This is a genomic window from Marinobacterium sp. BA1 (genome assembly GCF_041155135.1).
Classification (GTDB): domain Bacteria; phylum Pseudomonadota; class Gammaproteobacteria; order Pseudomonadales; family Balneatricaceae; genus Marinobacterium; species Marinobacterium iners.
In genome coordinates this window covers 3,550,950-3,666,292 of record NZ_BAAFHC010000001.1, presented here as the reverse complement: position 1 = coordinate 3,666,292, position 115,343 = coordinate 3,550,950, and the positions used below count along the sequence as shown (strand labels likewise).

Annotated in this window: 96 protein-coding genes, 2 tRNA genes, 3 rRNA genes and 1 CRISPR repeat array (2 of these 102 cut by a window edge); of the genes, 37 read left to right on the top strand and 64 right to left on the bottom strand. The window is 56.8% G+C overall.

All coding sequences use genetic code 11. From position 1 onward, the window contains the following. The 4 genes in view from leuS to ACAM29_RS17665 are tightly spaced (at most 59 nt apart) and all read left to right on the top strand, a layout consistent with a single transcriptional unit that may run on beyond the window. Window positions 1–511: the final stretch of a leucine--tRNA ligase gene (gene leuS, locus ACAM29_RS17680; protein ID WP_369624923.1), read on the top strand. Its footprint begins 2,078 nt before the window's first position; 511 of the gene's 2,589 nt are visible here — the last part of the coding sequence; the start codon falls outside the window, past its left edge; the stop codon is at window positions 509–511. A gap of 12 nt (window positions 512–523) precedes the next feature. After that, on the top strand, window positions 524–1,027 hold the full coding sequence (gene lptE, locus ACAM29_RS17675; RefSeq protein ID WP_206836455.1) for an LPS assembly lipoprotein LptE: 504 nt from the start codon (window positions 524–526) through the stop codon (window positions 1,025–1,027). Further along, window positions 1,024–2,061: a DNA polymerase III subunit delta gene (holA, locus tag ACAM29_RS17670; protein WP_369624922.1), complete on the top strand. Its 1,038-nt coding sequence runs from the start codon at window positions 1,024–1,026 to the stop codon at window positions 2,059–2,061. The genes lptE and holA overlap by 4 nt, the downstream gene beginning before the upstream one ends. Before the next feature lie 59 nt (window positions 2,062–2,120). Next, entirely contained in the window at window positions 2,121–2,465 is a 345-nt protein-coding gene (locus tag ACAM29_RS17665) for a cytochrome c (protein ID WP_369624921.1), read from the top strand. On the opposite strand, the gene trmL is transcribed toward ACAM29_RS17665, so the two are convergent. The 4 genes from trmL to glnA form a co-directional block, all read right to left on the bottom strand. Further along, on the bottom strand, window positions 2,435–2,893 hold the full coding sequence (trmL, locus tag ACAM29_RS17660; protein ID WP_369624920.1) for a tRNA (uridine(34)/cytosine(34)/5-carboxymethylaminomethyluridine(34)-2'-O)-methyltransferase TrmL: 459 nt from the start codon (window positions 2,891–2,893) through the stop codon (window positions 2,435–2,437). The genes ACAM29_RS17665 and trmL overlap by 31 nt on opposite strands. Before the next feature lie 42 nt (window positions 2,894–2,935). Continuing rightward, window positions 2,936–4,381, bottom strand: a complete 1,446-nt coding sequence (ntrC, locus tag ACAM29_RS17655) for a nitrogen regulation protein NR(I) (protein WP_369624919.1) — start codon at window positions 4,379–4,381, stop codon at window positions 2,936–2,938. Next, window positions 4,350–5,438, bottom strand: coding sequence for a nitrogen regulation protein NR(II) (gene glnL, locus ACAM29_RS17650; RefSeq protein WP_369624918.1), 1,089 nt, complete (start codon window positions 5,436–5,438; stop codon window positions 4,350–4,352). The genes ntrC and glnL overlap by 32 nt, the downstream gene beginning before the upstream one ends. Before the next feature lie 253 nt (window positions 5,439–5,691). Continuing rightward, the gene (gene glnA, locus ACAM29_RS17645) at window positions 5,692–7,098 is read right to left on the bottom strand and encodes a glutamate--ammonia ligase (protein WP_369624917.1); all 1,407 of its coding nucleotides are present in this window, start codon (window positions 7,096–7,098) and stop codon (window positions 5,692–5,694) included. A 355-nt stretch (window positions 7,099–7,453) separates the two neighbouring features. Here glnA and ACAM29_RS17640 point away from each other — a divergent pair, with 355 nt between their 5' ends. The 5 genes from ACAM29_RS17640 (at window position 7,454) to dtd (ending at window position 11,827) form a co-directional block, all read left to right on the top strand. Continuing rightward, on the top strand, window positions 7,454–7,810 hold the full coding sequence (locus ACAM29_RS17640; RefSeq protein WP_354406639.1) for a hypothetical protein: 357 nt from the start codon (window positions 7,454–7,456) through the stop codon (window positions 7,808–7,810). Window positions 7,811–7,904: 94 nt separating this feature from the next. Further along, window positions 7,905–9,713, top strand: coding sequence for a translational GTPase TypA (typA, locus tag ACAM29_RS17635; protein ID WP_206836478.1), 1,809 nt, complete (start codon window positions 7,905–7,907; stop codon window positions 9,711–9,713). Window positions 9,714–9,821: 108 nt separating this feature from the next. After that, on the top strand, window positions 9,822–10,313 hold the full coding sequence (locus ACAM29_RS17630) for a DUF1456 family protein (protein ID WP_091826831.1): 492 nt from the start codon (window positions 9,822–9,824) through the stop codon (window positions 10,311–10,313). A gap of 102 nt (window positions 10,314–10,415) precedes the next feature. Next, the gene (gene pip, locus ACAM29_RS17625; protein WP_369624916.1) at window positions 10,416–11,366 is read left to right on the top strand and encodes a prolyl aminopeptidase; all 951 of its coding nucleotides are present in this window, start codon (window positions 10,416–10,418) and stop codon (window positions 11,364–11,366) included. A gap of 11 nt (window positions 11,367–11,377) precedes the next feature. Beyond that, a complete protein-coding gene (gene dtd / locus ACAM29_RS17620; RefSeq protein ID WP_369624915.1) occupies window positions 11,378–11,827 on the top strand; it encodes a D-aminoacyl-tRNA deacylase in 450 nt (149 codons plus the stop codon). Window positions 11,828–11,835: 8 nt separating this feature from the next. Here dtd and ACAM29_RS17615 read toward each other — a convergent pair whose 3' ends face one another. From ACAM29_RS17615 to pomA, 3 genes are all read right to left on the bottom strand, one after another. Next, the gene (locus ACAM29_RS17615) at window positions 11,836–12,291 is read right to left on the bottom strand and encodes an OsmC family protein (protein WP_206836492.1); all 456 of its coding nucleotides are present in this window, start codon (window positions 12,289–12,291) and stop codon (window positions 11,836–11,838) included. A 113-nt stretch (window positions 12,292–12,404) separates the two neighbouring features. Beyond that, entirely contained in the window at window positions 12,405–13,337 is a 933-nt protein-coding gene (locus ACAM29_RS17610) for a flagellar motor protein MotB (RefSeq protein WP_206836494.1), read from the bottom strand. Window positions 13,338–13,348: 11 nt separating this feature from the next. Further along, window positions 13,349–14,107 (bottom strand): flagellar motor protein PomA, encoded by a 759-nt coding sequence (gene pomA / locus ACAM29_RS17605; RefSeq protein WP_091826826.1) that lies wholly within the window; start codon window positions 14,105–14,107, stop codon window positions 13,349–13,351. A 182-nt stretch (window positions 14,108–14,289) separates the two neighbouring features. Between pomA and ACAM29_RS17600 the strand changes: the two genes are divergently transcribed. The 3 genes from ACAM29_RS17600 to dxs are packed head-to-tail and all read left to right on the top strand — an operon-like array spanning window position 14,290 to window position 17,209. Next, complete coding sequence (locus ACAM29_RS17600; RefSeq protein ID WP_091826825.1) at window positions 14,290–14,529, top strand: exodeoxyribonuclease VII small subunit; 240 nt, start codon at window positions 14,290–14,292, stop codon at window positions 14,527–14,529. Window positions 14,530–14,531: 2 nt separating this feature from the next. Further along, window positions 14,532–15,428: a polyprenyl synthetase family protein gene (locus tag ACAM29_RS17595; RefSeq protein WP_369624914.1), complete on the top strand. Its 897-nt coding sequence runs from the start codon at window positions 14,532–14,534 to the stop codon at window positions 15,426–15,428. 2 nt (window positions 15,429–15,430) lie between these two features. Next, complete coding sequence (gene dxs / locus ACAM29_RS17590) at window positions 15,431–17,209, top strand: 1-deoxy-D-xylulose-5-phosphate synthase (protein ID WP_369624913.1); 1,779 nt, start codon at window positions 15,431–15,433, stop codon at window positions 17,207–17,209. Here dxs and ribA read toward each other — a convergent pair whose 3' ends face one another. The 17 genes from ribA to ACAM29_RS17505 all read right to left on the bottom strand — a co-directional run bounded on the left by ribA (window position 17,210) and on the right by ACAM29_RS17505 (window position 32,695). Continuing rightward, window positions 17,210–17,818, bottom strand: coding sequence for a GTP cyclohydrolase II (ribA, locus tag ACAM29_RS17585; protein ID WP_091826822.1), 609 nt, complete (start codon window positions 17,816–17,818; stop codon window positions 17,210–17,212). Between the two features lie 45 nt (window positions 17,819–17,863). After that, complete coding sequence (locus tag ACAM29_RS17580; protein WP_091826821.1) at window positions 17,864–18,337, bottom strand: phosphatidylglycerophosphatase A; 474 nt, start codon at window positions 18,335–18,337, stop codon at window positions 17,864–17,866. Beyond that, window positions 18,330–19,307 carry a thiamine-phosphate kinase gene (thiL, locus tag ACAM29_RS17575; protein WP_369624912.1) on the bottom strand — a complete coding sequence of 326 codons (978 nt, stop codon included), beginning with the start codon at window positions 19,305–19,307 and terminating at the stop codon, window positions 18,330–18,332. Before thiL ends, ACAM29_RS17580 begins: the two co-directional genes overlap by 8 nt. A gap of 16 nt (window positions 19,308–19,323) precedes the next feature. Further along, window positions 19,324–19,800 carry a transcription antitermination factor NusB gene (gene nusB, locus ACAM29_RS17570; protein WP_091826819.1) on the bottom strand — a complete coding sequence of 159 codons (477 nt, stop codon included), beginning with the start codon at window positions 19,798–19,800 and terminating at the stop codon, window positions 19,324–19,326. Window positions 19,801–19,802: 2 nt separating this feature from the next. Continuing rightward, on the bottom strand, window positions 19,803–20,276 hold the full coding sequence (gene ribE, locus ACAM29_RS17565; RefSeq protein ID WP_091826900.1) for a 6,7-dimethyl-8-ribityllumazine synthase: 474 nt from the start codon (window positions 20,274–20,276) through the stop codon (window positions 19,803–19,805). Between the two features lie 11 nt (window positions 20,277–20,287). Continuing rightward, window positions 20,288–21,406, bottom strand: coding sequence for a bifunctional 3,4-dihydroxy-2-butanone-4-phosphate synthase/GTP cyclohydrolase II (ribBA, locus tag ACAM29_RS17560; RefSeq protein WP_091826818.1), 1,119 nt, complete (start codon window positions 21,404–21,406; stop codon window positions 20,288–20,290). A 17-nt stretch (window positions 21,407–21,423) separates the two neighbouring features. After that, entirely contained in the window at window positions 21,424–22,092 is a 669-nt protein-coding gene (locus ACAM29_RS17555; protein WP_354406587.1) for a riboflavin synthase, read from the bottom strand. Beyond that, on the bottom strand, window positions 22,092–23,237 hold the full coding sequence (gene ribD / locus ACAM29_RS17550) for a bifunctional diaminohydroxyphosphoribosylaminopyrimidine deaminase/5-amino-6-(5-phosphoribosylamino)uracil reductase RibD (RefSeq protein ID WP_369624911.1): 1,146 nt from the start codon (window positions 23,235–23,237) through the stop codon (window positions 22,092–22,094). Before ribD ends, ACAM29_RS17555 begins: the two co-directional genes overlap by 1 nt. Continuing rightward, entirely contained in the window at window positions 23,230–23,691 is a 462-nt protein-coding gene (gene nrdR / locus ACAM29_RS17545) for a transcriptional regulator NrdR (RefSeq protein ID WP_091826815.1), read from the bottom strand. The genes ribD and nrdR overlap by 8 nt, the downstream gene beginning before the upstream one ends. A gap of 98 nt (window positions 23,692–23,789) precedes the next feature. Beyond that, window positions 23,790–25,046, bottom strand: a complete 1,257-nt coding sequence (gene glyA, locus ACAM29_RS17540; RefSeq protein WP_091826814.1) for a serine hydroxymethyltransferase — start codon at window positions 25,044–25,046, stop codon at window positions 23,790–23,792. Window positions 25,047–25,364: 318 nt separating this feature from the next. Beyond that, window positions 25,365–26,711 (bottom strand): DUF58 domain-containing protein, encoded by a 1,347-nt coding sequence (locus ACAM29_RS17535; RefSeq protein ID WP_369624910.1) that lies wholly within the window; start codon window positions 26,709–26,711, stop codon window positions 25,365–25,367. Further along, window positions 26,708–27,691, bottom strand: a complete 984-nt coding sequence (locus tag ACAM29_RS17530; RefSeq protein WP_091826812.1) for a MoxR family ATPase — start codon at window positions 27,689–27,691, stop codon at window positions 26,708–26,710. The genes ACAM29_RS17535 and ACAM29_RS17530 overlap by 4 nt, the downstream gene beginning before the upstream one ends. Beyond that, a complete protein-coding gene (locus tag ACAM29_RS17525) occupies window positions 27,688–29,001 on the bottom strand; it encodes a DUF4350 domain-containing protein (RefSeq protein ID WP_369624909.1) in 1,314 nt (437 codons plus the stop codon). Before ACAM29_RS17525 ends, ACAM29_RS17530 begins: the two co-directional genes overlap by 4 nt. Beyond that, window positions 29,001–30,521, bottom strand: coding sequence for a DUF4129 domain-containing protein (locus ACAM29_RS17520; protein ID WP_369624908.1), 1,521 nt, complete (start codon window positions 30,519–30,521; stop codon window positions 29,001–29,003). Before ACAM29_RS17520 ends, ACAM29_RS17525 begins: the two co-directional genes overlap by 1 nt. After that, the gene (locus ACAM29_RS17515) at window positions 30,508–31,479 is read right to left on the bottom strand and encodes a stage II sporulation protein M (protein WP_091826809.1); all 972 of its coding nucleotides are present in this window, start codon (window positions 31,477–31,479) and stop codon (window positions 30,508–30,510) included. Before ACAM29_RS17515 ends, ACAM29_RS17520 begins: the two co-directional genes overlap by 14 nt. A 12-nt stretch (window positions 31,480–31,491) precedes the next feature. After that, entirely contained in the window at window positions 31,492–32,187 is a 696-nt protein-coding gene (locus tag ACAM29_RS17510; protein WP_369624907.1) for an RDD family protein, read from the bottom strand. Between the two features lie 16 nt (window positions 32,188–32,203). Next, complete coding sequence (locus ACAM29_RS17505) at window positions 32,204–32,695, bottom strand: DUF4234 domain-containing protein (protein ID WP_369624906.1); 492 nt, start codon at window positions 32,693–32,695, stop codon at window positions 32,204–32,206. A 176-nt stretch (window positions 32,696–32,871) separates the two neighbouring features. On the opposite strand from ACAM29_RS17505, the gene ettA reads away from it, so the two are divergent. Next, window positions 32,872–34,530, top strand: coding sequence for an energy-dependent translational throttle protein EttA (ettA, locus tag ACAM29_RS17500; protein ID WP_369624905.1), 1,659 nt, complete (start codon window positions 32,872–32,874; stop codon window positions 34,528–34,530). Window positions 34,531–34,618: 88 nt separating this feature from the next. Here ettA and ACAM29_RS17495 read toward each other — a convergent pair whose 3' ends face one another. Next, window positions 34,619–35,728, bottom strand: coding sequence for a GGDEF domain-containing protein (locus ACAM29_RS17495; RefSeq protein ID WP_369624904.1), 1,110 nt, complete (start codon window positions 35,726–35,728; stop codon window positions 34,619–34,621). Window positions 35,729–35,888: 160 nt separating this feature from the next. Here ACAM29_RS17495 and ACAM29_RS17490 point away from each other — a divergent pair, with 160 nt between their 5' ends. Continuing rightward, entirely contained in the window at window positions 35,889–36,272 is a 384-nt protein-coding gene (locus ACAM29_RS17490) for a PilZ domain-containing protein (protein WP_354406575.1), read from the top strand. Here ACAM29_RS17490 and radA read toward each other — a convergent pair whose 3' ends face one another. After that, window positions 36,273–37,646: a DNA repair protein RadA gene (gene radA / locus ACAM29_RS17485; protein WP_369624903.1), complete on the bottom strand. Its 1,374-nt coding sequence runs from the start codon at window positions 37,644–37,646 to the stop codon at window positions 36,273–36,275. A gap of 138 nt (window positions 37,647–37,784) precedes the next feature. Here radA and ACAM29_RS17480 point away from each other — a divergent pair, with 138 nt between their 5' ends. From ACAM29_RS17480 to ACAM29_RS17445, 8 genes are all read left to right on the top strand, one after another. Further along, on the top strand, window positions 37,785–39,062 hold the full coding sequence (locus ACAM29_RS17480; protein ID WP_369624902.1) for an O-acetylhomoserine aminocarboxypropyltransferase/cysteine synthase family protein: 1,278 nt from the start codon (window positions 37,785–37,787) through the stop codon (window positions 39,060–39,062). A gap of 58 nt (window positions 39,063–39,120) precedes the next feature. Continuing rightward, window positions 39,121–39,663 carry a glutathione peroxidase gene (locus ACAM29_RS17475; protein WP_369624901.1) on the top strand — a complete coding sequence of 181 codons (543 nt, stop codon included), beginning with the start codon at window positions 39,121–39,123 and terminating at the stop codon, window positions 39,661–39,663. A gap of 98 nt (window positions 39,664–39,761) precedes the next feature. Beyond that, on the top strand, window positions 39,762–39,995 hold the full coding sequence (locus ACAM29_RS17470) for a type II toxin-antitoxin system Phd/YefM family antitoxin (protein ID WP_354406564.1): 234 nt from the start codon (window positions 39,762–39,764) through the stop codon (window positions 39,993–39,995). Continuing rightward, the gene (locus ACAM29_RS17465) at window positions 39,992–40,393 is read left to right on the top strand and encodes a type II toxin-antitoxin system VapC family toxin (protein WP_369624900.1); all 402 of its coding nucleotides are present in this window, start codon (window positions 39,992–39,994) and stop codon (window positions 40,391–40,393) included. The genes ACAM29_RS17470 and ACAM29_RS17465 overlap by 4 nt, the downstream gene beginning before the upstream one ends. A gap of 74 nt (window positions 40,394–40,467) precedes the next feature. After that, window positions 40,468–41,913 carry a DUF3375 domain-containing protein gene (locus tag ACAM29_RS17460; protein ID WP_369624899.1) on the top strand — a complete coding sequence of 482 codons (1,446 nt, stop codon included), beginning with the start codon at window positions 40,468–40,470 and terminating at the stop codon, window positions 41,911–41,913. A 16-nt stretch (window positions 41,914–41,929) separates the two neighbouring features. Continuing rightward, window positions 41,930–42,529, top strand: coding sequence for a DUF4194 domain-containing protein (locus tag ACAM29_RS17455; protein WP_369624898.1), 600 nt, complete (start codon window positions 41,930–41,932; stop codon window positions 42,527–42,529). Continuing rightward, complete coding sequence (locus ACAM29_RS17450) at window positions 42,529–45,900, top strand: ATP-binding protein (protein WP_369624897.1); 3,372 nt, start codon at window positions 42,529–42,531, stop codon at window positions 45,898–45,900. The genes ACAM29_RS17455 and ACAM29_RS17450 overlap by 1 nt, the downstream gene beginning before the upstream one ends. Further along, complete coding sequence (locus ACAM29_RS17445; protein WP_369624896.1) at window positions 45,897–47,081, top strand: Wadjet anti-phage system protein JetD domain-containing protein; 1,185 nt, start codon at window positions 45,897–45,899, stop codon at window positions 47,079–47,081. Before ACAM29_RS17450 ends, ACAM29_RS17445 begins: the two co-directional genes overlap by 4 nt. Here the strand turns inward: ACAM29_RS17445 and ACAM29_RS17440 are convergent. The 12 genes from ACAM29_RS17440 to cas1f form a co-directional block, all read right to left on the bottom strand. Then, a complete protein-coding gene (locus ACAM29_RS17440; protein WP_369624895.1) occupies window positions 47,078–47,404 on the bottom strand; it encodes a type II toxin-antitoxin system RelE/ParE family toxin in 327 nt (108 codons plus the stop codon). The genes ACAM29_RS17445 and ACAM29_RS17440 overlap by 4 nt on opposite strands. Then, window positions 47,404–47,679 carry a type II toxin-antitoxin system Phd/YefM family antitoxin gene (locus ACAM29_RS17435; RefSeq protein ID WP_369624894.1) on the bottom strand — a complete coding sequence of 92 codons (276 nt, stop codon included), beginning with the start codon at window positions 47,677–47,679 and terminating at the stop codon, window positions 47,404–47,406. Before ACAM29_RS17435 ends, ACAM29_RS17440 begins: the two co-directional genes overlap by 1 nt. A 52-nt stretch (window positions 47,680–47,731) precedes the next feature. After that, window positions 47,732–48,199, bottom strand: coding sequence for an isoprenylcysteine carboxylmethyltransferase family protein (locus ACAM29_RS17430; RefSeq protein WP_369624893.1), 468 nt, complete (start codon window positions 48,197–48,199; stop codon window positions 47,732–47,734). A gap of 3 nt (window positions 48,200–48,202) precedes the next feature. Next, the gene (locus ACAM29_RS17425) at window positions 48,203–49,219 is read right to left on the bottom strand and encodes a ribonuclease Z (RefSeq protein WP_369624892.1); all 1,017 of its coding nucleotides are present in this window, start codon (window positions 49,217–49,219) and stop codon (window positions 48,203–48,205) included. A gap of 3 nt (window positions 49,220–49,222) precedes the next feature. Then, window positions 49,223–49,969 carry an NAD-dependent deacetylase gene (locus ACAM29_RS17420; protein ID WP_369624891.1) on the bottom strand — a complete coding sequence of 249 codons (747 nt, stop codon included), beginning with the start codon at window positions 49,967–49,969 and terminating at the stop codon, window positions 49,223–49,225. Window positions 49,970–49,980: 11 nt separating this feature from the next. After that, a complete protein-coding gene (locus ACAM29_RS17415; RefSeq protein ID WP_369624890.1) occupies window positions 49,981–50,721 on the bottom strand; it encodes a tellurite resistance TerB family protein in 741 nt (246 codons plus the stop codon). 287 nt (window positions 50,722–51,008) lie between these two features. Continuing rightward, a CRISPR array of direct repeats spans window positions 51,009–56,142; the repeat unit is 28 nt; unit sequence TTTCTCAGCTGCCTGTGCGGCAGCGAAC. Window positions 56,143–56,271: 129 nt separating this feature from the next. Then, complete coding sequence (cas6f, locus tag ACAM29_RS17410; protein ID WP_369624889.1) at window positions 56,272–56,835, bottom strand: type I-F CRISPR-associated endoribonuclease Cas6/Csy4; 564 nt, start codon at window positions 56,833–56,835, stop codon at window positions 56,272–56,274. 1 nt (window position 56,836) lies between these two features. Beyond that, a complete protein-coding gene (gene csy3 / locus ACAM29_RS17405) occupies window positions 56,837–57,874 on the bottom strand; it encodes a type I-F CRISPR-associated protein Csy3 (protein WP_369624888.1) in 1,038 nt (345 codons plus the stop codon). A 1-nt stretch (window position 57,875) separates the two neighbouring features. After that, on the bottom strand, window positions 57,876–58,853 hold the full coding sequence (gene csy2, locus ACAM29_RS17400) for a type I-F CRISPR-associated protein Csy2 (protein ID WP_369624887.1): 978 nt from the start codon (window positions 58,851–58,853) through the stop codon (window positions 57,876–57,878). Further along, on the bottom strand, window positions 58,846–60,141 hold the full coding sequence (gene csy1 / locus ACAM29_RS17395; protein WP_369624886.1) for a type I-F CRISPR-associated protein Csy1: 1,296 nt from the start codon (window positions 60,139–60,141) through the stop codon (window positions 58,846–58,848). The genes csy2 and csy1 overlap by 8 nt, the downstream gene beginning before the upstream one ends. A gap of 433 nt (window positions 60,142–60,574) precedes the next feature. Further along, window positions 60,575–63,877 carry a type I-F CRISPR-associated helicase Cas3f gene (gene cas3f, locus ACAM29_RS17390; protein ID WP_369624885.1) on the bottom strand — a complete coding sequence of 1,101 codons (3,303 nt, stop codon included), beginning with the start codon at window positions 63,875–63,877 and terminating at the stop codon, window positions 60,575–60,577. Next, window positions 63,874–64,851, bottom strand: a complete 978-nt coding sequence (gene cas1f / locus ACAM29_RS17385) for a type I-F CRISPR-associated endonuclease Cas1f (protein ID WP_369624884.1) — start codon at window positions 64,849–64,851, stop codon at window positions 63,874–63,876. Before cas1f ends, cas3f begins: the two co-directional genes overlap by 4 nt. A 248-nt stretch (window positions 64,852–65,099) precedes the next feature. Here cas1f and ACAM29_RS17380 point away from each other — a divergent pair, with 248 nt between their 5' ends. Next, window positions 65,100–66,257 carry a DUF5610 domain-containing protein gene (locus tag ACAM29_RS17380; RefSeq protein WP_369624883.1) on the top strand — a complete coding sequence of 386 codons (1,158 nt, stop codon included), beginning with the start codon at window positions 65,100–65,102 and terminating at the stop codon, window positions 66,255–66,257. Window positions 66,258–66,291: 34 nt separating this feature from the next. Here ACAM29_RS17380 and ACAM29_RS17375 read toward each other — a convergent pair whose 3' ends face one another. Together ACAM29_RS17375 and mtnK are read right to left on the bottom strand one after the other, a co-directional pair. Further along, window positions 66,292–67,053 carry a 5-oxoprolinase subunit PxpA gene (locus ACAM29_RS17375; protein WP_369624882.1) on the bottom strand — a complete coding sequence of 254 codons (762 nt, stop codon included), beginning with the start codon at window positions 67,051–67,053 and terminating at the stop codon, window positions 66,292–66,294. Then, entirely contained in the window at window positions 67,046–68,248 is a 1,203-nt protein-coding gene (gene mtnK, locus ACAM29_RS17370; protein ID WP_369624881.1) for an S-methyl-5-thioribose kinase, read from the bottom strand. Before mtnK ends, ACAM29_RS17375 begins: the two co-directional genes overlap by 8 nt. A 137-nt stretch (window positions 68,249–68,385) precedes the next feature. On the opposite strand from mtnK, the gene mtnA reads away from it, so the two are divergent. Continuing rightward, window positions 68,386–69,423, top strand: coding sequence for an S-methyl-5-thioribose-1-phosphate isomerase (gene mtnA, locus ACAM29_RS17365; protein ID WP_369624880.1), 1,038 nt, complete (start codon window positions 68,386–68,388; stop codon window positions 69,421–69,423). 139 nt (window positions 69,424–69,562) lie between these two features. Here mtnA and ACAM29_RS17360 read toward each other — a convergent pair whose 3' ends face one another. From ACAM29_RS17360 to ACAM29_RS17340, 5 genes are read right to left on the bottom strand one after another with little or no spacing between them, the layout of a single operon-like run. Then, entirely contained in the window at window positions 69,563–70,114 is a 552-nt protein-coding gene (locus ACAM29_RS17360) for an acireductone dioxygenase (protein WP_369624879.1), read from the bottom strand. Between the two features lie 10 nt (window positions 70,115–70,124). Beyond that, window positions 70,125–70,808: an acireductone synthase gene (gene mtnC, locus ACAM29_RS17355; RefSeq protein WP_369624878.1), complete on the bottom strand. Its 684-nt coding sequence runs from the start codon at window positions 70,806–70,808 to the stop codon at window positions 70,125–70,127. A gap of 8 nt (window positions 70,809–70,816) precedes the next feature. Beyond that, window positions 70,817–71,431 carry a methylthioribulose 1-phosphate dehydratase gene (locus ACAM29_RS17350; RefSeq protein WP_369624877.1) on the bottom strand — a complete coding sequence of 205 codons (615 nt, stop codon included), beginning with the start codon at window positions 71,429–71,431 and terminating at the stop codon, window positions 70,817–70,819. Then, window positions 71,428–72,225 (bottom strand): amidohydrolase, encoded by a 798-nt coding sequence (locus tag ACAM29_RS17345; protein WP_369624876.1) that lies wholly within the window; start codon window positions 72,223–72,225, stop codon window positions 71,428–71,430. The genes ACAM29_RS17350 and ACAM29_RS17345 overlap by 4 nt, the downstream gene beginning before the upstream one ends. Next, window positions 72,213–73,361, bottom strand: coding sequence for a pyridoxal phosphate-dependent aminotransferase (locus ACAM29_RS17340; protein WP_369624875.1), 1,149 nt, complete (start codon window positions 73,359–73,361; stop codon window positions 72,213–72,215). Before ACAM29_RS17340 ends, ACAM29_RS17345 begins: the two co-directional genes overlap by 13 nt. A 214-nt stretch (window positions 73,362–73,575) precedes the next feature. On the opposite strand from ACAM29_RS17340, the gene ACAM29_RS17335 reads away from it, so the two are divergent. The 4 genes from ACAM29_RS17335 to ACAM29_RS17320 are packed head-to-tail and all read left to right on the top strand — an operon-like array spanning window position 73,576 to window position 78,908. Beyond that, a complete protein-coding gene (locus ACAM29_RS17335; RefSeq protein WP_369624874.1) occupies window positions 73,576–75,648 on the top strand; it encodes a TonB-dependent receptor plug domain-containing protein in 2,073 nt (690 codons plus the stop codon). 25 nt (window positions 75,649–75,673) lie between these two features. Further along, a complete protein-coding gene (locus tag ACAM29_RS17330; protein ID WP_369624873.1) occupies window positions 75,674–76,612 on the top strand; it encodes a hypothetical protein in 939 nt (312 codons plus the stop codon). After that, window positions 76,612–78,138 (top strand): ATP-binding protein, encoded by a 1,527-nt coding sequence (locus tag ACAM29_RS17325; RefSeq protein WP_369624872.1) that lies wholly within the window; start codon window positions 76,612–76,614, stop codon window positions 78,136–78,138. Before ACAM29_RS17330 ends, ACAM29_RS17325 begins: the two co-directional genes overlap by 1 nt. Before the next feature lie 8 nt (window positions 78,139–78,146). Continuing rightward, window positions 78,147–78,908, top strand: coding sequence for a response regulator (locus tag ACAM29_RS17320; RefSeq protein WP_369624871.1), 762 nt, complete (start codon window positions 78,147–78,149; stop codon window positions 78,906–78,908). Here the strand turns inward: ACAM29_RS17320 and ACAM29_RS17315 are convergent, their stop codons facing one another. After that, entirely contained in the window at window positions 78,909–79,283 is a 375-nt protein-coding gene (locus ACAM29_RS17315; RefSeq protein ID WP_206836626.1) for a hypothetical protein, read from the bottom strand. It lies immediately after the preceding gene. Between the two features lie 6 nt (window positions 79,284–79,289). After that, window positions 79,290–79,766 (bottom strand): DUF2489 domain-containing protein, encoded by a 477-nt coding sequence (locus ACAM29_RS17310; RefSeq protein WP_369624870.1) that lies wholly within the window; start codon window positions 79,764–79,766, stop codon window positions 79,290–79,292. Window positions 79,767–79,847: 81 nt separating this feature from the next. Between ACAM29_RS17310 and ACAM29_RS17305 the strand changes: the two genes are divergently transcribed. Next, window positions 79,848–80,288: a PaaI family thioesterase gene (locus ACAM29_RS17305; protein WP_175527643.1), complete on the top strand. Its 441-nt coding sequence runs from the start codon at window positions 79,848–79,850 to the stop codon at window positions 80,286–80,288. A gap of 19 nt (window positions 80,289–80,307) precedes the next feature. Here ACAM29_RS17305 and ACAM29_RS17300 read toward each other — a convergent pair whose 3' ends face one another. The 6 genes from ACAM29_RS17300 to recC form a co-directional block, all read right to left on the bottom strand. Beyond that, window positions 80,308–81,300 (bottom strand): c-type cytochrome, encoded by a 993-nt coding sequence (locus ACAM29_RS17300; protein WP_369624869.1) that lies wholly within the window; start codon window positions 81,298–81,300, stop codon window positions 80,308–80,310. Then, window positions 81,300–81,398 (bottom strand): cytochrome c, encoded by a 99-nt coding sequence (locus ACAM29_RS17295; protein WP_369624868.1) that lies wholly within the window; start codon window positions 81,396–81,398, stop codon window positions 81,300–81,302. The genes ACAM29_RS17300 and ACAM29_RS17295 overlap by 1 nt, the downstream gene beginning before the upstream one ends. Window positions 81,399–81,449: 51 nt before the next feature. After that, window positions 81,450–81,962, bottom strand: a complete 513-nt coding sequence (locus ACAM29_RS17290; RefSeq protein WP_369624867.1) for a cytochrome c — start codon at window positions 81,960–81,962, stop codon at window positions 81,450–81,452. A 124-nt stretch (window positions 81,963–82,086) separates the two neighbouring features. Next, complete coding sequence (recD, locus tag ACAM29_RS17285; protein WP_369624866.1) at window positions 82,087–84,132, bottom strand: exodeoxyribonuclease V subunit alpha; 2,046 nt, start codon at window positions 84,130–84,132, stop codon at window positions 82,087–82,089. Next, the gene (gene recB, locus ACAM29_RS17280) at window positions 84,125–87,871 is read right to left on the bottom strand and encodes an exodeoxyribonuclease V subunit beta (protein ID WP_369624865.1); all 3,747 of its coding nucleotides are present in this window, start codon (window positions 87,869–87,871) and stop codon (window positions 84,125–84,127) included. Before recB ends, recD begins: the two co-directional genes overlap by 8 nt. Then, window positions 87,868–91,314, bottom strand: a complete 3,447-nt coding sequence (gene recC / locus ACAM29_RS17275; RefSeq protein WP_369624864.1) for an exodeoxyribonuclease V subunit gamma — start codon at window positions 91,312–91,314, stop codon at window positions 87,868–87,870. Before recC ends, recB begins: the two co-directional genes overlap by 4 nt. 196 nt (window positions 91,315–91,510) lie before the next feature. Here recC and ACAM29_RS17270 point away from each other — a divergent pair, with 196 nt between their 5' ends. Continuing rightward, complete coding sequence (locus ACAM29_RS17270) at window positions 91,511–94,072, top strand: EAL domain-containing protein (protein ID WP_206836648.1); 2,562 nt, start codon at window positions 91,511–91,513, stop codon at window positions 94,070–94,072. Window positions 94,073–94,090: 18 nt separating this feature from the next. On the opposite strand, the gene ACAM29_RS17265 is transcribed toward ACAM29_RS17270, so the two are convergent. Next, entirely contained in the window at window positions 94,091–96,355 is a 2,265-nt protein-coding gene (locus ACAM29_RS17265; RefSeq protein WP_206836651.1) for a methyl-accepting chemotaxis protein, read from the bottom strand. 189 nt (window positions 96,356–96,544) lie between these two features. Between ACAM29_RS17265 and fabI the strand changes: the two genes are divergently transcribed. Then, the gene (gene fabI / locus ACAM29_RS17260; RefSeq protein WP_206842246.1) at window positions 96,545–97,309 is read left to right on the top strand and encodes an enoyl-ACP reductase FabI; all 765 of its coding nucleotides are present in this window, start codon (window positions 96,545–96,547) and stop codon (window positions 97,307–97,309) included. Between the two features lie 264 nt (window positions 97,310–97,573). Here the strand turns inward: fabI and rrf are convergent. The 6 genes from rrf to tyrS all read right to left on the bottom strand — a co-directional run bounded on the left by rrf (window position 97,574) and on the right by tyrS (window position 104,662). Beyond that, window positions 97,574–97,689: ribosomal RNA gene (rrf, locus tag ACAM29_RS17255) — 5S ribosomal RNA — on the bottom strand. A gap of 166 nt (window positions 97,690–97,855) precedes the next feature. Beyond that, window positions 97,856–100,742, bottom strand: a 23S ribosomal RNA gene (locus tag ACAM29_RS17250). Window positions 100,743–100,971: 229 nt separating this feature from the next. Further along, window positions 100,972–101,047: transfer RNA gene (locus ACAM29_RS17245), tRNA-Ala, on the bottom strand. Window positions 101,048–101,085: 38 nt separating this feature from the next. Beyond that, a tRNA-Ile gene (locus ACAM29_RS17240) sits at window positions 101,086–101,162 on the bottom strand. Between the two features lie 98 nt (window positions 101,163–101,260). After that, window positions 101,261–102,803 (bottom strand): 16S ribosomal RNA (locus ACAM29_RS17235). The 16S, 23S and 5S rRNA genes sit together here with 2 tRNA genes alongside, the layout of an rRNA operon. A 563-nt stretch (window positions 102,804–103,366) precedes the next feature. Then, a complete protein-coding gene (tyrS, locus tag ACAM29_RS17230) occupies window positions 103,367–104,662 on the bottom strand; it encodes a tyrosine--tRNA ligase (RefSeq protein ID WP_369624863.1) in 1,296 nt (431 codons plus the stop codon). Window positions 104,663–104,848: 186 nt separating this feature from the next. On the opposite strand from tyrS, the gene ACAM29_RS17225 reads away from it, so the two are divergent. Both ACAM29_RS17225 and ACAM29_RS17220 read left to right on the top strand, forming a co-directional pair. Further along, window positions 104,849–106,243: an OapA family protein gene (locus ACAM29_RS17225; protein ID WP_369624862.1), complete on the top strand. Its 1,395-nt coding sequence runs from the start codon at window positions 104,849–104,851 to the stop codon at window positions 106,241–106,243. Next, complete coding sequence (locus ACAM29_RS17220; RefSeq protein ID WP_369624861.1) at window positions 106,240–107,349, top strand: anhydro-N-acetylmuramic acid kinase; 1,110 nt, start codon at window positions 106,240–106,242, stop codon at window positions 107,347–107,349. Before ACAM29_RS17225 ends, ACAM29_RS17220 begins: the two co-directional genes overlap by 4 nt. A gap of 64 nt (window positions 107,350–107,413) precedes the next feature. On the opposite strand, the gene erpA is transcribed toward ACAM29_RS17220, so the two are convergent. Both erpA and argC read right to left on the bottom strand, forming a co-directional pair. After that, window positions 107,414–107,761, bottom strand: a complete 348-nt coding sequence (gene erpA / locus ACAM29_RS17215; protein ID WP_091827629.1) for an iron-sulfur cluster insertion protein ErpA — start codon at window positions 107,759–107,761, stop codon at window positions 107,414–107,416. Between the two features lie 61 nt (window positions 107,762–107,822). Then, on the bottom strand, window positions 107,823–108,857 hold the full coding sequence (argC, locus tag ACAM29_RS17210; protein WP_091827675.1) for an N-acetyl-gamma-glutamyl-phosphate reductase: 1,035 nt from the start codon (window positions 108,855–108,857) through the stop codon (window positions 107,823–107,825). An 86-nt stretch (window positions 108,858–108,943) separates the two neighbouring features. On the opposite strand from argC, the gene ACAM29_RS17205 reads away from it, so the two are divergent. The 4 genes from ACAM29_RS17205 to ACAM29_RS17190 are packed head-to-tail and all read left to right on the top strand — an operon-like array spanning window position 108,944 to window position 113,220. Next, window positions 108,944–110,671, top strand: a complete 1,728-nt coding sequence (locus tag ACAM29_RS17205) for a chloride channel protein (protein ID WP_369624860.1) — start codon at window positions 108,944–108,946, stop codon at window positions 110,669–110,671. Then, window positions 110,671–111,318 carry a thiamine phosphate synthase gene (gene thiE, locus ACAM29_RS17200; RefSeq protein ID WP_369624859.1) on the top strand — a complete coding sequence of 216 codons (648 nt, stop codon included), beginning with the start codon at window positions 110,671–110,673 and terminating at the stop codon, window positions 111,316–111,318. The genes ACAM29_RS17205 and thiE overlap by 1 nt, the downstream gene beginning before the upstream one ends. Before the next feature lie 12 nt (window positions 111,319–111,330). Next, window positions 111,331–112,617, top strand: coding sequence for a glutamate-1-semialdehyde 2,1-aminomutase (hemL, locus tag ACAM29_RS17195; protein WP_369624858.1), 1,287 nt, complete (start codon window positions 111,331–111,333; stop codon window positions 112,615–112,617). A 3-nt stretch (window positions 112,618–112,620) separates the two neighbouring features. Continuing rightward, window positions 112,621–113,220 carry a hypothetical protein gene (locus ACAM29_RS17190; protein WP_206836671.1) on the top strand — a complete coding sequence of 200 codons (600 nt, stop codon included), beginning with the start codon at window positions 112,621–112,623 and terminating at the stop codon, window positions 113,218–113,220. Here ACAM29_RS17190 and ACAM29_RS17185 read toward each other — a convergent pair. Both ACAM29_RS17185 and mrcB read right to left on the bottom strand, forming a co-directional pair. Further along, window positions 113,214–113,792, bottom strand: coding sequence for a tetratricopeptide repeat protein (locus ACAM29_RS17185; protein ID WP_354409693.1), 579 nt, complete (start codon window positions 113,790–113,792; stop codon window positions 113,214–113,216). The genes ACAM29_RS17190 and ACAM29_RS17185 overlap by 7 nt on opposite strands. Window positions 113,793–113,807: 15 nt before the next feature. Then, window positions 113,808–115,343 carry the 3' portion of a penicillin-binding protein 1B gene (gene mrcB / locus ACAM29_RS17180; protein ID WP_369624857.1) on the bottom strand. 798 nt of this gene lie beyond the right edge of the window, so the window shows 1,536 of its 2,334 coding nt (coding positions 799–2,334); the start codon falls outside the window, past its right edge — the gene reads right to left on this strand; it ends in the stop codon at window positions 113,808–113,810.

Genomic DNA, 115,343 nt, shown 5'->3' with positions numbered 1-115,343 from the left:
TGAAGCACTCGACGAAACGCAGCGCGACCTGCGTCGCAAGGTGCACGAGACCATTGCCAAGGTCAGCGATGACATGGAGCGCCGTCAGACCTTCAACACGGCCATTGCGGCCGTGATGGAACTATCCAACGCTATTGGCCGTTTTGTCGATGTCAGCGAACAGGGCCGTGCCGTCACACGTGAGGCACTGGAAGCGGCCATCCGCCTGCTGTCGCCCATTGTGCCTCACATTACGCATCAGCTCTGGCTTGAACTGGGCCACACGAATGACCTGCTGCACACTCCGTGGCCCCGGGTGGATGCATCGGCGCTGACCCGCGCCAGCGTTGAACTGGTTGTGCAGGTCAACGGCAAGGTTCGCGCCAAGATTACCGTATCCGCCGATGCGGACGAAGACGTGATCCTGCACACCGCCCTGGCCAGCGAAAACGTACAGAAGCACCTTGAAGGCAAAACGATTCGCAAAAAAATCGTTGTGCCCGGCAAGCTGCTCAATATTGTTGTGGGCTGAACGGAGACTGCCATGACCAAGCGCCTGACCCTGCCCCTGTTTGCTGTACTGATGAGCCTGACACTGAGTGCCTGCGGCTTCAAGTTGCGCGGCCTTTATGATGTACCGGAGGTACTGCGTCAGGTGCATCTGGTAACCGAGTCCACACCCAGTCAGATTGAGCCGGAACTGCGCTCGGCACTGGAGGTGAACCGGATTAGCCTTACGGAGTCGGGCCGCTATCAACTGGAAATACTGTCGGAGCGGCATACTCGCCGTATCGCCACATTGACCGGTAACGCCGATGCGGCTGAATATGAACTGCGCTCGGAAATCCGTTTCCGGGTACTGGATCGTCAGCATGACAATGCGGTCGTAATGCCCGAACGCAGAATCATGAACGAACGTGTTTATCGCAACGAGCGCGACAACATTACTGCCAGCGGCTCACAGGAAATACTGATCAGACAGCAGATGCTGCAGGATCTTGCCCAGCAAGTGGTACGTCAGTACCTGCGCGTCAACACCGCGCAATGAAAACCCGTGCGGAACAGCTGAACGCTCAGCTGCAGCGACTCACTTCCCCCTTTCCGGTATTTATGGTCACCGGGGACGAGCCGCTGCAGCATGCTGAAAGCTGCGATGCCATTCGCGCTTGGCTGCGTCAGGCAGGTTTTACCGAACGCGACGTGATGCATGTGGATGCAGGCTTTTCCTGGGAGCGCCTGCTGGAAAGCGCCAACGCCCTGTCCCTGTTTGCCGACCGCAAGATCATTGAGCTGCGCCTGGGCAGCCAGAAACTGGACAAACAGGCCAGTGCACTGCTGCAACGCTATCTTGATAATCCCGCCCCCGACAATGTGCTGTTGATTCAGGCCGACCGACTCGATGCCGGTGCAAAAAAAAGTGCCTGGTTCAAGCAGGTCGAAAAATGTGGGCTGGTAGTAGAGATCTGGCCAGTTGAGCCTGAACAGCTGCCGCAGTGGATGTCACAGCGAGCTGCCGCTCAAGGACTCCAGCTCAGTAGCGATGCACTGCAACTGCTGTGTGCACGGATAGAGGGCAATCTGCTGGCTGCCAAACAGGAACTGGATAAGCTCAACCTGCTTTACCCCAGCCAAACCATCGATGCCGAGCAAGTGGTTGAAGCCGTCGCTGACAGCTCCCGTTACGACATTTTTGCGCTCAGTGATGCCGTACTGATGCGCGACCCCGCACGCTGCCAGAAAATCCTGCAGGTCCTGCGTCAGGAAGGCATCGAGGCCACTCTGGTACTTTGGGCTCTGACCCGAGAGATCCGTAGCCTACTCAACCTGCAGCGCGGACTGGCCTCAGGCGTACCCTATGACACCCTGTGCCAGCGAGAGAAAATCTGGGGCAAGCGCAAGCCACTGATGCGCAAGGCTTGTCAACAGACGCCAGCAGCAAGGCTGGAAAGCCTGCTGGTACTGAGCCATGATATTGATTTGGCGATCAAGGGCCAGCTCAACAGTTGCCCCTGGCTGCTGCTGTCCAGCCTCACACTCGAGCTGTCCGGCTGCCAGCTGGGCCTGCCACACCCGATACACTGAACTGACAGACTCCGGCACGCCTGTTAGTATTCAACGGCAGACTTGGTTGAGGAGCCGGCATGAAGCTGTTGCGATACTCTGTATTACCGATCATTCCCCTGCTGCTGACCGCCTGTGGAGAGCCCCCACCCGAACGGATGAAGCAAGGGGATAAGCTGTATGCCTACTACTGCCAAAACTGCCACCAGAAAGCCGGACTTGGCCCTTTTCTGGAACAGGTCCCACTCACTGAACGCTCATTGCAGAGACACGAGATTGTCCTGATGATCAAGCATGGCTACGATCAGGGGCACACTCACATGCCCACCTTCAGCCAACTCAGCGACCTGCAGGCCGATGCACTGGCGGAATTTGTCATCGAGCGACGCAGGGCTCAGGCAAGAACCCCCTCAAACCCCAACTGACGCCAGGCCTCGTACACCACGACAGCGCAGGCGTTGGACAAATTCAGACTGCGACTGTCAGCCAGCATCGGCAGACGCAGGCCTGAGTACTGCTGAATGACTTCAGCGGGAAGACCTCGGGTTTCAGGGCCGAACAACAGCAGATCGCCGGGAGCAAAGTCGGCATCAGCATAACCACGCTTTGCCTTGGTCGTCAGCGCCCAGACTCGCCGGGGCCGAAGCGTCTCCAGGCAGGACTGCAGATCATCATGTACCTGTACCCGGGCCCACTCATGGTAATCCAGCCCTGCCCGACGCAAACGTTTGTCATCAAGATCAAACCCAAGTGGCCGGATCAAGTGAAGACGAAAGCCGGTGTTGGCACACAGGCGGATGATGTTCCCGGTATTCGGTGGAATTTCGGGTTGGTAAAGGGCCAGATCAAGCATCAGAGTCTCCGGTGGATCGGCCCACATTATACCGGCCAGCGGTTAATCGTCACCCTCTTCGTCATTAAGACCGGAGGTATCCATCTGCAGCTCCTTGATCTTGCGCGTCAAGGTGTTGCGCCCCCAACCCAGCAGACGAGCGGCATCACGTCGGCGACCCGCAGTGGATCCCAACGCGGCGGTAATCATGACGCGCTCAAAGGCCGGCACAGCCTCCTGCAGGATACCTTCTGAGCCTCGTGCCAACTGCTGTTCGGCCCAGAGCCTCAATCCTTCCTGCCAGCTGCAACTGGTGCCGGCCACCTTGGGATCATGTTGCTGCTGCTCCAGCAGCTCTGGCGGCAGATCAGAGACCAGCACCTCACGCCCGGATGCCATCACAGTCAGCCAGCGACAGGTATTTTCCAGCTGACGCACATTGCCAGGCCATGACAGATCACACATGAACTCGGCCGTTTCCGGTTTCAGTACCTTGGGTTCTACCGCCAGCTCTTCGGCCGAACTGGCCAGAAAGTGCCGTGCCAGGCGCGGAATGTCTTCGCGCCTCTCCGCCAGCCGCGGGATATGGATGCGGATCACATTGAGGCGGTGAAACAGATCCTCACGGAAACGCCCGTCCCGTACCAGCTTCTCCAGATTCTGGTGGGTTGCAGCAATGATCCTGACATCCACTCGCACCGGTGTATGACCGCCAACCCGATAGAACTCGCCATCGGCCAGTACACGCAGCAGTCGAGTCTGGGTATCCGCCGGCATATCACCAATTTCGTCCAGAAACAGGGTGCCACCATCCGCCTGCTCAAAACGGCCGCGACGGCTCGCGGCGGCTCCGGTGAAGGCACCTTTCTCATGCCCGAACAGTTCGGACTCAATCAGGTCTCGCGGAATCGCCGCCATATTCAGTGGAATGAACGGCTTCTCTGCTCGCGGGCTGTGCTTATGCAGGGCATGAGCAACCAGCTCCTTGCCGGTGCCCGACTCACCGTTGATCAGTACCGTGATATTGGAGTGCGCCAACCGCCCAATGGCACGGAACACCTCCTGCATGGCAGGCGCTTCACCGATAATTTCAGCCGCCTGCTCAGGCTGGGGTTGTGCCGTCTGCTCGCGCTGTTCCTGGGCATGTGCAACCGCACGTCGCACCAGTGAAAGTGCCTCATCCACGTCAAATGGTTTGGGCAGATACTCAAAGGCACCGCCCTGATAGGAGGCCACGGCACTGTCGAGATCCGAATGGGCTGTCATGATGATGATCGGCAGCTGCGGCATCACCTCGTGCAGATGCTGCAACAGCTTCAGCCCATCCATGCCCGGCATGCGCACGTCACTCAGAATGGCATCCGGGTGCTCGTCTTCCAGTCGCGCCAGCAGTGGCTGCGCCGAATCGAAGGCTTCGGTCTCGAAGCCTGCCGATGTCAGCGCCTTGTCGAGAACCCAGCGGATCGAGCGATCGTCATCAACGATCCAGACCTTGGCTGCTTGTGTCATGACTCAACTCCAGTGGTATAAACAGGTTGAAGCGGGTCTGCCCCGGCTCCGACGTAAATTCGATCAGCCCCTTGTGCTGATTCATGATCGACTGGGCGATGGACAGGCCCAGGCCGGACCCCTGCGCCCGACTGCTGACCATAGGGTAGAAAATGGTATCGGCAATATCGTCGGGTATGCCCGGACCGTTGTCGATTATCTCAAGTGAACACACCAGCCGATGCCGCTCTGTACCCAATGTAATCTGGCGCAGTGCTCGTGTACGCAGCATGATCTGGGGAGCCGTTGTACCGGCCTCCTCCATCGCCTGTACCGCATTGCGGATGATATTCAGAACCGCTTGAATCAACTGGCCTCGAGCACCATCAAACTCGGGAATACTCGGATCATAGTCGCGCATCAGTTTGACGCGATTGCCGGTTTCGGCCTTTACCAGGCTGCAGACATGCTCAAGAATGGCGTGAATGTTCACCCGCTCAATCACCGGCAGCTTATGCGGCCCCAGCAAGCGGTCCACCAGGTGGCGCAGCCGATCCGCTTCTTCAATAATGATCTGGGTGTATTCGTGCAACTCTGCCCGATCAAGCTCGCGGTCCAGCAACTGAGCAGCCCCGCGGATGCCGCCAAGCGGATTCTTGATCTCATGTGCGAGCCCTCGTACCAGTATCCGTGCACTGGCATGACGGGTGAGCAGTTCCTCTTCCCGTTCAATTCGCATCAATCGGTCACGGGCCTGTATCTCAAGCAGAATCCCTCCATCCGGTATCGGGTTGACGCTGTAATCAACGGTCAACTCCTGCCCGGTCTGAGTCACCAGCCGTGCTTCCCGCTTACTGTAGGGGTGGCCGCTGCACAATGACTGGCGCAGGACATCCAGCTCCGCTTCACTGGACGACAGCCACTCTTCAATGGGGCGATTTTTGAGCCGTCGCGCACTGGCCTCCAGCAACATTTCAGCGGCCGGATTCATGTACTGGATGCAAAGGGACTCGTTCAGTACCAATACCGAACTGGTCAGGTTATCCAGTATCTGCTTGTGTGACTGTGAACGGGACATCGGCTGCTCTCCTTCCTGACCCTTCTCATGCAAGAAAAGCGCCAGTTTTTCTGAAATCCCAATCGCCCGGCATATGGGGCTTGAGGCCAAACCAAGGCCCTGTAGGTCAGCTATTGAAAATGGTATTACGCACCATAATAGTGCAAAGATTTAATCCGGTGCACTCTTGCACCGGAAACGCACAAGCCTGAATGCCGGAGACAAAAAAGGCCTCCCGAGGGAAGCCTTTTCAGTTTTACAACTCAGTGTCGAATTACACGGAGTAGTACAGGTCGAACTCGACCGGGTGAGTGGTCATGTTCACTTTGGCCACTTCTTCACGCTTCAGCTTGATGTACGCATCCAGCATGTCGTCGGTGAATACGCCGCCACGTGTCAGGAACTCACGGTCTTCTTCCAGAGCATCCAGCGCTTCGGTCAGAGAAGCGACAACAGTCGGGATCTCTTTTGCCTCTTCCGGCGGCAGGTCGTACAGATCCTTGTCAGCCGGATCGCCCGGGTGAATCTTGTTCTGGATACCGTCAAGGCCGGCCATCAGCAGCGCTGCAAAGCAGAGGTACGGGTTGGCAGCCGGATCAGGGAAGCGCGCTTCAACACGACGCCCTTTCGGACTGGTGGTGTACGGAATACGCAGGGAAGCGGAACGGTTGCGAGCGGAGTACGCCAGCATTACCGGTGCTTCGAAGCCCGGGACCAGACGCTTGTAGGAGTTGGTAGACGGGTTGCAGATAGCATTCAGCGCTTTGGCGTGCTTAACGATACCACCAATGTAGTACAGAGCGGTTTCGCTCAGACCACCGTAGCCGTCACCCGCGAAGATGTTTGCACCGTCCTTGGACATGGACAGGTGAACATGCATGCCGGAACCGTTATCACCAACCAGCGGCTTGGGCATAAAGGTAGCGGTCTTGCCGTATGCGTGTGCAACGTTGTGTACACAGTACTTCAGGATCTGAACTTCGTCTGCCTTGGCGACCAGGGTGTTGCCACGCACACCGATTTCACACTGACCGGCAGTCGCCACTTCGTGGTGGTGTACTTCGATGGTCAGGCCCATGGCTTCCATGGCATCACACATCGCTGCACGCAGATCGTGCAGGGAATCAATCGGCGGAACCGGGAAGTAACCGCCTTTGACGCGCGGACGGTGACCGGTGTTACCACCTTCGATCTTGTGGTTGGATGCCCATGATGCTTCTTCAGACTGGATGCTGTAACCGCAGCCGCTGATGTCAGCATGCCATTCAACACCGTCAAACACGAAGAATTCTGGCTCTGGGCCCAGCATGGCGGAATCAGCGATACCGGTAGACTTCAGGTATTCTTCAGCACGTCGCGCAACAGAACGCGGATCACGCTCATAACCCTGGCCAGTAGCCGGCTCGATGATGTCACAGCGTACGATAACGGTTGCATCTTCGGTAAAGGGATCCAGAACGGAAGCACTGTCATCCGGACGCAGGATCATGTCGGATTCCTGAATACCCTTCCAGCCGGCAATGGAAGAACCATCAAACATTTTGCCGTCTTCAAAGAAGTCATCACCCATGTCTGTGACAGGGATGGTCACGTGCTGCTCCTTGCCCTTGAAATCGGTGAAGCGCATGTCGATCCATTTTGCGCCGCTTTCTTTGATCAGATTCAGAGTCTTCTCTGACATTTGGCTATCCCCACTCGTTATTAAGTATTGCCAAAACAATACTTCTGTCATTACGGATCCGGAAACCGGTTTGCTATTACATAAGCAAAGGCTGTGCCATCTTGAAAATCATGCTAACCCACTGATTTTCTGCTTATCTCACATCCTTTGATAATACAGAAGGCACCAAAATCGTGCATGCCGGGAAATAATGACCCATTAAGGTGCATTGATGGTCGATTTTGGGGCCGTACTGGTAATCGGTAATCCATGATAGTGCAATCAGACCAGAAATGCTGTGCCTGAGGCAGGCTTCCCGACAGCTTTTTTTACCAGTAACCTGTGACGACGAGATGCTCAACCAACGGAGAGGAACATGGCTGCCAGGGAATTGATGATTGCCACACTGATGACCGCATTATTGAGCATCAGCACCGCTGCGACAGCCTCCACCGCCTCAGAGGAAAGCTACCGCAAGCGCTTCCCGGCGCAGTGGCTGGAACGTAACGGTGAGATCAGACTGGAAACAATCTGCTACAACTACCCCGATAGCAGCTATATGTATCGACTCTGCCGCGAGCAGGCCGCCCACACACTTCGAGCCCGCTGCAGTCGTTACCGTGCACTGACGGATACCTATAGCGGCGATACCCGATCACACTATCTGCACATGGCTCAGAAGTACTGCACCGCAAGCGAGCAGTATCAGTCTGAGGTCAATGGAAAAAAATAGACTGCTGTCACAGAATAATGATCACTCAGTGATCGCTTGTTTAACCTCCCTTCCGTATAATGTCGCGCTTTACACCATCACAGGGTACACACGCGTGATTGAAAACCTCCGAAATATTGCCATTATCGCCCACGTTGACCACGGCAAAACCACACTGGTCGACAAGCTGCTGCAGCAGTCAGGCACTCTGAACCGCCGCGATGAAAGCGCTGAGCGCATCATGGATTCCAATGACCAGGAGCGTGAGCGCGGTATCACCATTCTGGCCAAGAACACGGCCATTCGCTGGAACGACTACCGAATCAACATCGTTGATACCCCGGGACATGCGGACTTTGGCGGTGAGGTTGAACGTGTACTCTCCATGGTGGACTCGGTTCTGCTGCTGGTGGATGCGGTTGACGGCCCGATGCCGCAGACTCGCTTCGTAACTCAGAAAGCTTTTGCTCAGGGCCTGCACCCGATCGTGGTCATCAACAAGATCGACCGCCCGGGTGCGCGTCCGGACTGGGTTATGGACCAGGTATTTGACCTGTTCGACAATCTGGGTGCCACTGACGAACAGCTGGACTTCCCGATCGTCTACGCCTCTGCCCTGAACGGCATTGCCGGCAATGACCCCGAAGAAATGGCCGATGACATGACACCGCTGTTTGAAGCGATCGTCAAGCACGTGCACGCACCGCGTGTCGATGCCGACGGACCGTTCCAGATGCAGATTTCCGCGCTGGACTATAACAGCTATGTGGGCGTTATCGGTGTTGGCCGCGTGTCCCGCGGTCGAGTCAAGACCAACACTCAGGTGAAGGTGATCGACAGCCACGCCAAGGTGCGTAACGGCCGTGTTCTCAAGATCATGGGTTACCACGGTCTGGAGCGTATCGAAGTTGATACGGCTCAGGCGGGTGACATCATCTGTGTGACCGGTCTGGATGAGCTGAACATCTCCGATACCCTGTGCGACCCGGAAGTAGTCGAAGCACTGCCGGCACTGTCTGTTGATGAGCCCACCGTATCCATGACCTTCCAGGTCAACGATTCTCCGTTTGCAGGCCAGGAAGGCAAGTTCGTCACCAGCCGTAACATCAAGGAGCGTCTGGATCGTGAACTGATTCATAACGTGGCCCTGCGTGTTGAGCCCGGTGATACCCCGGAAAAATTCCGTGTATCCGGTCGTGGTGAATTGCATCTGTCGGTACTGATCGAATCCATGCGCCGCGAAGGCTTCGAACTGGGTGTATCACGCCCCGAAGTTATTCAGAAAGAAGTGAACGGCGAAATTCACGAGCCTTACGAAGTCGTGATGATCGACGTGGAAGAAGAGCACCAGGGTTCCATCATCGAAGAACTGGGCAAACGTCGCGCTGACATGACCAACATGGAAGTGGACGGCAAGGGTCGTGTACGCCTGACCTTCATGATGCCGTCCCGCGGCCTGATCGGCTTCCGCAGCCAGTTCATGACCATGACATCCGGTACCGGCATCATGACATCGGTCTTCGACCATTACGGCCCGGTCAAGGCCGGTGACGTGATCTCTCGTCACAACGGTGTACTGGTGTCCATGGTCACCGGCAAGGCACTGGGCTATGCCCTGTTCAACCTGCAGGAGCGCGGCCGCCTGTTCATAGACCCCAACGTTGAGGTCTATGAAGGCATGGTGCTGGGTATTCACAGCCGCAATAATGACCTGGTGATCAACCCCACCAAGGGCAAGCAGCTGACCAACGTACGCGCGTCCGGTACCGATGAAAACATCGTTTTGACCCCGCCGATCAAGTACTCACTGGAACAGGCTCTTGATTTCATCGAAGATGATGAGCTGGTCGAAGTGACCCCAGCAGCCATCCGCATCCGCAAGAAGCTGCTGAAAGAGAACGAGCGCAAGCGCAACAAGAAGTAATCGCTTGACTGCGTAACATATGGAAAGGCCGGCGGAGCAATCCCCGGCCTTTTTGTTTGTCTGGCCCCATCTGCAAATCGATGATGGGGTACCCACAAAGGAATACCCGTGAACAACAACGATATAATGCGGCGCCTGCGCTACACTTTTGATCTCAAGGATTCGGCCATGGTCGAGATCTTTGCAGCTGCCGACCACCCCGTTACCCAGGAGCAGATCGTCAACTGGTTGCGAAAAGAGGATGACTCCGCGTACTGCGCAGCGACGGATACCGAACTGGCCATTTTCCTTAACGGCCTGATCAATACCCGCCGTGGCCGTCGCGAAGGCGAACAGCCTCAACCGGAAAAACGCCTGAGCAACAACATGGTATTCATGAAGCTGAAAATTGCCCTGAACATGACCTCGGATGATGTGCTGGATACCCTGCGGAGCGTTGGATTCCCTCTGAGCAAGCACGAACTGAGTGCTTTTTTCCGCAAACCCGACAACAAGCACTACCGGGAATGCAAGGACCAGATTCTGCGCAACTTTCTGCTCGGTTTGCAGCGGCGGCTTCGCCCTGACAATGCAGGCGCCATTGATTCAGAGGCCCATTAAAACCTGTCCGGATCAACACTTCCGACCCGAGTACAGGCATCAGTTCACCTGACTGCAGTGGGCCGATATACTGGCCCTATTCGTTACCCACAGGAGAGTCTCATGCGCACCCTCTACCCCGAGATCGGCATCAATCACGAGTACTATATTGAGGTGGGCGACCGACATACCCTGTACGTGGAGGAATGCGGCAACCCCAACGGCATTCCGGTTCTGTTTGTACACGGTGGACCCGGCGGGGGCTGCGGACCAACTCACCGACGTTTCTTCAACCCCGAGCGCTATCGCATCATCCTGTTCGACCAGCGCGGCTGTGGTCGCTCAACGCCGCATGCAGAGCTCGAAGCCAATACCACTCAGGCACTGGTGGCGGACATGGAGCGGATCAGGGAATTCCTCAGCATTGAGCAATGGCTGCTGTTTGGTGGCAGCTGGGGCTCGACGCTGAGCCTGGTCTATGCCGAGACGCACCCTGAACGCGTCGCCGGCATGATTCTGCGCGGCATTTTTCTCTGCCGCGACCAGGATATACAGTGGTTCTACCAGCAGGGTGCCAGCGCCCTCTTCCCCGACTACTGGCAGGATTACTTGCAGCCCATTCCCGCTACAGAGCGAAACGACCTGCTCAGTGCCTACCATCAGCGCCTGACCGGAAACAACGACTTGGTACGGATGCAAGCAGCCAAGGCCTGGTCCGTGTGGGAGGGGCGCTGTTCAACACTGGACCCGAACCCGGATGTCGTTGAACACTTTGCCGATCCCCATTTTGCCCTTGCGATGGCACGGATCGAGGCGCACTACTTTATCCACAAGGCGTTTCTGGAGTCGGATCAGATCCTGAATGACGCCCACCGGCTTGCGGATATCCCGATCACCATCGTGCACGGCCGCTACGATGTGGTTTGCCCGCTAGAGCAGGCCTTTGCCCTGCAACAGGCGGCACCGCATGCGCATCTACATATCGTTCGAGATGCCGGCCACTCGGCCTTTGAACCCGGCATTATCGACAATCTGGTCCACGCTACCGACGAATTTGTCCAGCGCAGCGCCTGAGGAGCAATATTGTGAAGGGACTGATTCAACGTGTCAGCCATGCCTGCGTAAAAGTGGATAACGAGATTACCGGTGCCATTGATGGTGGCATTCTGCTATTGCTGGGAGTGGAACAGGGTGACAACGAAACAACAGCTGACAAGCTGCTGCAAAAGGTCCTGAACTACCGCATTTTTCCGGATGTCGATGGCAAAATGAATCGAAGCCTGACCGATGTAGGGGGCGGGCTGCTGGTGGTATCGCAGTTCACACTGGTTGCCGATACGCGCAAGGGGCTCAGGCCCGGCTTTTCCCGCGGTGCTACACCCGCTGAAGGTGAGCGACTGTATGACCTCTTTGTTCAGCGGGCGCGGGCCATGCATGGGTCAGTCGAAACCGGTCGCTTTGGTGCGGATATGAAAGTAGAGCTATTGAATGACGGGCCGGTCACCTTTCTGCTGGAGGTGCCGCCCGTCGACTGACAGCGGCATCAAGCGATGCAGCTGGGCTCAACCAAGTGGTGGGTCACCCGTGTTTCCAGTTTGATATTGTCATGCAGTGGGCAACGTTCACAGACCGCATCCAGAAACACCTGCTTCTCTTCATCGGTCATGTCGGCATCGATCTCGGCTGATACCTGGATCTGCTGGAAGCCAGTGCGGTCATCACTGGGTTTGCCCAGCAAACCGGCAGGGTTGTAGTCACCCTCAACACTGACTTTCATGCCACGCAGCTCAATCTTCTGCTGCATCGCCGCGATACGGCCGATAGTGCAGATACAACCACCGAGCGAGAACAAAAAATACTCCAGCGGGGTAGGTCCCTGGTTTTGTCCACGGGCAGCCTCCGGCTGGTCAATCACGACCTGATGGCCACGGATATCCGCGCGAACGGCAAAACCTTCCGTCATTTGGGCGTTAACACTGACTCGCTTGTCGGCGCTCATGCACGACTCCTCACACATTAGTTAAGAATAAACTAATATTATTAATTCCCGCCGGCAGATGCAAACGCTCCCTTCGGGCGAAGAAGAGAATGACTCAATACCAGACCCGGCCCTCAGAACAGGCCGCTAGGGTCAATCGGCGTTCCTTCTGTATCGCCGTCAGGGCGTGATTGCAGGCGATCCAGTGCCTCTTCTGCGTCACCCTTCTGAATGACAATCTCCACACGGCGGTTGCGAGCGCGAAGCTCCGCCGTGCTGTTGGGTGCCAGCGCACGGGTATCGGCATAGCCGGTAATATTGAAGCGGGACTGATCTATACGGCGGTCAGCAAAAAGTTCATGCGCCACCGCCAGCGCTCGTGCAGCTGAAAGATCCCAGTTGGACTCGAAGCGCCGCCCTGAATAGGGGATATTGTCAGTGTGCCCCTCAATGGCTACCTTGCCACTGATATCCAGCAGCAGGTCACGAATTTTGGCGATCACCGGGATATACTGAAACTTCAACTCGGCCGAGCCAGAATCAAATGATCCACGCTCCTTTACTCGGATGATGATGCGAGTGCCATCAGTTTCAACCTCAATACTGCCCTCACCGATTTCAGCCGCCAGCGCCTGAGCAACGGCGACCGCCTCCTGCTGAGCCTGCTCTTCCTGCTGTCGGCGCAGCTCTTCAAGCCCCTTCAATTCATCTTCGATTTGGGCCTCGCCCTCACGCGAGCGCACATCCAGGCTATTGAGGTCATTGTTGACCGTCATCTGACGCACTTCATTCAAGGGCGTCGGCTCAGGGCGACCTGGGCTGAACTCCTGCGCAATGATGGAGGTGCCCTTCGGGATATCTTCCACCTTGATCTGGTTCTGAACGCCAAACGCTTCACGCATCGAGCCGGCCAACTGCTTGAATTTGAGCACGTCCATTTCCGAGAAGGAGAGCAGCAGCACGAAGAAACACATCAGCAGCGACATCAGGTCGGCAAAGGTCGCCATCCACAAGGGTGACCCCGCCGGCGGACATTTACATTTCTTGTCTTCGCTGTCGTCACTCATGGCCGGCTCCCTCAGCTTTCAGCAACGGCACGCTTGCGCTCGGGCAGGTAGTTGCGCAGCATCTGATCGATTACACGCGGGTTCTGACCCGCCTGGATCGCCAGCAGGCCGTCGATGATCAGGGCCTGATTCAGCGCCTCCTCATCCTTGCGTACCTCCAGCTTGTCCGCTACCGGAATGGCAAACATGTTGGCGATCATCGCACCGTACAGTGTCGTCAACAGTGCAACCGCCATGGCCGGACCAATCGATTTGGGGTCGGACATGTTGGACAGCATCTGTACCAAGCCCACCAGGGTGCCGATCATGCCCATTGCCGGTGCCACATCGCCCATGGCTCGGAATATCTTGGAGCCAAAGTCATGTCGCTCGTATGTAAGGCCTGCCTCTTTCTTCAACAGCTGTTTGACTACCTCAGGGTCATGCCCGTCCACCAACAGCTGAATACCACGCTGCATGAACTCGGAGGAAACCTCTTTATCCTCAAGTGACAGCAGCCCTCCCTTGCGTGCAGCATCTGCCAGATCAACCGTTTCGGCAATGATGTCCTCAGGGTTAACCGACTTGAACATGAACGCTTTTGCCATGATTTTTCCGGCACCGAGAAACTGCCCGAGGGTGAATTTCATCAACACCACCAGCAGTGTTCCGCCGATAACAATCAGCATGGATGGTGGGTTAACAAAAATACCGATATCACCGCCCAGTACCATCGCGGCAACGATGATAGCAAAAGCCCCTAAGAGACCAACGAGGGTAGCCAGATCCACTGATCGCTCCTGAAAATATGTACCGATGCTAATAAAGGGCAAGAACGCTGACTTTGCCAGCAGCAGATCATACCAGAATTAAACATACGTTCACGCTTTGATCAGCTTTTTCCATAGCTCTGATTGACCCCTGTCGGCAGGTTGGTTAACGTGAACGCCTTAACCGATCAGATGAAATCCGCATGACCCGCAAAGCCGAGAAACCCGACTTCGAACACGCCCTGTCAGAGCTTGAAAGCCTCGTGGTACGTCTTGAGCAGGGAGACCTGCCCATTGAAGATGCCCTTGCTTCATTCGAGCAAGGGGTACGTCTCACGCGTGAATGTCAGACCATTCTGCAACAGGCCGAGCAGAAAGTGCAGCTGCTGACTGAGCAGGATGGCGAAATTCACGCCAACGACTTCCCCAACCGGGAAGAGTAGGCATGGACATTCAGCAGGTACTGGCTCAGTACCGCTCTCGCACTGAGCTGCAGCTTGAGCAACTTTTTCAGGAAACGGCCTCACTTGAGCCCCGACTGCCCGAAGCAATGCGTTACGGCCTGCTTAACGGCGGCAAACGCCTGCGACCGGCACTGGTCTACCTTAGCCACCAGCTGTGCAGTACCGACCAGCCTCCTCACGCCCTGACTGACCGGGCAGCGGTTGCCATTGAGTGCATCCACAGCTATTCGCTGATCCATGATGACCTGCCGGCGATGGATGACGACGACCTGCGTCGCGGCAAACCCACCTGTCATATTGTCTTTGATGAGGCGACAGCCATCCTGGCCGGTGATGCCCTGCAGTGTCTGGCGTTTGAGCAACTGAGCGAAATCATCGACCCAACACTGGCACTGCGTCAGCTGAAGATGATGCAGGTGCTGGCACGCGCCAGCGGTCGGCAGGGCATGGTAGCCGGGCAGGCGTTTGACCTTGGTCATGTAGGCCAGCCTCTGACACTGGAGCAGCTGCAGGCAATGCACACCTGCAAGACCGGAGCACTGATTACCTGTGCCGTAGAGCTGGGCGCACTTTCAGCCGGTGAGCCGGAAGGCGAACGTCTGGACCAACTGCGTCGCTTTGGCGATCTGGTCGGGCTGGCATTTCAGGTCCAGGACGACCTGCTCGACATTGAAGGTGATACAGCCACGCTGGGCAAACCCCAGGGGTCTGATCAGGCACAGAACAAACCCACCTATCCCGCTCTACTGGGCATGGAAGGTGCACGCTCAAAACTGAACCAACTGCACCAGGAAGCCGTAGCCATACTCACAGGCTTTGGCCCTGATGCCGAAGCGCTGATTGCCCTGACCGACTACATTGTTGCGCGTGACCATTGAGCATGTTCAATCGGATTCCTGACCAGCGACCCGATACCCCCTTGCTGGACCTCGTCCAGTCACCGACCGATCTGCGCCAGTTAAGTCGTACCGACCTGCCTGAACTAGCCCGGCAACTACGTGCCTTTTTGCTCTGGTCCGTGGGCCAGACCGGAGGACATTTCGGCGCAGGCCTGGGCGTGGTCGATCTGACCATTGCACTGCATTACCTGCTCAATACCCCTGATGACAGCCTTATCTGGGATGTGGGCCACCAGAGTTATCCACACAAGATTCTGACCGGTCGGCGCGACTCCATGGCCAGCATGCGTCAGAAAGGGGGTCTTTCCCCCTTTCCAAAACGCACCGAAAGCCCCTATGACAGTTTTGGTACAGGCCACTCCAGTACCTCGATCAGTGCCGCACTGGGCATGGCGCTGGGCTACCGGCTACAGGGTGAAAACCGCCGTACCGTAGCGGTGATCGGTGATGGTGCCATGACCGCAGGCATGGCGTTCGAAGCGTTGAATCATGCCGCCCACACCCGCGCCGACCTGCTTGTGATCCTCAACGACAACGACATGTCGATCTCACGTAACGAAGGCGGCCTGGCGAGCTACTTGGCACGCAATCTGAAACAGAAAATGGATGGCCCCGTCACCGCCGCTCTGTTCAAGGCACTCGAGTTCAATTATTCCGGCCCAGTGGACGGAAACGACTTCAGCCTGCTGCTGCCGGCACTGGAGCGGTCATTGCAATGCCCCGGCCCACAGTTGCTGCATGTCATCACCCGCAAGGGCAAAGGTTTCGCACCGGCCGAAGCGGACCCGGTTGGCTACCATGCTCTGACCAAAATCGAGCCGCTGGCCGCAGTCGACAACACTGCCAAACGGCCCAAGTACTGCAATGTATTCGGCCGCTGGCTCGCCGAGACTGCCGCTCGGGACTCACGCCTGATCGGGATTACACCAGCGATGCGCGAAGGCTCGGATCTGATCGAGTTCTCCGAGCGCTTTCCCGAGCGCTATTTTGACGTTGCCATCGCCGAGCAGCACGCCGCGACTCTGGCCGCGGGCTTCGCCTGCAGCGGCATGAAACCGGTGCTGGCGATCTATTCCACCTTTTTGCAGCGTGCCTGGGACCAAATCGTACATGATGTGGCGATTCAGGATCTCGACCTGCTGCTGGCGATCGATCGGGCAGGGCTGGTGGGTGAAGATGGCGCTACCCACGCCGGCAGCTTCGACATCGCGGCGTTGCGATGCCTGCCCGGTCTGCTGCTGATGACACCAGCCGATGAGACCGAGCTGGAAGCGATGCTGACACTGGGCTATCAGTACCCGGGGCCTGCCGCCGTTCGCTACCCCCGTGGCAGTGCTGCCCTGCCACAGACAGACGATGCAGCTACACTGGATATTGGCAAAAGCCGAGTACTGCGCAGAGGAAAACAGGTGGCACTGCTCAATTTTGGCCCGTTGCTGGACAGTGCGCGCCAGGTAGCCGACACGAATGGATATACATTGGTAGACATGCGCTTTGTGAAACCGCTGGACAGTTGCATGGTCGAGCAACTGGCAGATGAGCATGAACTGCTGGTCACGCTGGAAGATCATGCCATTCAAGGTGGGGCAGGCTCAGCGGTAGCCGAGTTCTGCACTCAGGCGGCCCTGGATACAGAACTGCTGCTGTTGGGAATACCGGATCGCTGGATAGGTCACGCCAGTCGCAGCGAGCAGCTGGCCGAGTGCGGCCTGGATACTGCCGGTATCGAAACCGCGATCCGGCAGCGCTTGCAGGGTTAGTTATTCATCCTTGAAGTGGTGTTCGGTCATCATGTGGCCGAGCTTACCCATCTTGGTTTGCAGATAGCTTTCGTTGTGGCGATTCTTACCCACCTGGAGCGGTACACGCTCTGACACGTTGACGCCGTATTTCTCCAGTGCTGACACCTTGCGCGGGTTATTGGTCATCAACTTCACGGCCTTGATGCCCAGATGCTCAAGCATCGGCTCACACATGCTGTAGTCACGCATGTCGGCGGCAAAACCCAGCTGCTCGTTGGCTTCCACTGTATCGGCACCGCCATCCTGCAGGTGATACGCCTTGATCTTGTTCAGCAAGCCAATTCCCCGGCCCTCCTGACGCAGATACAGTAGTACTCCCCTGCCCTCTTCCGCGATGCGCTTCAGTGCTTCCTGCAGCTGGAAACCACAATCACAGCGCAGGCTGAACAGCGCATCGCCGGTCAGACACTCGGAGTGAATACGGGCCAGTACCGGCTCGTCACCGGCCACTTCGCCGAACACCAGCGCGACGTGCTCTTTCCCGGTGGCGGGGTCTTCAAACCCCACCATGGTAAACACCCCCCAGGGGGTTGGCAGCCGCGAATCGGCTACATACTGAACTGACACCTTGGTTGTTTCCTCTGCAAATTCTTTTCAATTCAAGCTGTCGGCTCAAAACAGCCAGATCAGCCCGTGCAGTACTGCGGCGGCCATAACGCCCGCAAGCACATCATCCAGCATGATACCCAGCCCACCGTGCACCCGCTTGTCCACAGGACCAATGGGCCAGGGTTTGAGAATATCGAACAGGCGGAACAGGATAAAACCCGCCAGCGCCCAGACCCAGTCCACCGGTACCGCGATCATGGTGATCCAATAGCCGACAAACTCATCCCAGACAATGCCGCCGTGGTCATGAACACCCAGATCCCGGGATGTACGCCCACACAACCAGATCCCGATCACAAAGGCGAGCAATACCAGCAGCAGGTACATCGCCAGCGGTGTCTGTGACAGCAAATACCAAAGCGGTACCGCCGCCAGAGTTCCTGCCGTACCCGGCGCCTTCGGCGAGGCACCGCTGCCCAGACCAAAGGCCAGAAAATGGATCGGATTGCGCCACACCGAGGCGGGGGCTTTATTCATCTTCACTCCTGAAATGATCCCAACTGCCAGGCAAGTCACCCAGCACCGTTGTCCCCGCTTGCAGAACCTGAAGCCCGGTGTCGGCGGTTATTTCACCGACATCGGTCAGGCGAATGCCGAGCGCTTGCGCCGTGTCCAGACAGGACGACAGCTGTGCGGCAGGTACTGCCAAACACAACTCAAAGTCTTCGCCACCGGCCAGTGCCCAGTCTTGCGCCTGCTGGGGATAAAGCTGCTGCAGGGCGAATGAGACAGGTAACTGATCTACCTGCAGCCGCGCTCCCACTCCAGAGGCTTCGAGGATATGGCCCAGATCACCCAGCAGGCCATCCGAGATATCAATGGCCGCATGTACATGTTCACGCAGGCTCTGAGCCAGCTCAAGCCTCGGTTCCGGGCGGTAAAAGCGCTGCCTCAACTGTTCAACCGCTTCTGGCTCTGCACTCACGGGCAGCGGCTGCAGCAGCGTTTCCAGGCCGCCACGGCTGTCCCCAAGAGAGCCAGTCACCAGAATGCGATCTCCGGGAACTGCACCACTGCGAAGCCACGCCTGGCCATTGGGCACCAGCCCATGCACCTGAGCACTGAGAACGCAGACCGGGCCACGGGTGGTATCCCCTCCCACCAAGGCAATACCCAGCTCACTGCAACGCTGAGACAGTGCGCGCGAGAAGGCCAGCAGCCAGGTTTCATCCGCCTGCGGCAGGGTTACGGCCAGTGTAATCCAGGCGGGGGTCGCGGCCATGGCCGCCAGATCACTGACCGCAGCGCCCACAAGACGCTCGGCCAGCTGTGCGGGTGCGGTACCGGGCAAAAAGTGCACACCCTCCACCAGGGTATCGATCGACACCACCAACTGCTGGCCAGCAGGCACCTCCAGTACGGCGCAATCATCACCAATGCCGTTGATGACACCGGCACCGGTTCGCTCCTGCATGAAGCAGCGCCGGATCAGATCGAACTCACCCACGCGGATCTGTCATCGTTCAGTCGGCAGCACGCCGAGCACGAATTTCAGCCGCACGCACGCGCTGTGCCAGCTTGTCGAGAATGCCGTTGACATACTTGTGGCTTTCTGTGGCACCGAATATCTTGGCCAGATCAACACTTTCGTTGATCGCCACACGATAGGGCACCTGCAAACGGTGAATCAGTTCGTAGGCACCTATGCGAAGCACGCTCAGTTCAACCGGGTCCAGGTCGGTCAGCGGCCGGTCAAGGAAGGGACGGTAGGCTTCATCCAAATCCTTGCTGCCTGCCGTAACCCCGCGCAGCAGCTCAGAGAACAGCTGTACATCGGTGGTGCTCATGTCGTTATCGACCCGAAACTGCGCCTCGATCTCATTAGCGCTCTGACCTGCCACAGACCACTGGTACAGTGCCTGCAGCGCAAAGCTGCGGGCGCTGCGGCGCATTTCAGTCAGATTGGGCTTGCCTTTTTTACGCGGCGTGGACTCGCTCATGCTCAAACCTCAAGCTGACGCATCAGGCTGACCATTTCCAGCGCTGACAATGCGGCTTCCGCCCCCTTGTTACCGGCCTTGGTACCGGAACGCTCAATCGCCTGTTCAATGGAATTCACAGTCAGGATGCCATTGGCCACGGGGATATCGTAGTCCATGGACACCTGCGCCACGCCCTTGGAGCTTTCGGACGAAACATATTCAAAATGCGGTGTACCACCACGGATTACGGCGCCCAACGCGATAATGGCGTCATCCTGCTTCTGTTGTGCCACTCGCTTGACCGCCAACGGAATCTCGAATGCACCCGGCACACGGATGACACGAATATTCTCTTCAGACACGCCGTGGCGCACCAGCGCATCGATGGCGCCGTCCAACAGGCTTTCAACCACAAACGCGTTGAAGCGACCCACCACAATGGCATATTTGCCGTCGGCGCTCACGAAGTCGCCTTCAAATACTTGTACTGTCATAGACTTGTCCATCAATCCTCGTAGGGGATGTACTCTTCGATTTCCAGATCAAAACCGGAGATCGCGTTGAATTTCATTGGCGAGCTGAGCAGGCGCATTTTATGCACCCCCAGATCCCGCAGAATCTGTGAGCCGGTACCTACGGTCATGTAGGCACCAGATGCACTGACGTTCACTTTGGAACGGGTACGGTCAGCATTAAGCAGACTTTCGATCGCCTCACCCAGATCGACACGGGTGCCCTTATCGATCAACAGCACCACACCCTTGCCTTCGTTGGCCACTCGCTCCAGCGCACGGCGCATGGTCCATTTCACTTCCGGGCCGCGGCGTACGCCGACCACATCACGCAACACTTCAGTACGGACATGGACGCGCACCAGCGTGGGTTCGTTCGGGTCGATATCACCCTTCACCAGCGCCAGATGAGTGCAGTTCTGAATTTCGTCACGATAGCTGACATAACGAAACTCGCCAAACTCGGTCGGCAATACACCCTCGCCCACACGCTCAACTGTGTGCTCATTGCGGGTACGGTAGTGGATCAAATCCGCAATGGTGCCGATCTTGATGCCGTGTTTGGCAGCAAACTTTTCCAGATCAGGACGGCGTGCCATGCTGCCATCTTCATTGATGATCTCAACAATAACCGACGCCGGCGCAAACCCGGCCAAACGCGCCATGTCGCAACCAGCTTCCGTATGACCGGCCCGGCTAAGTACTCCGCCGGGTTGAGCCATCAACGGGAAAATATGCCCCGGCTGAACGATATCCTCCGGCTGAGCATCACTCTTCACAGCCGCGTGTACGGTGACCGCACGATCAGCTGCCGAGATACCGGTGGTAACGCCCTTGGCGGCTTCGATCGACAGGGTAAAATTGGTCGAGAAAGCGGCGCCGTTGTTTTGCACCATCAGCGGCAACTTGAGCTGCTCGCAGCGCTCACGGGTCAGTGTCAGGCAGACAAGACCGCGGGCATGGGTGATCATGAAATTGATGTCTTCGGGACGCACGCACTGGGCGGCAATCACCAGGTCTCCTTCATTTTCACGATCTTCGTCATCCATCAGGATAACCATCCTGCCCTGACGGATATCTTCGATCAGTTCTTCAGTTGTATTCAGCTGCATAGTTCTCTCCCGCCGCATCAGCGACGCATGAATCCGTGTTGGGCCAGCATCGCCAGTGTCAGTCCGCCTGCTGTCTCGTCCTCGGCCTGTGGAGCCGCGGCTCCGATCAGGCGTTCAAGATAGCGGGCAATGATATCCACCTCCAGGTGGACCCGACGACCGGCGCTGTAGCGGTCGATAATCGTTTCCTGTGCCGTATGCGGCACGATATTGAGCCAGAAGCAGTCGCCATCGAGGCTGTTGACGGTCAGACTAACCCCATCCACTGTGATCGAGCCCTTGGCTGCAACATAACGCTGAATGGATACCGGCATACGAATTTTCAGTTGCACCGAGCGGGCATCATCCGCCCGCTCGACCACGGTACCCACCGCATCCACATGACCGGTGACAATATGCCCGCCCAATCGGCTGTCCGGACGCAACGCCTTTTCCAAGTTGACCGCCTCACCTGGCTCCAGCTCCTCAAAGCGGGAATGAGCAAGGGTTTCCAGCGACACATCGGCAATAAAGCCATCGCCCGGCAGTTCCACGGCGGTCAGGCAGACGCCATTGGTAGCGATGCTGTCACCCAGTTTCACATCGGACAGATCAAGACCACCGGTGCGCACATATAGCCGCATGTCGCCACCGATCATGCGTTTGTCGGCAATTTCACCGATCGCTTCGATGATTCCGGTAAACATCAGTTAATTTCTCCGTCGCAGCTCAGGGTCAGACGCAGGTCTTCACCCAGCATACGACTGTCGGTCAGTTTAAGCCGTTGCTGCTGTGCCATGCGCTCCAATGGCAACTCCAGTAACGGACGCGCCGAACTGCCCAGCAGCGTAGTGGCCATATACAGTACCAGTTCGTCCACCAGGCCCGCCTGCAGCGCCGCACCGGCGAGGGTCGCACCACATTCCAGCAACAGCTCGTTGCACTGGTACTCTTCAGCCAACAGCACCAGCAGCGCACCCAGATCAACTCGCCCCTCGGTGCCTGGCAGGCTCAGTATACGCGCCCCAGACTGTATCAGAGCCGCGGCGCGAGGATGATCCTGCGACAGTGCGGTGGCAATCAAAATTTCGCCGGGCAGGCTCAGAAGTTTCGCCCCTGCCGGCAGACGCAGCTGGCTGTCCAGTACCACTCGCAACGGCTGACGGCTTGCCGCCTGCTCAGCCAGTTCGGGCGACAGCCCCAACTCGGGGGCACGCACAGTCAGTGAGGCGTTATCATGCAAGACGGTTTCAACGCCGGTGACAACGGCGGAGCTGCGTGCGCGCAGTCGCTGCACATCAGCACGAGCGGCTGCGCCTGTGATCCATTGTGACTCGCCGCTGCGCATGGCCGTACGTCCATCCAGACTAGCCGCCAGTTTCAATCGAACAAAGGGACGCCCCCGCTCCATCCGGCTAATGAAGCCGGGGTTGAGCCTGCGTGCCTCTGCCTCCAGCAGCCCCGAGGCCGTGGTGATCCCTGCGGCGGCAATACGCGCCAGCCCCTGCCCGGCCACCAGTGGATTGGGATCCTGCATGGCCGCGACAACCCGGGCCACACCTGCCTTGACCAGCGCATCCGCACAGGGTGGCGTACGGCCATGATGACTGCAGGGCTCCAGTGTGACATAGGCGGTAGCACCCACAGCCTGCTCACCGGCCATACGCAGGGCATGAACTTCGGCATGGGGTTCGCCTGCCTTAAGGTGAGCGCCTTCACCGACCACAACACCATCACGCACCAGCACACAGCCGACACGCGGGTTGGGGTCGGTGGTGTATAGCCCCTGCTCGGCCAGTTGCAGCGCATGCGCCATGTAACGGTGGTCGTCGCCGCTGAAATGATCAGTCATGCTCCGCTCCAGACAGGCGCTCGATCTCTTCACGGAATTCGTTGATATCCTGGAAGCTGCGATAGACCGAAGCAAAACGCACATAGGCGACTTGATCCAGCTTGCGCAATTCAGCCATAACCGCTTCACCCACCTCCCGCGAAGGTAACTCACGTTCACCCGTGGCACGGAGGCGTTGTTTGATGCGGGTGATGCAGGCTTCGATCTCTTCGATGCTGACCGGACGCTTTTCCAGTGCCCGCTGGATACCGGCGCGCAGTTTTTCTTCGTCAAAGGGCTGGCGCGAGCCATCGGTCTTGATGACACGAGGCATCAGCAGTTCGGCGGTCTCGTAGGTGGTAAAACGCTCATGGCAGCTGATGCATTCGCGCCGCCGTCGGATCTGCTGCCCCTCGGCCACCAGCCGGGAGTCGACAACTTTGGTTTCATGGGTGCCACAAAACGGACAGTGCATGGGTTGCCTCAGCGAAAGAGCGTTTCCCCGAAGGGTCAAGGAGGGGACAGGCCCCAAACAAAAAGGGCGGCCGCAGCCGCCCCTGCTATTCTACCGGCTTACTTGTAAACCGGGAAGCGGGCACAGATTTCCTGTACCTGGCCCTTCACGCGCGCAATGGTATCGTCGTTACTGATGTCGTCGAGGATATCGCAGATCCAGTTCGCCAGCTGCGCCACTTCTTCTTCCTTGAAGCCACGACGAGTCACAGCCGGAGTGCCGATACGCAGACCAGAGGTCACGAACGGAGAACGCGGATCGTTCGGCACGGAGTTCTTGTTCACGGTGATGTTGGCACGGCCCAGCGCCGCGTCTGCATCCTTACCGGTGATATCCTTGTTGATCAGGTCAACCAGGAACAGGTGATCTTCAGTACCGCCGGAGACGATATTGATGCCACGATCCAGGAACACCTTGGCCATGGCCTGAGCATTCTTGACGACCTGAGCCTGATAGGCTTTCCACTCGGGCTCCATTGCTTCCTTGAAGCATACAGCCTTGGCCGCGATGACGTGCATCAGCGGGCCGCCCTGAGATTCCGGGAATACCGCGAAGTTCAGCTTCTTCTGCAGCTCTTCATCAGCGTTGGAGGACAGGATCAGGCCGCCACGCGGGCCGCCCAGTGTCTTGTGGGTGGTGGTGGTAACAACATCTGCGAAGGGCAGCGGCGTCGGGTATACGCCGGCAGCCACGAGGCCTGCGATGTGGGCCATATCGACGAACAGGTAAGCGCCAACCTTGTCAGCGATCTCGCGGAAACGTGCCCAGTCCACGATCTGTGAGTAGGCAGAGAAGCCGGCCACGATCATCTTCGGCTTGTTCTCAACCGCCAGACGCTCGACCTCATCGTAATCGATGGAGCCGGTTTCCGGGTTCAGACCGTACTGAACGGCCTTGTAGATACGACCGGAGAAAGATACGGCAGCGCCGTGAGTCAGGTGACCACCGTGAGCCAGACTCATGCCCAGCACGGTATCGCCCGGCTGGCACAGCGCCATGTACACGGCAGCATTGGCCTGGGAGCCGGAGTGCGGCTGGACGTTGGCGTAGGTAGCGCCAAACAGTTCCTTGGCACGTTCGATCGCCAGCTCTTCAACCACGTCGACGTATTCGCAACCGCCGTAGTAACGCTTGTGGGGGTAGCCTTCAGCATACTTGTTGGTCAGGACCGAGCCCTGAGCTTCCATCACACGCGGGCTGGTGTAGTTCTCGGAAGCGATCAGTTCGATGTGCTCTTCCTGACGCGTCGCTTCGGACTGCATCGCAGCGAACAGATCCGGATCAAAACTGGCGATAGACATATCTTTGCTAAACATTGCTGTCCCCTGAAGTGGCAAAAGTAGCGGCAAAGTCGGCGCAGGTAGTGATGGACTGACCTGTAGCTGCCTCGAAAAAGATGCGCATTATAGTCTAAAAATCATACGGAAGGCACATGAAAAGGGGTCAGTCCATTGCGCAAATGATTCATCTTCGCAGGAGTAGACATGACTCATGCCTGTCAACGTCATCACCTGCGTAACAAAAGCATCCATTTCGACCACGAAGAGATACCCTGGAAGGCACGGGAGATGCATGGCCACTCACGCCTGTGCCAGACGCCATGAGCGTGGATCGCTATTCGCCACCTCACCAATCTACAATTTGCCTGAACGTTTCAACAGCAAATACTGCTCAACCAACGCCACATGCAACTGTTGCGGCGGCGCATCGACAGCAATGACACCCTGCCTCTGCAACCGCTGAATGACCTGCTCACGCTGCTCACGATACAGCGCCCGGGCACAGTAGTTAAGCGTCTCCTGACGCCCCGCTTGAGTCGACAGCTCCCTATCAAGGTAACTTTCGCGCAGGCAGGCCAACATCACCAGATGCCTGCGTGCCAGTAATTTGACTGCTAGCTGCAAATCATTGCTGTCATCATCCCTGAGATTGGTCACTATCACGACCAACGCTCGTTTTTGCTGCCGCTGCATCAGCGTCCCGGCAGCTTGAACAATGTCGCTGGCTTCGGTACTGCTGTGCACGTCATACAAACTGTTCAGCAGCGCATTGATGCCCTGGCGTCCCTTCACCGGCTTTACCCAGCGACAGCCGCCGGCAAAGCCAAGCACGCCGACAGAATCGCCAGCTCCCAGCGCAATATAGGACGTCAGCAGTAATGCATTCAGCGAATGGTCGAAGTGGCTTGCTTCACCATCCATCGCACGCATGCGCCGCCCGGTATCGAGCATAAACAGCACTTCCTGATCACGCTCGTCCTGATATTCCCGTGAAATCAGTCTCTGCTGACGCGCAGTCGCTTTCCAGTCGACCTGCCGAATTTCGTCACCACGCTGATATTCCCGCAACTGCTTGAACTCCTGACCGGAGCCGCGACGCTGGCTTAAATGTGCGCCCACATGGGCAATGCGCTGCTCGTAGTCAAGAAAGTTCAGGTTGGCCAGCGCCATAAAGTTGGGATATACCTTGACCCGTTGCTCTGCGGCAATCGAATAATGCCTACGCCAAAGTCCGAGCGGCGATTGCACCCGTACATCAATCGCACCAAAATGCGCTGTTCCCCGACGCACGGGGCGAGCGATGTACTCAACGATGCGACTTGCACCTGCCGGTAGTTCCAGCGCCGCCGGCAGCTGTTCTGTACTCAGTGCGTCCGGGTAATGGTCGGTACAATCCAGCCGAATTGCACGTCGACCGGGATTATCGAGTTTCAGTTTGACCGAGGCGGGAGCCCCAAGTGCCAGGTTGCCCGGCAACCTCCGCTGGGCCAGCACCTCGGGCAGGCCACACACCCAGAACGCATCTATCAGCGAGATGACACACCCTACTGACAGCAACCCCCACCAAAGACTCCGGAGCGGCGAAGTATCCAGCTCAGTAAAGACGCGCACTACCAACAGCAGCACAGCCAAGCCCAGCAGCCCCAGAAGAGACTTCAGCAGTATCCTGTCAGGGATCAGGCCGAGGAGTGCCCTGATCATGTCCGCGGCGCATCAACCGTTTGCAGCAGCTGCTGCAACACCCGGTCAGGGGTAAAACCTTCGATTTCACTCTCCGGTGCCAGCAGAATACGGTGTCGCATTACCGGTAGCGCGACCTGTTTGATATCATCCGGCAGGACGAAATCACGTCCGTTCATCAATGCCCAAGCCTTGGCCGCACTGACAAGACCAATACTGGCACGGGGACCCGCACCCTTCAGGATACTGCCAGCATTGCGGGTAGCTTGCACCAGGCTCACGGCATAGTTCAGCACCTGCTCATCGAGCGTCACACGCTCGGTTGCACGCTGCAGCTCCAGCACGTCTTCCGGGGCCAGGGTACCGGATAGGCGCTCACGGAGCGTCGCCATGTTCAGCTCTCCTCCAGTCACCTGACGTACCAACCGGGTTTCGTCCTCGAACGCGGGGTAGTCGATAAAGACCTTCATCAGAAAGCGGTCCAGCTCCGCTTCCGGCAGCGGATAGGTGCCCTCTTGCTCAATCGGGTTTTGGGTCGCCAATACCATAAAGGGAGGTGCCAACGCGTAGGCTGTGCCTTCTATGGTCACCTGATGCTCCTGCATCACTTCAAGTAGCGCGGCTTGAGTCTTGGCAGGCGAACGGTTGATTTCGTCCGCCAGCAGCAAATTGGTGAACACCGGTCCACGGCGTACGTGAAAGCGCCCTTCTTTCATGTCATAGATGGAGTGACCAGTCATGTCGGCGGGCATCAGGTCCGGGGTGAACTGGATCCGACGGAACTGCCCGTCAAAGCAGGTGGCAAGCGCTCTTACCAGTAGTGTTTTGCCCAGACCGGGCACCCCTTCGAGCAGCACATGACCACGACACAGCAATGCCACCAGCACCTGGTCAATCACATCATCCTGCCCAATCAGCATGGACTGGATATTGCGACGAAGGAAATCGACTTTCTCAGTCAGTTCGTTGGTAGCCTGTAAATCTTCCGTTTCCATGGTCATAGTCGGTTCCTGATTAGAAGTTGCACTGTATCGACCAGCTCAGTCGCGTTGTAGTGCTCCCGGGGCATCAGTGCCTGCGTGGCCTCTTCCGGTTGCAGTGTGGCCAGCCGTGTAATCGCTTCGCACTGCCGTTCTGGCGACAGCCGCTCAAACCCCAGCTGCAAACGGGCTGCTCGCTGCGTAATCTGACGCCGTAGTGGAGCCAGCAGGTAATCGACCTGCCCATACTGATAATGAAAGCGAGCGACCGCTTCTACATGCTCGCCCAAACTGCGTCGCTGTTGCAGACCCGGCCGCCTGATCGGACCAAAACGCCGCCCCAGGTGCAGTAACCAGCCCAGCAGGAGCGCACTCCCGGCTAACAGTGCTTCAGGCGCATACGTCCAAATCAGTTGTGACAAGGGAGGCCACTGGCTATAACGCTGAATGTGAACCCTTGCGCTGTTGCGGGTGAGCCAGCCCAGCAAGTGCGCATGATCGAACAGGCCGATGTCATAGTTGGACCAGATGCTGACATCCTTCAGCACAGTCACCTCTCCCTGACCTAAACTCAGCAGCAGCATATCCACCCCGTTCCCGGAACGAGAAACAGCCTCCACTGTCGGGTAAATACCCTCTCCCGGCTCAGCAAGGGTCGGCGACAACGACGTGCTACCGGCCTGATGGATCAGCATGTTCGGTGCCCCAAGTGGAGCAAAGCGGCTCAACTGCTCCTGCTGGATATCGGCCTCGCGCTGCCGGATATTGACTCGGACCCTCTCCCGAGCACTCACGTCTGCTGCTTCCGTTTCTGATGCTTGATTCGCACGGGTCTTGTCTTCAGAAAACTCATCTGGTGTCGGCTCGGATACAGTTGATGTTTCCTGGTCCGATACCGTGGCTTTGCTCCTATTCAACTGCTTGCCCTGAGCCTCGTCAGACTGCTTGCGTTCTAGCTGAATGCCCAGTGCCTCGGCTAATGGCTGCGCCTCTAGCGCTGAGGTGTAGGGCCAAATCAGATGACCACCGGAACGCACCCAAAGCAGCAGTTGATGCACCGCCTCAGGATCATTCGCCAGATACTCGGTATCGGTCAGCAGCAGTGTATCCTGCGCGGCCAAAGCTTCCGGGTTTACCGGGTAACGGCTGTGATCGACACCCAGTCCGCGCTGTTCCAGAAAGGCGCCGGCGGCATAATAGCGGTTGCGCTGCACCTCAGGACTTGGCCCGTTGTCGACAACCTCAGTATGTCTTTCCAGATTGGCGGCCACCAAGTAGCCGATCCAGACCAGCAGCAGAACAATCAGGACTCGGAGTATTGTCGCCCCCATCACTTCAGCACCTTCTGCAAAGACACCAGCAGTTGCTCGATCACGGCACGTGAAGGCAATTCATGTGCGTATGCCAGACGCAGCCACACCCGCGTCAGGCGGTCAAACACCCCATCCAGGACCAGTTCGGCATGCCGGCGAACGGCGGCCGCACATTCCAGCTCCGTATGCCAGGACTCAACTTCAACACCATGATGGTGAACCAACCGGTGTAGCGCATAGCGATACACAAGTGACAACGCCGCACGCATGTCGCCCTGATCCAGCGCCGCCGCGACCGCGGCATTGATATCCTGCGGCAGACTACCGGCATCGATGGACATGCCCATCAGCACTTTGGGAGCCTCGACGACCGTCTTTTCGGGGTCCGGCAACATATCAGGCGCACGCAGATAGCGCATCAACACCCGTGCCAGCAGGATCAGCAGCACTGCAATACCAGCCCAGACAACAGCTTCTGCCACCTGAAACAGGCCCGAACCATCCAGCGACATTGCATCCTGATTATCGAGCCAATCGATCAGCCAATCACTCAACCAGTCACTGGAAGCGTCTTCCGAGGCCTCACCCTCCTTCCAGCGCCACTGAGTAACTTCCTCCTCGACTACAAAGGGCGGTGACTCCAGCAGCGTCAGCACCTCTTCTTTGGACTGTTCAGGCATCATGCTCCCCGCCGACTCGGCAGCCAGGACACCCCCTGCAGGCAGGACCGTCAACGCGGTGATCAGCAGCAAACTTCCACACAGCAGCGAGGCTAAGGTAGCCGACGATGCCGCGCTCTGCTCACTGCGCTGGCGGGCTATCCGCCGGAACAATAGATCCAGATCCCAGGCTTCCAGTTCGATGCGGCGGTTGATATACAGACAAAAGCCCCCTGCAACATAAAACGGGGCGACAACAGACATGCAGAGCAAAGCAAAGGCATTGCTGGCATGCGCCAGCAGATTCCCATCGTCACCGAGAAACAGCCAGGTATCGATTTCGATCTGATCGCCCAGCAGCATCATGACCAGCACAGGACCGGCCATCATCAACAGGAATTCGACATGCGCCAGTACCACCGTCATCCAGGATGCCGCCGAACTACAGTTGGAGGACAGTATCCGCCAGCGACTTTTCCGCTGTGGCCCTTTTTGCTTTTCCAGCACGGTAATCGGTTGACTGAAAGCGCGCCAAGGATCAAAACGGCGCCACAGCAATACAGGCAGCGCGCCAAACACCAGGGTACCAAGCAACTGTCGTCGCGTCAGACCTCGAATTGAGTGCTCATTAAACACAAAACGGCTCAACAAGAGCAGCGGCCAGCGCTCCAGCAGCGGCTTCAGCCACCAGATAACCAGCATTACCACCCAGGGGTTTTGATTGAAGACCAGACTCAGCAACAGAAAGCACAGCCCGGCAGGCACCAGCCAAGCCAGCCACAATGGTAGAAACCAGCGGCGCGCCATCAACGCACCCAAATCCACGGCTTGCCAGGGAGTGCGCACCTTTGCCCGGATCTGTAGCTCAGACAGATTCACGGCGCCCCCCTAAGTTCGAGAAGAAGCAGAACCAGAGCACAAACAGCCAAAGCAAAGCGCCTGTCCCGAGTTTGACCGCCACCGGCAGGGTACTGCTGGACGACCAAAAGGCTTCCAGAAAAGCGGCTACAAAAAGCATAAACATCGCGCCGTACATCAATTTGACCGCTTCCGCCGCTGCCCGGCGCAAGGCGTCCAGTCGCCGCCAGCGACCCGGATGAATCAGGGCATGTCCGATCATCAGCCCGGCCGCACCACAAATGACGATTGCGGTCAGTTCAAAAGCTCCATGCCCGATCACGAAGGGATAAAAGGTAATGGCAAACCCGGCACGGGTCAGGTAACCGGCCACGGCTCCCAGATAAAGCCCGTTATGGAGCACGATCAATACAGTCCCCAGACCGAAAAACATGCCTCCGGCGAATGCCTGAAAGGCAATACCGATATTATGACTGATGTAGTAGCCAAACATGGCCAGATCGGTTTCTGCATCTCGCTCCGGCCCCAAGCGTTCGTTGGCCGGATCATACATGGACTCCAATTCGGCCGCCTGTTCGGTCGAAATCAGACTGTAGGTGAAAGTTTCACTCAGATAGGAGCCAGCGCCCATTACCAGCGCGGGCAGAATAAACAGCAACGCCGAGCAGAGCAGATAGCGACGATGCCGCCTTAAGGCGGCGACAAATTCGGCCAACGCCTGTCCCAGTCGCTGCATCGAGGCACCGGTATCACGTCGGTAGAGCAGATGATGCCCCAGCATCACCAGTCGGTTAAGACGGGCCACCAATCCTTCGGAATATTCTCTTTGACGCGCCAGTGACAGCTGGCCACAGAGTTGGCGATAGCGCTCCGGAAAGGCTGCGTCCGGCGTGCCGCCGCCGTTGAGACAGGACTCAACCTGAGTTTCAAACTGCTGCCACAGCCACTCATGCTGCTGCTCGAAGTCCTTTTCTTTCATCCTTCCATCCGCTTACTTGCGCCCCAGCAGCCAGGCTCCCATGCCTTTCAGGTGCTTGAGACTTGCACCCCCATGTTCACCGGTCAAGGGTGCCAGTAGTCCGGCCAGCTCTTCCTGTCGGGATTGACTGATCGACCCGCTTCTTACGGTCAGACTGATGATCCCTTGGCGCTCTTCCCTCGTCAGCGCCTGCTGCGGCATGATCGGCTTGATTGTATCGTCAATTTTGAAAGACGGCTGACTGTCAACGTACACAACCAGACTGCCGGCTGCCAGATCACCCAGTCGCTGGAAACGACCGGTCAGCGCCATGCTGACAAGCCCGGCGACATAGAACAGTGGCAGAAAGTCAGCGGCGCGCAACAAATTGCGAATCACGGAAGCACTCCAGCCAATGGGGGTGAAGTCTTCATTCACGACACGCAGCCCCATTGTTTTTTTACCTGGGGTTTGGCCACCTTTAAACACTTCAAAAAAGACCGGATAAAACCATTCCAGCAGGAAAGTGAAGATCAGAAACAGCCCAGTTCCCAGCCCGCCCAAAAATTCGGAAATAATCGCGAGCACAACATACACCAGCCCACGCCAGCCGAAATCTATCAAATACGCCAGAATACGGGGGACAGGCCCGGCCATCGTTTGGACAAAATCGATACCTTCGGGCGTTTCGACACTGCAGTGGTTATCAAGCAGCCTGGATGTCTGCATGCGATCTACCGCCGGCTTAGTTGCGCTGGTCGATATTCTGATTAATCTTGTAGTTCAGATACAGAACGTTCAAGAAGAAGGTCAGGATCGGGCCGCACCAGGTCGGCTTACCAGCGCTCTGAGTCACGCGGTTAAGACGGTTGCGGAATTTGAAAGCCCAAACGATGAACATGATGGAGCTGACCAGGCTCAGCACACTGCTGACCACGGCCAAAACACCGGCACCGTCGGTAACAAAGGAGACCACCAGCGACAGCGCCATGTTAGCGACATACAGCACGACCGCTGCACTAACAAACCCCTGCGAAATGCGGTCAGAGGAGACCTTGTTCAGCTGCTTGGTACGACTGTACAGCCAGTAGATACTGTAAATACCCATAGTAATGATCGACAGGCCAAATACAGCCCAAGTGCTGAAACGGGTAAATACGGACAGGTCGCCGGCGGCATGCTGGACTTCCAGTTCCGCTTCAGGTGCTACGTAGGGGTTGTCTACAACTTGGTTCATGATTCTTCCTTAAAAAAGTACAGTTGAGTCTCGCTGCATGAGGCCATCCAAGCTTGGCGCGAATCCTATCCCAGGCACTAGTGTTTGCCAATAGGGAAAAGTCCTCGGCATGGCATTCCCCCTGCGCCAAGAGTAGAATCTTGGCTGTTTTTTAACCCCAAATTACAGGCATATTGATGGCTCAGTACGTATTTACGATGAACCGCGTGGGCAAAGTGGTACCGCCCAAACGTGAAATCCTCAAGGATATCTCTCTGTCCTTCTTCCCCGGCGCCAAGATCGGTGTGCTTGGCCTGAACGGTGCCGGTAAATCCACCCTGCTGCGGATCATGGCGGGTGTCGACAAGGACTACACCGGCGAAGCGCGCCCCATGCCCAACATGAAAGTGGGTTACCTGCCGCAGGAGCCGGAGCTGGACGACAGCAAGACCGTGCGCGAAGTGATCGAAGAGGCCGTATCGGATGTAAAGAACGCACTGACCGAGCTGGATCAGGTCTATGCCGCCTACGCCGACCCGGATGCGGACTTTGATGCTTTGGCCAAGAAGCAGGCCGAACTGGAAAACCTGATCACTGCGAAGGACGGCCACAACCTGGATCAAGCACTGGAACGCGCCGCCGACGCCATGCGCCTGCCCTCTTGGGACGCCAAGATCGAGCACCTGTCCGGCGGCGAACGCCGCCGTGTGGCCCTGTGCCGCCTGCTGCTGGACCACCCAGACATGCTGCTGCTGGACGAGCCGACCAACCACCTGGATGCCGAGTCGATCGCCTGGATCGAACGCTTCCTGCAGGAATACACCGGCACCGTGGTGGCGATCACCCACGACCGTTACTTCCTCGACAACGCCGCTGGCTGGATTCTGGAGCTGGACCGTGGCCACGGCATCCCCTGGGAAGGCAACTACTCCAGCTGGCTCGAGCAGAAAGAAGCCCGTTTGGAACAAGAGGCCAAGTCTGAAGCGTCTCACCGCAAAGCGATGAAAGCCGAACTGGAGTGGGTACGCCAGGGAGCCAAAGGCCGTCAGACCAAGTCCAAGGCGCGTCTGAAAGCGTTCGAAGAGATGAACTCCCGTGAATTCCAGCAGCGTAACGAAACCCAGGAGATCTACATTCCGCCGGGGCCACGCCTCGGTGACAAAGTGATAGAGTTGCACAACGTCACGAAGTCCTACGGCGACAAGCTGCTGTTCGAGAACCTGAACCTGGCCATTCCGCCGGGCGCCATCGTCGGCATCATCGGTCCCAACGGTGCCGGTAAGTCCACCCTGTTCCGCATGCTGACCGGGGAAGAACAGCCGGATTCCGGCGAGATCGAGATCGGCTCCACCGTGCAGCTGTCCTACGTCAACCAGTCGCGTGAACTGAACGGCAACAACACCGTGTTCCAGGAGATCTCCGACGGTCAGGACATCATCACCGTGGGCAACTACCAGACCCCGGCCCGTGCCTACTGCGGACGCTTCAACTTCAAGGGCTCTGACCAGCAGAAATTCGTCAAGGACCTGTCCGGTGGCGAGCGCAACCGTCTGCACATGGCCAAGCTGTTGAAGGAAGGCGGCAACGTGCTGTTGCTCGACGAACCGACCAACGATCTGGACATCGAAACCTTGCGTGCACTGGAAGAAGCGTTACTGGCGTTCCCGGGCTGCGCCGTGGTGATCTCGCACGACCGCTGGTTCCTCGACCGTATCTGTACTCACATCATCGCTTATGAAGGCGACTCCAACGTGGAGTTCTTCGAAGGCAACTACAGCGAATACGCCGAGGACTACAAGCGCCGTTTCGGCAAGGATCATCAGCCAGAGCGGATCAAGTACCGCCGCATGAGCTGATCCGCGTCTGATACAAAAAGGGCCACTGTCAGAAAATCTGTCAGCGGCCCTTTTTCGTTATGGCAGCGCTTCGGTTCAGCGCCGAAGATCAGTCAGCCTGACTGGACTCGGCTGCATCACCCGCCAGACAATAACGGTCACGCCCCGAGTCCTTGGCCTGATACAGGGCTTCATCCGCTCGTTGCAGCAGACCCGAGCGATCCTCCCCCTCGATAAGGGTGGCAATACCAATACTGGTGGTAAAACTCACCTCTTCACCGGTAGGCACTTTCAACCGGGTCTGATGGCAGGCAGTGCGAATTTGCTCTGCCAGCGATATTGCCTGATTCTGATCAGTCTCTGGCAGAGTCAACAGAAACTCTTCACCCCCAAAACGCCCGGCCAGATCCGTCTTGCGCTTGGCGTGATCCTTCAAAATACGGGCAAATTGCTTTAACACAATGTCCCCGGCAGCATGGCCGTGGTTGTCGTTAAAGCTCTTGAACTTGTCCAGGTCAAACAGCATCACCGTCAGAGGCGTACGATGTGTATGTGCCTCTTCAATGTCGCCGTCCAACTGATCCATTACCTGACGTCGGTTGGCCAGCCCGGTAAGGGGGTCACGTGTAGCCTGCCGGTACAGGATCAGCAACATGCTGAGCTGGTTCACTGACGCCCAGCCGGCAATCAGCCCCAGTACAGCCAGCAGCCAAAGATCGTTGAGCCCCGGCACCAGTCCGAACTTACCGGTCCAGAGCTGGGTTACCAGTTCCACCAACAGCACAAAGATGGCAAACCCGGCCACCTCGAACATGGTCAGCGGGAATATCGCCAACATGGTCATGATCATGAAGGGGAAAAAGGCGTACCCGGCCAATACCTCAGACGCAAACCCTTGCTGCAGCAGCACCATATTGCTCCAGGTCTGAAACACCGTCAGTACAAGTACCAGCAGTAAAAGACGAATGAGCGATATTTCGAGTCTATATGGATGAGAGAACCAGAGGCCCAACAGAAGGCAGCACGCGCTGGCAGCAAGACGGCCATAGGCGATGGTGCTACTGACCGCTTCAGGCAGGAGCAGCCAGTCGATCAAAATCCAGCCGCTTTGCAGCACCATTAACATCCAGGCGATCAGCCTTACACGCGTGAACAGATGATGACTGCGTGTGTGGTTGAAGTAGCGCGAGTGTCGGCCCGCTCTCAGCAGATCATTCATGACTTCGAACATACCTCGCCTCGGTAACTGTCGGTTACAGGATACGCCAGACTAGCGGAAGCTGTCACAGGTCATATTGATCTGGGGCAGCCGGGCTCCACAATGTCGACAGAGTGTAATACCATGCCTGAAGTAACTTCGATCAGCGAGGATTTCGAGCGTGAATACCAACAACGAACGCCGCCGCTTTACCCGCATCCCCTTTGACGCCGAGTGTGAACTGCACAGCGACAAGGGTTCGGCCGTGGTGCAGCTGGTCGACATCTCCCTTCGTGGCGCGCTGGTGGAATCAAGCCACCCTCTTCCTGTCGGCATGAATGACCACGTCAAGCTGCATCTGTATCTTGCCAATGACATCCTGATCGAAATTCCGGCCATACTCACCCACTCTCAGCCCCCCCAATACGGTTTCACCGCCGGCGAGATGGAGATCGACAGCATCACCCACCTTCGCCGCCTGGTTGAATTGAACCTGGGGGACGAAGCACTGCTGGAACGTGAGCTGGAACAGCTGCTGTCGGATGACGAGGACGCTCAGGCCTGATCAGATCGCATCCAGCGCTTCCGACAGTGTTTTGACTCCCACCACTTCCATACCACTGAGCGGCTCACGCGGCACATTCGCCAACGGCACGATTGCTCGCTTGAAACCATGCTTGGCCGCTTCACGAATTCGCTCCTGACCATTGGGCACCGGCCGAATCTCGCCGGACAGCCCCACTTCGCCAAACACCATCAACTCCTGTGACAGCGGCCGATCACGGAAACTGGACACAATCGCCAGCAACAGCGCCAGGTCAGCGCTGGTCTCCAGCACCTTGACCCCACCCACCACATTGACGAATACATCCTGATCGCCGGTCATCAAACCACCATGCCGGTTGAGCACCGCCAGCAGCATCGCCAGCCGGTTCTGCTCAAGGCCTACCGCTACACGGCGCGGGTTGGACAGGTGCGAAGTATCCACCAGCGCCTGCAGCTCTACCAGGAGCGGGCGAGTTCCTTCCCACACTACCATCACCACACTGCCGGGGCTGGGCTCGCTGCCACGGCTAAGGAAAATGGAGCTGGGGTTCTTCACCTCTTTGAGGCCGTTTTCCAGCATGGCGAACACGCCCAGCTCGTTGACGGCTCCGAAACGGTTCTTGTGGCTGCGAAGCGTACGGAAGCGGCTATCAGATGATCCCTCCAGCTGCAACGAACAGTCGATCATGTGCTCCAGCACCTTGGGGCCAGCCAGCGAGCCGTCTTTGGTCACATGACCGACCAGGAACAGCACGGTACCGGTTTGCTTGGCGTAGCGGGTCAGAAACGCAGCGCTTTCGCGTACCTGTGATACCGAGCCCGGTGCCGACTGTACATCGGCCACATGCATCACCTGAATGGAGTCGATCACCATTACCTTTGGCTGCAATTCATTGGCCAGGTCACAGATGGTTTCTACCGAGGTTTCCGACAACATCTGCAGCTGGTCTGCTTTCAACCCGAGTCGTGCCGCGCGCATCGCCACCTGTTGCAACGACTCCTCACCGGTGATGTACAGCGCGGGCATCTGCGCCACCAGATGGCACATGGTCTGCAGCAGCAGGGTACTCTTGCCCGCACCCGGGTGCCCCCCGATCAACACTGCCGAGCCCGGCACCAGGCCGCCCCCCAGCACCCGATCCAGTTCACTGCTGCCACTGGAAAAACGCGGCATCTCTTCCAGCGCCACCTCACTGAGGCTGACCACCTTTTTCTGCTTGCCGGCGCCTCCGGCATACCCCTCAAACCGATTGCTGCGGGCACCACCGGCATCAGAGCCCAAACGCACTTCCGTAATGGTGTTCCAGGCCCCGCAGGCGTTGCACTGCCCCTGCCACTTGCGGTAGTCGGCGCCGCAATCATTGCAGACAAAGGCGGTTTTCGGTTTGGCCATCGGGGTGTCTCCTGAAGCGTTAGGGTTTACACTGAGCATCTGTTCACGTGGACTCGATTGTAGCAAGCGGCGGTGTCTCGGGTCAGCCTCGGTCCCCGGACACCACCGCCGGATCAAAACAACAAGGAATCAATCCCAATGAAACTGGAAACACTCGCTCTGCATGCAGGTTATGAGACTGACCCGACCACCAAGTCAGCAGCCGTACCCATCTACCAGACCACCTCCTATGCATTCGATGATGCCCAGCACGGTGCCGACCTGTTCGATCTTAAGGTGCCAGGCAACATCTACACCCGCATCATGAACCCCACCAACGATGTGCTGGAAAAGCGTGTCGCTGCACTGGAAGGCGGAATCGCAGGGCTGGCCGTTGCATCCGGCATGGCGGCCATCACCTACACGGTGCAGACACTGGCCGAAGTGGGTGACAACATCGTATCGACCAGCGAACTGTACGGCGGCACCTACAACCTGTTTGCGCACACACTGCCGCGTCAGGGTATCGAAGTGCGCTTCGTCAACAAGGATGATTTCGCCGGACTGGAAAGCAAGATCGATGCCCGCACCAAGGCGATCTACTGCGAATCGGTCGGTAACCCTTCCGGCGGCATCGCCGACATCGAAAAGATGGCCGAAATCGCTCACCGTCACGGTGTACCGCTGGTGGTGGACAACACCGTCCCCAGCCCGTCACTGTGGCGCCCAATTGAACAGGGTGCCGACATTATCGTGACCGCCGCCACCAAATATATCGGTGGCCACGGTACCACCATCGGCGGCGTAATTGTCGATTCCGGCAAATTCCCCTGGGCCGAGAACAAGGAGCGCTTCCCGCTGCTGAACCAGCCGGATGTGTCCTACCATGGCGTGGTCTACACCGAAGCATTCGGCCCGGCTGCCTTTATCGGCCGCGCTCGCGTAGTACCGCTGCGCAACATGGGCGCGGCGCTGTCACCGATGAACGCCTTTATGCTGCTGCAGGGTCTGGAAACCCTTTCCCTGCGCATGGAGCGCATCTGTGAGAACACACAGAAGGTGGCCGAATACCTTGAAAACCATCCAGACGTCACTTGGGTAAACTATGCCGGCCTGCCCAGCCACAAGGATTACGCCCTGGCGCAGAAATACATGGGCGGCAAGGCATCCGGTATTCTCAGCTTTGGTCTCAACTCTGGCCGCGAAGGCACGCGCAAGTTCTATGACGCGCTGCAGATCTTCCTGCGCCTGGTGAACATCGGTGACTGCAAGTCGCTGGCCTCCATTCCGGCCGAGACTACGCACCGCCAGCTAAATGACGAGGAACTGAAATCCGCCGGCGTTTCACCGGAAATGGTGCGCCTGTCGATCGGCATCGAGCACGTTGATGACCTGATCGCCGATTTGGATCAGGCACTGGCTCAGGCCCACAACTGATTTGACACTCTGAACCGGACAGCCGGCGCACACGTAACAGTCGAAAACGGAGAACAAAATGAAACGTTTACTGACAACCCTGTGTGCCCTGCTGTTCGGACATTCCGCTTCGGCTTCAGAGCCCAACACCGATGCGCTCTATCACCACCAACTTAAACGACTGCATTCAGCCGAAGTAGTCGACCTGCGCGAACGCTTTGCCGGAAAACCCATGCTGGTGATCAACACTGCCAGTTTCTGCGGCTTTACCGGCCAGTTTGAAGGACTGGAAGCGCTGCATCAGCGCTACAAGGATCAGGGATTGATGGTGGTTGGCTTTCCGTCGGATGATTTCAATCAGGAAGCCAAAAACGAGGAAAAAAGCGCCGAGGTCTGCTTCGTCAACTTCGGCGTGACCTTCGACATGTTCAGCCCGATTCACGTCAAAGGCGACAACGCCCACCCCCTCTTTCGTGAAATTGCCCGCCAGAGTGGCACCCCGCCGCGCTGGAACTTCTACAAGTATGTGATCGACCGTGATGGCAAAGTCACGGCGGCATTTTCCAGTATGACATCCCCTGACAGCGACAAACTCATAAAAGCGATTGAGGCGGTGTTGTAAGGCCGGTACCTGCATGCCCATTTACGAAATGACCACTTGATATAGTCACATATTGTTTCTATGCTGCAGCAAAAAGCCCTTCAATAACGGTTATCCCTATGCAGCACGAAGCCACCAAATCCGAATTCAAGGCCAAGGCACTTGAGTTCTTTCGCCAAGTGGAATCCTCTGGAGAAGTACTGGTCATTACCGACCGCGGTCACCCCACGATAGAAGTGCGACGTTTCCGCTCGGACAAACGCACGCCACTGGAAAAACTGCGCGGCAGTATCGTCGAATATCATGACCCCGAAGAACCCATTGCCAGTGACGACTGGGAACTGTTGTCATGATTGTGCTCGACACCCACGTTTTGATCTGGTGGGTCAGTGGAGATCAGCGGCTGTCAGAAACTGCCAAAACAGCCATCGAGCAGGAATTGAAGCGCAGTGACGGGCTTGTTGTGGTGTCCGCCATATCGGCGTGGGAAATAGCCATGCTGGTTTCGCTGGATCGTCTGGTACTGACCATGAGTGTGGATGACTGGCTGGCGACGGCGCAAGAAATTGACGGCCTGCGCTTTGAGCCGATTGATATTGCGGTCAGCATAGAGTCAACGCGTTTGCCCGGAGCATTTCACAAGGATCCGGCCGATCGCATGATTGTGGCCCTGGCACGTCACCTGAATGCTCCACTCGTAACAGCCGATGGCAAGATTCAGGCGTATAAACACGTAGCGACGATTTGGTAGGGCTCCCCCATGGATCCCGCTGAATAAATTTCCCATAATGTCGGCTCTCTGTTTTCAGCAGCACAGGATTCCGTGTGAGCCTCGACTTTGCCACTCTTTCACAACTGCGCAGATCCCATCCCGGCTGGCGGCTGCTGGTGGCCGATCATGCCCCGCTGGTGGTCAGTTTTTTGCAGCAGGCGTTTATCAAACCCAATGTGCGTGTGATGGCACAGACGGAGTTGGAATCACGGCTTGAAGACCTGCTGTTCCAGCTGCGTGAGCGCGAAGGCGACAAGCTGTTTCCGCGCAGCGCCCGTGAATATCTGGACGACTGGGCGCAGCACGACAAGGGCTGGCTGCGCAAGTTCTACCCGCCGGCGTCCGATGAGGCCCACTTTGACCTGACCCCCGCCACCGAAAAGGCGATCGCCTGGCTGGAATCACTGACCCAACGCGAATTCGTCGGCACCGAATCGCGCCTGTTAACCATATTCGAGCTGCTGCGACAGATGATATCGGGCACCGAGGCCGATCCGGATACCCGCATCCGTGAGCTGCAGACGCAGCGAGACGAGATCGACCGCGAGATCGAACGAGTGCAGGCCGGTGATTTCAAGCTGTTGGATGACACCGCCCTACGCGACCGCTTCCAGCAGGTCAGCAGTACCGCACGTGAGCTGCTGAGCGATTTCCGCGAAGTGGAGCAAAATTTCCGCCAGCTGGATCTTCAGGTGCGTGAGCAGATCGCCACCTGGGAGGGGCGCAAGGGCGAGCTGCTGTCACGCATTTTTGGCGAACGTGACGCCATCTCCGATTCAGACCAGGGACGCAGCTTCCGTGCCTTCTGGGACTTCCTCATGTCGCCGGCCAGTCAGGACGAACTGACCGAACTGCTGGAAAAAGTGTTTGAGCTGGAGGCGGTGAGCAGTTTCGAGAAAGACAAGCGACTCAAGCGCATCCATTATGACTGGCTGGATGCCGGCGAGCACACCCAGCGCACCGTGGCACGGCTGTCACAACAACTGAGGCGCTACCTGGACGATCAGGCCTATCTGGAGAACAAGCGCATCATGCAGATGCTGGATGGTATCTCGGCCCGGGCCATGGCGGTGCGCGAGCAGATACCCACAGGGGATTTCTTCAGCATCGAGATGCCAAGCGCCGATATCCAGCTGCCAATGGAGCGTCCGCTGCACAACCTGCCGCTCAAACCGGTGCTGGATACCGAGATCGAAGTGGCCGACAGCAGCGAGATCAGCACCGATGCGCTCTACAACCAGATCAATATCGACAAGCAACGCCTCAAGGCGCAGATCCGCCAGTGCCTGCAAACCCAGCAGCAGGTCAGCCTGACCGAGGTGATTGAGCAGCATCCGCTGCAGTACGGGCTGGCCGAGCTGGTGGCCTACCTCTCCATTGCTGGCAGTGACCGTCATGCCCTGTTCGATGACAGCCATCAGGACCGGATCCGCTGGCAGGACGAAGATGGACTCTGGCGTCAGGCGCAACTCCCCCGCATCATTTTCATCAGACCTTGAGTAGAGAATTAAAGCGATGACCGACACCGAACCGAACAACGCACTCTCCCTGGTACTGATCAACCTGCTCAAGGGGGTGCTGTATCAGGAGCAGGACCCCAAAACCTGGCAGCAGCTGATGAACCTGCAAGCGCAGGTGCGCGATTACGTCAGCGTTCTGGGGCTGGAGCTGATGCTGGACGAGGCCGAAGGCTTTGCCTGGCTGCGCACCCGCAACACCGACGAGGGCGATGCCGAACTGCCCCGGCTGGTCGGTCGGCGCCAGCTGTCCTATCCGGTCAGCCTGCTGATCGCCCTGCTGCGGCGCAAGCTGGCCGAATTTGATGCCGGTGGCGGCGATACCCGTCTGATTCTGTCACGCGATGATATCGTCGAGCTGATGCGTACCTTCATGCCACCCGGCTCCACCGAAACCCGTCTGGTGGATCAGATCGATGCCCACCTGAACAAGGTGATTGATCTTGGCTTTGCCCGCCGTCTGCGCGGGCAGGAGCAGATGATCGAAGTCCGCCGCATCCTCAAGGCCTTTGTCGATGCCCAATGGCTGGAAGATTTTGACCAGCGTCTACAGGCCTATCAGCAACACATCAGCCCCGATGCCGAGGAGACCCACTGATGCAGGAACAGCTACTCGATTTTGCCGCCAGTGATGAACTGGCCGGGTTCCGTCTGCATCGGCTGGAGGTCTACAACTGGGGCACCTTTGACAAGCATGTCTGGTCGCTTGCGCCCGGTGGCCACAACAGCCTGCTCACCGGCGATATCGGCTCGGGCAAGTCCACGCTGGTGGATGCCGTCACTACCCTGTTGGTACCCGCGCAAAAAATCGCTTACAACAAGGCCGCCGGTGCCGACAGCAAGGAACGTACCTTGCGCTCCTATGTGCTGGGTTACTACAAGTCCGAACGCAACGACAGCGGTCACAGCGCCAAGCCGGTGGCACTGCGCGATCACAACAGCTTCTCCGTTATCCTCGGTCACTTCCGCAACGAGGGTTACGATCAGGACGTGACCCTGGCGCAGGTGTTCTGGTGCCGTGACACCGGTAGCCAGCCACAGCGCTTTTATATAGTCGCTGACAAGGTGATGAGTATCGCCGCCGATTTCTCGGGCTTTGGCAGCGACATCAACCAGCTGCGTAAACGCCTGCGCAACCAGTCTGCTATCGAAGGGCCGTTTGACGCTTTTCCCGCCTATGAAGCCGCCTTTCGCCGCCGCTTCGGCATCGAGAACGCTCAGGCGATGGAGCTGTTTCACCAGACGGTCTCGATGAAATCCGTCGGCAACCTCACCGACTTTGTGCGCGAGCACATGCTGGAAGCCTTTGATGTTCAGGCTCGCATTGAGGCCCTGATTGGCCATTTTGAAGACCTCAACCGTGCCCACGAAGCCGTGCTCAAGGCACGGGATCAGGTGGAGCGCCTTTCGCCGCTGATCGCGGACTGCGACCGTTACCACCGCGTCAGTGATCAGGCGCAACACTGGCGCGAGTGCCGCGAAAGCCTGCAGCCTTATTTTGCCGCGCTCAAGGCCGAACTGATCGAAAAGCGCCTGGGCAACCTGGATGCGGACGCTCAACGACTGGATGCCCGTATCGCCCAGCAGACTCAGCAGCTGCAGCAGCAGCGCGGTGAACGTGACCAGTTGAAGAACGCCATTGCCGCCAACGGTGGTGACCGGCTGGAACGGCTCAAGGCCGAACTGAACGAGCGCAATCAGGAACTGAGCAAGCGCCGCAACCGCGCCGAGCGCTACGCCCTGCTGGCCGAACCTCTGGGGCTGCCCACCACGCCAGACCTGGACAGCTTTATCGCCAGTCGCCGACAGGCACAGCAACAGCGCGACGAGATCGATCAGCAGGAGGCCCAGTTACAGAACGACCGCACCGATCAGGCCGTCGAACTGCAGCAACTCAAACAGAGCCATCAGGCCCTGAACGAGGAGATAGCCTCGCTGAAGCAGAGGCGCAGCAATATCGACTCGCGCCAGATCGAGATTCGCCATCTGCTATGCGAGTCCCTGGACGTGGACGAAAGCGAAATGCCCTTTGCCGGTGAGCTGATTCAGGTGCGCGAATCCGAGCAACAGTGGGAAGGGGTTGCCGAGCGCCTGCTGCACAACTTCGGCCTGTCGCTGCTGGTGCCCGAGCATCTTTATCCACAGGTGGCCGAATGGGTTGACCGGACCCGCCTGCGCGGACGGCTGGTGTACTACCGTGTCCGTACTGACCGCACCCTGGCACCGGCTGCGCCCCTGCCGGACTCCCTGGCCGACAAACTGGAGATCAAGCCCGGCAGCGAGTTTTATCCCTGGCTGGAACAGGAACTGAGCAAGCGTTTCGACCATATCTGCTGTGAGTCGCTGGATCGCTTTCGCCGCGAGCACAAAGCCATCACCCTGGCCGGGCAGATCAAGGCCGGTGGCCAGCGTCACGAGAAGGACGACCGCCACCGTCTGGATGATCGCAGCCGCTATGTACTGGGTTGGAGTAACGAAGCCAAAATCACCGCACTGGAACAGCAGGCGGCTACACTTGAGCGCAGCATGCAGGGCATCGCTGCTCGCCTGACCGAGCTGCAACAGCAGCTGCGTGCGCTTGGCAATAACAAGTCCCTGCTGGACAAGATTCAGGAATTTACCGATTTTGACGAGTTGAACTGGCAGCAGCTCGCCCGCCTGATAGAGGAGCTTAGTGGCGAGCTCAAGGCACTGGAAGCCAGCTCAGACCAACTCAAAACCCTGACCGCCCAGCTCAATACCCTGGAAACCGCCATCGGCGAAACCGAATCGGCGCTCGACAGCTTGAAGGCGGAGCTGACGACCAACAGAGTCAACCGCGAACAGGCACAGGCCCTGCTCGACAGTTGCCGTGTGGTGCTGGAGCCCTTTGCTGCCGAGGTGCTGGCCGCCATTCGAGCCGAACTGGACCCGCTACGAACCGAGGCTTTGGGCGAACACCGGCTGACCGTGGAGGCCTGCGACAACCGCGAGCGTGACCTTCGCAATTGGCTGCAAGCCAAAATCGACAGCGAGGAGCGTCGCCTGAAAGACCTGGGTGAACGCATCGTCAAGGCGATGGAAAACTACCGCCACGCCTACCCTCTGGAGACTCAGGAAGTGGATGCCCGCATCGAGGCCGCCGACGAATACCGGCAGATGCTGACCCAGCTACAGGCCGACGACCTGCCCCGCTTTGCCGAACGCTTCAAGGCGCTGCTGAACGAGAATACTATCCGCGAAGTGGCCGGTTTCCAGTCCAAGCTGAAAAGCGAACGCCAGACCATTCAGGAGCGAATTGAGCGCATTAACCGCTCACTGGCCGATATCGAATACAACCCGGGGCGCTATATCCTGCTGGAGGCCCAGGCCAACCAGGATGCGGATATCCGCGACTTCCAGCAACAGCTGCGCGCCTGTACCGAAGGCAGCCTGACCGGATCGGAAGAGGAGCAGTACGCCGAGAACAAGTTCCTGCAGGTCAAGGCGATCATCGACCGTTTCCGCGGTCGTGAAGGCACCACCGAGCTGGACAAGCGCTGGACCCGCAAAGTCACCGATGTACGTAACTGGTTCCAGTTTGCCGCCTCCGAGCGCTGGCAGGAGGATAACAGCGAACACGAGCATTACACCGACTCCGGCGGCAAATCCGGTGGCCAGAAGGAAAAGCTGGCCTACACCGTGCTTGCCGCAAGCCTGGCCTATCAGTTCGGGCTGGAATGGGGGGCGGTGCGCTCGCGCAGCTTCCGCTTTGTGGTGATCGACGAAGCCTTCGGTCGCGGCTCAGACGAGTCGGCGCGCTACGGTCTGGAGCTGTTCCAGAAGCTCAACCTGCAGCTGCTGATCGTCACCCCACTGCAGAAGATCCATATCATCGAACCCTATGTGGCCAGCGTGGGCTTTGTCCACAACCCCGAAGGGCGCGACTCTCAGGTACGCAATCTCAGTATCGAAGAGTATCAGGCGGAGCGTGACGCACACACCTTATGAGCTGGACAGAACTGGACGAGATCAAGGCGCGGCTGAACAAGGCTTGGGCCAAGGGCAAACTGTTGCGCTCGCCATTGGACAACTACGATGGCTGGCCCCTGCGCTACCCGCTGCGTCACCCAGCGGCAGGTGAGCTCGGCAGCCGTTTTGCCGAGGCACAAAAATGGGTGCAGCGCTGGTGTGCCCATGAAGAAAAACACGACTTCCAGCTGGAGTGGCGTGACATCAACTCCCGCGACATCGGCCGCAACGAGCTGCCGGTGGCAATACAGTTTGACTACCCCGAAGATGCACAGGCATTGATCGGCAAGCGCCGTGCCGGTCGGGACTATACACGGCTGTGCGAGCAGATCACCACATCCTGCCCGGATCTGCTTGACTGGTGCGCGCGCAAACCTCTGGCCGTGCTTGAGCTGCAGCCAGCCTGGCCCCGGCTGCTGCACGTTATCCACTGGCTGCGCCAACACCCGCGCCCGAATGTGTATATCCGCCAGCTGGAACTGCCCTGCGTGGATACCAAGTTCATTGAAAGCCACAAGAAGGTGCTGGGCGAACTGCTTGATGAAGTTCTGCCCGCTGGGCAGATCGACAGCGATGCCCGAGGTGTCAGCGGTTTCGAGCAGCGCTACGGATTTCTCAACAAACCCGCTCAGATCCGCTTTCGCCTGCTCGACCCCAGCCTATATATACAAGGGATGAGCGACCTGCAGATCCCGGTAACGGATTTCGCCAAGCTGACATTGCCAATACAACAGATTGTGATCACTGAAAACGAGATCAACGGCCTCGCCCTGCCAAACATGCCCGGTGCAATGGTCATCTTCGGGCTAGGCTACGGCCTGGACAGTCTCAAACAAGCCAACTGGCTGGCCGACAAGACAATTCATTACTGGGGCGATCTCGACACCCACGGCTTCGCGATGCTGGACCAACTGCGCAGCTACTTCCCGCAGACCCAGTCATTGTTGATGGACCGCGCCACCCTGCTGGTTCACGAACCGTTGTGGGGCGAGGAGCCCAAACCGACCCGCAAGCGGCTGTCACGGCTGACTGATCACGAGCAGGCGTTGTATGAAGATCTGTGTCTGGACCGGCTGGCACCGGCCCTGCGGCTGGAGCAGGAAAGGATCGGCTTTGAGCATGTGAAGGCGGCACTGGCGGGTTTACGGGGCGGTACCTAAGCCCGCAGCAACCTGTGCTGCAACAGTGATTGCATGTCACGGCGTCCATCCGCTATCAGCATCACATACACCTTGTCATCCATCACCCGATAGATGATGCGGTAGGGTTTGAAATAAATTTCACGGTATTCACGCAGGCCTATAACCACCAACTCTTTTGGACAAATGCCCCGTTGAGGGTTGCTTGACAACGAGATGAGCGCTTCTTCGAGCTGATCGAGTACATAGTCTGCCTTTTCGGGCATATCATGCTGCTCGATATAGCGATGCAACTCATCCAGATCAAACGCTGCATCACGCGTCAGCATTACCTGATATATCATCAGCGGCTCGGTCTTTTTTCACGCAGCCGACTGATCACATCCTCAACAGGCTCAACGTCTTCCTGCTCAATCTGCCGTGTTCCAAGTGCAAGAATCTTGAGTAACGCCATCGTCTCCTGAGTTTGTTCATAGCTGTCGATTCCCTGAATAACCGCCTTGGCTTCACCATTTTGGGTAATCACCAGTGGCCCTCCTTGAGAGTCCAGCATACGAACAACCTCCGCTGCATGCGCTTTGAAGTAGCTGATGGGCTTGATATGCGTTGAAAGTTTCATGACCACCTCCTAATAAGACCAAATATAGTACTTTATTAAGTCCATCAGTCAACTACACCCAGCGCCGCGTCCCACGGCAATAAACCTCATACTCATCACCAAACAGTTCCTGCAGCACTCGCTCTTCCGGCCGGATCTGAAAGCGGGTGATATAGACCACAAACCCCGCCAGCCAGAGCGGCGACAGCAGGTGCCCGAGTTGCAGCATCCATGCGATCAGCAACAGCAGCAGCGCCAGATACATCGGGTTTCGGCTGAGCTTAAACACGCCGTAGGCCACCAGACAGCAGGTTTTTTCAGGGCAGTGCGGATGCACCGTAGTGCGCGCACGAAAGCAATGTAACACCGCCAAGGTACCCATAACACCTGCCAGAACCACCGGAACCAAAATCCACAGCAGCGGCAGTTGGAACAACACCCCGCCCGGCCAGAGCCAGGCACCAAACCAGCCAAGACCCGCTGCCGTCAGGAACACCAGCGGTGGCGGTATCAGCAGTTCAAGCGGGTGTTGTTTGCGCATGCTTTATTCCCTATTCGATACAGTGTGATTCGACCGCTGATCTCTGGCTTGCTCGCTCAAAAGAGATACCTCACCATTACGGGCTATACCATAGGTCTCAAAATCCTGCGCCAGATAAAGCGTGCCGCTGTAATGATGTGCCGCATCTGCACGCAGCAGCTCGATCGACAGATCGCGCGGACGCCTGGGCCTGAGCAGATAACGCGGGCTGAAATGGGTCAGCAGCAGCGCCGGGATAGCGCGCGCCTCGGCGAAGCGTGCCACCCGGGCAGCACAGCTGTGCTGCGGCTCAGATCCTACCTGCTGCAGAATCTCTTCAGTATAGGTCGCCTCATGCACCAGCAGCTGCACGCCCTCGCAGGCCTCACCCAACAGTTCAGGTTGGTCGTTGTCACCGGCGACCACCACTGCCCGCGCAGGATACGAGGCGATGCAGTATTCCCGCCCATCCAGCTCACGACCATCGGGTAACGTCACGTGCTCGCCCTGCTGCAAGCGGCCATACAACGGCGATGGCATCACCCTTTCTGTCTGCAGACGCTCGGTATCCAGCCGTACCGGGACATGAGCTTCCTGCAGCCGATAGGCCCAGCTCTCGGTACGATGGCTGAGTTCAGTCGCCGTGATGCTGAAGCCACCCCGTTCCAGCTCCAATGTACGGGATACCTCAACAAACTCCAGCGGATAGTCGATGCGCAGCTCGGTATGCTCAATCACGGCCTGCAGATAACGCCAGACCGCCGCCGGCCCCACCAGTGTCAGCGGCGCCGTACGTCCATTCAGCTGACAGGATGCCAGCAGCCCCGGCAAGCCGTAACAGTGATCGCCATGCACATGGGTGATCAGAACCGCCTGCAACTGCAGCGGTGACAGGCGAGTACGCAGCAGCTGATGCTGGGTCGCCTCACCGCAGTCCACCAACACCCACTGCCGCCCTCGCTCGGGCTGAATGGCGGTAGCACTGACATTGCGCTGTCGGGTGGGGGCACCGGATGAGGTGCCAAGAAAGGTGAGTTGCATGGGTTACTTCCCTGGGCCACCCAACCAACGCTCGACCCATTTGCGCACAGGTGAGCCGGCGCGGAACGCTTCCACTGCACCCATGCGGTAATGCTCGGTATAGGGCTTCAGGCCAGGGCCGAGCAAACGGTCATAGGGGCAGGTGTCTGTCGGATCAATATAGAGGATCGTCGCCGCGCCGTTACTGCCACTGTAGGCTTCAAGGCAAAACTGGATCACCGTTTCGCTGCTGCCGACCACCAGCACCAGATCATGTCGGGTCAATGAATTCATCAGGGTAAACAGGTCACGATAGACCGGCGCCACCTCACCGAAGAACACCACATTAGGCTTGAAGTGCGGCGGGTGAGCAACGTGATCAAACGCCTCATAGCCGATCGGTTGCACCTCATCTTCGGCCAGATTGACCAGCTCCAGCAGGTTGCCATGGATATGTACCACCTTCGAGCTGCCGGCACGTTCATGCAAATCGTCCACGTTAGTGGTCATCAACGTCACCCGATCGCCGTAGCATTGCTGCAGTTCGGCAATCGCCTGATGCGCGGCGTTGGGTTCTAACCCTTGCAGCGCCGTGCGGCGGGCATTGTAGAATGCATGCACAAGGTCGTAATTTTGCTCGAAGGTGTCGATGTGACAGACATCCTCGATACGGTGATTGTGCCAAAGGCCATCCGGCCCGGTGCGAAAGGTAGGTACTCCGGACTCGGCGGAAACACCGGCACCGGTAAAAATGATCAAACGCTTGGACATTGTTACCTGCTTCATGACCCGTTAACAGTGTTCAGCACCTGACGCTCCAGCTCGGCTGCCAGTGCCGGTTCGAGCTGCAGCGCGGTTGCCAGCTGGTTAAGCCAGGCACGTTCCATGGGGTTTTGTTCATCAATGATCGCGACACTGACCGCATAGATTTCACGCCGTGCCTGTGGCGAATCAGCACTGCGCGCCAGCGCATCGGCATCCAGCGGCGCATCAAATTGCTGCTGAATCCAGGCATGCAGCTCGTCATCCGGCCCCAGGCTTTCAATCTTGCCGGTCAACAAGGCGCGCTCGGCTGCATCAACATGACCGTCTGCACGGGCGGCCATTATCATCGCCTGCAGAATTTCAAGCCCACGCCGTTCCTGATCCGGCCCCTGCAGCTGCTCAAGCGGCTGCCCTTCCGGCTGGTTGTTGGCTGAAGGACTCGCTGCCGATGCCGGCGACTGGGACTGATAGTTCTGATATGCCTTCCACGCCAGCACGCCGACTCCTGCCAGCGCACCATACTTCAGCGCCTTGCCACCCATCTTGCGACCACGCTTGGAACCCACCAGCAGCCCCAGCGCACCGCCACCGAGCAGGCTCTTCATATCGATCCCACCGGCACCACTGCCGCCGGAACCGCCCTTGAACTGCGAAGCCAGCTGGCTAACCATTCGGTTAGCATCACCGCCCCCGGTAGAGCCGCCCTGACCACCGGAGGCCTGATTCATCAGTTGCTTCAGAATTGACATGGCATTCATAGGTTTTTGCGCGAGAACCCCGTTTCGGTCTGGCCGTTGGCCTGAAGTACGGGGTGGGATAGCACGGGGTTGAGCCCCACCTGTTCTCGCTCCTCCCTTTTGGCTTGCTATCTTGGGTTGGGGTTTGTAATGGTATGTGGATACACCGGCTGTTGTGATTTATCAACTGCAAAAGCAGAAACAGTCAAAGGCTTTATACCTGTACCCAGTCATCTCTTTCAAACAGTTCCACAGAGTTTTGCCGTGTGATGAAACAGGCACCAGCAAGTTGGTAAGCGCGATCGCAAAGTATTAGCTGCCTATTCGAGCAGCGAACGCACGGCGGGTAAGCCTTGGCTGGCTCACAGTTTTCTCAGCTGCCTGTGCGGCAGCGAACCAAATTGGCCGGAGCTGGCAAGGGTTCGCATTTTTCTCAGCTGCCTGTGCGGCAGCGAACTAGCGGTGCTGTGAGTGAGTGCTGATTGATCTTTTCTCAGCTGCCTGTGCGGCAGCGAACCACCAGTTTTTTAGCATCGCGCTCCCTGTCCTTTTCTCAGCTGCCTGTGCGGCAGCGAACTCTCGCCGCTGGGGTCTGAAAGCGTACAGCAATTTCTCAGCTGCCTGTGCGGCAGCGAACCTGCTGCACGGAGACAAGCTGATTCAATCTCATTTCTCAGCTGCCTGTGCGGCAGCGAACGCAGTGACTACCTGCCCTATCTGCTGTTGTATTTTCTCAGCTGCCTGTGCGGCAGCGAACTGGATGCATTCATCTGGCATCCCTTCAGGAAATTTCTCAGCTGCCTGTGCGGCAGCGAACCTGTTCTGAATGAGTCGTTTGGATTGCTTTCATTTCTCAGCTGCCTGTGCGGCAGCGAACATGATCGCAGCCTCGATCCGCCCCATCGCCTCTTTCTCAGCTGCCTGTGCGGCAGCGAACCTGCGCCTGCACTGCTGCGCGGGATGTGTCGGTTTCTCAGCTGCCTGTGCGGCAGCGAACGCGGATGAACTGGAACCTAAAGCGCTGATGATTTTCTCAGCTGCCTGTGCGGCAGCGAACTGCGCGGCTTTGAGACCATAGCGGACCTGTACTTTCTCAGCTGCCTGTGCGGCAGCGAACAAGAGTTTCAGTTCCAGAATTTCACGCTGAACTTTCTCAGCTGCCTGTGCGGCAGCGAACAAACCCACATCCTCGCAGCGTGAGATATCCATTTTCTCAGCTGCCTGTGCGGCAGCGAACAAAGCAGCATGCTCCCTCTAACGCCTGATTCATTTCTCAGCTGCCTGTGCGGCAGCGAACTTGTACCAGCGTGGCAGTTGCAGGGTGTACTGTTTCTCAGCTGCCTGTGCGGCAGCGAACGACCCCAGTACGGGTACCACCCAGACCGACCATTTCTCAGCTGCCTGTGCGGCAGCGAACGCTGATCTCTGCACATCCAAGCGGCCCCAGGTTTTCTCAGCTGCCTGTGCGGCAGCGAACAGCGAGTTGACCGTACAACCGGGCCTCGAAATTTTCTCAGCTGCCTGTGCGGCAGCGAACATGTGGACCTCGGCGACACGGGTGCGTTGCATTTTCTCAGCTGCCTGTGCGGCAGCGAACATCTCCTGCTCTAGCCTCTTTAGTGCCTGCTCTTTCTCAGCTGCCTGTGCGGCAGCGAACATAGTAATGCTTCCAGAACTGGCACTCGGATGATTTCTCAGCTGCCTGTGCGGCAGCGAACGTGCTGTTGGTGGCAGTCATTTCAATGTGGCCTTTCTCAGCTGCCTGTGCGGCAGCGAACCAGGTCTTCGGCGTCAAGGTACCGGCCCTGATTTTCTCAGCTGCCTGTGCGGCAGCGAACGAATTGGACCCAATGAACTCTACGACCCTACATTTCTCAGCTGCCTGTGCGGCAGCGAACAAGTGTGATGTTCATTCCGTGAATCCCCTGTATTTCTCAGCTGCCTGTGCGGCAGCGAACGGTTCATACCCATAAGGCTGCATTGCCAACCTTTTCTCAGCTGCCTGTGCGGCAGCGAACCCATATTACGGGTTTATTGCCGCCTTCGTTTTTTTCTCAGCTGCCTGTGCGGCAGCGAACATGGCCGAGCGCGAAGTAAAGGAAGGCGATAATTTCTCAGCTGCCTGTGCGGCAGCGAACAACGGCCTGACCGGTGGCATTACGCAGGTGAATTTCTCAGCTGCCTGTGCGGCAGCGAACATTGATGGCCTTAACATTGAAGGGGTTGAAAGTTTCTCAGCTGCCTGTGCGGCAGCGAACCATTTGTTGTGTCCTCGCGGAACCCCCAGAACTTTCTCAGCTGCCTGTGCGGCAGCGAACCTCACAACTCACCGTCTGATTCACTTCGCCCATTTCTCAGCTGCCTGTGCGGCAGCGAACTTACTGCTGGAACTGTCGCGGCTGCTGCCGCTTTTCTCAGCTGCCTGTGCGGCAGCGAACATGTGGACCTCGGCGACACGGGTGCGTTGCATTTTCTCAGCTGCCTGTGCGGCAGCGAACGATATCAATTTGTTCTCCAGGATCGTTTACCTTTTCTCAGCTGCCTGTGCGGCAGCGAACCGTATCAGAACATTGATACCGCGACAGGCGAGTTTCTCAGCTGCCTGTGCGGCAGCGAACATGGCAAGCACGCTCAATTCATGGATCAGGAATTTCTCAGCTGCCTGTGCGGCAGCGAACGGTCACGGTGGCGTTCACGTCTTGAGTCGGGTTTTCTCAGCTGCCTGTGCGGCAGCGAACCTCGTACAGCATGCCGATCAGGGATTCATCCATTTCTCAGCTGCCTGTGCGGCAGCGAACGCTGGTGAACTGCTCCAGCGGGTAAAACTCGTTTTCTCAGCTGCCTGTGCGGCAGCGAACGGCTTCTTTGTAGTCCTCTTCCCACAGTTTGCTTTCTCAGCTGCCTGTGCGGCAGCGAACCTTACGGCGCAGCACGATCCGATCAGGATTCATTTCTCAGCTGCCTGTGCGGCAGCGAACAACTCCCCCGGCCAGAACGTCGCCCCTGTACTTTTCTCAGCTGCCTGTGCGGCAGCGAACCGTAAAGCTGACGCGGTTCAATTTGAAGCTAATTTCTCAGCTGCCTGTGCGGCAGCGAACTGTTACGTGTTTTTATTTGAGACGTGCTACAGTTTCTCAGCTGCCTGTGCGGCAGCGAACTTGTCCTGAGGATGCTCGGGATACATCCACACTTTCTCAGCTGCCTGTGCGGCAGCGAACGGATACATCCACACGGCAGCGAGACGGCCCCGTTTCTCAGCTGCCTGTGCGGCAGCGAACCGCCGGCAGAGCCTGCACCACAAGGTCATGCTTTTCTCAGCTGCCTGTGCGGCAGCGAACCCGCTGCGGGCTCGCTCGCGTATACCCGCGATTTTCTCAGCTGCCTGTGCGGCAGCGAACCTGCTGCCTAAATGTGCACAGGCGCCGAGCAGTTTCTCAGCTGCCTGTGCGGCAGCGAACGGTCATTTGCCGCAGTTGCTGCTGCGATTCACTTTCTCAGCTGCCTGTGCGGCAGCGAACTAGAAACCTTTTTGATATCGTTTTAGGAGCCATTTCTCAGCTGCCTGTGCGGCAGCGAACCGCCACGCGGACGCCCGTCCGAATCTCCAATTTTTCTCAGCTGCCTGTGCGGCAGCGAACTTTGAAACTGGGAAGCATTTATCTCATCAACTTTTCTCAGCTGCCTGTGCGGCAGCGAACGTATTGGAAAACGTAACCACGTTATTTACCAGTTTCTCAGCTGCCTGTGCGGCAGCGAACCAGAAGCACATTATGCCGGGTACCAACCTGAATTTCTCAGCTGCCTGTGCGGCAGCGAACCACCCGGGCCAATTCGCCAACCGTCCCAGCCATTTCTCAGCTGCCTGTGCGGCAGCGAACCATCAGGCTCAGGATTCGGTTCAAACTCGACATTTCTCAGCTGCCTGTGCGGCAGCGAACTTACCTCTCGTTTGATATCATTTTGTTAACCATTTCTCAGCTGCCTGTGCGGCAGCGAACGCCGGGGCCGAACTACTGCCACTGGCCGGACTTTTCTCAGCTGCCTGTGCGGCAGCGAACGCGCCTCTATAATCGGTTGTTGTTGGGGTTTTTTTCTCAGCTGCCTGTGCGGCAGCGAACGCCCAGTCGTCTTCGCCCTTGAACTCTTTCTGCTTTCTCAGCTGCCTGTGCGGCAGCGAACCAACCTTCAGACGTTCATAGGTGCGGCCAATATTTCTCAGCTGCCTGTGCGGCAGCGAACGTTCAGACCAGTTATCCGGGGTCACTTCGATCAGTTTCTCAGCTGCCTGTGCGGCAGCGAACGTTCTCAAGCATCCTGCTATGTATCTATTACCTTTCTCAGCTGCCTGTGCGGCAGCGAACGGGGCTTCGGCTCCCTTTTTTATTCGGAGGGATTTCTCAGCTGCCTGTGCGGCAGCGAACACGGCAAGTTAATCGACACTATGATTACTCTCTTTCTCAGCTGCCTGTGCGGCAGCGAACTGAACTGTACGATTCGGGGGCGTTCTTCTGATTTTCTCAGCTGCCTGTGCGGCAGCGAACTGGAAGCCTGATTACATACATAAAGTGGAGAATTTCTCAGCTGCCTGTGCGGCAGCGAACCTCGTCTCGATGTTGCTCTTGATCTGATGAGCTTTCTCAGCTGCCTGTGCGGCAGCGAACCGGGTCAGTGCTGTTTTGCGCTCCCTTCCTATTTTCTCAGCTGCCTGTGCGGCAGCGAACACTGATCAGAATGGCTTTAATGGTCGTGTTCATTTTCTCAGCTGCCTGTGCGGCAGCGAACTACCAGGTGGTCCTGCGCCATCTCGATCTCGCTTTCTCAGCTGCCTGTGCGGCAGCGAACACTGCCGAAGCGGCCGGATAGGTCACGATCCATTTCTCAGCTGCCTGTGCGGCAGCGAACCTCTGGATGTGGGCAATACGAGGCTCTGCTGTTTTCTCAGCTGCCTGTGCGGCAGCGAACTTATCAGAAGAACGAGCGGTTGCCGTTGATCATTTCTCAGCTGCCTGTGCGGCAGCGAACGGTCAGCTCCTTATACTTGGGAATCTTCGGGTTTTCTCAGCTGCCTGTGCGGCAGCGAACGCCTGCAGGCTGAAGGGGCCAGCACCGTTATTTTTCTCAGCTGCCTGTGCGGCAGCGAACTAGGCGGTTCCGGTGGCGTGAGCGGGGATGCTTTTCTCAGCTGCCTGTGCGGCAGCGAACATCTCGCATGCGATCTCTTTCAGCCCGTTGCTTTTCTCAGCTGCCTGTGCGGCAGCGAACGTCGGCACTGTCGAATGTGCTCCACGGCAGCTTTTCTCAGCTGCCTGTGCGGCAGCGAACATCCTGATTCTGGCAGGTGACATTGCCGCTGATTTCTCAGCTGCCTGTGCGGCAGCGAACTGTTTGCCGTCCACGTTCTTGCTTATGTATTTTTTCTCAGCTGCCTGTGCGGCAGCGAACAAGAACAATAAATCTATAAACTTCTGATTTTTAAAGAACAAACATACAAATGCTCTCCTACCCCCTTTTTTCAAGGAGGCAGGTAAGTGTTTGATTTAACAGTGTGGTTTTCTTTACACCCGAAAAGGGTCAAAACCAGGGGATCGTTGCCTGCCGGCTTAACCCATAGGTGTTGAATTCAGCACTGGTTGGCTGTTCCCTCAGTTCACCCTGCTCTATAAACAGGGTGAAGCTCTGTTCCGTGCTTTGGCTTCTCAGGTGCACATAAGGCAGGTCCGGTCTGCGTTCCACATTATCGGGGATTGCAGCTGCCGCCTGCTCCCAGGTTTCGCCCTTGCGCTTCATTCGGCGTCGACGCAGACGTTCGCTGCTGGTTTTGAACTGCCGCCGCGAAACTGTCCGGTATTGCACCAACTCAGGGACCGACAGGATGTCCGAACACTGGATGTGGTCCGTCATGCCCCTCAGCCAATTCTGTGTCATCAGCTGCGATAGTGCAGCTTGATCCCCATGAAGTCGCAAGCGGTCTCCAAGTCTCCGAGGGGATTGGCTATAGCCCGGGAAGCTGACACCGATTTTACTGGACTCGAGCGTTACCAGTGCACGATGCAACTTCCCATAGAGTGCTCCCATCAGGAAACTGACCGGAAACTCCGGGTCCGGCAGGAGCCTGATTTCCAGATAGGCATCCATATCAACCGGCCTCCCCGAATACCCCGCCGCGAATCAGCGTTGCCATCACAAAGTGCTGGTCGCCTTCAGCTGGCGCGTTGTCCTTAAGTACCCAGTTATCCAGCAGGTTATAGAAATCCGCTTTCGCCTTGGGCTGGCGGTAGGCCTTGCCCTGGGTTGTCACCGATCCATAGGGCTCAACGGCAATTGGGCCAAGGTGAACGCCTTCATCCATCGGATACCAGGTATCAATGGTACGCAGGGCATTACCGACCTTCTGGGAATGCATCCCGGCGATGCCTTGTACCTGGTACAGGGTGCGACTTTTGTCCCCCTTGCCTTTGTCCAGAATCAGCTCCTGTGACGGGAAAACTTCCTGACCGGCTCCAATACGTGCAAAGGCAGTCACTTCCAACAGAACATGCTGCTCACCCGCCAAACCAAATTCGATCAGTTCCGACAAGGCTTTCAAGCCCGCTGCGTTGTTGCCTGTTTTCTCAAAACCACGCATTGAGTAACTCAGCGCATCGAAGTCCCAAGTTTGTTCGCGCACACCCTGTTTGAGATGCGAAACCTGCACTTCTACTTCTTCTACGCCTACCCGATTACGCCACAGGAACCGGCCGTTCGCCAAGTTGGTTGCGTAGCGATGCGCCAGTGCCGCAAAACCATGCTGCTGCACATATCCACTGATCACCTCATTCAGCTTCTGCTGATAGTCGGCGTTGTTGCAGGCAGACGGAGTGCCGGCACCGGACAAAACGCGCAGGGTAAAACGCAGCATCAGAGTATCAGCTTCGCTCGGCAGGGTGGCCACATCGACCGTTTGCAGATTGGGGTTCTCAATCGCCGCATCCAGTTTGGCAGGGTCTTGGTCCTTCGTTTTCAACCGGTTGGAGATGGTTCCACGTACCGACTTTTCACGCACTTCAATGGGCTGCCAGTTGTCCGCATCCTGTCGGTTCGACCAGTTGCCTGCGAACATCAGCGCATCGGATACATCCAGCTTACGCTCGAATGCCAGTACAGATGCGGTCTTCAGGGTTTCTTGCTTAGCCATGTCAAAACTCCTTTTCTGCCTCACGCTGTGCAGTCTGTTGATAGTCGTTATTCAAGCGATAGGTGCCTGTATCCAGGTCATTATCCACATACCAGAGGAAGTCATTGAACGATTTGAAGCGGTGTGGACTGACCCACTGCCCGATGGAATAAATGCCTTCCACAAACCGGAAGGGGGTTGTTTGATCGCGGGCCGCTTCGACCTGCCCGGCGTCATACAGCTCCGACAGCGCTGCAAATCCAATGGGAATAGGCACCAGCCAACCGGGATGATCGCGGCGGATATACCATTCAACGCCTTCTTCAGTTTCACGACAGTCGTGATTCAGCCGCGACAGGTCAAGCCAGGCGTCCAAAAGATCCGCATCAGGGTCGGTTTGCTGCATCAGGTCTCGATGTTGCTGTAACAGGTCATCCCTGAGCACCAGCGCAAACCCAGGCAACAGTTGCTGCTTGAGACGGCGCAGCTGACGTTCCCTCACGTCCGGTGTCTCATCGACTCGGAGCAACCAGGGACTACGCTGTTTTTGTCCCGGCACCGGCGGCTGAATGGTACCCCCCGCTATACGTAACGTGGCAAGCAGGTCAGCCACCTGCTGAACAAAGGCTTGTGTTTCGTCCTCCCCACTCAGGCGCAGGTCTTTCAGATCAACTTCAAGCACCAGGCTGATGTCCAGATGGATACGCCCTTCTTCAACAATGGCGGCGGTCTTGCCGTCTTTACCCACAGGGTTGCGGGTCAGATGAAAGGCGCGGGTATAGCCGCCTTGCGTCACCTGTGCCTCATGCTGATGACAGACCACACCAATTCCGTTGAACGCCACATCCACATTGGCCGCTGCACATTTCCGTTCCAGTGCGTGCATCATGCCGACAAAGGCGGTCATGGCCGGGAAGCCCCAGGTAAATACCCCTGAAATGGCGTTGGCGTTCTGAATACGCAGCCGCGGCAGCACCAGTAAAGTATCGGGCTCAGACATCCAGAACCTCCCGCAAGGCATTCAGTTTTTTGTCGATACGACGGCTCCATTCACGGTGCTCGGCATCCCCTGCCGGGAGGCCCGACAGTACCTTGTTCACCTGATTGGCAAACCGGCTCTGCACCTCTTCCACCCAGTCGCCAAAAGTACGACGTGCCGCAAAATTCTCATCCAGCTCAACGCGCCAGGGGTCAAGCCACAGCTGTTCGGCCTCGACCAGCCGACAATCGGGATCAGTCGACCAGCCGGGCTCCAATTGATGCAGGTGAGCACTGAACAGGACCAGCTCCTCGATCAAGGCATCAACATAAGCATCAACCTGCATACGAGTATGTCGGTTGGCGGGCGGATTAATTTTAAGAAACCTAACCAGCCTCCCCATCAGCCAACGCGATTGTTTCTGGCGCATAAAGCGAGGGAAAACAGACTCAATCATTAACGGTGGTCTGTTATCACGCGAATGCCATAGAGGTGGCAAAGAAGCCAGAAGGTAATTGTTGCCGCCCCGTTCGCTGTTGAGCTGGGAGATATTTTGCGGCTTGGTGCCGCCAAGTTTCTGAGTAGCGGAGTTCGGGTAGTCGGCATGGCCCGTTACGAAAAGTTTGTTTTCCCTGCGCGCCTGGCGCGCGGCCTTGGCTTCCTCGCTAAAGCGGTCGTGCTGAATACGTTGAAAAATACGATGGGACAATGACGAGGGATAAAGCGGAGACAGAAGGTGAAAGTCTTCATTTCGTGTCGGTTCATCACCGACAAGCCAGTAGACCTGCTTGGCGCGGGTACTGGAACGGTCACCTCCCTTACCTTGGGTGATTGAGGCAAAAGCCTCCAAAAACTCCCGGGCTTTACCCGGATCTGCACTCAGGGCATCCAATAGCTCGGCGTTTTGTTCCAACGCCAGAGACAGGAGAGTCTGCCCCTGAAATTCCAGCTTGAGGAACTTGTAGACATCCAACGCAGCGGCATTACCCACCACATCGGTGGCATAGTCATCGCCCAGCAGATGACTGCCAACCCAGGGGGTATCCGGTAGGGCGTTGGGAGGAATAAAGAGATTCGTACCCTTGGCATCGGGGTGAACCGCCTTCAGGGTATGCGTCACCACCTGCAATTGCCCGACACGCCGTGCAGCATCTTCAATCCAACTGTCGAATCGGTACTGCTCCTGAAGCTCCGCATATTTGGGATCGTCAGGTTCGAGTTTTTCCAGCTTGGCAGCCAAGCGCTCATCGATGAACGCTTGCATCAACTGACGCAGTGTCTGCCCTTTTTCCTGAAGCATGCTATCCATAACATTCTTCCTTTGGGTTTGATAGCAGGTATGGCAAGATACCTACTTGTAGGTTGTAGGCAAATAGGTATCTTGTGCTTGTTGGTTTTTTAACCGTGGTGAACCCTTATTATTACGGAGCGATAACCAATCACTCACTTACCTCCTTGCTTGCAAACATGGCAAGCTCAGTTCTTTCCCGATTACTGTTGTTTAGCCAACGTCGACACTGGGGTGGTTGCCGCCGCCTCAGTGTTTTTACACTATAGTTTTGGGCTTTGATTAAATCAATATCCAAGTAAGCCTTAAGTCGCTATGCGAAATTACCAAAACTTGTTACTCTAATACTCTAGCTGAAAAAGCAGTTGAGAAAAAGTATGCCTTGGTCGCCAAGCGCACTATTATTCTGCCGCACAGGCAGCACTGGGCCGGTTTGATAACCGGCCCTCTTTATTTAACGCTTTTTCGTAAAACCCAATGCCGGGTGAAACACCCAACCATTGTCATTCTGATCCAGCGACAGCGTGCCGAAACGCCGTGCGCATACCTCGGGGCTCAAACCCATCTCGTCAGCCAGCAGTTCCAGCGCTTCGAGATAATTCACCACACCCCAGGTCACTATGCCGTCAGCCGCTTCAAGCTCGGTTTGATGAAACAAGTGATCCACCGGAATATAGATATCCCGGCGTTGGTGACGATTAAATTCAACCCGGTGCAGGCATGCATTCGCCCCCTCTTCGTCCGGTAACAACACCAGATCATCCTGTTGCGCAGGACTGTTACGGAAGCGCTGCTTGCGTTGCAACATGGCCGTGAGCATGGCACCGGATTGGCGGTAACAACTGGCGACGGAGAGCGGTTGTGTCACCCGGCTGCTACGTCGACGCCGATTGCCGCCGGAGGCCTCCTGGGCCTGAGGCTCACCCAGCATCTGCGCCTGCAGGCGGGCGTGTTCCAGATCGACCAGGTTATCGCGAGCCCGGAGTTCGTCACGCGGGCGTATACGGGGCCGGGCGTCGATCACATCCCGCTCCTCAGGATGCAGAATTTTTTCCAAATCATGACTGTTCAACAAACAGTCATAATCCTCGAATCCGGGGCGGCAGAATGCGGGTTGCCCTCTGCGTTCCAAAGCCCGCAAATTGGTGTGCATCAGGACGATATTGGGCGTTGCGCAGGTTTCCGGTCGGTGCCGGCGGACACGCCCGGCCAGCTGAATCAGCGAGCGCATGGAGGACGGCTCAACAATCGCCCAGTCATAATCGTGGTCCCGGCCAACCTCGGAAACCGGACTGGCCAACACGATAAAGAGCTGATCCTGTTGTGGATAAGCATCTATGCGCCGGCGGATATCCGGCCGATCAAAGACGGCGTGACTGTCCTGTCGATTCAGCGCTCCATCCAGTTGCTGCTCAATCGCGGAACGGATCAACAAGGGATACTGGGAGTGATAGACACAGAGATGAATCAACGTGCCGGTCTCGGCACCTATTCGGTAAATAGTCTTGGCGACGTCCACCAGCGGTTCGATATTAGCCATGCGGATCAGGCCAAAGCTAACCTTCTTGTCGGTGTGCGGGTCAAGAGTATGGTGACTTTTATGCAGACGCTGAGCCTGTTGCAACAGATCTCGCGCAAAGTTCTGGCGCAGCTCATCCTGCTGTCCCGACAGCAGCGATATCCGCGCCAGTTCTGCACGGCGACGTATCTCATCCTGCGCCAGCTTCTGGTGACGCTTCTCGACAAAGCCGCGATGGGCCTGTGAATAACTCTGCTCGTCCGGGCAGTCCTGGTGCAGGCGATCATGCTCATCAAACCAGGCACAGCAGATATTCACAGGCGTTCCCGGCTCGCCACGGTTGCGCTGATATTCTTCCCGCCCCGCCTTGTAGGCACGGAACAGCCCTTCGGAGAGTGACGGCGGCAGCGTTGCCGAAGACAGGAGAACACGGCTGCCCAACAAGCCTGACCAGTACACCAGCCGTGTCAGGGCCGGCAGGTCGTTCAGGTCAAAATCGTCGATTTCATCCAGCACCAGATCACTGCTCATCAGGCGCAGCATGGGGGCGATCTGATGCCCGCCGCGCTCACTTTCGGTCGCCGGCACCAGATGATCGACCGTACACACCAGTACCGGGGCCGAGATCAGCGCCTTGATGCGATCATCGTGTCCAGCCGTTTTCAGTACGGGATGCTCGGAAAAATTGCCTTCATAGACCACATGGCTGTCTTCTGGCACCAGTGATTGTGCCGATGCCGAACCACTGTTCTCGGCCTGAGCTTCATAAAATTCATACAGCTGGCGGCTGGCACTGCCACCCACTCTGACAGCTAGCTCATCATCGCCAAGGCTCAACCGGTCACGATAGGCCTGCCCGGTCTGCAGCGTCAGAGTTCTCAGCCCCAGCGCAACGGAGAAACGGGCGCCCTGCTGCGGGTTGGCCAGGGCATAGAGGATACGCCCGTTCGCCAGTGTCTTGCCGCATCCGGTCGATGCCATATTGATACCGAAAAAGCCCTGGTTGGCGGCTTTTTCCCTAAGCCCTTCGGCCAAATCGAAAGCACGATCCTGCCATCTGAAACGTTGGGCTTTGCTCCGCTGGCGGAATCCCTTGTGTCGCGCCAGCCGGGGCAGGTTGTCGCTTAGTGTGGGCAGGTGATAGCTGACACTGCGGCTGACTTTGGCGACCCCTAGCAAGTGCTCATCCAGGCGCTGGCACAGCTCTCCGCTTTTGCGCTCGGTGTTGGCATAGAGCGGATAATCGGCTTCGCCCCGTACACGGTCGCAGGATTTGGTCAGACTGGAATAGTGATGATCAGACAGCATCAACGACAACCGGGCCAGATGCATGACATAGGCGTTGTTCAACCAGCTATCAGCGGCACGATCCATGCGCTGCTGCAGACGCTGGGCATACTTTGCGGCCTGGGTACGCCAGCGCCGAGTGGCTACCGGAAGAGGTGCGTTAAACGTCCAATAGGGATGGATCGCCTTGAGATCGGTGTTGTCGTTGCGCTGATTCCACTGCGCATCGATATCCAGCAACGGCGCTTCAAGATCCTCGGATCTCAGCCCCTCAAGTTCGGGGCGACAGGGCAAGCGGTGATGGGTCAGCACCAGCCAGCCGATCGCCTGCGCCAGCGGCGGCAACGTCCGAAAGGGGTAGGCTTCACCATCGCCCAGGCCGTCTTTGATCAGCCCTGACAGCCAGGCATCGCTGGTGGCTTCCGTATCCGCCAGGCGGGACAGCCAGCCCGCATCGTCATCCGTGCCCACGAAAGACTGAAACAGGCGTAAGGATATCCATTCATGACGATAGAGATTGGCACCTTCAGGCCCCTTGCCCTGCAACCGCAGCTGGAAGGCGGCGCACGCCTTGCCGAGATCATGCAGCAGCGCGGCCATGGCGGCCAGCAGCTTTATATCCTCGGCGGTGTGCCAGTCATTTTCGTCCTGCTGCCGCAGAATGTTGCGCCGGGTGGTGTTGGTCGGCGCGGTGCCTTCAGCATTGAAACGACCGGTATCACCGACGATCCACATCAACTCGCTGTGGTCCTTGCCCCTGATCCAGTGACAGGCCACCGCCGTGTTTTTGCGTGCCGTTTTACGCAGCAATTTGCGCAGCGTGGCCAGGCCATCCCAAGTGATGGGCGTCTGCCAGGTGCGATCCCCTCTGCGTTCGGCAAACTGATCCAGAATACGGCGGGTTTCGGTCAATGCATTCTTGCTGCAACGGGAGATCAGCAGTACGTTCATGCGGTCGGTTTCCCGAGTGTTGTAGCAATCTCCTTGAGCGTATCAATCATGAAGTCCAGCGCTTCTGCACGGGTCAAAGACTCTATACATTGCCGCCGAAATTCTTGTTCTTCTTCCCCTTTCACCGCCGATAGAAATGCCTGTGGCAAAACCAGCGCATCCTTGACCAGATCGGCCACATCAAACACCAGCCCACCTCGGCGCGTCTTACCGTGCAACACGGCCAGCCCATGCGGCAAACCCAGTACCCAGGTTGCTGTAGCGCCCAGCCCATAAGCGAGATAGTTGCCATGATCTAGAAAACGGTTGGCCGGATCGGCGCCGCTGCCACGCTTAGCCCGAACAAAATCGCCGTAATCCACGGCCCGTGCCGCCAGTTTGAACAGGAGCTTGGTCAATCGAGCTTCTTCAGTCAGCAGTGCGGTGACATTGGGCGCTTGTTTGATGTTGTCACGGTGTTGGTCCAATACAGGCACCAGTTGCTCAGACGCAATCGAGAATCCCTGCTCTTTCAACGACCGGTTTTGCAGCCAGTGCTTCTGAAGTTGATTGAGTCTCGCCTGCTGGATCATCCTTGCTGCTTCCAGCCGTTTTTGATCATCAAACCAGAAGCCCACCCAGTGCTGCAGGTATTCAGTGGGCCGATACTCGCTTTGCGGTGAAAACCAGGCCACTTCAATATCCACTTCATTGGCACTGAACAGGGGTGTTCCGCCCCCACCGCAAAAGCCCACCAGAACTCCTGCCTTGGCCAGTTCACGCATGGCGGCCTGGGTGATGGAGGTGCCGTTGCCCAGTAATACGGTGGTGGTATTGGCGATGGGGATGTTCCAGTAGTTGGAACGTCGCCCCTCGTCGCTGACATATTCCACACGGCCGCCGTTCACCAGCACCCGGCAGTATTCCAAGTAGTAAATATTGGCGCGTTTGGAATGAAGAATGGTTTTTAGATCTGAAGGTGAAAAATCATCCATGTTGCATCCTGCCACCATTTATCCACAATTTTAAAATCATTCCTGCCGGTCACCTGCTGCTTGGCGAACAGTTGTACTTTCCAAAAAGTCCTTTGTTTTCAAGATGGTCATATCTTCTCCGTGACTCCTTGATCATCAATCATTTCATACTAGCCACTTTAACGGTCAGGCTACAGTCTCTTAGCCTCAAGATTCCCCCACCCCGGCCGATACCCGTCTATTATTTGATCAGAGCCCTCGAGGTTGTTATGAAAATCCAGTCTCCACCGACCCAGATCTATTCCTCTCGTCCACAGTCGGACCCGGTTGCCGGGCGAGGCAACGGCAAATCGCAGGATGCGACGCAGGTGTTGCTTGGAAAACTGGCCGAAAAGATTCCCGGCATGACGACCGAGAAGCTGTCCGGGCTGGATGCCCAGAACTTCACGCCTGACAAAGTGGCGGGACGCATCAGCGATTTCGTGGCGGCCGGTCTTGCGGCGGCCAAAAATAGAGGCGCCTCTGACGAGCGACTGCAGCAGATGTATGACGCGGCTTTGAAAGGTGTGGAGACCGGCTTCAAGGAAGCACGTGAAATTCTCGACAATCTCAATGTGCTGCAGGGTGATATCAAGACTCAGGTGGATGAAACCGAGCAGAAAACCTTTGATGCCCTGGCAGAGATAGCACCGGGAAGTCGGGATGCCGTAGCACAGGCAGTACTGGGTGCAGCCGAGCGGTATCGCAACGCCGAGGACATGTCACTGACCGTGAAGACGCAGGACGGGGACGAGGTAACCATCAACTTCAGCCGCAACCAAAGTTACGACGCCACCTATGGTGCCGGGGCCGACAGCCAGGGCAACTCGGTTGCGTGGATGGATGTGAGCCGCAGTGAAAGTACTCAGTACCAGTTTAGCGTTAAGGGCGAACTGGATGAGGGTGAAATCGAAGCACTGCAGCAGATGGTGCGTGATATTTCAGGCGTGGCCGATGAGTTTTTCAATGGCGATGTGCAGAAGGCGTTCGAGCAGAGCGCAGGGATTCGTTTTGATTCATCCGAGCTGAGTTCAATGGACCTCAGCATGAGTTACAGCCGTTCACTTTCGCGGGCTGCCAGATACGAACAGGTAGGCAACCTGGAGCAGCCGGCCGATAAACCGGGATTGCGTTTGGGGCAGTTGATGAAAGATCTGGCCGAGTCAGTGGGTGCGCCCTCACTCGGATTCCTGCAATCGCCGGCTCAGGCCGGACGCGACCTGATGACCGGTCTGGTCGAGCAGGACGGCCGTTTCTCGGATGCCATCAAGGAGCTGCAGGACAGCTATCGCAATAATCTGAAGCAGTTGCTGGATACGGTATTGCCGCTGAAGGCGGAGCCCGCCGCTGAGTCCGCTGCCGAAAACGGGTCAACCGACAAGGCTTGATCCCATCGGGCACACCTTGGCGGTGTGCCCCTGATCAACTTGCGTACAGCCGATCAAGCGCCTGTCGAATCCGTTTGACCGCCTGTACCGACTCAGCATTGTCGCCGTGAACACAGAGTGTGTCCGCCTCAAGCCTTACTTCAGAGCCCTCCAGCGTTGTAACAATGCCTTCTTGAGCCAGCCTCAATGACTGCTCCACTATGCGGTCCACATCGTGGTAGACCGATCCCTCCACCGAGCGCGGCACCAGATAGCCACGGGTATCGTAGGCACGGTCTGCAAAGGCTTCAAACAGCAGCGGCACGCCAAACTCGGCCGCAATCGTCTTAGCCGGACCATTGTCCGCCGTGGCCATCAGCATCAGTGGCAGGCTAGCGTCATAGCAAGCAACACCTTCCAGTACAGCGCGCAAAATGTCGTGATCACGCATCATGTCGTTGTACAGCGCCCCGTGGGGCTTGACGTGGTTCAGCGTCAGCCCGTGCGCACGGGCAATACCGGCCAGTGCGCCGGCCTGATACTGGATCAGTGCAACGATCTCTTGCGGATGGCACTGCATGCTGCGCCGACCAAAGCCGACCAGATCGGGGTAGCTGGGGTGGGCACCGATGGCGGTACCGACATGTCGTGCCAGCATCACGGTGCGTGTCATGGTGACCGGGTCAGACGCATGGAAGCCACAGGCCACGTTGGCCAGCTCCACCAGTGGCATCACCTGATCATCCAACCCCATGTGCCAAGGGCCGAAGCTTTCGCCCATATCGCAGTTGAGCAGCAGGCGTTTGGTATCAGTCATTCAGTTGCCTAACCAGATCAAGCAGTTCAGTCATGCTGTGGATATCGTTGCGTTGCAGGATCAGCTCACGCCCCAGCTGCAATGCCATCGCTTCACATTGGGCGCGCCGAGCCGCGTCTTCAATGGTTTCCAGGTCAGCCACATGGGCCAGGCCGATGGTGCGGCGGATCAGTTCGGTACCGGCAAAGCCCAGAGTGTCGGACCAGATCTGCAACATGCGACGTGCCTGCCAGTGCGGATTTTGCAGGCTTTCATCGACTGTCTGCTCCGCCATCAGGTGGCTGAACTCACGGCTGAATTCATGCCAAAGCTTGTCGATCTGAACCAGCAGCCAGTCACGCCAGTCCTGGCGCTCCTGTGCATCACCGGCCTGTTCATGCTGACCGCACCAATTCAGCAACAGATTGCCGATCACGCTACCAACATCAAAGCCGATGGGGCCGAAATAAGCAAACTCCGGGTCGATCACCTTGGTGCTCTGCTCGGTCACGAAGATGGAACCGGAGTGCAGATCGCCATGCAGCAGGGCTTCGGCCCGGTTGAGGAACGCATACTTGAGGTCGGCCACCTCGACCTTCAACCGATCATCCTGCCACAGGGCCTCGGCCGCCTTGCGCAGCGGCGGGTTGATGGCGTTGCGCTCGTGATCGCAGTAGGGATCGAGGAAGAACAGGTCTTCCGTGATCTTGCACAGGTCCGGGTTGATGAAGCGCTTCACCAGCGCCTTTTTCTGATGGGCATCCAGGTGCATGTCACTGGTGTGGAACAGCATGCGTGCCATGAACAGGCCCAGGTGCTGTGCCAGCAACGGCAGTGTGCGCCGCTCATTCAGTGCATGCCGCAGGTTCTGATGCTCGCCCAGATCCTGCATGATAATGGCCGCCAGATCATGTTCGTAATGGTACACCTCAGGCACCCACTCACCGGCGTGTTCGGCTTCCAGCACCAGCGATTCCGCCTCGATCCGAATCCGATCCAGCGACAATGGCCAGCCTTCACCAATAATGCGCACGTAAGGCAGCGCCTGTTTGACGATAACGCTGGCCCCTCCGGGCTCGGCCACGCGATAGACAAAGTTGATGTTGCCATCGCCGATTTCGGTCACGACCAGCTTGGCATCATCATTGAAAAGACGTGTGTGACGGCGAACAAAAGCGATAATGGCCGCATCATCCGAGAACTTGTGCTTCGTCATTGGGATTCCCGTAGCTGAAGTTTAATGGCCCAATTCTGACAAAAAACAGCGGGGCTGTAAGCGCCTCGGCAAGACTCTTTTATCTACGGGTTATAACGCTTAAGCTCTTCGCCTCTACTCACCAGCCGGATCTCACGATGAAAGACCTGATCTCCACCGCCCTGCGCTACCGCAACCATCGCCTTGAACTGCTGGACCAGCACCAGTTGCCTGACCGCGAGCTCTGGCTGCACTGTGATTCGGTAGAGGCAATGGTGGCGATGATCCGCAAGCTGCAGATTCGCGGCGCGCCATTGATCGGGATTGGTGCTTCGCTGCTGCTGGCGCACCTGGCGGAGCAGGGTTTAAGTGAAGATCAGCTGCGCGAAGCAGCCGCCACGCTACGTGAGGCCCGACCGACCGCCGTCAATCTGATGAACTGTCTGGACCGCATGCTTGCGGTGATGGATCAGGGAGCCGATGCACTGGTGGCCTGTGCCGAGAATCTGTTTGAGGAAGATGTAGCCCTCTGTCAGCGCATGGCAGAGCATGGCGCTGCCTTGCTGCCGGAAGGTGCTCAGGTGTTGACCCACTGCAACACCGGCAGCCTGGCCACCGCCGGTGCCGGCACCGCAATCGGGGTGATTGCCGAAGCCTTCCGGCGCGACCGACTCAGTCACGTCTGGGTGGATGAAACCCGTCCCCTGCTGCAGGGCGGCAGACTGACCGCCTGGGAGATGTGCCGGTTGGGCATTCCGCACCAGATTCAATGCGACAGCATGGCGGCGATCCTGATGCGGGATGGTCAGGTGGATGCCGTGCTGGTGGGCTCAGATCGTATCGCCGCCAACGGTGATTTTGCCAACAAGGTGGGCACCTACAATCTGGCGGTCAACGCGCACTACCACAAGATTCCGTTCTACGTGGTGGCGCCCTGGACCACCGTTGACCCGCACTGCCCCAACGGCGATGCTATCCCGATTGAGCAACGCAGCGCCGAAGAGATAAAAGGTGTAAGCGGCAGCTTTGGTGAAGTGCGCTGGAGCCCGCTGGAGTCAGAGGTATTCAACCCCGCCTTTGATGTCACCCCCGCCGATCTGGTGACCGGCTGGGTGCTGGATACGGGGGTGTATGACCGCGATGGCATCGTTGCGGCCATCACGGCAAACAACCAGCGTGAATTCGCAACTGCCTGAAAAGCGTTGGCGAGGCCGTCAGCGCAAGGCAAAAAACGGCGAAATGAGGGAGTTTACAGATCGTAAATGACCGATTTGAGCCGTTTTTTAACGCCGCGGTGACAACGCAGGTAGCTTTTCAGGTAGTTGTCGGTTCAAATCAGGTAGTTGTCGGTTCAAAGCGTGGGTGGCGATCAGCTATATCCGATCCGGTAAAGTTCGCCACCCAGCCTTCCGGGTTGTTGAACAGGCGCAGAGCAGTAAAACGCGGTGCCGGTCCCATATCGAACCAGTGAGTGGTGTTGGCCGGTACCGAGATCAGGTCGTTCTTGCAGCAGTGCACCTGATACACCTTGTCTTCCACATGCAGGTAGAACATGCCTTCGCCATCGACGAAGAAACGCACTTCATCCTCTGAATGCGTGTGTTCGCTGAGGAATTTCTGCCGCAGGGCTTCGCGCTCGGGATGATCCGGCTGCAGGCTGATCACATCCACGGTGACGTAGCCTTCCTCGTTTTTAAGCCGTTCGATCTCCTTGCGGTAGGCCTCTAGGATCTCTTCGCTGGCCATGCCCGACACAATCTCGCGGTCGGCCTCCCAGCGCTCGAAACGCACGCCTATGCCACTGAGGATCTGTTGAATCTCATTGAAGTCGGTGCTGTTGCCGAGCAGTTCGGCGCTCTGGTCGGCATGGATATGGATGGCGCTCATTGGTGGCTCCTCAAGAAAGTGTAATCTGGTCAAAGTTTTCCACAGCGTTGTGGCGCTCGGCGCCGTCCGGTCGTTCGCCACGCATCAACAGGCAGGTCTGCATGCCTGCAGCCTTGGCCGCGTCCAGCTCGGCCACCACGTCCGACAGGAACAGAATCTGACTTGCAGGCAGGCCGATACTGGCACCGATGCGTTCATACGCAATCGCTTCACGCTTGGCGCCGGTGGTGGTATCAAAGTAGCCGCTGAACAGGGAGGTCAGATCACCAAAGTCGCTGTAACCGTACAACAGTTTCTGTGCCTTCACCGAGCCGGAGGAAAAAATGTGCAGCTGTTTGCCGCTGTCGTGCCAGCGTTTCAGTCCTTCATACGCGTCCGGGTAGAGGTGGCCGGTAAAGTCGCCGCTCTCGTAGCCCTGTACCCAGATCAATCCCTGCAGCGCCTTGAGGCTGGTTTCCTTTTTATCCTGATCGATCCAGCCGATCAGCCCCTTGGCAATGGCATCGAGATCATCGGCCGCGACATTCAGGGCGACCGCTGCCTCTGCAACGGCTAGTTCGTTAGGATGGCTGTGGATAAAGTCCGTCATCCGTTCACGGGCATAGGGAAACAGCGTCTTGTGGACAAAATCGATATCGGTGGTGGTGCCTTCAATATCGGTCAGGATGGCGTTGATGCCGCTAAATGTAGCCATGTTGATGTTCAGACTCCTGCGCTCAGACGGCGCATTTCCAGTTCGCAGGCGAAGAGAAACTCCAGCCCTTCAAGATGGCGGCGTGCTTCATTCATGTCGTGACCCCAGGTGTAGAGACCATGTCCGCGAACCAAAAAGCCCCACTGCAGCGCTTCAGGCTGCCAGCGCTGGCTCAGCTCGGCGGCCAGTGCCTGCATGTCCTGAGCATTATCCAGAATGGCGATGCGGATGCTGGCATCATGGGTGTGGTTGCCACTGAGCGATTTCTGCATTTCGTAACCGCTGATGGTCAGCCACTGGCCCGGCTCCAAACGAGACAGCGCCGTGGAGGCCACCGAATGCGTGTGCAGCACGGCGCCGATCCGGTTATCAAGCTGATACAGGCGGGTATGCAACAGGGTTTCGGCCGAAGGCTTGAGCAAGCTGGCCTGAGGCTGACCATCAAGATCCACCTGCAACAGCTGCTCGGGCGTGAGATGCCCCTTGTGACAACCCGAGGCGGTAATCAAGGCACGCTCTGGCCCTGACCGGACGGAAAAGTTGCCGCCGGTCGCAGGACACCAGCCCTGGGCATCAATCCACTGCCCGGCATCGATAATCTGTTGTGCCGCGGTATCGATCATGCAAAATCGTCCTCAACGTCAGAGAAAAAGCTGAACTCATCCGCATCCTGCCAGGCCGGAAAGTTGTCCCGAAACCGCTGCAGGTCGTCGGCATTCAGGGTGCCGGTTTTGACGAAAGCTTCACCGGCAGAAGCATCCAGCAACGCCTGCCCCTTGAAGTCCACCAGCAGACTGTCGCCACTGTACTCCAGCCCCTTGCCGTCCTCACCGATGCGGTTTACCCCCGCCACATAGCACTGGTTTTCGATCGCCCGTGCCAGCAGCAGCGTGCGCCAGGCATTACGACGTGGCGCGGGCCAGTTGGCCACAAACAGTGCCAGGTCATAGTCATTGCGGTTGCGACACCAGACCGGGAAGCGCAGGTCGTAGCAAACCTGTGGCAGGATGCGCCAGCCCTTGTACTCGATCACCTTGCGGCTGTCGCCGGCCACGTAATACTGATGCTCGTTCGCCATGCGGAACAGGTGACGCTTGTCGTAATGCTCAACGACTCCGTCGGGCGTTACAAACAGCAGCCGGTTACGATACCCCTGATCCTCGATCACTACGCTGCCACACACGGCGGCACCCAGTGTAGCCGCTTGCGCGCGAAGCCATTCCAGAGTCGGGCCGGACATGGGCTCGGCCACAGCCTCGGGTTCCATGGTGAACCCAGTGGTGAACATCTCGGGCAGTACGACCAGATCGGTCTGTCCGGCAAGCGGCGCCATCAGCTCAGCAAGACGGGTACGGTTCGATTCCGGCTGCTGCCAGTCCAGTGGAGTCTGGACCAATGAAATTTTCAGATTCTGCATAGTCGCTCCGCGGCTTGATCAAGGGTAGTTTCGCTCTTGGCGAAGCAGAAGCGCACCAGACGCATCTCGGGGGGCTGTTGATAGAACACCGATAACGGAATAGCCGCAACGCCCGCCTGTTCGATCAGCCAGAGGACAAACTCGGTGTCCGGAAGTTCACTGATGGCGCTGTAGTCCATTACCTGAAAATAGGTGCCCGCTGCCGGTGTAAACTGGAAGCGGCTCTTCTCCATACCGGCGTTGAATCGGTCACGCTTGGCCTGATAAAACGCGGGTAACGCCTGATCATGCTGCGGATCGTCATTCAGGTAATCCGCCAGCGCCAGCTGCATCGGTGTGCTGGTGCTGAAGGTCAGATACTGGTGGATCTTGCGCAACTCGGCTGTCAACGGTGCCGGAGCGACGCAGTAGCCGATCTTCCAGCCGGTGGTATGGTAGGTCTTGCCGAAAGAGGACACCACGAAGCTGCGCTCAGCCAGCGCCGAATAGCGGTTGATGCTCTGGTGTTCAGCGCCATCGAACACGATATGCTCATACACCTCATCGGCCAGCAACAGAATATCGGTGCCGGCCACCAGGTCGCTCAGCTCCTGCATATCGGCGGCGGCCAGCGTCTGCCCGGTCGGATTGTGCGGCGTATTGAGGATAATCATGCGGGTATTGGGGCTGATCGCCTGTCGTACCTGCTCCCAGTCGATCTCAAAAGCGGGGGGTTGCAGCGGGATATGCACCGCTTTGCCACCATTGAGCGTGATGGCCGGATCATAGCTGTCATAGGCCGGATCAAACACCAGCACTTCATCCCCCGGGCGCACGACCGCCGAAATGGCCGCGAACAGTGCTTCTGTTGCCCCGGAGGTCACCGTCACCTCGGTTTCCGCATCAACCTTGCGACCGTAGCAGCGTTCCACCTTGGCGGCGATCGCAGTGCGTAGGCCTGGCACACCACTCATGGGGGCATACTGGTTGGCGCCTTGGCGGATATAGTGATCAACTCGCGACAGCAGAGCCTGAGGGCCATCAAAATCGGGAAAACCCTGCGACAGGTTGATCGCCTGGTGCGCTTGCGCAAGGGCGGACATGCGAGTAAAGATGGTCGTTCCGACCTGTGGCAGCTTGGTATCGGGGTAATGCATGACGGGCTCGGGTTTGTGATAGAGGTCAAATAGTACCGGAGAGGGCCCGACACGCTCAACAAATGCGCTGGTCTATCGGCGCCTGAGAGGTAGAATAGCGCATGCTGGACTGGATTCTGGAGCACAACGGCTTCATTCTTGAAGCAGCCATACTGGCTTTGGTCGTGTTGTATGTAGGACTGAAAATCAAATAACTACTCTGTCCGGAGTTGCAATGACGAATCGTACACCCCTGTATCGGCTGGCGCCGCTGCTGGCCCTTGGACTGACAAGTCCCGCTCTTCAGGCTGACGAGAGCCTGTACCTCAGCGAACAGGATTTTCTTACCGATATTCCCGAAATCACTTCTGCCACACGGCTGACCCAGAAACTCACCGAAGCGCCCGCCTCAATCAGCATCATTGATCGTCAAACAATCGTCGCCTCGGGTGCCCGTAACATTCCCGATCTGCTACGACTGGTCCCCGGCTTTCAGAGCTATCATGTCAGCGCCAACAAATTTGCCACCACCTACCACGGCGCCAGCGATGACTTTCCGCGCCGCCTGGAGGTAATGGTTGATGGCCGCAGCGTGTACTTGCCGCTGCTGGCAACCGTGGACTGGACCTCTTTGGGCATCAACCTGCAGGATATCGAACGGATCGAAGTGGTGCGGGGCTCCAACGTGCCAACTCAAGGTTCCAACGCCTTTATGGGCTCGATCAACATCATCACCCGCTCACCGGCCCTGCTGAGCGGTGGTTACGTCAGCGCCACCGGTGGCAGCATGGACACTCGAAACCTGCAGTTTGGCCATGCCGACCAATTGAGCAGCTGGAACTACCGCCTGTCGGGCGGACATGAAGAGAATGACGGTTCTGATCTCTATGGCGACGCGCTCAAGCGCAACTATCTGAGCTTCAGCGGCAGCTACACACCCACCCTTACCGATACCCTCTGGCTTCAGGCGGGTGTGGACCGTGGGCATACGTATGTAGGAGGGGCTGACAAACTCGAACCCTTTAGCAAACGCGATCATGATGCCAACTACCAGTCGATCAAGTACCAGCACCTGTATTCAGATACCGGGACCGTTCAGTTGACGGCTTATCACAACTACCTGGATCTGGAAGCACCGGCAATGAGCTTTGAGCGTGTTGGTGATTTTATCGGAACAGACAATCCGGCAATCGTGAATGGTTTTATTGCGTTGAATTCCCCACGCGAAGACTCTGAGCATGGAACCGCCCACAGCTACGATACCGAATTGCAGCTAACGGATCAGATAGGCTCTTTGGAACTCGTTGGCGGTTTGGGTTACCGCTACGAAACCGCCGAAAGCGATGTGTTGCTGCAAAGCGGCAAGGTAACCGAAGAGCGCTGGCGCCTGTTCAGCAACCTGGACTGGGATTTTGCACCTCGCTGGAGCCTGAGCACCGGTTTTATGTACGAGGACAGCTCAGAAAACAGCGATGCCTTGTCCTATCGTCATGCACTGATTCACCGACCTGATGAGCAGAGCAGTTTTCGGCTGGGCTACTCCATCAGTGAACGCTTGCCTTCCCTGCTGGAACGGCATGCAAACAACACCATCTATGCACCTGCTGGCCTGTTTGGCCCGGACCCCGTTGTCTATGATCTGGACACGGTCGCCAACCCCGACCTTGGTCCTGAAAGGATCAAGACGTATGAACTGGGTTACTACCGCGCATTCGATGATCATCAGGGACATTTCGACCTGCGCCTGTTCCACGAACAGCTTAGCAACATGATCGGCTCCTATTTTTTGCCGGCTGACGAGCTTGCTCCACCCCCTCATCCTATGACCCAGGGCCGCGTGTCTACTAATGAGAACAACTTCGGCTGGGAAAACCAGGGCGTTGAGATTCAGATTCATCGACAACTCAGCAGTCAGCTCTCGGCACTGCTGAACTATACCTACACCAACACGTTGACTGATCGCTGGGAGACCAATAAAGATCTACAGGGACAGACTTTGATATTCCGTGATGCGATCACCCCCGAACACACCGCATCATTAATGCTTAACTGGACTCCTGCTTCTGATTTAAACTTGAGTTTAATGCACTACTATATGGATAGCGTGCACTGGTTCGAGGGTGGTCTTCGCGAAAGCTATCAGCGCACAGATCTGCGTGCCGCATACAACTGGCAGCTGAGCGCAGGTACTGAACTGGAAACCGCACTGACAATTCAGAATGCTTTCGGTCCAACATACGAAGAGTTTTATCAGTACAACCTGTTTGACCGTCGAGCCTGGCTGAGACTGACGCTCAGATATCATTAATCGGGAAGCAGAGATAATTTCAGGGATGTCATTATTACGCAGGACAACGACCCGACTGAGGCATTGGCTGCTGTGCAGCCTTGTGATCTGTCTTGTGCCTCTTAGAGCGGCCGTAGCCGGGGAGTCACTGATCGTGCTCAGTGACTTCAGCCCCAGTTATAATCAGGTCTTGTCGGCCATTCGGGAGCATTCCGTACACCCGATTCGAGTACTGACTCTCGATCAGTTCAAAACCGATGACAGCCGCGCACCTGTTATTCTCGCAGTGGGTACCCGAGCTTGTGAACGCATGCTGGAGCGCTACCATCCCGATTCAAGCCTGATCTGCTCTTTCCTGCCATCGGCAACCTTTGATCAGCTCAAGCGAAAACTGCTGCCGAAAGGCTCGTATGCAGCGGTCAGTGCCATTTATATTGACCAGCCTCTGGCACGCCAGATCCGGCTGGCCCGCCTGGTCAAGCCGGCTGCCGCCATCTTGGGAACCGCATTAGGCAGCAACAGCCTCAATATGCGTGATGGGCTGGAGCAAGGTGCACAGGCCGAGGCATTCGAGCTGTCTCTGGTTGAATTGACTCGACAAGACAATCCGGTCGAGCGTCTGACGCCAGTAGTGGAAGGCAGCGATCTGTTCCTGGTTGTTCCTGACAGTTCGGTGTTCAACCGTGCCATTTCCAAATGGCTGCTCTATCTGTCATTACGCCACAAGGTACCGGTGATCGGTTTCTCTGCCAGCTATACAGAAGCCGGTGCCGCAGCGTCGGTTCACTCGTCTGCAGCACAGATCGGACGCCAAAGTGCCGAATGGCTTAACCTGCTGCAGAACGGCGGCAGCCTGCCCAGTGCCAGTTTCCCACGCTACTTCGATGTCAGCGTTAATCCGGTTGCAGTACGCACCCTCGGTATTGAGCCACTTTCAGCCGAGTGGCTGCAGGAAAAACTGGCGCGGATAGAGGCAGATGGCTGATGCCGGGCACACGTAGCCGGCTGAGTATTCGTCATCGCGTGCTCCTGCTGTCGATTATTCCAATGCTGGTACTGGCAACGATTCTCGGCAGTTATTTCATCTACAGCCGCCTTTCGGATAACACCGATAAATTGATTGAACGAGGCAAGATTATGGTCGATCTGCTTGCCTCCGCAGCCGAGTTCGGTGTTATCAGCGGTAACCAATACCAGCTTCGCGTTCTGAGTCAAAAAACCCGGTACAGTCATGCCGAAGTACTGGATGTCCTGTTTTACGACGATACGTTCAATCTTTTACACCGCAGCGGCCAATTTGCTGTAGAACTGAGCGCCGAGAGCCCGGCTCTGCAGTCAACATCGGGCCAGTGGATATTCCTGTCGCCGATTTTCAGCAGCGCCCTGTTGGCAGACAATAATCCCAAGCTGAGTATCCATGCGCCTGAGCCCGAGCAAATTGGCTGGGTAGCGGTCGTATTATCGGCCCACAACAATATCGCGACACGTCAAGAGATGCTGCGCAACAGCCTGCTGCTGATCAGTCTGGGCCTGATGCTCACCGCCATTCTGGCAAGCCGTTTTGGCCGCCGCATCACCCAACCGATTCGTGGGCTTAGCCAGGTTGTCGAGCGCCTGGAAGCGGGCCATCTGGATACCCGTGCCGCCACGACACATACAGCTGGCGAGCTGGGCTTGTTGGCACGGGGCATTAACCGTATGGCCGCCAGAATTCAGGCATCTAGCCAGGAGCAGGAACAGCAGATCAACCGGGCCACACGTCAGCTCACATCCACCCTGCGCCACCTGGAGCGCCAGAATGAAGAGCTTACCGTTGCCCGCCGTCAGGCGGATAAAGCCAACCGCTCCAAGGACGAGTTTCTGGCCCGCATGAGCCACGAGCTGCGCACCCCGCTCACATCTGTACTGGGCTTTTCGCGCTTGCTGGAGCAAACCGAGCAGTCGGCTGAGCAACGGCACTACTGCAGCATCATCAACCAGACATCCAGCCTGCTATTGACCATTATTGACGATATTCTCGATTTCTCACGCTTGCAGTCCGACGCCATCCAGCTCGAGCAGATTCCGTTCGATCCAACCCTGTACTTCAATAACCTGTTGCAAATGCAGGCACCAATGGCGCTGGAGAAAGGACTGCAGCTAAGATCTGAGCTGGACCCGGAGTTGCCACCGGCACTGTTGGGTGACCCAACCCGAATCGGTCAGATACTGACCAACCTGTTGAGCAACGCAATCAAGTTCACAGACCATGGAGAGGTCTGCTTCAGAGTCAGGTCTCAACGACAGGATTCAATCTGCCATATCGAGTTGAGTGTACAGGACACCGGCATTGGCATTTCCGAGCAACAGCAACAACATCTGTTCAAGGCGTTTATTCAGGCCGACAATACCATCAGTCGCCGCTTTGGTGGTTCTGGCCTTGGGCTGGTCATCGCCCACCGTCTGACTCTGCTCATGGGGGGGACATCAGACTCAGCAGTGAAAAGGGCAAGGGTACCTGTGTTAACGTAAGCCTGATCTTGCCTCTGGCAGACGCCGATACGGTCGTTTCGCCACTTTACCCCGCTGAGCCAATACCACATGCAGCATCCAGTTATCAGCTACCCTGCAAGCTGAGGGTGCTGCTGGCGGAAGACAATGAGTTCAACCGGATACTGCTGAACAAGGCACTCGGCCAAGCTGGCGCTGAAGTCATTGAAGCCCGCACGGGCGTAGAGGCGTTGCAGATATTCCATAAGCAACCGATTGATATGGTATTGATGGATGTACACATGCCGCAGATGGATGGTATTCGGGCCAGCCATGAGATTCGTCGGCACTCAGCCTCATTGCCGATCATCGCGCTGACCGCCAACGTCATGACCCATGAACATGAGGCTCTGCTAGAGGCGGGCGTGAATGAAATTCTGCTCAAGCCTGTGGATCTGAGCACCCTTTTCCGACTGATGTCGCTTCATTGCCCGGTGGATGAAGACGCCGTTGCCACCCTGAGTGACTATGCGCCAATGCCTGCACTGCTGGATCAGGTCGATACCGGTGAGTTGCATACCGAGCTCCAGCATCAGGCGCAGTCCGTTTGCGCCGCTGTCCGATCAGGCCAGTTTGATCAAATACGTACACACTCACATCAGTTGTTGGGACTTGCCGGCCTGTACCAACTGCCAGAACTGGAAACAGTGGTTGCCGAATTGCATCAGGCAGCTGTTGCACACGATCTGGAGGCCTGCTGGCGTAACAGCCACCGCCTGACCCGGCTGATTGAACACCACCAGTATGTGTGATCAAAAACGCCGATAATAAGGCTCAGAAGCGATCAACTGCTCCAGATCCGCCATGATCAAAGCCAACCGGGCACGGGCTTCACGATCATACAGATAGGGTTCAAGCCCGTCTCTTGCTGGTGAGTGATCAGCATCGCCCTCATGCACCGCCACGCAACGGCGCCTGATCTCTTCCAGCTCCGGGTCATGCAGCGCGGCAATACCTATGAACAGCTCCCACTCTTCGCGCCGGGCGGTGCCATCCTGCAACCGTTGCATGAGTTGCAATACCGCGCGTCGCTCAGGTCGCCAGGTGGGTGCCCGCCCATAGGTCAGAGCGACCACCAGCCCAACGACCAGCAACAGTGAGATCAGAAACGTGAGCAGAAACTCCATCCCTGATCAGCTCAGATACTGGCCTCGGCTTAATGCCTTGGCCGCTCCCTGTATTGCGTTCAGATGCCCCTGTTCAAGCTGCTCCATCTCACGCTGATACTCCAGCTTGAGCTTTTTCGGTAAGGCCTTCCATTCATCCTTGATCGGGATGTGACTGGTTTTGTCATGCACTTCGGTGATCACCTGCAATGTCTCTTCCTGCAGCAGCTGGGGACGAAAATTCTCCAGCAGTACTTTAAGACGAATACAGCCCTCGGTTGCTGTCATTTTCTCATCATGCAAAATAGCATGTGCAACCAGCCGGATACTTTCACTCAGATATTCCTGCCGTGCCTCAAACTGCTTCAGCCATTCGGCTTCCTGAGCCGCCAGCTGGGTCTTGCGCGATTTTTCCTGCTGCAGCTGGCGAAAAATGATCGCTGCCAATACGGTGATCGCAACCAGTCCGGCTGCAATCAGGCCATAGATCAGTGTATTGTTCATGCTAAACCTCAAGGACAGATGGATGCCGTTTGCAACCTATTATGCCAAATACGGCCTCTTCTGACTCATTACGGAGCTGTCATGTCGAGCGATCAACATTACGAGCGTTTGATCAGAATGTATCAACAGGCCCCCATCAACCGCCTGTACCCGTCCCAGCTTACACTGGATAAGGGGCACGCCCGCATTGAGTTGGCGCCGGACCCTGGCCTCTGCCACGCGGCAGGAACCCTGCACGGTTCAGTATTGTTCAAGTTACTGGATGATGCCGCCTATTTTGCTGCAGCCAGCCGAGTACAGGATCAGTTTTTGGTAACGGCCAGCTTTCATACGTTGTTCATGCGACCGGCAAAAGTGGGGGCTCTTCATGCCGTCGGCCGCTTGATCAGTGCCGGGCGCCAGCAGCTGATTGCCGAAGCCAGCGTGTATGACGAACGCAGCCGTGAGCTGGCACGAGGCCAGGGCTGCTTTAGCCGCAGCGGTATCATGCTGGATGAGGTAACTGAGCAGGAGAGGTCTTAGCGACCCCTCCTGGAAACCTTTACTCGAACGTAAAGCTGCGAGGCTTCAGGTTGTCCGGCTTGAGGAACGGCTTGTCGCCGGTGTTGTCATGCTGGCCCAAGACCTTGCCGTTGAACTCGGTACCGTAGCGCGTATGCTTGTGAAAGTTCAGGTGCTTTTCACGAGTTTCGGCAGCATCACCGGTAAAGCGCGGGTCCTGCGGGCGCTCCTGACTGTTAATGTACCAGGCCACATTCCAGGCATCCTGCTCGCTCAGTGAACCCGGCTTGCCCAACGGCATGTTCATGTGGATAAACGAGGCCGCCGTATAAATACGGCTGATACCGGCCCCCCAGTTGTAAGAGTTGTCACCCCATACCGCAGGAAATACAACCTTGCCGTTGACACGCTGGCCATTGCCGTCATCACCATGACAGATTGCGCAGTTTTCCTGGTATACTTTCTGGCCAGCTTCATAGCTGATATCAGCCGGAATCTGCTTGCCCAGACTGCTGAAACCACGGCCGCTGATATTACGCTCATACACCTTCGCGCCGGTTGCCAGCCACTGGTGGTAGGCGCTGAGGGCTACCATTTCATCACTGCCATAGGCCGGCGGCTTACCATTCATTGAGTAGGCAAAACAGCCGGCGATGCGCTCTTCCAGCGAGTTCACATGGCCGTTTTTGCCACGGAAATCAGGCAGTGTGGTAACCGCAGGCCAAACCGGGCCGGACCAGTTCTGTCCGCCTTCACCCATATGGCAGTTGCGACAGCTGTTGTCGTTGAACACATATTTGCCACGCAGTTGCTGGGTATTGTTGAACAGATCACGCCCCTTGAGAATCACTTCCCGCAGTTCGGGATGGATGCTTTTATCGGCGTACAGATCTTCCAGTGTGGGTGCCTGGTGTACATAGGCACCTTCCTTGTGAGCCGGCAGGTTAACCGGAACTTTCGGCTCCGCCGCATGTGTGGCCGATGTCAGTACGGCAGCAGACACCGCCACTGCCAACGCATTGAAATGGTTCATTACTGACCTCCTTCGACAACAGTGACAGGCTGAGCCGCCAGATACGTCGCGACCGCTTCAATCTCAGCATCAGTCAAACGCTCGGCAACGCCGGTCATCAGCTGCACTGGATCGTTGTGACGGCTGCCACTCTGCCAGGCCTTGAGTTGCTAGCGAATATAGGTCGGATGTTGGCCGGCAATGCCTGGAAATGCAGAACCAACACCTGCATTACCGGGACCGTGACAACTGTTGCAGGAAGGCACATGCTTGCTCCAGTCGCCGCGCAGAGCCAGCTTTTCACCCAGGGCAAGTACCTCTTCACTGGCGCTGGACGCTTTCACGGCAGGCACTGGTTGCGACGCGTAATAGGCGGCAACGTCCAGAATCTGTTGCTCGCTGAGGTTATCCACATTCGGCTGCATGATCGGGCTGACCCGGGTACCCGCGTTGTAGTCCTGCATCTGCTTGGCCAGGTATTCGGCACTCAGTCCAGCCAAGCGCGGAAAACCACCTGCATCATTACCGGCACCGTCCATGCCGTGACACGCCAGACAGGGCGCACCACTGCCATCCCCCTGCATGACGATTTTCTGTCCGTCAGCGGCCACTCCCGCTGCCTGCGCAGTACCGCTGGCCAGCACAACACCGGCCAACATGAGGCGCAATCCTGATTTGAACATGGCACTCTCCCCATTGCTCATGTCTAATTTAGAATAGGCTTAACCGGCATTAGTTTATGCCAAAAAATGACATAAATCATGAAAGGGCACCTCTCTTTGGTCTGAGAAGAAGGATTTCACCTGCTCAAGACAAGCGTATAAGCCTTTTGCCCAACCCACTGGCCCGGCGCACTCGCGCACGTACGGCATCATCCAGTCGGCCCGGGTGGCTCAGCAACAGGGTGAACCAGCGACTGGCGCGTGTAATACCAGTGTATACCAGCTCCCGCGTCAGCACCGGGTTGACCGCGGGTGGCAGCAGCAGAGCCGTGTGTGCAAACTCCGAGCCCTGCGACTTGTGCACAGTCATCGCGTACACGGTTTCGATCGCCTGCAGCCGACTGGGCAGGACCCATTTGAGACTGCCGTCCGCGAGCGGGAAGACCACGCGTAGCCCAGTGGACCCATCCGTCTCCTGGCGCATCAGGGTAATACCGATATCACCGTTCATCAGTCCCAGGCTGTAATCGTTACGGGTAACCAGTACAGGCCTGCCTTCATACCAACCTTCACTGCGTAATATCAACCCGGCACGCTGCAGCACAGCGGCAATACGTGCATTCAACCCCTCGACTCCCCAGGGGCCGCGGCGCAGCGCACAAAGCAGTTGAAACTCGCCAAAGGTGTCCAGTACTTGTCTGGCCCAAACGTCTTGTGTCTGCTCATCATAGCTTTCGGGTCTGTGTGTACTCAGCTGCTCAAGATACTCGCGATAGCCGCGAGGCTGCATTCCTTCAGCCGTGGCCGGCTGGGGGCCGCCATCCAGTATCAGGCGATCCAGTGCCCTGTCGGCATCACCCTTGAGGTGAATCCAGCCAAGATCGACATAACCCGCCGCCAGCACGGTATTTACCGCCTGTGGCTGGCCACTGTTGACGGCTCGCGCCAATGCTCCTATCCCACTGTCGGTACCAAAGCGGTGGCTGTGTCTGAGCATCGCAATGGCTTGCGCCAGCGGCTGCTCAGAAGGACTCCCGGCTTCAGACTGCCAGTGCGCCACATCCTGCCCGGTACGCCGCTGCAGTTGCAGCAGGGTTTCACGGCTGTAACCGCCTCGTTCGGCACCTTCACACAAATCCCCCAGTACCGAGCCGGCTTCCACTGAGGCCAGCTGATCCTTGTCGCCCAACAGAATCAGCCGTGCCCTGGCCGGCATCGCAGCCAACAACTGGTGCATCATTTCCAGGTCAATCATGGAAGCCTCATCCACGACGACCAGATCGGCATGCAACGGGTTATCCACATTGTGGATAAAACGGCGTGTGTTGGGCCGAGCTCCCAACAGCCGGTGCAAAGTTGTTACCTCCTGCGGGACACCCTGCTGCATCTCTGCAGGCAGGCGTCCAATTGCGCCGCTGATTGATTCGGTCAACCGCGCCGCAGCCTTTCCTGTGGGCGCCGCCAGCCGAATACGCAAGGTGCGACCTTCATCACGGGCGAGACTTTGCAGCAGTGCCAGCAAACGAACGACCGTGGTGGTTTTGCCCGTACCGGGACCACCGGTGATGATGCCGAAGCGACTGCCCGCCACCAACGCACAGGCCAGCTGTTGCCAGTCCAGGTGCCCCTCTTGCAGATGAAACAGCTCTGACAGGCGTTGCCGCAGGCGAACGTCATCCACCTCAACCGGTTGCAGGCGATCGGCTATCCGCTCAGCGACCTCCACTTCGTAACGCCACTGGCGGTAGAGATAAAGACGGGTAGTGCCCGCTTCCAGCACCAGCGGTGCGGGCGGATCACCTGCACTGACCAGCACCGTTTCCGCCAGCACCTGCAGCCACTGACCACGCCCAAGCCCCTGCAACAACTCAACCGGTCGATCTGGCAGAGCTTCGCCAAATTCTCCGTCTGGTGGTAGTGATAGAGCACTGTCCGGCGCCGAGAGCAGACTATCCAGATCAACGCAGATATGTCCTCGGCCCAACTGGTGGCTGACCAGCACAGCCGCCAGCATCACCAGCGGCGAGGCATTGGGATCAAGGTCATGCAGGAAGCGACCCAGTGCCAGATCCAGCGACCGTATCCAGCCCCGTTCCTGCCAGCGCTGCAGCAGCGATTCCAGCACAGCCCAGTCGGCCAGCGCTGGATGCAAAGAGGCTTCGGTTGCGAAAAGATCGACCTGTTCAGACATGAGCACTCTCCCTGTTGGTCAGCAGTGCATCCAGTGTTTCAATCAACTGCGCTGACGGACGATCAATGCAGCAGCCATGCTGCTCCGGTTCTGTAATGCCACGCAGAAACAGATAAAGAGCACCGCCTACATGCTGTTCGTAGCCCCGGATGGGGTCATCGGCATAACCCGGCAACCGAGCCTTGAGCAGCCGGTGCAACGCCAGCAGATAAAGCACATACTGCACGTCGTAGCGCTTATCCAGCACCGCCTTTTGCATCGCCGCAGCACTGTAGTGACTGTTGTCCGGCCCCAACCAATTGGACTTGTAATCGGCCACCCAGTAGCGCCCCTGATGCTCGAACACCAGATCGATAAATCCCTTGAGCATACCGCCCAGCTGCTGCGGCGCCAGTGCAGGACGCGGCTGGCCCGGCAATACCTGCTGCGTGATCAGGCGGTCCAGTCGACTTACCGGCACCTCAGCCACCTCCAGCCAGAACTCCATCTCGGCCTGATACTGTTGCAATTGCGCCAGCGGTACACTTTGCCCAACCAGTGGCAGGGGGATAGTCAGCAGCTTCTGCAACCAATCGTCCAGCACCGGCAACCAGGGTTGCCATTCCCGCCGCTGGCAGCGCGGTGCCAGAAACTGGTGTCGCAGTGGCACCTCCCGTGCCACTCGCTCAAAGCCCTCTTCCGCTGCCCATTCCAGTACACCGTGCAAAAAGGTACCCGCCTGAGGGCCTTTCCAGAAATGATGCGGATCATAGGCAAACTCAACCACAACGGCACGCGTTGACGGCTCATCCAGATTTTCCCGAGCGGTTTCTTCACGGGCACTTTCAGCCGGCTCAGCCTCGGCGGGCTGCTCCTGCTCGGCCCGCCCCTGCAGCTGGCTGATCGCACTGTAACTGGCGATCCACCAGCGTTCAGCTGCAACCGGTCTATCGCAGAGGCGTGCCGGTGCCAGTGCTGTTACAGTGGCAGTGTCCGGCAGCAACTCGGCATCGATTGTCGGCGGAGGCTCCACTTCGATCACACCGGCACTGACCAGCGGTTGCAGCCGGGCCTTGAGCGTCACGCTGTCGGTTTTCGATTCGCAACCCAACAGTTGGCCGAAAGCGCTTTTGTGCAGACTAAGCGAACGGTTGTATTTGATTGCAGCCACCCCCAGCCAACACGCGAACACGGGGCGGGTCAGTGCCACATAGAGCAGGCGCAGATCTTCCTGAAGCCGCTCGGCTTCTGCAGCCCGCTTGGCGCTTTCATCCTTGCTGTCCAGTTCCAGTACACTGCCCTGCTCCGACTGATAGCGGTAGCTGCCGTCACTGGCAGTCACTTCACGGTAGGCACAAATGAAGGGCAGAAACACCAGCGGATATTCCAGCCCCTTGGACTTGTGAATGGTCACCACCTGCACCAGGTCAGCATCACTTTCCAGCCGCATGATGTGTTCATCACCCCCCTGGCCGCTGTCCATGATCTGTTCCTGCAGGTAGCGAATCAGGGCCTGCTCACCTTCCAGCTGGCTACTGGCCGCCTGCAGAAGTTCGGCAAGATGCAGCAAGTTAGTCAGCACCCGCTCACCACCCGCATCCTGTAGCAGACGGGCAGGAAGCTCAAAACTGTCCAGAAGGTGGCGCACCATTGGCAGAACACCCTGCCGCTGCCAAATGTCACGCAAATGGCGGAACCGCTCCACTGCCTGTTCCCACAGCTGCTCATCACGGGTTATCTGTTCCAGGTGAACGTAGCCCAGATCCAGCGTTCGACTGGCCAACGCACCCTGCAGCAGGCCCGGCTGCTCCGGTTCGGCACAGGCGCGCAGCCAGCGCCAGAGGTCCTCAGCTTCGGCACTGGCATAGACCGAAGCCTGATCGGAAAGGTACACACTGCGAACGTTGCGTTGCTGCAGGGCATCACGAACCAGCCGGGCCTCGCTGCCGTTGCGCACGAGAATGGCGATATCACTTGGCCTGATCGGGTTCAGCTGGCCATTCTCGGAGCGAAAGCCAGCCCGTTGCTGTTGCGAAAGTGAAAGCAGGTGACGAATCTGGCTGGCACTGTGCTCGGCCATCAGCCTGCGGTAATCACCGACGGCTATCCCGTCAGCCGCGTCCTCCTCCAACAGCCAGTACGTCAGGGCTGATGGCCGTACGCCTTCAACCTCAAATACCGTTTTGCGGCCGTTGGCATCCACCGGAATAAACGGCAACGGGTTATCACCCTCACGGGCAAAACGGAAGGCACCACTGGCCTGGCTGGCTTCAGCATGCTCAAACAGCCGGTTGACCGCCTCCACCAAGGCTTTTGATGAACGGAAATTGCGCCCGAGGGTATAGTGGCACCCTCTGGTATCACGTCGTGCCTGCAGATAGGTATGAATATCGGCACCACGAAAGGCGTAGATCGCCTGTTTGGGGTCACCTATCATCAACAGTGCGCATTCTGAGGGGTCGACATCCGGCAGGTTCGTGCCGCGATAGATGCGGCTGAAAATACGGTACTGCAGTGGATCGGTATCCTGAAATTCGTCGATCAGTGCGACCGGGTACTGACGACGAATGGTTGCGGCAAGGCGATCACCACCTTCACCCTGCAGTGCGTGATCCAGCCGCACCAACATGTCATTGAAGCCGAGCGCCGCTGCGCGCTCGCGGGATCGATCAAAACGCTGCTGAATCCATTGCGCCGCATGCAGCTGTACCGGTTGCAGCGGAGGCTGCAGCTGCAGGTAATCCACCAGCTCCTGTAACAGGTCGAATACTGGATGCTCCGGCGTCTGGTCCTGCATCTTTTTGGCTGTTTTATCGGTCAGCTTTGCACGCGCAAAGTGGGCCAACCTGTCACTCGACAGCATGCCCCCTTCAGCCCAGACCACCATGTCAGCCAGCTTTTCAGGCAGGGTTTCCGGCTTGTAGCTGGTGTTATTCAGAATCTTCTTTTGGGCGGCACTGATCAGCAGCGTTTCAATTTCGTCGTGCTCAGCCAGCCAGAGGGTGCGTGCCCGCTGCTCCAGCTGCTGCTTCTGTGGCAGCCAGTCGTTCAACTTCCGGGCATATTCTGCAGGGGACTGAGCCTCGCTGATACTGCTGCCCTGATATCGTACCTGTTGATCACCCGGCTGCAGCAGGGGTTTGACCGCCTGCAGCAGAGCATCGGGATCAGCGGCCAGTTCACTCAGTGCTTCGGCCACGATCGGCGACAGTGCGTAGCACCAGCTGCGCCAGTAGTCACGTGCCATCTCGGCCAGCAATTCGCTGTCATCCTGCTCCAGCTGCTGGCGGAACAGGCTGCCGGTATCAAAAGCGTGCTGGGTGAGCATGCGCTGGCACCAGCTGTGGATGGTGTATACCGCGGCTTCATCCATCCACTCAGCGGCCTGCTCCAGTTTGCGGGCGGCCAGCGCTCGTGCCTCTTCCATGGCAAACTCGGGCTCGGCGAGCAGCTGCTGCAGGAACGGATCAGGCGCGGACTGACCACGAAATACGCGCGCGGCATCGGCCAGGCGAGTGCGGATTCGGTCACGCAATTCACGGGTGGCTGCATTGGTGAAGGTCACCACCAGAATCTCAGGCGGTAACAGGTCACGTTGAAAGCGAGTATCAGTATTGCCATGGCCCAGTACCAGACGCACATAGAGCGCGGCGATAGTGAAGGTCTTGCCGGTACCGGCACTGGCCTCGATCAGGCGATGCCCATGCAGTGGAAAAGCCAGCGGATTCAGTGTCTGTGGCTGAGTGTGCGGTGTAGTCATACGCTCTCCCACTGCAGCAATTCCGCCTGGTCGATCAGGGGTTGATACAGTGCATACGCCCAATCTTCCAGCCCCTCCTCCAGCAGGCGGTCAAAGCTTGGCCACGCCCGCTGCAGGTAACGGTCCCGTATGCCCTCCCCCGGGAAACGACTATCTCCGTTGTAGGCGTGGTAGGCCTGTGTAATTGGATCTTTCCCATCAGCAGCCGTCAGCAGAGCAAGGCCAGTTCGACAGGCCAGCGGCGCCGGCTTTTCAAGCGCCTGCAGGTAATGGGACAGCAGTGTATTGAGCTGCGCTTGTGCCTGTGTGGCCGTGATCGGCCTGATCCGGGCACTGGTATCCGGCCCGACCAGAAAGGTGGTCAGTGAGTACCCGCTTGCACTGACGGCAAGGTGATCCAGCCATGCCCGGACCAGCCGGTGCCAGCGTGGTGCTCCCTTGTCGCTGATGGCCTGAGGCGAATGCAGTATCAGAGCCAGCTCCGGCCCCGAACGGTGTCGGTAAAGCCCACTGAGCCAGTCCTCCAGCATCACCTGCCCTCCATCCACTTGCAGACACAGCTGCAACTCCAGCGCATCGGGCAAGGATCGCCAGTCGGCAAATAACGGCTGTAGATGGCGCAGTGTTGAAGCGGCCGGGCTGACAATTTCGCGCAATGAGCGTTCGGCGTAGGCACCCAGCGGCAACTCCCCCGCCCGCCGCCAGCGCGCCAGCTGCGCCTGGATGCCCAGCTCCGGTGTGTCGGCTTTAAGCCCGGCATCGATCAGGTCAGAACCCAGTCGATACTGGTCAAGCCGGTTAAAACGGAAGGGCTCATGCTCCTGTGGCATCTCTTCCAGCGTATCGAACCAGACATTGAGGCGCTGGTTGAAGAAGATTTGCACCGGGTTGCGCAGGAAACGCTGCAGCGGTTTCAGACTCAGGCTTTGAGGCAACTCCATCGGAGGCAACCCACCGGTCTCTACCCTGCCCACTGCCTCATGTACGTCACGCCACTCGCGGGCGTAGGTGAACAGGCGTGGGTTATGCTCAAAGTAGCGTGGACTGAACGGTTGCAACGGATGCTCGGTGGTCAGGGCATGTAACACAGCCTTACCGTCCTCTGCCGCCGTTGCCCACCCCTGCAGTATGTGGTCACGCAACTGAGCCACCAATACTGATGGTGGCTGTTCGGCATTATCACGTACGCTGCGCCCCACCCAACTGATATAGAGCGCATCCCGCGCCGACAGCAGTGCTTCCAGAAACAGGTAGCGGTCATCTTCACGCCTTGACCGGTCACCAGGGCGGTAACGCCCCACCATCAGGTCGAAATCCATTGGCGGCTGTACGCGTGGATAGTCTCCATCGTTCATTCCCAGCAGACACACCCGGCGAAAGGGGATGGCACGCATCGGCATCAGGGTCGAGATGTTGACGGCCCCAGCCAGGAAGCGTTGTGACAGACTTTGTTCATCGATGCCATCAAGCCAGCTTTCGCGCACCACTTCCAGCGGCAGCGGACGATTCAACCCGGCTTCGGCACAAGCCTCCTGCCATTGCTGCAACTTCAGTCCGAGCCGCTCCAGCAGTATCAGGTCCTGATCGCTGACGGGCAGCAAAAAACGCTCCAGCAGATCAGTAAGGATTAAACCCCAATCAATATGTGACTTTGGGGTTAGCAAGTGCTCACGCAACTGCAGCAGAGCGGCGATCAGCTCAGCCAATGGCCCCATTTGTGCCGCCTCCAGCCCCCCGACTTCGCCATAGGTCTCAATATCGGCGAATGTCTGTTCTTCGCCCATCGCATAACCCAGTAACATGCGACGCAAGCCGAACAGCCAGGTGTTCTGCTCCAGCCCTTCGGGCAGCTCCAAGCCTGCGCGTTGGGCACTGTCCAGCCCCCAGCGAATACCGGATTCACGAACCCAGTACTGCAGTCGAGGCAGGTCTGTCTCGGCCATGCCAAACCGTTCACGCAACGCCGGCACCTCCAACAGGTCAAACAACTGACTGACGCCAAAACGCTCCTGCGGCAGCTGCAGCAAGAGTTCCAGTGCAATCAGCAGTGGCGCCTGACCACGGTTCTGCTGGTCATTGAGGGTGAAGGGGATGAAACGCGGGTCCTGTCGCTGCAGACGGCCAAACACGGCACGAATATGCGGTGCATACTGGTTGACGTCGGGCACCATCACGATGATATCGCGGGGCCGCAGTGATGGATCCTGTTGAAACCAGTGCAACAGCTGGTCGTGCAGTATTTCGACCTCACGCTGACGACTGTGTGCTATCTGAAAAGTCAGTGAGTGATCACCTTCAACCCAGATCCGGGGAACATGAGATGTTGGCTCCAGCTCCAGAATATCCTGCTGAATCTGGTTCAGCAGTGGCAAAGATTCAATATCGCGTTCGGCTTCATCAAACAGATCGATGCGTTCAAACCAGTCCTGATAACGCCCGGGTTCATCAAACTGATCCAGCAAGCGAATATAATCACGGCCCTGCTTGCCCCAGGCCGCCAGCAGAGGCTGCGCATGCAGATGCAGCTGAGCATCACTCAATACTTCCGGCATACCTTCCTTGCGTACCTGCCGTCGTTTTTCACTGCGCAGCAGTTCCTTGCCATCGATAATATCGGCCCAATAGTGCCGGCAAGGGTTATGTACGCACAGCAAAACCTGGGTGTGGCGTGACAGAGCGGCCAACGCCTCAATGAACTGTTGCGGCAGTGCTGATATGCCAAACACCACCAGACGACGTGGCAACCCCGCCGGACGTTGACGCAGTGACTTGCAGCCATCAAGGAAGCGCTGCTGTAGATCGGCACGACTCAACATTCGCTGATGGTCATCGAGGTCCGCACGAATGGCACGCCAAAGCAGTGCCTGCCAGCGCTGATCATCCGACAACGGCTGAGGCTGACCATGGGCATCAATCAGGATATCCTGACCATCGGCCCATGCCTTTAACCAGTCGGCACGGTAGACCTGATACTGGTCAAACAGATCCGCCAGCCGTTCGGCCAGCTGGTATTCCTTGCGTGCACTTTCGTCATCCTTAAGAAAATGCGACAGCGATTCAAAGTCAGGCTGCTTGAGCAGGTCGGGCAATAGTCGCAGCAACCGCCAGGTCAGGCGAGATTTGTCATAGGGTGATGTTTTAGGGACTGCATCAGGGCCGAGGACAGCCCGATATGCCTGCCACAGAAAGGCCGAGGGCAGCTGAATGTCCAGCGCAGCCGCGATGCCACAGCCAGGCTGCTCCGGGTCATCTGTCGAACGCGCCAACGCCAGCTGCAGCCACTGGGCAATACCGTTGCTTTGAACCAGCACGACTTCGTTTTCCAGCACCCCAAGCGGGTTAATTTGCATCCATTGCACCAGCAACGTGCGCAGTGCCTCAAGTCGATTGCTGTGGATAATCGCCAGTCCCGAGGATACGGGGGTAGTTGAGTCATGTGCCATCTGCCTGGCTCCCTGTCATACAGCGTTCCGAACGGACTAGGATACACCGGCACTCGAAGGCACGACAGGACTGAGATCGACGTCCTCTCCTGTCTCCAATACTTGACAGATATCAACCCTCTACCAATTGCCTGCAGATCAGTTCACACTCTGCGCGTACAATCGTCCGACTATAAATAAAACAGCAGTGGTTCATATGTCACGTCACTCGCCATCCATCCGGCGTTACCTGCTCAACCGCACATTTCTTTTTTCTGCCATCGGATTTCTGGTGTTGCTGCTGGTCTGCCGCCAAGCCTATCAGGCCAGTGTACGTGACAGCGCTCAGGAAATTGCCCGCTCGGTCGCCGAAAGCACCTTCAACTCAATGTATCTTGTCATGAGCCAGGGCTGGACCCGGCTGCAGCTGGAGCAATTCATGCGCCAGCTGTCCAACACCGAGCACCCCGCTTCCAGCCTTAAAGTGAGTGTTTTCCGTGGCACCAAAGTAACCGAGCGATTCGGCTCCATCGAGCAGCCCGATCTGGATGCTTTGATGCGCGAGGCCATGCAAAGCGGTGAGATCATTGAGGAGAATGACGGTACTCATCAACGCTATCTGTATCCGCTTCAGGCCCGCGAAAACTGTACGGGCTGCCATACCAATGCCCGCGTTGGTGACAACCTGGGGCTGATCGAGGTGCGTCAGGATCTCAGCCGTCAGATGAGCGTTGCAAACCGAAACCTGCTGTATTACCTGTTGCTGCTTTCCCCTTTGCCCTTCCTGTTTGGTTTCTGGGCGGTGCGGACCGTGACACTGCGTATCAATCAGTCTGTAGAAGAGCTGAGCAACAGGATTTCACGAGTCGATTCGCTTGAGGATCTCAGTCAGCTGTCAAAAGACAAAAAGGATCTTGGTTTCAGGGAGCTGAATCACATATTCGGGCAGGTCGAAGCGCTTGCTGAAAAATTACGCACCATCGCGGTGGACAAAGACCTGCTGGAGTTCGAAATCCGTCTGCTGGAGAAATTTGTCATCACGTCGGAAGTGGTACGGGACTGGCGCGAATACGTTAATCTGTTGATGCTGGATATCAACCAGGTCATTCCGATCTACACCATGTTTTCCATCTTCAAGGTGGACGATGAGATGTTTGATCTGGAAATTTTCTGGCTGCGCCCCCCCGCCAAGGAAACCAAGAAGATGATGGAGCAGGCGGTGCTCAATCGCCTGCAGGGCAACGATCACTTTTCGATACCCGGCGAGATTATTATTCACCACAACTCGGTACAGCTTGAGGGTCCCGAGATGGTGCTGAACACGACCGAAATTGAGTTACAGACCAAGTCTCTGTTGGTCGAAACACCCAAGATCGGTGGCATTGTCGGTATCGGTGTGCATGCCGATATCGTCAAGGACAGTACCAAGGTACTGGTACTGGAGAGCATTTTGTCCACCCTGCTCAATGTGGTCGGCTCGGTTAAAGCGATCTACAAGTACACCCGTGACCTTGAATACTATGCAACACGTGATCCGCTGACCAACCTGTATAACCAGCGCATGTTCTGGGAGCTGTTGGACTACGAACTGGATCGCTGCCATCGTCACGATTATCAGGTCGCCCTTTTGATGATCGATCTGGACAACTTCAAGGCGGTCAATGACGGCTATGGTCATGCCATGGGAGACAAATTGCTGCGGCAGCTTGCTCTGGCCATGCAGGAGGTGTTGCGTACCGGCGATATTCTGGCCCGCTACGGTGGCGATGAATTTGTAGTGGTGCTGCCTGAAACAACGCTGGAACAGACCAGCGAAGTCTGTGAACGCCTGCTACATTGCCTGCAATCCTTCAGCCTTGAGACCGAGAAAGGCGGTCTGGTACGCGTCACCGGCTCGATCGGGGCAGGCATCTTCCCTGACCATGCGGATAACCGCAAAGACCTGTTCATGTTCGTCGATAACCTGATGTACCGGGCCAAAACTCAGGGCAAGAACCGTATCAGCCTGCCACATAAAGAAGATGTAGCGGATATTTTCAACGACCTTAACCAGAAGATGCTGCTGGTCAATGATGCCATCGAGAATCGCAGCGTGGTGCCGGTTTTTCAGCCCATTCAACCACTGGATGAGGATACGCCTGCTGTAGAAGTACTCAGTCGTCTGCAGCTGCCGGGTGACAAGCTGATGTCAGCCGGCGAATTCATTGAGATTGCAGAGTCCATGGGCAAGGTACATCTGCTGGACTACATCGTAATGGAAAAGGCGTTCGCCAAGGTTCAGGAAACCGATTATCAGGGCCTGCTGTTCATCAATCTGTCACCCCGTTCGATACTGGTGCGCGACTTCCTGCAAACGCTTCACGAGCTGACTCAGCGATACCGACTGACCCCATCCCGGATTGTGTTTGAAATAACCGAGCGCGACACTGTCAAGAACATGGGGCTGCTAGAGAACTTTGTCCGCAGCCTGAAGGATTCGGGCTACATGATGGCCATCGATGATTTTGGCTCCGGCTTTTCATCGTTCCATTACCTGAAGTACCTGCCAATCGATTTCGTTAAGATAGAAGGCGAGTTCATCGCCAACATGGGTAATGATCCTCGAGACCTGGCCTTTGTGGTCAGTATTACCGAACTGGCCAAGAAGCTGAACCTTAAAACCGTGGCCGAATTCGTGGAAACCGAGGAAGTGTTGCAGATGGTGCGAGACGTCGGCATCGACTACGCCCAGGGTTACCACATTGGCCGACCCGCGCGTGAAATGCCGGGCCTTGAATAAGCCCAGCATTTTCTCGGTTCAACGAGCTTCCTGAATTAACCGATCAATGGCGCTGACGATTTCACCAGACAGTTGAGCCACCTCCTGATACTTGCGCTCAGCCTCAGGTTCTTTGCCATGATGCTTGGCTTCGATAATCTCGCCAATCAACTGATGCAGACGGTCATGCGGTTTCTCGATGGCCTGTAAAACCGATGAGTTACCGTAGCGTTCCTTGCCGGTAGTGTAGTACCAGCGGCCGAAATCGCATTCGTGTGATGATACCGCCTGCTCATGCGGAATATCCGCGTGCCCATCAAGAAATGCTCGTAGCCTCATCTTCCAGGCCTGATGTGCAGCTTTCGCCACTTCCAGCTCAATTACATCGTCCTGCGTCACTCTGAACTTTCGAATCACCCGCATCAACTGCGAGAGCTCAGAGCCTATGCCGGCAGCTGACACAAGGATATCCGACGCGCCGACCGAGGTTTCTTCAGCACCGGTACCAACACGTTCAACCGACTGGTTAATGGTTTCACTGACCTGTGTCTGCTCCTCGGCAGCAGAGGCGATCTGCGCGGTCATGTCACGTATCTCATCCATCCCCCGCGTAATTGCCTGCAGCGCTTCCCCTGCACGTGCGGCAGTGGATACCGTCTGTTCAGACTGGCTCTGACTCTGCTCAATAACCCGAACCGTATGCCCGGTCCCTTCCTTGAGTGCACTGATCATGTCGTTGATCTCGGCTGTAGAGTTTTGAGTCCTGTGTGCAAGTGCTCTCACTTCATCCGCCACTACCGAGAAGCCGCGCCCCTGCTCACCTGCACGGGCAGCCTCTATTGCGGCATTCAACGCCAGCAGATTGGTCTGGTCGGCGATATCACGGATAACATCAAGGATGGTATTTATTTTTTCACTGCGGGTTTCTACATCCCGTATCACATCACGCATGGAAGCAACATCTGCTGCCAATGCATTAATGGCGTCAATGGCATCCTCTACAACCCGATGACCAATCTGTGCCTCTTCATCAGCTTTTTGCGTCACCTCTGCAGAGCTGGCTGCACTGCGCGCTACCTCTTGGGCCGTCGCAGTCATCTCGTTCATGGCTGTAGCGATCTCGGTAGTTTCGCGACGTTGGCGGTTCGCAAGTTCCAGCGTATGGTCACTGACATCAAACAGGTGTGAGCCGGAGCTGGAAACTGACGCGACTGCACGCATCAGTTCCTGAATCAACGCTTCAATACGGCTAATGAAATGATTGAACTCACTTGCGATGTCTGTCAGTTCATTCTTGCCATTAACCGGTAATCGTTGTGTCAGGTCACCGTCACCACTTGATATGTTTTTCATCGCATGCGTGATTTGCAATAGTGGTTTTGCCACACTGCGACTGATATAAAGAGCAATCAAAACTCCCAGCACCAAAAATGCACCAATGATGGCCAGCAACTCATAAAAAGCTTGTTCATATGCATCAATGTAGCTGCTGCGGTCCATTGCCAATGACAAAACACCAATCGACTGGCCTGAAAAATCCTGTAACTGGTTGGAGTAGATCGCGACAGGAGAGCCCTCCAGTTCTCCTGTCCCCATCTGCCCCTCGCCCCGAAGCGCAAGCTTGAATACATCGGGATCGAGCAGCGCCTGATCGCCCCACGTGGACGCGAACAATGTTTGTTGACCCGCATTATTCAGAATTAATGCGACATCCAGCCCGGTTTCCTGTTTGACTTGATCAAAAAACGATTGTCCCAGAGAGAAGCCAAACTCTACCGATCCCCAGTGATGCCCGGCCACTTCCAAAGGCACCATGCCACGGATGCCAAGGCCAGCCACTCCCTGCTCAACGCCACTGACCGCTACTCGTTTCTGATTGGTTTCCACAACAGTCTGGCGGAACCCGGAGAGGTCGTCTCCATACTTTTCCGGTCGATGCACACGCAACCAGGACACCGCTGGTGGTGTGTGAAACTGCAATTGGCGCAAGCCAAAATCTGATTGCAGTCGAGCAAAAGCACCCTCAAGTTCTGCCAGTAACCGGTCACGCGCCCCGTCCGACAGGGCGGCCTGAACACTTGGCTGGCTAGCAACCAGGGTCGCCATAGCTGTTGCCAAACGACGTTCAGACTCTATCCGTTCAAGTACCTTATCAAACTGAACTTTCAGCTCCCGCTCTTCTGCTGCATGGATAAGATTATTGAAGTCACGCATGACAGCTGGCAGTACCAATAACGCAACCAGCAGGAGTAAGAGGCAAAAACCACCTATAACACGCATTCGGATACTGAGATGGTTGAGCATAAGAGGGTCCTTTCTTCAGCTTTGTTTTATTTTTAGTTCGATCATACCTGTTCAACCAGACAGAAAACATGGATATAAAAGCTCACATTACTCACAGATACAAACATTCAGCGTTTTAACCATACAGTCACCGAAACCTGATGAGATAATGGCATCGCACGATTCAATCAGACCCCCATGGAAGCTGAAATGATAGATTTGACAGGAAAACGTGGTGTTATATTCGGCATCGCTAACAACAAAAGCATCGCCTACGGCTGTGCAGAAGTCCTCAGCGGCCTTGGTGCGGAGCTTTGCATTACCTACCTGAATGACAAGGCACGTCCATATGTCGCCCCTTTGGCAGATCAGTTGGGTGCCACTTTGGTACTGCCCTGCGATGTTGCCACTGAAGGCGAGCTTGAGCAGATTTTTGAACGTCTGAAGCAGGAGTGGGGACAGATCGACTTTGTTATCCATTCAATTGCCTGGTCACCCCTGGATGAACTGCACGGCAAACTGGTGGACTCATCTTCAGAAGGTTTCTGCAAAGCGATGGATATCTCGTGCCACTCTTTTATACGAATGGCGCGGCACGCACGTGAATTGATGCCTCAAGGTGGTTCACTGCTCACCATGAGTTATCATGGTGCTGAGCGTGTCGTGGATCACTATAACCTGATGGGACCCATCAAGGCCGCCCTTGAAAGCTCCGTACGCTATCTTGCAGCAGAGTTGGGACCAGAGCAGATCAGGGTTCACTCTCTATCCCCAGGACCCATGCCAACGCGTGCTGCCGGCGGTATTGATTCCTTTGATGAACTGATGGGGGATGCCATTGAACGATCTCCACTGCACCGGTTGGGGTCACCTTCCGATGTGGGAAAACTTGCCGCATTTTTGATCAGTGAACACTCATCAGCCCTCACAGGCAACCGCATCTATGTTGATGCAGGTCATCATCTTATGGCATGAAAACGCAATATAAGAGTTTTCCTATATACCCGGAAAGACAACACGCCTATTATGCGCCCTGAGGTTCACAAGGTGTGACCAAGACGACAGGAGTTCGTACCTCACCGCTTGCTTCAGGACTGAAGCAGCGACCGACAGGGAAGTCAGTGACAGGGCCCGCCGCAGGGAATGCGCCGGGTCCTTTCTTTTGTCTGGCGTCTGCCTGTGTTTCGCCCCAATGCAAAAACCCCGGCCTCAACGAGGCCGGGGTTTCTGGTATTAAGTGCCTGGCGATGACCTACTCTCACATGGGGAAGCCCCACACTACCATCGGCGATGACGCGTTTCACTGCTGAGTTCGGTATGGGATCAGGTGGTTCCACGTCTCTATGGTCGCCAGGCGAAACTGGTACAAACCGGATCTGATTGAGCCTCGTGCTTATATGTCACGTTGCTCTGATTGTCTGTGTTGTTGCTACAAGCGTTCAATCGGTGCTCTTGCGAGCCGATAATCGTGTTTTGACTGTTTCCAGTCGAACCATTCATTTCAAACGCCTTGGGCGTTATATGGTCAAGCCTCACGAGCCATTAGTACAGGTTAGCTCAACGCCTTACAACGCTTACACACCCTGCCTATCAACGTCCTGGTCTCGGACGGCTCTTCAGGGGGCTCAAGGCCCCGGTGAGATCTCATCTTGAAGGGGGCTTCCCGCTTAGATGCTTTCAGCGGTTATCCCGTCCGAACGTAGCTACCCGGCAATGCCACTGGCGTGACAACCGGAACACCAGAGGTTCGTTCACTCCGGTCCTCTCGTACTAGGAGCAACTCTTCTCAAATCTCAAACGCCCACGGCAGATAGGGACCGAACTGTCTCACGACGTTCTAAACCCAGCTCGCGTACCACTTTAAATGGCGAACAGCCATACCCTTGGGACCGGCTTCAGCCCCAGGATGTGATGAGCCGACATCGAGGTGCCAAACACCGCCGTCGATGTGAACTCTTGGGCGGTATCAGCCTGTTATCCCCGGAGTACCTTTTATCCGTTGAGCGATGGCCCTTCCATACAGAACCACCGGATCACTAGAACCTGCTTTCGCACCTGCTCGACGTGTCTGTCTCGCAGTCAAGCACCCTTCTACTCTTGCGCTCATTGGCTGATTTCCGACCAGCCTGAGGGTACCTTCGTGCTCCTCCGTTACGCTTTGGGAGGAGACCGCCCCAGTCAAACTACCCACCACACAATGTCCTCGATCCGGGTAACGGATCTGAGTTAGAACCTCAACAGTACCAGGCTGGTATTTCAAGGTTGGCTCCACCGGAACTGGCGTCCCGGTTTCAAAGCCTCCCAGCTATCCTACACAAGTAATGTCAAAGTCCACTGTGAAGCTATAGTAAAGGTTCACGGGGTCTTTCCGTCTAGCCGCGGGGACGCTGCATCTTCACAGCGAGTTCAATTTCACTGAGTCTCGGGTGGAGACAGTGTGGCCATCGTTACGCCATTCGTGCAGGTCGGAACTTACCCGACAAGGAATTTCGCTACCTTAGGACCGTTATAGTTACGGCCGCCGTTTACCGGGGCTTCGATCAAGAGCTTCGCGTGAGCTAACCCCATCAATTAACCTTCCGGCACCGGGCAGGCGTCACACCCTATACGTCCACTTTCGTGTTTGCAGAGTGCTGTGTTTTTAATAAACAGTCGCAGCCACCTGGTATCTTCGACCGACATCAGCTTAGGAAGTAAATTCCATCACCGACATCGGCGTGCCTTCTCCCGAAGTTACGGCACCATTTTGCCTAGTTCCTTCACCCGAGTTCTCTCAAGCGCCTTGGTATTCTCAACCTGACCACCTGTGTCGGTTTGGGGTACGGTCGTCTGTAACCTGAAGCTTAGAAGCTTTTCCTGGAAGCATGGCATCAACCACTTCGTCTCACATGGAGACTCGTCATCAGGTCTCAGCCTTAAGGGAGAGCGGATTTGCCTACTCTCCCAGCCTACACCCTTAAACGCGGACAACCATCGCCGCGCTGGCCTAGCCTTCTCCGTCCCTTCGTCGCAGTTACAGCCGGTACAGGAATATTAACCTGTTTCCCATCGACTACGCATTTCTGCCTCGCCTTAGGGGCCGACTCACCCTACCCTGATTAGCATTGGATAGGAAACCTTGGTCTTCCGGCGAGGGGGTTTTTCACCCCCTTTATCGTTACTTATGTCAGCATTCGCACTTCTGATACCTCCACCATGGTTTACACCTTTGGCTTCAACGGCTTACAGAACGCTCCTCTACCATGCCCTAAGGCATCCGCAGCTTCGGTGTCTGGTTTGAGCCCCGTTATATCTTCCGCGCAGGCCGACTCGACTAGTGAGCTATTACGCTTTCTTTAAAGGGTGGCTGCTTCTAAGCCAACCTCCTAGCTGTCTGAGCCTTCCCACATCGTTTCCCACTTAACCAGAACTTTGGGACCTTAGCTGGCGGTCTGGGTTGTTTCCCTTTCCACGACGGACGTTAGCACCCGCCGTGTGTCTCCCATGATTGCACTCTTGGGTATTCGGAGTTTGCATCGGGTTGGTAAGTCGGGATGACCCCCTAGCCGAAACAGTGCTCTACCCCCCAAGGTGAGACATGAGGCGCTACCTAAATAGCTTTCGAGGAGAACCAGCTATCTCCGGGCTTGATTAGCCTTTCACTCCGATCCACAGGTCATCCGCTAACTTTTCAACGGTAGTCGGTTCGGTCCTCCAGTTGATGTTACTCAACCTTCAACCTGCCCATGGATAGATCGCCCGGTTTCGGGTCTACTCCCAGCGACTGATCGCCCTATTAAGACTCGGTTTCCCTACGCCTCCCCTAAACGGTTAAGCTTGCCACTGAAAGTAAGTCGCTGACCCATTATACAAAAGGTACGCAGTCACCGTCCGAAAACGGCTCCCACTGCTTGTACGTACACGGTTTCAGGGTCTATTTCACTCCCCTCACAGGGGTTCTTTTCGCCTTTCCCTCACGGTACTGGTTCACTATCGGTCAGTCAGGAGTATTTAGCCTTGGAGGATGGTCCCCCCATATTCAGACAGGATAACACGTGTCCCGTCCTACTCGATTTCACTGCATATAGGTTTTCGCATACGGGGCTATCACCCACTATGGCCGCACTTTCCAGAGCGTTCTGCTAACCACAACACAGCTTAAGGGCTGGTCCCCGTTCGCTCGCCGCTACTAAGGGAATCTCGGTTGATTTCTTTTCCTCCGGGTACTTAGATGTTTCAGTTCCCCGGGTTCGCCTCTCAAAGCCTATGTATTCAGCTAAGAGATACCCGCAAGCGGGTGGGTTTCCCCATTCGGAAATGTTCGGATCAAAGCTTGTTTACCAGCTCCCCGAACCTTATCGCAGGTTACTACGTCCTTCATCGCCTCTGACTGCCAAGGCATCCACCGTGCACGCTTATTCACTTGACCATATAACCCGAAGGCGTCTGTTCAAATGAATGGTTCGTAACGATTATCGCCGATTGGCGCTTGTATCAAACAATACAAGACAATCTTTCAGATCCAATTTGTTAAAGAGCGTTTAAAGCATGATGCTTTAAAAGATAGACTCGGCATTGATGCAAGGGACAGACTGTCCAGTGACGGATACCTGAGCGTATGTTTTAAAACTCATTCAATCACCATTCCAGGCAAGGAATGGTGGAGCTATGCGGGATCGAACCGCAGACCTCCTGCGTGCAAAGCAGGCGCTCTCCCAGCTGAGCTATAGCCCCAACGAGATATTCCAAACAGCCAGAACCGAATGGAAAATTGGTAGGCCTGAGTGGATTTGAACCACCGACCTCACCCTTATCAGGGGTGCGCTCTAACCAACTGAGCTACAAGCCTACTGTGCGAGCTATCGATTCAGATCGACAACTCTACGCTCTCTCTAACGTTATGATCAGGTAATATGTGTGAACGCTTGCCAGAACTTCGCAATCGTTTAAGGAGGTGATCCAGCCCCAGGTTCCCCTAGGGCTACCTTGTTACGACTTCACCCCAGTCATGAATCACACCGTGGTAACCGTCCTCCCGAAGGTTAGACTAGCTACTTCTGGTGCAACCCACTCCCATGGTGTGACGGGCGGTGTGTACAAGGCCCGGGAACGTATTCACCGTGACATTCTGATTCACGATTACTAGCGATTCCGACTTCACGCAGTCGAGTTGCAGACTGCGATCCGGACTACGACCGGTTTTGTGAGATTAGCTTGCTCTCGCGAGTTTGCAGCCCTCTGTACCGGCCATTGTAGCACGTGTGTAGCCCTACTCGTAAGGGCCATGATGACTTGACGTCATCCCCACCTTCCTCCGGTTTGTCACCGGCAGTCTCCTTAGAGTTCCCGACATTACTCGCTGGCAAATAAGGATAAGGGTTGCGCTCGTTACGGGACTTAACCCAACATTTCACAACACGAGCTGACGACAGCCATGCAGCACCTGTCTCAGAGTTCCCGAAGGCACCAATCCATCTCTGGAAAGTTCTCTGGATGTCAAGAGTAGGTAAGGTTCTTCGCGTTGCTTCGAATTAAACCACATGCTCCACCGCTTGTGCGGGCCCCCGTCAATTCATTTGAGTTTTAACCTTGCGGCCGTACTCCCCAGGCGGTCAACTTATCGCGTTAGCTTCGCCACTAAAGGATCAAGTCCCCCAACGGCTAGTTGACATCGTTTACGGCGTGGACTACCAGGGTATCTAATCCTGTTTGCTACCCACGCTTTCGCACCTCAGTGTCAGTATCGGTCCAGGTAGTCGCCTTCGCCACTGGTGTTCCTTCCGATCTCTACGCATTTCACCGCTACACCGGAAATTCCACTACCCTCTACCGTACTCTAGCTCAGCAGTATCAGGTGCAGTTCCCAGGTTGAGCCCGGGGCTTTCACATCTGACTGACTGAACCACCTACGCGCGCTTTACGCCCAGTAATTCCGATTAACGCTCGGACCCTCCGTATTACCGCGGCTGCTGGCACGGAGTTAGCCGGTCCTTCTTCTGCTGTTAACGTCACAGCAAGCGGGTATTAACCACTCGCCTTTCCTCACAGCTGAAAGTGCTTTACAACCCGAAGGCCTTCTTCACACACGCGGCATGGCTGGATCAGGGTTGCCCCCATTGTCCAATATTCCCCACTGCTGCCTCCCGTAGGAGTCTGGGCCGTGTCTCAGTCCCAGTGTGGCTGGTCATCCTCTCAGACCAGCTACGGATCATCGCCTTGGTGAGCCTTTACCTCACCAACAAGCTAATCCGACGCGGGCTCATCTGATAGCGTGAGGTCCGAAGATCCCCCACTTTCCCCCGAAGGGCGTATGCGGTATTAGCAGTCGTTTCCGACTGTTGTCCCCCACTACCAGGTAGATTCCCACGCGTTACTCACCCGTCCGCCGCTCGTCACCCAAGAAGCAAGCTTCTCTGTGCTACCGCTCGACTTGCATGTGTTAGGCCTGCCGCCAGCGTTCAATCTGAGCCATGATCAAACTCTTCAGTTTAAAATCTTGTGAACTCAAAGCTGCAAGCAGCTTTTCGTTCAGCTCAAGGTATTACACAACGCTAAATGAATATTCAGTTAGGTTGCTTGCCTTGATTAAGCTTTGTGTGCTCAATCCTGACAAGCGCCCACACATATTACCTGATCAATTTGTTAAAGAGCGGGCCTGGCCAACCGCACCGTTCGGTGCAACCTGTTGTCTCAAGCGAGGCGCGTATTCTACCGCAACCCGTTTCAGTGTCAACCGTTTTTTTCGTTTTCTGTTTCAGTGCTGGGCACTCAAACAACGATTCGGCAGTCACTCAAGAAGCGTAATGATGAACCAAAAAACCACTTAATTCAACATCTTACCACTTGCTCAATTGATCTGCCCTGAACCGTTTCCGGTGGGGCGTCTCAAGCGAGGAGGCGAATTTTACAGACACCACTGAGGGAGTCAACACCTGCGTGTAAAAAAGTTTCAGAAAGATGAAAGCAGCCAGTAGCAACGCCTAACCCCCCAAAAAAATAACGGACGCCGAGGCGTCCGTTATTTATAGATACACTTGGTATTCAGCCACGCAGTCAGTGCAGGTAGAACAGGTGATGTTTTTTCTTGCCCAACTTGACTAGAAAGTACTTACCGAACCGAGCCGCATCGCGTGAAAACAACTTATCTGCCGCCATATTCTGATCCATACCGCATTCTTGATCATTGATCACGACCGCGTTGCGTTGCAGCGCATCCTTTACCTGCTTGCCTGAAGCGGCCAAGCCAGCCTCAACCAATAGAGTTGTCAGCGGCAGGTCAGTCAACTCAGCTGGCACCTGTGTTGCCGGCAGCCCATCCTGCTCCAGCTGGGCATAATCCGCAGCACTCAATTGAGATAGATCACCCGAAAACAAAGCTTCAGTGATGCGACGAGCCGCCTCGAGGGCTTCTTTCCCATGGACCATCTCGGTCATCTGCTCTGCCAAAACACGCTGAGCCTCGGGCCGACCTTCACGGGCACGGTCTTCCGCCTCTATCGCGTCGATCTCGGCGACGGACAGGAAGGTAAAGAACTTCATGAAACGGTAAACATCTGCATCAGGCGTCTGTAGCCAGAACTGATAGAATGCGTAAGGAGATGTCTTTTTCGCATCCAGCCACACCGCACCGCTTTCAGTCTTGCCAAACTTGGTGCCATCAGACTTTGTAATCAGAGGTAAGGTCAACGCATGAGTGGCAGCGCCATTCACTCTGCGTGTCAGCTCAATACCGCCAACAATATTTCCCCATTGGTCGGACCCACCGATTTGGAGCGTACAGTCATACTTCTGATTCAGCTGCTGATAGTCATAGGACTGCAGAATCTGATAGGTGAATTCGGTGAATGACAAACCTGAGCCTTCACGCTCTATACGCTGCTTGACCGACTCTTTTGCAATCATTTTATTGACAGTAAAGTGCTTGCCGATGTCACGCAGGAAGCTGAGTACATCAACACTGGCTGTCCAATCGTAATTATTGGCCAATATGGCCCCATCTTCACCGTCAAAATCAATGAACCGGCTGATCTGGGATTTGAGGCATTCACTCCATTGCTGAACGATTTCAGCTGAGTTCAGCTGGCGCTCCTGATCCTTGAAACTCGGATCACCAATGAGGCCAGTCGCCCCGCCGACCAGAGCGATAGGACGATGACCTGCCTGCTGAAAACGTTTGAGCATTAACAGAGGCACCAGGTGGCCCAAGTGCAAACTGTCTGCCGTGGGGTCAAAGCCGCAATAAAGCGTCACCGGCCCCTGAGACAGATGCTCGACCAGCTCTTCTTCATTGGTCGTCTGGGCAACCAGACCCCGGGCCTTGAGATCCTCAATCAAACTGTTTGCGTTCATACCGCCTGAATCCCTCTATATGGGTTGAGTGTAAGCCGATGGCGCATTCTAAACGCTCACAGGAATGTGAACAAACTCTATCCATCACCAACGTTCCACTGACACCCGACAAATATAAAAATGTTGAATTTCCGTTATACTCCGGTGTCAACGTCAGCGAATTTTCAAAATGACATGGGTGTGTTCGTGACCTCTTTTCTCCGTACTTTGCGCCAGCTTCCTCCGATACACATTGCCGCTGCCATGATTTGTATTGCGGTGATCAGCCTGATTTTCATTTTGATGCCAACTGAAGAGGCCGAAGCGATTAACCGGCCCATTTCACATCAGGAGCCCCCTGCCTCAATCACTGTTGACGACACATCACGACTTGTGGAACCCGATACACAAAATACTTCACCAACCTCAGTGGCACTCCCCATACCCACCGAATCCGAGGCCAGCATCCATCCAGCCGAAGCAGCAAGTCCGGCCGAAAACTGGGTCGAATACCGGATCCAGTCCGGGGACAACCTGACCTCTCTGTTCAAACGAGCAGGCCTCGGTCCGCGTGATGTGTATCGAGTGTCCAGTGCCGTAAGCGGAAGCAATGCTCTCAAGCAACTGCGCCCCGGCGAACATATCTCTCTTCTTGTCGAAGATGGCCAATTGACAAAGCTGCGCCATGTTCGCAGTCGCTTGAGCAGCACCCTGCTCGTGCAAACAGAAAAAGGCTATGAAGTTGTGGAGGAAGAGCGCACACCAGAAAAGCGCACTGCGCACGCTCAGGGCCAGATAGAAAATTCGCTGTTCCTTGATGCCGCCCGTGCAGGTCTCTCTGATAAAGTCATAATGGAGTTGGCCTCGATCTTTGCTTGGGATGTCGACTTTGCGCTCGACATTCGGCGCGGTGACAGCTTCCAGGTGCTGTTTGAGGAAGAGTTTCTGGAAGGTGAAAAAATCGGGGACGGCAAAATTCTCGCTGCTCGCTTCGTTAACCAGGGGCAGAGCTACGAAGCCGTCCGTTATACGGACAGCAAAGGCGAGACCAACTATTTCACCCCTGATGGTCGCAGCATGCGCAAGGCATTCTTGCGATCACCCGTCGACTTCCGGCGTATCAGCTCGCACTTCAAACCGGAACGCTTCCATCCAGTATTGGGCAAGAGACGCCCCCACCGAGGGGTTGATTACGCCGCCGCCACCGGCACACCAATCAAGGCTGCCGGTGATGGCAAAGTCATTTGGCGAGGCACCAAGGGCGGATATGGCCGTACCATCATCATCCAGCACGGTGGCAATATTACAACGCTGTATGCGCACATGAGTCGCTACCAAAAGGGCGTCAACAACGGCAGTCGCGTCAAACAGGGCCAGGTCATCGGTTATGTCGGCGCATCAGGCCTCGCCACCGGCCCACACCTGCACTATGAATTCCGCATTAATGGCACTCATAAGAACCCGCTCACTGTAGCCTTGCCTCAGGCTGAATCGGTTCCGGCAAACGAGATGAATGCTTTCAACTCCCAGACAGGCAGCATCATGGCCGAACTGAATCAGCGAACCGACACCCGCCTTGCCCTGAATGAGCCTGAACAATGACAGACCCGGAGTTTTATATCGGACTGATGTCCGGAACAAGCCTGGACAGCATAGACGCGGTACTGGTTCGATTCACACCGTCGTTCGAACTCTGCTCGGCTTACAGCCACCCCCTGCCCAGTGAGCTGCGCCACCAGATCACCCAGCTGACGCAGCCCGGCAATGATGAGATTGAACAACTGGGGCGACTGGATATAGCGCTCGGTGAAATCTTTGCAGACGCAACCCTGTGTTTGTTGCAACAGGCCGGAGTATCGACTGACGCAATCAAGGCGATAGGCTCCCATGGCCAGACCGTTCGCCACCGGCCGGGGGCTGGCTTCAGCCTTCAGATTGGCGATCCAAACACGATTACAGAGCGCACCGGTATTACTACAGTAGCGGATTTCCGTCGCCGGGATTTGGCCGCTGGTGGTCAGGGCGCCCCCCTGGTACCCGCCTTTCATGAGGCGTTATTCCGCAGTCCGATTGCCGACCGGATGATCGCCAACCTTGGCGGCATGGCCAATATTACCTTATTGCCAGCTGACCCGATGAGTCCGGTGCTGGGCTACGACACTGGGCCGGCCAATGTGCTGATGGATGGATGGATCGAGCACAACCAACTCGGCTGTTACGACAGGGACGGCGCTTGGGCTGCAACGGGTACAGTCGACACCAAACTGCTGAATGCCTTGCTTGCACACCCTTTTTTTCACGCTGCGCCACCGAAAAGCACCGGACGCGAAGACTTCAACCCGAACTGGCTCAACATCATGCTTGCTCAATTCAACCATGAGCAGGCCCCTGAAAACATACAGGCGACACTGTTGGAACTGACAGCCATCACCCTGTGTGACGCCATCCGCAGCCAGCTGCTAATCCAACCTGAAGTGTATCTGTGTGGCGGAGGCAGCCATAACAGTCGCTTGGTGGAACGCATTCGCGCCCGACTCTCAGATTGCCGAGTTGACAGCACAACTGCACTTGGGCTTGACCCTGATTGGGTTGAAGCAACCGCTTTTGCATGGTTTGCCATGCGGACCTTTCAACAGCAAACCTCAAGCCTGCCAGAGGTGACAGGTGCCAAAGGCCCTCGCATACTGGGCACTATCTGTCCGGCCTGAATTCCGAAATGCAAAACGCCAGCTCAGCGGCTGGCGTTTTGACTGACTGATCGGTACAGAGAGATCAAATCGAAAAGGAAGAACCACACCCACAGGTTGTAGCGGCGTTGGGGTTGTTGATTACAAACTGCGAACCCTGCAGCCCTTCCTTATAATCTACCTCAGCGCCAGCCAGATACTGGAAGCTCATCGGGTCAACGACCAACAGCACACCATCACGCTCTACGACTGTATCGTCATCAGCCGTATTTTCATCGAAGGTGAAACCATAGGAAAAACCGGCACACCCCCCTCCGGTGATATAAACCCGCAGCTTCAGATTGTCATTTTGCTCTTCATCAAGCAAACGTCTAACTTTTCGAGCTGCCGCCTCGGTAAACGCAAGCGGAGCATCCTGTGCAGTTTCACTCATAGTCACACCAAACCTTTTCAATGCCGCGCATTTTGACTAAACCAACCAAATTAGTCAAGTATTACGGCATCAGTGCGACCTGTTCGAGGCCTGAACGCTCCGGCAGATCAAACATCAGGTTCATGATCTGCACTGCCTGACCGGATGCCCCTTTGACCAGATTGTCGATAACCGACAGCACAACAACGACATCTTCCCCCTGCGGCTGGTGCACACTGATGCGGCACATATTGGAGCCTTTCACACTGCGTGTTTCAGGGTGGCTGCCGGCCGGCATCACATCAACAAATGGCTCATTGCGATAGCGCTCTTCAAACAGCGCCTGCAAATCAGGCCCCACTGGATCCTTCAGCACAGAGTACAGGGTTGCATGAATACCACGAATCATCGGCATCAGGTGTGGCGAGAAGGTTAGTCCCACCGGGCGTTCAGCGATACCGGACAGACCCTGACGAATCTCCGGCAGATGGCGATGGCCGGGCACACCGTAGGCCTTGACGCTTTCGCTGGCTTCACACAGCAGAGTACCCACGCTGGCACCACGTCCCGCACCGCTGGCACCTGACTTGCAGTCCGCAATCAGGCGACGGTGATCAACCAGCTTGCTTTCCAGCAGTGGCAGATAACCCAACTGCACGGCAGTAGGATAGCAGCCAGCACAACCAATCAACTCAGCACCCTTGATCTGATCGCGGTTCAGTTCAGGCAGGCCATACACAGCCTTGGCCACCAAATCAGGGCATGTGTGCTTAAGGTTGTACCATTTTTCCCACAGCTCGATATCCTTGATACGGAAATCTGCGCCCAAATCGATTACACGCACACCGCGCTCGACCAGTTCTGGCGCCATACTCATGGCAACCCCGTGAGGGGTGGCAAAGAACACTACATCACAGGCCGCCAACCGATCCACATCCGGAACCGTAAAGGTAATATCATGGTGGCCACGCAGGTTGGGATACATGTCGGCAACCGGGATGCCTTCCTCGGATCGGGATGTAATGACCTCAACCCGCGCTTGCGGGTGATTGGCCAGAAGCCGCAACAATTCAACACCGGTATAACCGGTTCCGCCGACGATACCTACCTTGACCACATGCACCTCTCATCAGTATGCGAAAACTGTTAGGGTATAATACTCAGCCGTTCTGCAGATGACCACCGAGCACCCGAGAGCCCATCATGCCACACCGACTGCTGTCACTGGAACACTTCCGCACCCGGCTGGCTCATGTTGATGCCTTGCCCCAGCTGGTGGTGCTTGGCGTATTGTCGGGGCTCGTGGCCGGCGGACTCATGAGCCTGTTCCGAGGCGCTTACAACCTGTTGCAGCACTGGCTGCTTTCCGGTGGCACCGAAAACTTTGAAAGCCTTCCCGAAATCAGTCGCCTGCTGTTTCCCGTGGTCGGCAGCCTGTTGCTGATTCTGCTCTACCTTTCGATCCCCGCCCATGCTCGCAGCGTGGGTATCGTCCACCTACTGGAACGCCTCAACAACCATCAGGGTCGCATGCCCGGCAGCAACATGCTGGTCCAGCTGCTGGCCGCACTCATTGCACTGGCCAGCGGCCATTCGGTTGGCCGTGAAGGCCCGGCCGTCCATATGGGCGCCGCCTCCAGCAGCTGGCTTGGCCAACGCCTCAATCTGCCCAACAACACGCTGCGCCTGCTGGTTGGCTGCGGTGCCGCTGCCGGCATCTCAGCCGCTTTCAACACACCGCTGGCAGGTGTCATTTTTGCCATGGAAGTGATTCTACTTGAGTACACTCTGGTCGGTTTTTTGCCCATTATGGTAGCAGCCGTGGTCGGGGATGTTGTTGTGCGCCTGACTGTAGGCGAAGCCATTGTATTCAATGCCCCGGCCCTTCAGATCCACGAGCTGTCCGAACTGCCGCTGGTAATGCTACTGGGGCTGATGACCGGGCTTCTCGCGGTCGGCTTTCATTTTCTGTATCGCCACACCTTTCGCATTTGCCAGTGGAGCATACCCACTCGCTTCCTTCTCGCTGGCACTCTCACCGGACTGGTAGCTATGCATTGGCCAGAAGTCATGGGCAGTGGCTACGATACAATCGAGGCCCTGTTCCACACCCGGCCTGCGGCAATCTGGCTGCTGGGGTTGTTGCTGGCCAAATGGCTTCTGACTCCAGTGATCATCGCACTGGGCATTCCGGCCGGGCTCATTGCACCCTCTCTGTTTATCGGTGCCTCGGCAGGCGCTTTACTTGGTGCGACAGGCAACAGCCTGGGGCTGACGGCCGACACTGCACTTTACGCCATGCTTGGCATGGGTGCGATGATGGCGGCTCTGCTCAACGCCCCGCTGGCAGCCCTGCTGGCGATGCTGGAGCTGACCCACAACACCGCGATCATCCTGCCCGGCATGCTGGCAATCGTCACCGCCAACCTCACCACCCGTTACGGTTTCGGCCTGCCTTCGATATTTCATGCCTCTTTGCAGGCACAGGGGATGGATCTACGCCAGGCACCCTTGACTCAGGTGCTGTCTCGAGCAGCCGTTGGCAGCCTGATGCAACGAAACTTTGCGGAGACTGAGAGTATCATCAGCCTGTCGTCTGCACGTGACCTGCTGACCGCAGCACCTCAGTGGCTGCTGGTGCAAAAGGGTGATAACAGCTTTTTGCTGCCGCCGGCGGACCTGAAAGTCTGGCTTGAAAATGAAGCGGCAGACAAAACCGACCCCGAGCTGTCGATAAACCTGCTGGAAATACCGGCACAGCGACGGGATGTAATGCCCCTGCTCTATCGCTCCACGCTGAAGGAAGCGCTTGATCTGATGCTGCAACATCAGCTTGATTACCTGCTTGTCGTAAGCAACCAGGAGTCCCCACTGGGGCTGATCAGCAAAGAACAGATCGAGTCCTACTACAACCACAAGCAGAGCCTCTGATGCCTACATTCTCTTTATCAGGTCTTTACGGCATTACCGATGCCACCCTCATGCCCGATACCCAGACCATGCTGAACGCCTGTGAAGCGGCCATCGCTGGCGGCATGAAAGTCCTGCAGTATCGGGACAAGTCAAACAATTCAGAGCATCGCCTCGATCAGGCCAGCGCCTTGCGTGCATTGTGCCAAAGCCATAATTGTATCTTCCTGATCAACGATGATGTGGAGCTGGCACTGTCCTGCAAGGCTGACGGCGTCCATCTGGGGCAGAAGGATGGTAGCCTCACGGAGGCACGACAGCGACTGGGCAAAACCGCCATCATCGGACAGACCTGCCATGACCGGCTTGAGCTTGCAATCAGGGCCCAGGCCGAAGGTGCCAACTATGTTGCCTTCGGCGCTTTTTTCCCCTCCAACACCAAACCAGGCGCCAGCCCGGCTCCTTTGTCACTGCTCTCCACGGCACGAGCGCAACTGAGTGTACCCATGGTAGCGATAGGCGGCCTCAGCGTGGATAATGCGACACAAGTGATTGCAGCTGGCGCCGACATGACCGCAGTCGTGCACGCCCTGTTCGCCGCGCAGGATATTCGCACTCGGGCTGAACAGTTCAGCCGGCTGTTCCGTATTCAGGCACAAGACCATTAAAGGAAGCGACACATGTCCCGTTCAGAATCCCTGTTCAAGGCCGCTCAGACTCACATCCCCGGTGGCGTCAATTCCCCGGTTCGCGCATTCAAGGGTGTTGGCGGCACCCCAGTTTTCTTCAAGCGTGGTGAGGGTCCTTTCCTGTATGACGAAGACGACCGCCGCTACATCGACTATGTAGGTTCGTGGGGCCCCATGCTGCTTGGGCACTCATTCCCTCCCGTGATTGAAGCGGTGCGCGCTGCACTGGATAACGGCCTCGGGTTTGGTGCCCCCACCGGCATTGAAACCGAAATGGCTGATCTGGTCTGCGAACTGGTGCCCTCCATGGAGATGGTCCGCATGGTCAGCTCCGGTACCGAGGCCACCATGAGCGCCATCCGTTTGGCCCGCGGTTACACCGGTCGTGACAAGATCGTGAAGTTCGAGGGCTGCTACCATGGTCACTCCGACTCTCTGCTCGTCAAGGCCGGCTCCGGCGCATTGACGCTGGGTGAGCCCAACTCACCCGGAGTGCCGGCCTCACTGGCCGAGCACACGATTACCCTGACCTATAACGATATCGACAATGTCCGCCAGGCTTTTGCCGAGATCGGCGATCAGGTTGCCTGCATTATTGTTGAACCCGTTGCCGGCAACATGAACTGTATTCTGCCCGAACCGGGCTTTCTGGAGTGTCTGCGCGAAGTCTGTGACGAACACGGCAGTGTACTGATTTTCGACGAGGTGATGACCGGATTCCGTGTGGCGCTGGGCGGTGCTCAGGAATATTTCAACATCAAACCGGACCTGACCACACTGGGCAAGATCATCGGTGGCGGCCTTCCGGTCGGAGCCTTCGGGGGCAAGCGTGAGATTATGCAGCATATCGCCCCGCTGGGTCCGGTGTATCAGGCCGGCACTCTGTCAGGTAACCCGCTGGCGATGGCGGCAGGTCTGACCATGCTGCAGGCACTGCGTGAGCCGGGTATCCATGAACAGCTTTCTGCCAAAACCGAATATCTGACCCAAGGGCTGGAAGCAATGGCCAAACGGCACGGTGTTGCGTTCACCACCAGCGCCATTGGCGGCATGTTCGGCCTTTTCTTCACCGAGCAGGAGACAGTCAGCAGCTTTGCTGATGTGATGCGCTGCGACGCGAAACGTTTTGGTGAATTCTTCCACGGCATGCTGGACGCAGGTATCTATCTGGCGCCCTCTGCGTTTGAAGCCGGCTTTGTTTCCAATGCACACACAGAAGCCGAGCTGGATGCGACCCTGGAAGCGGCTGACAGTGTATTTGCCAAGCTGGCGGGATAACACATGGCGGGCGATATTGTACTGCTGGCAGCCGCCCTGTTCAGTGCGGTACTGATGTTCCGCCAGACGGAAGACACGTCTGAAGAGCAGAGTCTGTTGTTGAAAGTGAGCTGCCTCGCACTGGTGTTTGTGGCTCTGGCCGCACTGGGCCGCCTGACACTCACGGACAGCGGGCAGGATATCGAAACGCTGCAGCGCATGCTGGACAACCTGGCACTGTATGCCGCCCTGCCCCTGCTGGCCACCGTCATGGCAGGACAGGCGATGCAATGGCACTGGTCCAGAGCGGGCTGGGGAAGATGGCTGCTGGGACTGTTTGCTCTGTTTGAACTGTGCCGACGCATGGGGCTTGGCGAGGCCTACACACTGGCGATCGGCATCGCCATCAGCTTTGTGCTGCTGGGTGCCGCCCTGCGCCTGCACGGCACCTTTGCACGACTGGCCTCAGCCGGCAGTGGGCTGCTGCTGGCGGTTGCCGTGTGCAGTCCGCTTCTGCCGGTGCCCCCGTTACCAGCCTTTGTGCTCAGCTCAGCACTGGCAGCGGCCCTGCCTCTGTTTGCCTTTGCCCTGTTGAGCCAGGTCAAACAGCCGTCGCCTCAATAGGCGGCGGCTCGCTGGCGCGCTTCAGCCGCACCTGCACTGTTACCTCCTTCATTGCGAATTTCGGCAACCAGCGTCCATAAACGGCGCAGGGCGCTGTCCTGCCCGGAAGCGATGCTGATTCCCTTCAAAGCAACCTGTTCCGCTTGCAAAAACTGCCCCTGTCGACGCTGCACATCCGCCAGCTGGATATAGACCTCAGGGTCACGCGGGGCGATACGCAGGGCGCGCTCCAATCGACTCTGGGCCGTGCGCAAATCGCCACTGCCGGTATCGCTGCGGGCATTTTCCAGCAAGGCAACAACCGCTGGGCTCTGTGGCTGTACCGGCAGCGTTTCAGTGATCGCCTGACCGGACATGGGCTGCGGTGCTTCACGCTGGGCACGTATCACCGGCGCTTCACCCACCGGAATCACCTGCACCCCCGGGGTTTCCTCAACCGGAACCACACTGCCAGGCGGCTCTGCAGCGGGAGCGCGCGCGCCCCTATCCTCTACAGGCGCACGATAGGGATTGGGGCCTGCACAGCCGGCAAGCAGAGCAGCAAATGCTGCCATCAAACAGATCTTTTTCATCCTGTCCTTCTTTGATCAGTTAAACCAGTTGCGGAACCAGTCAAGTGAGCGGTTAATCGGATTATGCAGACCGCAATCGACGCTTTGTTCTGGTGCTGTGCCCTGCAGGAACGGCAGCTGACGAGACCCCTCACAGCGCTCATCCGAGCGCAGACCTGTAGCCTCATCGATCCAGACATACTCAACACCGGCAGGGCGAGTTGCGATAAACGGTTCCGGACGTTCGCGTCGCATCAGCTCGGTCCAGACCCGCAGGGCTCCACTCGATCCGGTGAACGGCAGTGACGTATTATCATCACGCCCCAGCCAGACCACTGCAAGCCGATCACCCGTAAAACCAGCAAACCAACTGTCGCGCTGGTCGTTCGAGGTACCGGTCTTGCCGGCCACGTTCAGATTCGCCGGCAGAGTATTGTATACGCTGCGTGCCGTACCTTCGCGCGCAACCTCCTGCAAGGCATACTGCATCAGATGTACAATTTCCGGCTTGACCTGCTGTTTCAATGTAAACGGATAACGTGACAACTCTTTGCCTTCGGCATCGGTCACACGGCGTATCACTCGCAAAGGCATCTTGAAGCCATTCGCCGCGATAGTCTGATAGATACTGGCCAGTTCCAGTGGCGAGAGCGCCTGCGCACCCAGGAGCAGAGAGGGAAAAGACTTGAGTTCGCGCTCGGCACCAAGACGCTCCAGCATATCAATCACGCGCCCCAGACCAACCTCCATACCCAAACGAGCGGTGGACTGATTATAGGAAAGCGCCAGTGAACGGTGCAACGGCACCACCCCGTGACTGCGGCGATCAAAATTCTGCGGCTGCCACAGAGATCCATCTGGCTGCTTCAGCTCAAAAGGCTCATCTTGCAGCGGCGTTGCCAGTGTATAGCCATGCTCCAGCGCCGCCAGATATACCGCAGGCTTTACCAAAGAGCCGATTGGACGCAGCGCATCCAGCGCACGGTTGAAGCCTTCGTAGCGTGTTTCACGCCCACCAATCAGCGCCAGCACTTCACCTGTCTGAGGATCCGTTACCACCATGCTGGCCTCAAGTCCGGCAGCCTTATTGCCATAGCGCTGCTCAAGCTGCTTCAGGCTCTGTTCCAGCGCCGCCTCGGCACGGGTTTGTACCAGCGGGTCAAGGGTCGTGAAGATGCGCAGCCCTTCCGTTGCCAGATCATCATCGCGATACTCTTCCCTCAACTTGCGCTTGACGAGATCAAGATAAGCGGGATACATCCCCTTGTGCAGGCTGCGTTGCTGTACCACGCCCAGCGTCCGGCCTTGGGCTTCATCATATTCCGCCCGGCTGATGTGGCGCTGTTCAAACAGCATTTTCAGCACCAGGTTGCGGCGCTCAAGCGCGCGTTCTGGATGGCGACGCGGATCATACCAGGATGGGCCTTTCACCATCCCAACCAACAATGCCACCTGATGCAACTCCAGCTCGGTAATCGGTCGAGCAAAGAAGTATTGACTGGCCAGCCCAAAGCCGTGAATCGCGCGACTGCCGGACTGCCCCAGATACACTTCATTCAGATAGGCTTCAAG

Coding starts and splice junctions, on each gene's coding strand:
- lptE (WP_206836455.1), top strand. CDS start 524: ATGACCAAGCGCCTGACCCTGCCCCTGTTTGCTGTACTGATGAGCCTG.
- holA (WP_369624922.1), top strand. CDS start 1,024: ATGAAAACCCGTGCGGAACAGCTGAACGCTCAGCTGCAGCGACTCACT.
- ACAM29_RS17665 (WP_369624921.1), top strand. CDS start 2,121: ATGAAGCTGTTGCGATACTCTGTATTACCGATCATTCCCCTGCTGCTG.
- trmL (WP_369624920.1), bottom strand. CDS start 2,893: ATGCTTGATCTGGCCCTTTACCAACCCGAAATTCCACCGAATACCGGG.
- ntrC (WP_369624919.1), bottom strand. CDS start 4,381: ATGACACAAGCAGCCAAGGTCTGGATCGTTGATGACGATCGCTCGATC.
- glnL (WP_369624918.1), bottom strand. CDS start 5,438: ATGTCCCGTTCACAGTCACACAAGCAGATACTGGATAACCTGACCAGT.
- glnA (WP_369624917.1), bottom strand. CDS start 7,098: ATGTCAGAGAAGACTCTGAATCTGATCAAAGAAAGCGGCGCAAAATGG.
- ACAM29_RS17640 (WP_354406639.1), top strand. CDS start 7,454: ATGGCTGCCAGGGAATTGATGATTGCCACACTGATGACCGCATTATTG.
- pip (WP_369624916.1), top strand. CDS start 10,416: ATGCGCACCCTCTACCCCGAGATCGGCATCAATCACGAGTACTATATT.
- ACAM29_RS17615 (WP_206836492.1), bottom strand. CDS start 12,291: ATGAGCGCCGACAAGCGAGTCAGTGTTAACGCCCAAATGACGGAAGGT.
- ACAM29_RS17610 (WP_206836494.1), bottom strand. CDS start 13,337: ATGAGTGACGACAGCGAAGACAAGAAATGTAAATGTCCGCCGGCGGGG.
- ACAM29_RS17600 (WP_091826825.1), top strand. CDS start 14,290: ATGACCCGCAAAGCCGAGAAACCCGACTTCGAACACGCCCTGTCAGAG.
- ACAM29_RS17595 (WP_369624914.1), top strand. CDS start 14,532: ATGGACATTCAGCAGGTACTGGCTCAGTACCGCTCTCGCACTGAGCTG.
- dxs (WP_369624913.1), top strand. CDS start 15,431: ATGTTCAATCGGATTCCTGACCAGCGACCCGATACCCCCTTGCTGGAC.
- ACAM29_RS17580 (WP_091826821.1), bottom strand. CDS start 18,337: ATGAATAAAGCCCCCGCCTCGGTGTGGCGCAATCCGATCCATTTTCTG.
- nusB (WP_091826819.1), bottom strand. CDS start 19,800: ATGAGCGAGTCCACGCCGCGTAAAAAAGGCAAGCCCAATCTGACTGAA.
- ribE (WP_091826900.1), bottom strand. CDS start 20,276: ATGACAGTACAAGTATTTGAAGGCGACTTCGTGAGCGCCGACGGCAAA.
- ribBA (WP_091826818.1), bottom strand. CDS start 21,406: ATGCAGCTGAATACAACTGAAGAACTGATCGAAGATATCCGTCAGGGC.
- ACAM29_RS17555 (WP_354406587.1), bottom strand. CDS start 22,092: ATGTTTACCGGAATCATCGAAGCGATCGGTGAAATTGCCGACAAACGC.
- ribD (WP_369624911.1), bottom strand. CDS start 23,237: ATGACTGATCATTTCAGCGGCGACGACCACCGTTACATGGCGCATGCG.
- nrdR (WP_091826815.1), bottom strand. CDS start 23,691: ATGCACTGTCCGTTTTGTGGCACCCATGAAACCAAAGTTGTCGACTCC.
- glyA (WP_091826814.1), bottom strand. CDS start 25,046: ATGTTTAGCAAAGATATGTCTATCGCCAGTTTTGATCCGGATCTGTTC.
- ACAM29_RS17535 (WP_369624910.1), bottom strand. CDS start 26,711: ATGATCAGGGCACTCCTCGGCCTGATCCCTGACAGGATACTGCTGAAG.
- ACAM29_RS17530 (WP_091826812.1), bottom strand. CDS start 27,691: ATGACCATGGAAACGGAAGATTTACAGGCTACCAACGAACTGACTGAG.
- ACAM29_RS17525 (WP_369624909.1), bottom strand. CDS start 29,001: ATGGGGGCGACAATACTCCGAGTCCTGATTGTTCTGCTGCTGGTCTGG.
- ACAM29_RS17515 (WP_091826809.1), bottom strand. CDS start 31,479: ATGAAAGAAAAGGACTTCGAGCAGCAGCATGAGTGGCTGTGGCAGCAG.
- ACAM29_RS17510 (WP_369624907.1), bottom strand. CDS start 32,187: ATGCAGACATCCAGGCTGCTTGATAACCACTGCAGTGTCGAAACGCCC.
- ACAM29_RS17505 (WP_369624906.1), bottom strand. CDS start 32,695: ATGAACCAAGTTGTAGACAACCCCTACGTAGCACCTGAAGCGGAACTG.
- ettA (WP_369624905.1), top strand. CDS start 32,872: ATGGCTCAGTACGTATTTACGATGAACCGCGTGGGCAAAGTGGTACCG.
- ACAM29_RS17495 (WP_369624904.1), bottom strand. CDS start 35,728: ATGAATGATCTGCTGAGAGCGGGCCGACACTCGCGCTACTTCAACCAC.
- radA (WP_369624903.1), bottom strand. CDS start 37,646: ATGGCCAAACCGAAAACCGCCTTTGTCTGCAATGATTGCGGCGCCGAC.
- ACAM29_RS17480 (WP_369624902.1), top strand. CDS start 37,785: ATGAAACTGGAAACACTCGCTCTGCATGCAGGTTATGAGACTGACCCG.
- ACAM29_RS17475 (WP_369624901.1), top strand. CDS start 39,121: ATGAAACGTTTACTGACAACCCTGTGTGCCCTGCTGTTCGGACATTCC.
- ACAM29_RS17470 (WP_354406564.1), top strand. CDS start 39,762: ATGCAGCACGAAGCCACCAAATCCGAATTCAAGGCCAAGGCACTTGAG.
- ACAM29_RS17465 (WP_369624900.1), top strand. CDS start 39,992: ATGATTGTGCTCGACACCCACGTTTTGATCTGGTGGGTCAGTGGAGAT.
- ACAM29_RS17455 (WP_369624898.1), top strand. CDS start 41,930: ATGACCGACACCGAACCGAACAACGCACTCTCCCTGGTACTGATCAAC.
- ACAM29_RS17450 (WP_369624897.1), top strand. CDS start 42,529: ATGCAGGAACAGCTACTCGATTTTGCCGCCAGTGATGAACTGGCCGGG.
- ACAM29_RS17445 (WP_369624896.1), top strand. CDS start 45,897: ATGAGCTGGACAGAACTGGACGAGATCAAGGCGCGGCTGAACAAGGCT.
- ACAM29_RS17440 (WP_369624895.1), bottom strand. CDS start 47,404: ATGATATATCAGGTAATGCTGACGCGTGATGCAGCGTTTGATCTGGAT.
- ACAM29_RS17435 (WP_369624894.1), bottom strand. CDS start 47,679: ATGAAACTTTCAACGCATATCAAGCCCATCAGCTACTTCAAAGCGCAT.
- ACAM29_RS17430 (WP_369624893.1), bottom strand. CDS start 48,199: ATGCGCAAACAACACCCGCTTGAACTGCTGATACCGCCACCGCTGGTG.
- ACAM29_RS17425 (WP_369624892.1), bottom strand. CDS start 49,219: ATGCAACTCACCTTTCTTGGCACCTCATCCGGTGCCCCCACCCGACAG.
- ACAM29_RS17420 (WP_369624891.1), bottom strand. CDS start 49,969: ATGTCCAAGCGTTTGATCATTTTTACCGGTGCCGGTGTTTCCGCCGAG.
- ACAM29_RS17415 (WP_369624890.1), bottom strand. CDS start 50,721: ATGAATGCCATGTCAATTCTGAAGCAACTGATGAATCAGGCCTCCGGT.
- cas6f (WP_369624889.1), bottom strand. CDS start 56,835: ATGGATGCCTATCTGGAAATCAGGCTCCTGCCGGACCCGGAGTTTCCG.
- csy3 (WP_369624888.1), bottom strand. CDS start 57,874: ATGGCTAAGCAAGAAACCCTGAAGACCGCATCTGTACTGGCATTCGAG.
- csy2 (WP_369624887.1), bottom strand. CDS start 58,853: ATGTCTGAGCCCGATACTTTACTGGTGCTGCCGCGGCTGCGTATTCAG.
- csy1 (WP_369624886.1), bottom strand. CDS start 60,141: ATGGATAGCATGCTTCAGGAAAAAGGGCAGACACTGCGTCAGTTGATG.
- cas3f (WP_369624885.1), bottom strand. CDS start 63,877: ATGAACGTACTGCTGATCTCCCGTTGCAGCAAGAATGCATTGACCGAA.
- cas1f (WP_369624884.1), bottom strand. CDS start 64,851: ATGGATGATTTTTCACCTTCAGATCTAAAAACCATTCTTCATTCCAAA.
- ACAM29_RS17380 (WP_369624883.1), top strand. CDS start 65,100: ATGAAAATCCAGTCTCCACCGACCCAGATCTATTCCTCTCGTCCACAG.
- ACAM29_RS17375 (WP_369624882.1), bottom strand. CDS start 67,053: ATGACTGATACCAAACGCCTGCTGCTCAACTGCGATATGGGCGAAAGC.
- mtnK (WP_369624881.1), bottom strand. CDS start 68,248: ATGACGAAGCACAAGTTCTCGGATGATGCGGCCATTATCGCTTTTGTT.
- mtnA (WP_369624880.1), top strand. CDS start 68,386: ATGAAAGACCTGATCTCCACCGCCCTGCGCTACCGCAACCATCGCCTT.
- ACAM29_RS17360 (WP_369624879.1), bottom strand. CDS start 70,114: ATGAGCGCCATCCATATCCATGCCGACCAGAGCGCCGAACTGCTCGGC.
- mtnC (WP_369624878.1), bottom strand. CDS start 70,808: ATGGCTACATTTAGCGGCATCAACGCCATCCTGACCGATATTGAAGGC.
- ACAM29_RS17350 (WP_369624877.1), bottom strand. CDS start 71,431: ATGATCGATACCGCGGCACAACAGATTATCGATGCCGGGCAGTGGATT.
- ACAM29_RS17345 (WP_369624876.1), bottom strand. CDS start 72,225: ATGCAGAATCTGAAAATTTCATTGGTCCAGACTCCACTGGACTGGCAG.
- ACAM29_RS17340 (WP_369624875.1), bottom strand. CDS start 73,361: ATGCATTACCCCGATACCAAGCTGCCACAGGTCGGAACGACCATCTTT.
- ACAM29_RS17335 (WP_369624874.1), top strand. CDS start 73,576: ATGACGAATCGTACACCCCTGTATCGGCTGGCGCCGCTGCTGGCCCTT.
- ACAM29_RS17330 (WP_369624873.1), top strand. CDS start 75,674: ATGTCATTATTACGCAGGACAACGACCCGACTGAGGCATTGGCTGCTG.
- ACAM29_RS17325 (WP_369624872.1), top strand. CDS start 76,612: ATGCCGGGCACACGTAGCCGGCTGAGTATTCGTCATCGCGTGCTCCTG.
- ACAM29_RS17315 (WP_206836626.1), bottom strand. CDS start 79,283: ATGGAGTTTCTGCTCACGTTTCTGATCTCACTGTTGCTGGTCGTTGGG.
- ACAM29_RS17310 (WP_369624870.1), bottom strand. CDS start 79,766: ATGAACAATACACTGATCTATGGCCTGATTGCAGCCGGACTGGTTGCG.
- ACAM29_RS17305 (WP_175527643.1), top strand. CDS start 79,848: ATGTCGAGCGATCAACATTACGAGCGTTTGATCAGAATGTATCAACAG.
- ACAM29_RS17300 (WP_369624869.1), bottom strand. CDS start 81,300: ATGAACCATTTCAATGCGTTGGCAGTGGCGGTGTCTGCTGCCGTACTG.
- ACAM29_RS17295 (WP_369624868.1), bottom strand. CDS start 81,398: ATGACCGGCGTTGCCGAGCGTTTGACTGATGCTGAGATTGAAGCGGTC.
- ACAM29_RS17290 (WP_369624867.1), bottom strand. CDS start 81,962: ATGTTCAAATCAGGATTGCGCCTCATGTTGGCCGGTGTTGTGCTGGCC.
- recD (WP_369624866.1), bottom strand. CDS start 84,132: ATGTCTGAACAGGTCGATCTTTTCGCAACCGAAGCCTCTTTGCATCCA.
- recB (WP_369624865.1), bottom strand. CDS start 87,871: ATGACTACACCGCACACTCAGCCACAGACACTGAATCCGCTGGCTTTT.
- recC (WP_369624864.1), bottom strand. CDS start 91,314: ATGGCACATGACTCAACTACCCCCGTATCCTCGGGACTGGCGATTATC.
- ACAM29_RS17270 (WP_206836648.1), top strand. CDS start 91,511: ATGTCACGTCACTCGCCATCCATCCGGCGTTACCTGCTCAACCGCACA.
- ACAM29_RS17265 (WP_206836651.1), bottom strand. CDS start 96,355: ATGCTCAACCATCTCAGTATCCGAATGCGTGTTATAGGTGGTTTTTGC.
- fabI (WP_206842246.1), top strand. CDS start 96,545: ATGATAGATTTGACAGGAAAACGTGGTGTTATATTCGGCATCGCTAAC.
- tyrS (WP_369624863.1), bottom strand. CDS start 104,662: ATGAACGCAAACAGTTTGATTGAGGATCTCAAGGCCCGGGGTCTGGTT.
- ACAM29_RS17220 (WP_369624861.1), top strand. CDS start 106,240: ATGACAGACCCGGAGTTTTATATCGGACTGATGTCCGGAACAAGCCTG.
- erpA (WP_091827629.1), bottom strand. CDS start 107,761: ATGAGTGAAACTGCACAGGATGCTCCGCTTGCGTTTACCGAGGCGGCA.
- ACAM29_RS17205 (WP_369624860.1), top strand. CDS start 108,944: ATGCCACACCGACTGCTGTCACTGGAACACTTCCGCACCCGGCTGGCT.
- thiE (WP_369624859.1), top strand. CDS start 110,671: ATGCCTACATTCTCTTTATCAGGTCTTTACGGCATTACCGATGCCACC.
- hemL (WP_369624858.1), top strand. CDS start 111,331: ATGTCCCGTTCAGAATCCCTGTTCAAGGCCGCTCAGACTCACATCCCC.
- ACAM29_RS17190 (WP_206836671.1), top strand. CDS start 112,621: ATGGCGGGCGATATTGTACTGCTGGCAGCCGCCCTGTTCAGTGCGGTA.
- ACAM29_RS17185 (WP_354409693.1), bottom strand. CDS start 113,792: ATGAAAAAGATCTGTTTGATGGCAGCATTTGCTGCTCTGCTTGCCGGC.